Below are 113,972 nucleotides of genomic sequence, written 5' to 3'. Positions count from 1 at the left end.
CCGAGATACCACCAGCCCCTGTTGCTCAAACTCCCGACTCACCCAGCTGGGTAGCACAGTCACCCCCCAACCCGCCGCAGCCATCTGCACCAGCATCAGGGTGTTGTCCCCCTGGCGAATACGCGCCGGCTGCAGCTTGGCGGGCTGCAAAAATTGGCGGAGCACATCCAGCCGCTCACTGGCGACCGGATAACTGAGCAGGGTCTCCGGGGCCAGCAACTCAGGAGTCACCGACTCCACCTGCACCAGGGGGTGATCCGGCGCCAGCACCAACCGCATCTCATAGTCGAAGAGCGGCGCATAGTAGAGGGCCTCGCTGGGCTGCACATCCGAGGTGAGCACCAGATCCAGCTCCCCATGCACCAGCGCCTCCTGGGGCGCGAAGCTTTGGCCGGTGACAAACTCGATCTCGCAGCCACAGGTTTCCGGCAACCCCTTCAGGGCTGGGGCCAACCAGTGGATGCAGCTATGGCACTCAATGGCCAGACGCAACGGCTGCCTGGTGCTCACCTTCCCCTTTAGCCGCCACTCCAGCTCATCGATGCGGGGCAGGCACTCGGCGGCCAGCGCCAGCAGCCACTCCCCCTCCTGGGTAAAACGCAGGGGGCGGCTCTTGCGCAGATAGAGGGAGGTGCCCACCCTCTGCTCCAGTTCGGCCAGTTGATGAGAGAGCGCCGAGGCCGAGAGGTGTAACAGCTGGCCCGCCGCGGCCAGAGATCCCCCCTGCTGCAGGGCGCGCAGGGTACGCAGGTGTTTGAGTTCGATCATGAGAGACCTTCAACATCCAGTTGCAGAGGTTGCGATAGCATCCCCCACCCTAATGGAGAATTATAGCCATGTAAACATCTGGACGTCTAAATGGAGAAATGAGATGAGCAACCTGACCCACACCCTGGGCTTCCCCCGCATCGGGGCACAACGAGAACTCAAGCGCGCCCTGGAAGGCTACTGGGCTGGCAGCCTCAGCCAGGAGGAGTTGCTGGCCACAGGCCGGGAGCTGCGTCAGCGCCACTGGCAGTGGCAACAAGAGGCAGGGGTCGATCTGCTGCCGGTGGGTGACTTTGCCTGGTACGATCAGGTGCTGGGCACCTCCCTGCTGCTGGGCAATGTCCCCGCCCGCCACCGCGCCGCCTCAGGCCAAGTGGATCTCGACACCCTGTTTCGCATAGCCCGAGGCCGCGCCCCCACGGGTGAACCCGCCGCCGCCAGCGAGATGAGCAAATGGTTCAACACCAACTACCACTATCTGGTGCCGGAGTTCAGCGCCGGGCAAACCTTCGCCCTGAGCTGGTTCCAGCTCTTTGAGGAGGTGGCTGAGGCCAAGGCCCTGGGCCACCAGGTTAAACCCGTGCTGCTGGGGCCCATCAGCTACCTCTGGCTCGGCAAGGTCAAGGGCGCCCACTTCGATCGTCTGACCCTGCTGCCGCAGCTGCTCAGCGTCTACCAGCAGGTGCTGACTCGCCTGGCCGATCTGGGATGTGACTGGGTACAGCTGGATGAACCGGCCCTAGTGCTGGATCTCCCCCCCGAGTGGCAGCAGGCCTACCACCATGCCCTCACAGCACTGCAGGGCCCCTGCAAGTTGCTGCTCACCAGTTACTTCGGCAGCGTCGAGCATCACTGGCAGCTCATCCGCCAACTGCCGGTGCAAGGGCTGCATCTGGATGGCGTCGCCGCCCCGCTACCCAGCGCCGAGCGTCTGGCCGAGTTGCCGCAGGAGTGGGTGCTCTCGCTGGGGGTCATCAATGGCCGCAACATCTGGCGCGCCGATCTGAGTGCCAAATTCGACGAGCTGGCGCCACTGGTGCGTCAGTTTGGTAAGCGCCTCTGGCTGGCCAGCTCCTGCTCCCTGCTCCACTCTCCTCTGGATCTGCAAGGGGAGAGCGGCCTGGACGAGGAGGCGCGCAGCTGGTTTGCCTTCGCCCGACAAAAATGTACCGAGCTGCAGCTGCTGCAACAGGCCCTGGCTCACCCGGATGATCTCAACCTGCAGCGGTTGCGGGCCTATAGCGCGCCCATTCGTGCCCGGGCTCACTCCAGCCGGGTGCAGGATGCCGCCGTCCAGGCGCGGCTGGCCACTGTCACGCCCGAGCTGAGCCAGCGCCAGAGTGACTATCCGAGCCGAGCCGAGCAACAACGCCGCACGCTCAAGCTGCCAGCCTGGCCGACCACCACCATAGGCTCCTTCCCGCAGACCCGCGAGATCCGCGCCCTGCGCCTGAACTTCAAGCAGGGCAAACTCTCGGCTGCCGACTATGAGGAGGCCCTGAAGCAGGAGATCACCGCCGCCGTGCGCGAGCAGGAGGTATTGGAGCTGGATGTGCTGGTCCATGGCGAGGCCGAGCGCAATGACATGGTTGAGTACTTCGGCGAACAGCTCAATGGCTTCGTCTTCACCGGTAACGGCTGGGTGCAGAGCTATGGCTCCCGCTGCGTCAAGCCGCCCATCATAGTCGGTGACATCAGCCGTCCCGCCCCCATGACGGTGGCCTGGAGCCAGTATGCCCAGTCCCTGACCACCAAGCCGATGAAGGGGATGCTCACTGGCCCCCTCACCATCCTCTGCTGGTCCTTCCCCCGGGAGGAGGTGAGCCGCAAGACGCTGGCCCTGCAACTGGCGTTGGCGTTGCGTGATGAGGTGTGCGAGCTGGAGCAGGCCGGCATCAACATCATACAGATCGATGAGCCCGCCCTGCGCGAGGGGTTGCCCCTGCGCCGCCAGGAGTGGCAGGAGTATCTGGCGTGGGCGGTGGAAGCCTTCAGACTCAGCGCCGCCGGTGTCCAGGATAGTACCCAGATCCACACCCACATGTGTTACTGCGAATTTGGTGATGTGATGGAGGCGATTGCCGCCCTGGATGCCGATGTGATCACCCTGGAAACCTCGCGCTCAGATATGGAGTTGCTCGAGACCTTCCGAAGCTTCGCCTACCCCAACGAGATAGGCCCGGGTGTCTACGACATCCACAGCCCGAACGTGCCGAGCGTGGCACAGATGGAGTCCCTGCTGCGTAAGGCCGCCGAGCAGATCCCCGCCGAGCGGTTATGGGTCAACCCGGACTGCGGGCTCAAGACCCGGGGTTGGCCGGAAACCCGCGCCGCCCTGGCCAACATGGTGACCGCCGCCAAGCGGCTGCGAGCCAACCAGGCCACCCCGGCCTGATCGCGGTAGACCGAAACGCAAGAGGCCAGCGCATCTGCGCTGGCCTTTTCGATACGGGATATGGGCAAAAAGTGGGTGCCGTTGCCGTTATGTGTTGCGGCTAGTGCGACATCGACAAGGTAGCGCACACTGACACGCCGTGAACCCCTCCCTGGGGGCTACGCCGCGCCATCCATGGCGCAGAGGGTCAGCTTAGCGCTACCCCATCGCTGTGATAAGTGATCGACTATTCGGCACAGCGAATTAGGCTCGGCTTAACGGTTAGCCCGTCACCGCAAGCATGAGTCAACGAACCCGAGTGTTGATGAAATGTTCATAAAATAAAGCAGGGAGTATTCCCGTTGAGCCAACCGTTGGTGGCAAGGATGCCACCGTCGAGCCCCAGGGATGGGTTCACGGCGTGTTGGCGAAAGGGAATAACCCTGCTTTGCTCCCAACTGAATGGAATGGCATTGCACTATGGATGTGCAACACGATTAGGCAGCCGCACTAAAAGTGGGGGACAGAGGCACAGCCTCCGTATTTTCAACTCTATCAGGGCGCGAGCTTGAGGGTGCGCTGAGTGTGGGCCTTGATGCGAGCCGAGAGCTGAGCATCGCTTATCAGGCAGTGGCCATAGGAGGGGATCATGGCATGAAGCCGCTCTTGCCAGGCCGCACTCTGCATCTGCTGGGGGAAGCAGCGCTCCAGTACCTCCAGCATGGTCTTGACGCTCACGGAGGCGCCAGGTGACGCGCCAAGCAGCGCCGCCAGAGAGCCATCTTCGGCGGCGACGATTTCGGTGCCGAACTCCAGCTTGCCCCACTTCTGGTGGCAGCGCTTGATGATCTGCACCCGCTTGCCCGCGTGGGCCAGTTGCCAATCCGCCTCCCTCGCCTCGGGCACAAAGGCCGCCAACGATTGAATACGCTGGCTATGACTCTGCAGCGCCTCTTTCACCAGATAGGTGGTCAGCTCCAGGTTGGTCGAACCGGCCCCCAACAGGCTCTTGAGGTTATGGGGTTTCACCGATTTGGCCAGATCCAGGGGGGAACCATGTTTCAGGAAGCGGGTGGTGAAGCCAGCGTAAGGGCCGAAGAGCAGGCAGGGTTTGCCCGCTATGATCCGGGTATCCAGATGGGGCACTGACATGGGCGGAGCGCCAACCGGGGCCAAGCTATAGACCTTGGCATGGTGCTGGCTTACCAGCTCGGGGTTTTGGCAGATGAGCCACTGGCCGCTGACCGGGAAGCCACCATAGCCGGCCGCCTCCTTGATACCCGATTTTTGCAGCAGATGCAGAGCACTGCCACCGGCCCCCAGAAAGACAAAGGGGCTCTCCAGGGTGAAGCGCTCGCCACTCGGCTGTTTTTGGGCTTTGAGGAGCCAGCTTTTTTTGCCATCGTGCTGGCGGTGCAGGGTCGTCACCTTGCAGCTGGTCAACAGCTCGAAGTGGGCATGTTGCTGCAGATAGCCGATGAGCGTTCGGGTCAGGGCGCCAAAGTTCAGATCGGCCCCCTGCTCGATGCGCGTGGCCGCCAGCTTCTGCTCGGGAGCGCGCCCGGCCAGCATCAGTGGCATCCACTGCTCCAGCGTCTGGCGATCTTCAGACCACTGCATCTGCGCAAAGAAGTGATGAGAGCTGAGCGCAGCATGGCGCGCCTTGAGGTAGGCTACCTCCTGCTCGCCCCAGACGGCACTCAGATGAGGCACTCGATTGATAAAGCTCTCTGGCGCTATGGCCTGGTCAGCGGTTTCCACCAGATGAGACCAGAACTGCAAGGAGAGTTCGAAGGCGGCATTGATCTCCAACGCCCGCTCAATCTGGATAGCCCCCCCCGGCTCTTGCGGTGTGTAGTTGAGTTCGCAATAGCCCGCATGCCCGGTTCCCGCATTGTGCAGCGCGGCCGAGCTTTCCATGGCGACATCCGGCAACTGCTCTAACATGCAGATATGCAACTTGGGGTCCAGGCGGTGGATCAGCATCGCCAGGGTTGCACTCATGATACCGCCGCCCACCAAAGTCACATCTGCTTGTATTGCCGCCATAACTCAAACCTAACCAGAGCCGGAAAAGGCTCAAATTATATATATTTTTTACCCGGCATGCCCTGCTTTTCTCTGCCGCCCCACTGGGTGGGCCCTACCAACCCAGGGCAAGCCGGTTACACCCTACGCTCGGCACCAGGTAAGAGGTAAGCGAGGGGGTACTCGGCTCAGGAGCCTCTCCTCAGAAGCAAGTCGCTATCGATAGGTACAAACCGGGTGGCGGCATTGATAAGGGAGAGCGCCGTCAGTTGCGGTACGCCATACACTTCCGTTTGCACACCGAACTCCTGGTAGAGCTTATTGAGCAGCAGATCGAAGTCGCCATCGCCCGAGGCCAGCACCACCACATCGGCGTTTTTGGCATAGGCCATGGCATCCAGCGTGATGCCCACATCCCAATCCCCCTTGGCTGTGCCATCTGCGCGGCGGATAAAGGGCTTCAATTTGACCTCAAAGCCTATGGCTCTGAGTATGTTCTGAAATTGCCGCTGCTTTTCATCGCCCTTATCTATGGCATAGGCGATGGCTTTGACCACCTGGCGGTTGGCCGTCACGGTTTTCCAAAAGGCGTTATAGTCGAAATTGCACTGGTAGGCTTGTTTGGTGGTGTAATAGACATTTTGCACATCAACAAGCAGGACTATCTGTTCCATACAGCCTCTGGGGCGTGGGATTAAGGGGCGATGATATACCGGATTGCCATCAAGACTCAGCCCGCGTCAGCAATCATCTGGCCACAGATGTCATTTAAGCGCTAAGTTTGGCCACACTCCCCTCTACGCTCGCCGCAGGCACAGATCGTAAGGCGGGAATGTTGCCGACCATGCGGCCAATGCAGCAGGGGCGAGCGAGCAGGGCCAAGGTGCTTGCGCCCCCGACCCGCTATGGATTATTGATTCAGATGCGCGCTGGCATACTCGATCGGGTCGAGTGAGATGCGAATAAGCCCGGTAAAGGGATCGTCCATCTCCAGCAGCAGAAAGACGGCGCAACCCACAGAGAGGGCGCAGAGCGAGTGCACCACAACCACAGTCTTGTTGGTGGGCGAGAGCAGGCCGTAACTGGTGAAGATTACGGTGAGCCAGAAGATGAGAATGTTGACAAAGGGCGAAGGCACCGAATTTTTGGCCCCGGAAAACAACAACCAGCGTACCTGTAACAACTTCTCCGCCAGCGAGGAGGCGTCGGACTGTAATCCGGCCTGAGCCTTGCTCTTGGGTTGCAGTTCACGAATTTCATCGGCCATGGCCTCGGGGGCGGTACGGATGGCGCTCTTGGAGGGATCCAGTTTGGTGGCAGACTCATCCTGCATGGCGCCAAGCCGTTGCCGGACTATCGTCTGCAGATTTTTCCGGATGGGCAGGGTCTCGTCACCATAACGGGCCAGCACCCGATCCAGGGCCAAGACTTCAATGGCAGACTGTCTGACGGTCTTGTCGACGGTATCAAACTGGCTTTTGGCCGTGGCGGTCACAAAGCTGAGGATCAGTGCCGTCATGGTGGCGATGAGGCCGATGGCCAGTTTAATAGTATCTTTTGAATCTGAATCCAAGTGTTGGTCCGGCAGACGCTTACGTAAAGCCATACCGCCCATTGAACCAATAAACGTTGATAAAACAACAACAATACCAATAATCGAGGCGTTCAATTCTACTGCTCCCTGCAATGCACTCTGTGCTCTAAACTATCCAAGCCACAACGCTGGGGAATTTAGCTATACGTCGTGGAAAAACCGAGGCATGGCGGATGCAAAACGCCCCCCACCTATGGTTCCATGGAGAGAAGAGACACGAGGCAGGGCACCGCCAAAACCTGAAGGGCCCGCATGCTAACACAGATGGCTTCTGTATAAAAACCAAGAAATGATGAATAAATATACAGAGATGATGAAAGGGGTATCACTGGGCCCCTGACCGGGAGACGAGCCCGGAGGGGCTGACCACTGGCTAGAGAAACTGCCAGCTAAACCCCGCCTGCAGTTGCCAGCACCAAGGCAGCAGACCATAGGTGGTGCGGGAGTCACCGAACATGCGCTGCCCCTCCAACCACCAACGAAAGTTCTCCGTGGTGAGCCAGGTATGCCGCAGCTGGCTGATGGCGCTCCTGTCCTGGGCCGCCATGGCGGCAATCTGGATCTGCCGCTCCTCATTTTCCCAGTTGTATTGGGCAAACAGACTCTGGTGTTCGGTATCGCGCCGCGTCTCACTCACCGGCAAGCGGGAGAGCCACTTGCCATCGCGACCTGATACCTGTTGCCAGAGCTGCAGATAGCTGAGGCTGCTGCTATCGTAGCCGTACTCCAGCATCACGCTCTGGGTCTCCCCCTGCCACATGCCGCCCAACATCAGGTTGAGTTTCTCTGCACCACGCTCCCGGCTAGCCCAGGAGCCGTGCCAGGACCAAGGATCCTCACTCTCGTAGACAAACGTGCCCCCCACCCCGGTGGGCGAATCCTGATACTTCTGCAGCAGCCCCGTCAGCAACCAGCCCTCCTGCTCGAACTGTATCACCCCACCCCACTGGGCCTGACCGCTGTAAAGAGGCGTGGAACCTTCGCTGGCCGCCACCAGATGGCCGCTCCACTGCTCATCAAACCAGTGAGTCAGCGTTACCATGGGGGTGCCCACATCCGGCAGGAAGTCATCGAATGGGCTGGTCGCCGCCTGAAAGAAACCGGCGGGATGGGTGGAGTAGGAAGGGTCGAGATCCAGGGTGAACTTGCCCAGCTGCAGCTGGGTGCTCTCCCCCAGCATGGGGTGCCAGTAGAGCTGACCCAAGGTGTAGCTACTGGCATCCTGGCCTTCGCTGCCCAGCCACTGGTGCTGCAAGTTGACATAGCCGCTGGCCCACCAACTTTCGGCTGCCCACTCCCCGGCGAGCAAGGTCTCCGCCGTATTGGCCCGTGCCGGCCAAAGTGGCGACTCGCGCAGCTCATAATCACGCACCCGACTCGACCAGGCGAGGCTCCCGCCCAGGGTCGCCTCCTCGTCAGGATCCGGGCGCCGCGGCAGTCCGGCTCGAGCAAATAACGAGATACAACAAAACCCCAGCAAACAGGGCCAAACCCCGTATTGTCGCCAGCCAGCACGCATGATTACATCCTTGTCACCAAGATACCGGGCCAGCCTAACGCCAGCGACTTCTTTTGAACACCCAAGAGACCCCAATAGCCAGAGCTCGCAGGGCAGTAAGCCTCCGCTCCGCCTAACTGCCGCTCCGCTGGGCGTATGCCCTCTCTCCTTGCCCGCGCTGCATCAACAGATGGCAGAGCAGGGCCAGCAGGATACCGATAGCCATCACAGCAGCCATGGGCACGGGGGAGTGGGTGGGCAAGCTGTTGACCACGATCCCGGCCAAGGCGCCGGCCCCAAAACGCAGGGTGCCCGCCAGAGCCGCAGCGGTGCCGGCATTGGCAGGGAAGAAGCCGAGGGCATGACTGGTGGCATTGGCGCCGATCACCCCCATCTGCCCCACATAGGCCACCACGGGCAAGACCACACCCCACAAGCCCCCCCAACCGGTGACGCTATTGAGCAGCAAGATCGCCCCCGCCGCACTGGCCAGAAACAAGCCCAGTCGCAACATGGGCAGCAGGCCCACCCGCTTCACCAAGCGGCCATTGATGAAGGTCATCACCATCAAGAGCAAGACGTTGAGACCGAAGAACAGACCATAGTGCTGGGGCGAAACGCCAAAGTATTCAATATAGACATAGGGGGAGCCGCTGATGAAGGCGAACATCCCCGCCGAGGCGAATGTCCCCGCCAGCAGGCTGCCCATGGCACGGCGATGGGTCAACACCTTGCCGTAGTTGGCTAACACGGCCCCCAACCGCAGTGGCTGTCTGAGTTCGGGTTTGAGGGTCTCGGGAATAAAGCCGGCGATGGCCAACCAGACCAAGACGCCCAGCCCCGCCAGCAGCAAGAAGATACTATTCCAACCCAGGGCCAGCATGGCCCCCCCCAGCAGCGGCGCCAGCAGGGGCGCCAGGGTCATAGTCAGGATCACTATGGTCATGGCGCGCACAAACTCGCTGTCACTGAAGAGATCCCGCAGCAGCGCATTGACCACCACAGCCCCCGCCGCACCGCCTATGGCCTGCAACAAGCGGAAAGTCAGCAGCATGGGCAGAGTATCGGCCAGGGCGCAGCCGATGGAGGCCAACGCGAACAGGCCGACGCCAAACAGGATCACCGGCTTGCGGCCAAAGCTATCGGCCATGGGGCCATAGAAGAGCTGGCCTAGGGCAAAACCCGCCAAGAAGCTGCTCACCGTCAGCTGTACCGCCGCCACATTGCTGCCCAGATCCCGGGCAATGGCGGGAATGGCCGGCAGATACATATCCACCGCCAATGGGGTTAAACCAGAGAGAGTACCTAGCATAACCAGGAGCCAGATAGAGGATGTGCGCATAGAGATCGAATTCCTGAAGAAGCTCCTGCTGAGTGTAACGGATAAATTGATCGTCATCACATAAAAAAGCCTCATTCTTGACCGACACAACCGCTTCGCAATCCAGGTGGGGCATGGGAGAATAGCCGCCATTCACGCCCCGGCGGTAACGCAGGAGTGACATCGTCTATGTGCAAGGATACACAATGAAAACCACCCTATTGAGTGTGCTGCTTCTGTTGCTGACCGGCTGCAGCCTGGTCTCCAAGGAGCAGTGTCTGCACCATAACTGGTATGGACGTGGCTATAATGATGCCAAGAAGAACCGTCCCCTCACCTACGGCCAACAGTACTTCCAAGCCTGCCGCAATCAGGGGGTCTATCTGGATCTGGCGCCCTGGCAGCGGGGCTACCAGAAGCAGATCAAGGAGCAGTGCCCGGTCAGCAAGGCACAAAGCCTGGCCCAGAGTGCGCCGCCCTACCAGGGCACCTGCCTGAGCCAGCCAGAATTCAGCCGCGCCTACCAGCAGGCCAGGCGTGACGCCGAAGCCGCCGCTCACCTGCGAGAGCTCGAGAAGCAGCTCGATAGCGTACACATAGAGAAATCGCGCCTGCTGGGCAAGCAGGATCAGGCCTCCTTGCAGCGCGCCCGCGAACTGGAGTGGCAATCCTTCCAACTGGATCAGGAACTGCTGGAACTACGCCAGCCCCTGGCGGTGGAAGCCGAACCGGTCAACAAATTTTAGGAGCTCGTCATGTCCCCTCTGCGGCGTCTCATCACCCTGGGCCTGCTCTCCGGCTTGGCCGGTTGCAGCGCCCTCTCCCAAGAGGAGTGCCAGAGCAGTGACTGGTATAGCCTGGGCTACCAGGATGGCCAGGCAGGCAAAACCCAGGGCCAGCTGCAACGCTACGCCAAGAGCTGTGGCGAATATGGCCTGCGCCCTGATGCCGCCCGCTGGCAGAGCGGCTATGCCAAGGGGTTGGAGTTCTACTGCATTCCCGAGCTGGCCTACACCAAGGGCAAGGCCGGGGATGAGTATCAGGGGGTCTGTCCCAACGATGCCAGCTTCCGCGCCAGCTATAACAAGGGACGCCGGGAGTACCTGTTCGACCAGGAGCTGGAGGAGATAAATCAGCGGCTGGGCCGGATCTATGATGAACGCGACCAGTTGTTCCGCCGCTATCGTCATAGCGATGATGACGAGATGCGCCACGAGATCCGCAGCCGACTGGACAGGCTGGAGTGGATGGAGATGGACCTGCGCCACCACAAGCTAGAAGTGCAGAGCCAGCAGTTGGAGTGAGCCCGGTCGCGGGACTCACCCCACCCGAAATTGTCATATTAGTTTCAAGGTTATTTCCTAGACTCGCAGCAAACTCCGCCTGGATGCTGCTGCCCCATGAAAATCGCCCACTTCTCCCTGCTCTCATCCCTCTTGCTGTTCTCCCTGGCCTGTGTGCTCTGCGGCAGCCTCTACCTGGCGGCCCACCAGCTAGGCACGCAGGAACAACGCCTGCAACAGTTCGAGCAGCTCAAGGAACGAGTGAGCCTGGAGAGCCAACGACTCATCGCCAACTACCTGCTGAACGGCGATGCCAGCCACCTCAGCCAGGCGCGCCAACATTTGCAACAGGCGGATCACACCCTGGCCGCATGGCCGGAAACCCTCAGCCAAGCCGCACGTCACCCCCTGCAACGGCTCACCCAGAAGATGGGCGGCGAGTATCTGGCGGCCGGTAAACTCTCGGGCAACAGCCAGCAACTGCTGCAACACGCAGAGAGCGAGATGATGAGCCAGCTTTCCAGCCTGAGCCGCTACGCCATCACAGCCAAACAGCCCGGCAGCAGCGACTACCTGACGCTGGTGGCCGGGATGATGCCCGGCGTCGCCAAGTTGGCCCAGTTGCGAGAAAATCTGATGAGCAGCCGGGATCCGCGCCTGCTCGACGCCTTGCGTTTTGAACTGACCGCCCTGCAACAGCAGATGACCCAGCTGCAGGCCCTGCCCCTACTCGGCCTGAAGAGCAGCAGCGAGGAGGAGTTCCCCGCCCTGGGCGAAGCCCAGGCGGCCGCCGATCTGGGTGAGGAGCCCAAGAGCGAATTGGCCAGCCTGCTGGCGCGCTATCCCAAGGAGCTGGAAAATACCCGGCAAGCCCTCAGCCAACAGCAACAGATGCGCGAGCAGTTGAAAACCGACTTCGCCCAAGCCGAGCGCGGCATACTGGCACTGGGCCACACCTTTGTGGCTGAGCAGAAGCAGCAACTGCGCCAGGTGGGGCTGACCCTGGTGACACTGGCGGCTATTCTGGTGCTGTTTGCCCTGCTCTCCTTCCTGTTCCAGCAGCGGCTGGTGGTCTCACGCCTGGCCCTGCTGCGTAACGCCTTCCGCCACCTGGAGCTGACGGGCCGCCCCGAGCCGCTGCCCGTCTCCCATCAGCACAGTGAACTGGGAGAGATAGCCACCAGCTTTAACCATCTGATGCAGCAGCTGAGCAGCCAGCAGAACGAGAAGGAGCAGCAGTTGACCCATATCTCCCAGAGCCTGGACGAGATGGTCACCCAGGTGCGCAGCATACAGAGCCAGGCTCAGCAGACCGATGGCGTGATCGCCGAAGGGCAAAATATGAGCCAGCAACTGACCCTGCTGGCGGAGGAGGTGCAACAAGTCTCGCGGGATATCGCCCTGCATGCCCGTCACAACGAGGAAGCCATGCTGCACAGCCAATCCCTGGTGCAGGAGCTGCAGGCCGCCACCCGCCGCACCGGTCAGGCTGTGGAAGCCAGCCAAGGCTCACTGCAGCAGTTGGATGGATCCATGAACAGTGCCACCGCCATAGTCGATGTCATCAGCCATATAGCCGAGCAGACCAATCTGCTGGCCTTGAATGCGGCCATCGAGGCGGCGCGGGCCGGTGAGGCGGGACGCGGTTTTGCCGTGGTGGCTGACGAGGTGCGCCACCTCTCGGGTAGCACCCAGAGCTCGCTGACCCAGATACTGGCCATCTTCGACCAGCTCAAAGCGGCCACCCGTGCGCTGAGCCAGACCATACACGCCATCGCCGAGGCCTCACGGCTGCAGCAGCAACATGCCGATAGTCTGTGGGAGACGGCGCAAGGGGTTCGAGTCAAGGCCCAGAGCACGGCAGTGATCGCCGATCAGGGGGCAGGCAATGCCAACAGCCAGGTGGAGAAGCTGCTGAGCTTTACCGATGTGATGGGGGTGATGCGCCAGCAATCCCTAACCGTGGCCGAGCAGTCCGAACAGGTGGCGCAGCATATCCAGACCCAGGCCGGTCGTATCACCGCCACCCTGGAGCGGGCGGCGTGATAAGCGATACGCTGCGACAGCGGCCTCTCAGGCCGGGTTCAATGCCGCCAGAATATAGAGATCGAAGCGGTTGCTCTTGGTCTCGATGCAACTGCTGGGTTGATGCTCGTTGAGCCAGCCGGCGTAGTCGGGGCGTTTGACCACCACCCGCTTGCTGGCCACCGCCAGGGCGGCAGGCAGCAGGGCATCGGCATCCAGATCCGGCCCCACCAGCGACTGGAAGACCCGCATCTCCTTCTTCACCAGGGCTGACTTCTTCTTATGAGGGAACATAGGGTCCAGATAGACCACATCCGGGCGAAACTCCAGCTGCTGCAGTTGGCTGAGAGCCGAGCCATGACGCAGGCTCATGCGCTGGCGCATCCAGTCACCAATCTCCGGGTCTTGATAGGCGCGAGCCAGACCATCGGCCAACAGTGCCGCCACAATCGGGCTGCGCTCCAGCATCACCACCTGGCAACCCAGGGAGGCGAGCACAAAGGCATCCCGCCCCAGCCCAGCCGTAGCGTCCACCACCAAGGGATTAAGCCCGGACTTGAGCCCCACCGCTTTGGCAATCGACTGACCCCGGCCACCGCCGAACTTGCGCCTGTGGGCTACGGCCCCCTCGACGAAGTCCACATACACGGCACCCAGAGTGGGCTCATCCAGCTTGCGCAGCTCCAGATGCTCAGGGGTCCAGACCAAGGCAAACGGGGCTGCACAGGTAACGCCCGCCAAGTGTGTCGCCAGGTTTTCCGCCTCGATCTGACGGCTTGGGCACTCGGCCACCACTGTGATCGGATACATTCCCTCTCCTACTCGCCCTCATGGGAGGCGCCATCTTACCAGAGATGACGCCGTCCCTCACGCCAGCATAGTGATGAAGCCGAGCGCACCTGAAAGCGGCTGGCCCTCATCTTATTAGCCGAGATGACGCCATCCCTCACCAACATCATCATGAGGCTGAACTGACCTGAAAGCGGCTGGCCCTCATCTTATTAGCCGAGATGACGCCATCCCTCACCAACATCATCATGAGGCTGAACTGACCTGAAAGCGGCTGGCCCTTATTTTATTAGCCGAGATGACGCCATCCCTCACCAGCATCATCATGAGGCTGAGCTGACCTGAAAGCGCCCCGCCATCAAGGTGAGATCGCCTATGGTGTGGCGCGTTTGGGTGACACTCAAGGAGAGATGTTCCAACGCCGACTGCATGGCACCGGCGACGCCGGCTACCTCCGCCGCCTCATCGGCATGGGTGCGCCCCTGCTCCGTCAGCTCATGTATGGTAGTGAACAGCCGCTCGACTATCTGGGAGTGACCACTGTTCTCCCCTGCTGCCTGCTCGGCGATGCGCAGCCCCTCCTCCATATTACCCATCCCCTGCTCCATCACACTCACCGCATCGCTGGCCTGCTGCTGCACCTTGGCGATCATCGCCTCGATCTCGGTAGTGGAGGCGCGGGTGCGCTCGGCCAGTGTGCGGACTTCATCTGCCACCACGGCAAAACCGCGCCCCGCCTCGCCAGCCCGCGCCGCCTCGATGGCGGCATTGAGCGCCAGCAGGTTGGTCTGGGCAGCAATGGCCTGGATCACCCCGACTATGTTACCTATCTCCCGCGTGCTGTTACCCAGCTCACCTAGGGTGTTGGCGGTAGCTCCCACTGTTTCGCGGATGCTCAGGGTACGCTCCGAGACCAAGGTAAACTGCTGGCGCGCGGCGGCGGCCTGCTCGCCCATGGCCTGCTGCATCTGGGCGGCGGTCAGGGAGGCCGAATCCAGTTGCGTCATCTGCTGTTCCAGCGATGCCAGGGTGCGGGCCATGGCCGACATCACCTGGCTCACCGCCACGGCGGTACTGCCGTTGTGCTGCTGCATCTGCTGGTTATCCTGCTCCAACGCCTGGCTGGTGAACCGCACCCGGCCTAATGTGGCGTCCAGATTATCCACCAGGCTGTTGACCCACTGGGTCATGATCCCGGTCTCGTCACTGACCAGAGTTGATCGATCCAGCCGTAACTTGAGGTTGGCCTCCCCTTCGGCGATACGACGCAACATGCCGATCACCTGGCGCAACCGCCCGGCCAGGGGGCGGGCAAACAGGCGGTTGAAGCTCCAGCCGCCCAGCAACAGTCCCAGCAGTTGCACGCCCATGGCCTGAGGCAGCGCCAGGTTCAGACTCCAGGCCAGGGCAAACGCGCCCCCCCAGGCCGGCAGCAGGGTGGCGTACGCCCCCATCAGCAGACGATAACTGACCGAGCGGTAGCGGTAGACCTCCTCCAGATCCGCCTCACACATCATGCCCCACAGATCCGGAGAGCCAGGCAGGCGGAAGGTGATCCCCTTCCCTATCACCGGGATATGGCGGTAGTCGGAGTAACCAGGAAAGGTGACATAGAGGTTGTGGCCGCGCCGTATGGTCTCGCGCACCCCGGGGTGCAGCTGGCCTGTGGCCGGATCATTAAACTTGAGCTCCAGTTCGGTATGTTCACGGATGCGCACCACCCCATAGGCGGTGTGGACTCCATCCTTCAGATTGTCGCCCAAGGAGAAGGTGCGATCCTCGAAACGGGAGCGGGAGAGCGCGGTGCCGGGCGCGATCTGGGGATCCAGCACAGACTCCACCATGAAGAGGTAGTTATCCCCGGACTCGTGAAAGATGTGGCCCGCTTCGCGCTGGATCAGATCGCCGATGACATCGTTGGGCACCCGGGCACCCAGGATACAGAGCAGTTGTCCCCCCCGCAGCACGGGCTGGTAGAACATCAGGGTCACAGCGTCATGGAAGGGGGAGCTGGTGGCCCCCAACTCCAGGGTCAGCGGGTCACGGTAAGGGCCATGCAGCAGAGGGCCGCGACGGATCCGCTCCAGCACAGCGGGGGGGATCGGCTCCCGGCGACTGCGGCTAGTGGCCGAGCTGGCCAAGAGGCGCCCCTCGCCATCGACGACAAACAGCTCGCTGGCATCGCGCAGCTTAGGGCCATGTTGCTGCAACCACTCTGCCGTAGGCGCCGCGGGCAGGATCTCCGCCAAGGAGGCCAGCAAGCGCCACTGCTGTTCGGCCCACTCCACCAACAATAGCTTGCGGGTGGCAGCGAAGCTGTCGAAGGCCTGCTCCATGGCCTCGACCCTATCCCGATTGCGGCGATAGGCCCAGCCCATCTGGAGCTTGCCCTGCTTGCCGAACCAGGGCAGCCACCCTTTTTCCGCAGACGACAACGCCATCTGCTCGCTCTGTAGATGCATAATTATTCCTTGTCCTTCGCTATCTATTTATTTTTCTGGCGGGGAGCAAAGCAAGGGCCGTGCCCAGAATTGAAGCAGGCCTGTCATAGCTGACAGGCCTGCGCAGAACCCAAAGATCGATAACTGGGCGCCAAATTGGTGCCACGCACCCAAATAGATCAATTGCTTACATGGGTGGCAGACTCTGGCCAACGGCATTGCCCTGTTGCGGGGAGAGTAGCGCCAGGTAGGCGAGCAAAGCCGACAAAGCGAGGGGGCGACTGAAGAGATAACCCTGGGTATAGGCGCAGCCATGGCGGCAGACGAACTCCTGCTGGGCCTCGCGCTCTATCCCTTCGGTGACCAGCTGCATGCCTAAATTATGCACTATGCTGAATAGCCCCTGCAGCAGCAGGGTATCCTGATGATGCTCAGGTATCTGGTTGACGAAGGAGCGATCTATCTTCACCAGATCCAGCGGATAGAGGCGCAGATAGTTGAGGGCCGAGAAGCCGGTGCCAAAGTCATCGATGGCGATCTGACAACCCGCCTGGCGCAGAGCACGAAGGCGGGCCCCCTGCTCCTCCGGCTGGGTCATGAAGAGAGATTCGGTGATCTCGAAGATAATATGCTGGGGCTCCAGGCCATGGGCCCGAATCGTCTGCAGCCACTCCCGACCATCCAGGCTCAGGGTATTGAACTCCAGGGTGGAGCGATTGACCGACATCTGCAACCAGCCATAGCCCAACTGATGCAGTTGGCGCAGATCCCGGCAAGCCTGGGCCAGCAGCAGCTCACCCAGGGTCTGGATCAGGCCACTCTCTTCGGCCAGGGGGATAAAATCCAGCGGGGAGATAACCCCCAGCTCAGGGTGCTCCCAGCGCGCCAAGGCCTCCAGCTTGGCCACCCGTCCCACCCGGTTATCCCAGATGGGTTGGTAAGCCAGGGTAATCTCGCCCTCGGTGATAGCCAGTTGCAAACCGCGCGACAGGGTCTCACGTCGGGCCAGGTGGGCCATCATGTTGGCCGAGAAGCAGAGGTAGGCCCGCTTCTGTCGCCGCGCCTCGAACAGGGCCTGATCCGTGTGCCGCAGCAGATCCGCCGAACTCTGGCCATCCAGGAGCCAAAGGGCACCACCCAGGGTGGCGCTCAACCTAAGCTTGCGCGGACCCACCGCAAACGGCCGCCGCACCAGCTCCAGCACAGAGGCCACCCAACTGGCGAGCTCCGCCTCCTGGGTCACGCCCGGCAACAGCAGGGCAAAGCCATCGCCCCCGACCCGTCCTACCGGGAGTTGGCTGCCAGCCAGTTGCCGCAACCGCTCGGCCAGGCGCTGCAGCAGCAGATCGCCAGTCTGGTGATCCAGTTGAGTATTGATCTGGCGAAAATCATCGAGATCCAGGGAGAGCAACGCGAAAGGAATCCCCTGCTGACAGAGCGCTTCCACTTCCCCATAAAAACCGGGGCGATCCAGCAGACCCGTCAATGGGTCCAGCAGGCGCGCCTCCAGAACCGGCGCTTCACTCTCGCCAGGAGCCCTCTCCTGCAGGTTGAGCAAGGCCACCAGCGGGCCGTTGGGTTGCACCTGGCGACAAATCGTCACCAACTCCCGTAGCAGGCGACCACTCTTGTGACGGCTCCAGAGCTGACCCTGCCACAACCCTTGCTCCTGCACCGTCTGGCGAATCGTCGCTAATAGGGTCGCCCCGTGCAGGCCACTGCGCAACACAGGTGCCAGATGCCCCACCAGCTCGGCCGCCAGGTAACCAGAGAAGCGCTCGAAGGCGGTATTGACCCGCTGTATGACTCCCTCATCATCGAACAGCACCACACCGGAGCTCAGCGACAACAGGGCATCAGGATCTCGGGGTAGTCGTGCTGAGTTGGGGTTCGGCAGGGTTGGCGTCAACATGAGCCGCGCCCTCTTCTCCCTGCCAAGCGATTGTCCCCAGCCATAACCCTACTCCTCTGCGATTAACATCAATGGGTTGCGACAGAAGCAAGGAGCGTGCCTAGCTGGAGAAGCCGGCTAATCGTGCAGGTTGACTACTTTGCCCCGGCTCCTTATCAGCTGGGCCAGATACTCCTGCAGTTGCAACAGTGGCAGCGGGCGACAGAAGTAGAAGCCCTGAATGTGCTGGCACCCTCTGTCCAGCAGGAAGTCCAACTGCTCAACACACTCCACCCCTTCGATCACCAACTCGATCTCCAGGTTATGCACCAGCTTGATGACCCCATCCAGCAGTTGCGCGCTCTGCTCACACTGGGGAATAGGCTGGATGAAACTGCGATCGATCTTGATGATGTCGATGGGAAAGGTGCGCAGGTAGCTCAGAGCCGAGTAGCCGGTACCAAAATCATCGATGGCAATCTGACAACCCGCCTCGCGCAGGGCATGCAGCCGTTGGCGATTCAGGCTCTGATTTTCCAGCAACAGGGATTCGGTGATCTCGAAGATGATGTCCGAAGGGGGCACCCCCGCTCGCGCCAGGGAGGCTAACCACTCCTTACCCGTGGGGCCCAGGCTCTGGAACTCCAGGGTAGAGCGGTTGAGCGCCAACTTGATGCCACGGTATCCTGCCGCCTGCAGGGCCAGCAGATCACCACAGGCGCGCTCCAGCACCCACTCACCCAACTGCTGGATGAGGCCACACTCTTCCGCCAGGGGAATGAAGTCGGCGGGTGAGATGGGACCCCGCAGCGGGTGATGCCAACGCACCAGCGCCTCCAGCTTACTCACCTGCTGGCGCTTGGAATCAAATACCGGCTGATAGACAACCTGCAGCTGACGCCGTTGGATCGCCTCGGCCAGATCCCGCTGCAACGTCAGTCGATTCTGCCAGGCCGAGCGCATGGCCTGACTGAAGAAGCAGAGTGTCTGATGGCTCTGCTGGGCCGCGCCCAACGCCTGTTCGGCATTGCTCAGCAGCTCATCGGCATTGGTCGCATCCTGAGGCCAAAGCGAAACCCCGAAAGAGGCCGACATGTAGTGCTGCTGCGTCGCCAGCATAAAGGGGGTCGCCAGGCATGCCTGCAACTGCGCCAACCTGGGCTCGGCCTCCTGCTGGCTATGAATACCGGGCAGAATGAAGGCAAACTCATCCCCGCCGATGCGAGCAATCCACTCCCCTGGCTCCGCTATGGCCTGGAAGCGACGGGGCAGCTCACGCAATATCTCGTCCCCGGCGTCATGGTCCAGGCTGTTGTTGACGCTACGCAGGTTGTTAAGATCCAGCACCAGCAAGGCAAAGGGTTCCCGCTCCCCACAACGCTGCACCAGAGTGCGGGTGAAGAAATCCCGGTTGGGCAATTGCGTCAGCTGATCATAGCTGGCCAGACTGACCAGTTGCACCTCGGCGGCCACCTGGTTACGCCGCACCGCCTCCAGCTCCATCTCCCGTCCCAGCAGGGGTGCCAGCAATCGCAACAGCGTGTACGCCGGGTGATCCGCTCTGGGCTGTGCCTCGGACCAGTAAAGTTGTAACACCCCCAAGGGGGTTCCCTCCTGACTATAGAGGGGGCAACCCAAGGCATCATGCCAAGGCATGAGGGGCATCAGCAGATCCAGAGGCGTTTCATCGCTGTAATACCACGCTTGCCCGCCGTGCAGTATGGACTCCTGGATCGAGTCGATAACCCGCATGGAGGGGAGATAATGCAGGCCATTCGACTCCCAGCAGACTATGTCATGCAGGCGTTCGCGATGAACATTGAATCGAGCCAGCACTAGGCGGACGCAGGGGATGATCGCGGCTAGCTCCTGCAACAAGACCCGGTAGAAGGCCTCACCACGCAGCCGCGCTATGGTGCTTGAGATATGGCAAACCTGCTGTAGATACCGTTCCATGGCATGCCGTCCCAAAGAAGGAGTAAAAACACAGGCTAAGGCATTAGCTTAAGCTCATGCAAAGCCTGCTTAATTTAACAGTGGCATTTTGCGGAAAGGGTCATAAAAACATGGGATGCCCTCCCCATACGGCTGGGAAGGATCTCACGGAAAGCCGCTCGGGCTTGGACTATGGTAAAGGTCAGGTCACGGTTACTAACTGAGGGAAATCCAATGAGCGAACGGGACAAGATGCGCAGCGGTGAGGCCTTCGATGGTCGAGATCCCGAGATCATGGCGCTACGCGACCGGGGGCAGACCCTGTTACGCCAGCTGAATCACTACCAGGCGGGCGATGAAAGCCACGCCCTGCTCTGTGCCGAACTGTTCGAGCATTTCGGCCCCGGCAGCATTGTCTCGACCCCCTTTTGTTGCGAGTTTGGCAGCAACATCCATATCGGCACCCATAGCTACATCAACTTCAATGTCACCATGCTGGATGTGGGCCCCATTCATATCGGCGATAACGTCATGATAGCCCCCAACGTCCAGCTCTATACCGCCACCCATGATGAAGAGGCGCTAGCGCGGCGCAGTTGGAACGTCTACGGCAAGGCCATCACCATAGAGGATGATGTCTGGATAGGTGGCGGCGCCATCATCTGCCCTGGCGTCACCCTGGGGGCGCGCAGCATAATCGGCGCCGGGGCCGTGGTCACGCGGGATATTCCCGCCGACTCGGTCGCCGTTGGCAACCCGGCTCGGGTCATCCGCCAGGTGGCCTCGGGTCACCACGGCTGAGCCGTGAGCCAGAGGCTTGGCCTCGACTCATCCAGCGCAGCTGGATGACCTCGACTTGGTTGCCACCCTAGAGTGGCGTACGCTGCGCTCCCCTCCTTCAGTTTGAGTCTTGCCTATGACCATTCAGCGCCAGGATCTGGCCGAGTTGGCGGTCTTCGCCGCCGTGGCCCGCCACCAGAGCTTCGTTCGGGCAGCCGAGGAGCTGGGGGTCACCGCCTCGGCCATCAGCCATGCGCTCAAGGCGCTGGAGCAACGGCTGGGGGTGCGCCTGCTCAACCGCAGCACCCGTGCCGTGGTTCCCACCGAGGTGGGACAGCGACTACTGGCGCGCCTGGAGCCCACCCTGAATGAACTGGCCGAGGCACTGGGTGAGGTGACCCGCCATAGCGATGAGCCCATGGGCCAGTTGAAGCTATGCGCGACTCGCTCGGCCATAGATGAACTACTCGCCCCCGTGCTGCTGGAATATCTGACTCGCTACCCGCGGATGCAGGTGGAGGTGGTCGAGCAGGATCTGCTGCCTCGGCTCATTGAGGATGGCTACGATGCGGCCCTCTACTATGGGGATCTGCTGCCCAAGGAGATGATCGGCATACCTCTGGGCCCGCCCCAGCGCTATCTGGTGGTGGCCTCCCCTGACTACCTGGCCCGACATGGTACCCCCCAACACCCGCGGGAGCTGGGGCAGCACGCCTGTATCGGCTATCGCCTCACGGCCACCCGCCACTACCGCTGGAGTTTCAGCGAAGAGGGGCGACAGTTGGAGATAGAGGTAAGCGGCCCCCTGACCGCCAGCACACCCAGCCTCTATCTGGGCGCGGCACGCCAAGGCATCGGCCTGGTCTACTGCCTGGAGGATGAAGTGCGCCCGCTCCTGGAGCGAGGGGAACTGGTGTGCGTACTGGAGCCATGGAGCCCCACCTTCAGCGGCTTTCATCTCTACTATCCCAGTCGTCATCAGATGGGGCTCGGCCTGCGCTGCCTGGTCGACATGCTAAAAGCACGCTACCTGCCGAGTTAGTGAGCCACATTCATCAATCCATCAAATTAAACCGCCATTATCAAATGGCATTGTTTAACCTAGACTGGGTTCCCCATTAGCAAGCGGTGATCAGCATCATGCACCCCGCATGACCCATGAGACCATTTCTCTTTCCACGGGGGCTCAAAGTGGCTTGGATATATCTAGTGTTGGCGGGTCTATTTGAGATCGGCTGGCCTGTCGGCCTAAAGATGGCACAGCAGGCCGAAACCCGAATAACCGGCATCCTGCTGGCCATCCTGTTTATGACCATTAGCGGTCTACTGCTGTGGCTCGCCCAGAAACAAGTTCCTATTGGTACAGCCTATGCCATCTGGACGGGAATTGGTGCCGCCGGTACCTTCCTAGTCGGTGTGCTCTGCTATGGCGATCCCGCCAGTGTGGGTCGCTACCTTGGGGTGGCCTTGATTGTCGCCGGAGTCGTCACCCTCAAGCTGGCGCACTAGCTGACCAGCCAAGGCCGCGTTTCATCACGACCTGACACACGGTTATCCGGCAAGCGGCCTTTGGATAAAAAACCCCGGCGCGGGCCGGGGTTCGTATCACACTCAGCGGATGGGGGCAGGGCTTACGCCGTGATCCCGCAATGACGCAACAGGGCGTCGATTTTCGGCTCCCGGCCCCGGAACTCCCGGAACAGCTTCATGGGCGAACGAGAGCCCCCCTGCTCGAGTATGGTCTGCATAAAGGCCTGACCCACCTGCGCATTGAAGACCCCCTCCTCCTCGAAGCGCGAGAAGGCATCGGCAGAGAGCACTTCGGCCCACTTGTAGCTGTAGTAGCCTGCCGCATAGCCCCCGGCAAAGATGTGGGAGAAGCTGTGCTGGAAGCGGTTGAACGCCGGAGCCGGAAACACCGACAGCTTGCGCACCTCATCCAGCACCGCCTGCACCCGGGCGCCCAGCGCCGGATCAAACTCATGATGCAGGCGGAAGTCGAACAGGGAAAACTCCAGCTGCCGCAGCATCTGCATGGCGGATTGGAAATTTTTGGCGGCCAGCAGGCGCTCCAGTTCAGCCTGAGGCAAGGGCTCACCGCTCTGATAGTGACCGGAGAGGAAGGCCAGTGCTTCGGGTTCCCAGCACCAGTTCTCCAGGAACTGGCTGGGTAACTCCACCGCATCCCAAGGCACGCCATGAATACCGGCCACCCCGGCCACATCGATCTGGGTCAGCATATGGTGCAGACCATGGCCAAATTCATGGAACAGGGTCACCACCTCATCATGGGTGAAGAGGGCGGGCTGATCGCCAATGGGGCCATTGAAGTTGCAAGTAAGGTAGGCCACAGGGCGCTGCAGAGTGCCATCCTGGCGGAAACGACGCCCCAGGCAATCATCCATCCAGGCCCCGCCGCGCTTGTGGGGCCGAGCGTAGAGATCCAGGTAGAAGCTGCCGCGCAGCTCCCCCTGGGCATCATAGATGTCGTAGAAGCTCACATCCTCATGCCAGCTCTCCACCGCCAACCGCGGCTGAATACGCAGACCGAACAGGCGGCGCACCACCTCAAACAGGCCACCCAACACCTTGGGCGCGGGGAAGTAGGGACGCAACACCTCGTCGGAGATGGCATAACGATGCTGCTTGAGCTTCTCGGCGTAGTAGCTGAGATCCCAGGCTGCCAGCTCGCTGAAGCCAAACTGCTCGCCAGCAAACTGCCGTAACTCGGCCAGCTCTTTCTGTGCCTGGGGCCGCGAACGCTCGGCCAGATCCTGGAGGAAACCCAGCACCTGCTCGGGCTTCTCCGCCATCTTGGTCGCCAGTGAGTAGTCGGCATAGCTGGCAAACCCCAGCAATTGCGCCAGCTCATGGCGCAGGGCCACTATCTCATCCATCAGCGGTGAGTTGTCCCACTTGCCGCCATTGGGACCTAGCTCGGAGGCGCGGGTGACGAAAGCGGTATAGCACTCCTCCCGCAGGGCGCGGTTGTCGGCATACATCATCACCGGCAAATAGGAGGGAATATCCAGGGTGAAGAGCCACCCCTCCAGCTCGCGGCTCTCGGCCAGTTGACGGGCCGCCGCCTTAGCGGAGTCCGGCAGACCCGCCAGTTCAACCTCATCTGTGACCTGACGCTGCCAACCCAGGGTGGCATCCATCACCTGGTTGCTAAAGCGTGAGGCCAATTCGGAGAGGCGGGCCACTATCTGGCCATAGCGTTGCTGCTGCTCGACGGGCAAGCCGATACCCGAGAGGCGGAAGTCGCGCAGGGTATGCTCGATCTGCTGGCGCTGGGGCTGACTCAGGCGCGCATACTCATCGCTGGCGGCCAGTTGTGTGAAGGCCTGGAACAGGCCCGCATGCTGACCGACGAAGGTCTGATATTCGGAGAGCAGGGGCAAGCAGCCATCATGGGCCAGCCGCAGCGCATCACTGTTAACCACTGAGTTCATATGCGACACCGGCGACCAGATCCGGCTCAAGCGATCGTCCACCTCTTCGAGCTGTGCCACCAGATTATCCCAGGTGTAGGGTTCGCTCTGCTTCAACACATCAGCAATGCGCTGTTTGCAGTCGTGGATCGCCTGCTCGACGGCAGGCTGCACATGCTCGGGCTGGATTTGGCTAAATGGGGGCAATCCTTCCATCGTCAGCAGGGGATTCGGCATCAACTACACACTCCTTGGCACCTCTCCTCGCAGGATCGGCAAACAAAACCTTATGGATCACTAAGATGTAGGCAGCGTCACCATTTATCAAGCCCATCTTGACTTGTTACTCGCCTAGCGCGATGTAAACTCTAAGAAGAGCCCGGCGCACATTGCCGCAACCAGAAGACAAGGACGTCATGTCGACAGCACTCCGCAAGGCCATAGGTTCCGCGTCGAAGAACAGCCTCTCCCTCCGGCTGCTCTCCTATATCCTCGCCTGCAGTACCCTGCTGGCCGTCATCATCACCCTGTTGCAGCTGTTCTGGGATTACCGTCAAGATGTGGGACAAGTGGAAAACAGCTTGAGCCAGATCGAGTCCTCCTTTTTGCAACCTATCGCCTCCAGCCTGTGGAATCTGGACGAAGAGCAGATCCAGGTCCAACTGGAGGGGATCATGAATCTCCCCGCCATGCAGTTCGTGGAGGTCAGAGAAGTCATGGGCGGCAATGCCGTGCGCCTGGTCTCGCTTGGCAAGGAGCAGCCCAGCTATGACATTTCCCGCGAGTTTGAACTGGTCTATCAGGGGGAAAAGGTCGGCAAATTGTTTGTCGCCTCCTCCTTGGAGATGATCTATCACAGGCTACTGGAAAAGTCGGTGCTCATCCTGATCACCCAGACCATCAAGACGCTGGTGGTCTCCTTCTGTATCCTGCTCATCTTCTACTATAAGGTGGTGCGTCACCTGAACCGCATAGTCCACTACACCGAAAACTTTCACCCCGGTGAACTGAACCGACCGCTGGAGCTGGAGGGACGTGGCGAACATGATCCCGATAGCGATGAGCTTGATCTGCTGGCACGCAGCATCAACCGCATGCGTCTCTCCCTGGCCGATGAGTTTGCCGCCCGACAACAGGTGACCGAGAAGCTCAAGCAAGAGCGCGACTTCTCCACCACCCTCATCAACTCCTCGAATCTGCTCATCTGCTGTCTGGATACCGACCTGCATATCGTCACCGTCAACCCTGCGGCCGTACTGCTGACCGGCTATGTACAGCAGGAGCTGCTGGGCCAATCCTGGCTGGAGCGTTTTGTCTCAGCCGATGAGCGGACACGCCTGTATGACGAGCTGACCCAGGCGGGCATGCTGGAAAATCGCGAGATCGCCACCCAGGATCAACAGGGCGATGAGCTGATACTGCAGTGGAACTTTGTTCCCTTCTACGAGGGGCCGGATCTCAAGTACCGCATCGCCTTCGGCTACGACATCACCCCCTTGAAGCGCGTCGAACGCGAGATCATCCGCCTGAACGAAGAACTGGAGCTCAAGGTCGATAAGCGCACCCGCAGCCTCAAGGAGAGCAACGAGCAGTTAGCCAAGGCCTATGAGAATCTGAAGATGGCCCAGCAGACCCTGGTTGAGACCGAGAAGATGGCCTCCCTGGGTTCACTGGTCGCCGGTGTAGCCCATGAGATCAATACCCCGGTCGGCATCAGCGTCACCGCCGCCTCTTTCTTACAGGAGCGGGTTAAGGAGTTCCACGCCAAGCTGGATGAGAAACAGCTTTCGCGCAGCTACCTCACCGAGCTTATCCATACCCTGGATGAGTCCAGCACCCTGCTGCAGAATAACCTGCGCCGGGCCTCGGACCTGATCTCCAGCTTCAAACAGGTAGCGGTAGACCAATCCTCCCAGGCCCACTACCGCTTCAACGTGGCGGAAAACCTGCATCAGGTGGTGGTATCCCTGGGACACAAGCTGAAGAAGAGCCAGAGTGAAGTGGAGATCCACTGCGATCCCAAGCTCAGTGTCTACTCCTATCCCGGCTCATTCGCCCAGATCTACTCCAACCTCATACTCAACTCCATCAGCCATGGCTTTGATGGGATGGAGTCGCCGAAGAAGATCGAGATCGAGGTCGTCCGGCATGACAATGAACTGCTCATCGACTATAGAGACAATGGCCGCGGCATAGACCCGGCCATACTGCCGCGGATCTTCGACCCCTTCGTCACCTCCAAGCGGGGCCAGGGCGGCAGCGGACTTGGCACCCATATTGTTTATAACCTGGTGGTGCAGTTGATGAAGGGACGGATCAGTTGCGACAGCGAGCCAGGGCAAGGCGCCCATTTTCAGATCCGTCTGCCCCTGGATCCGGAGCCCACACCTCAAATCGCCTGATTTCCCGCTGCGACGGGAGAGTGCGTTATGATGCAGGGGATGGGGCAGCACCGCCCCTCATTTTGATGCGGAAACCCGACCATGCCACACCTACCTATTCGTCGTTACTTCACCACCGGGCTCATCGTCATGTTGAGCCTGGTCGCCAGTCTGGCTATTTATGTCCTGATCACCGGGGCTCTGGGCTGGGCCGAACTCAAGGCGCTGCTCACCGCCCTGATTGGCTTTGCCATTGGCTTGAATGCCGTCACCTGCCTCACCTGCCGTCATGAGGTTAAACACGTCTGGTACGTCTGGATTGGCGTGGCCTTGGGCATATTGAGCGGCTGCCTGCTCATCACCCTGCTCTGGTTCAACATCAGTAGCAGCCACTACTGGCAGATCACCAGCGTCACCCTGATCTGGACCCTGGTCTACACCCACTGTCTGCTGCCCGTACTCATCAAGCTGGAGGGGTGGAAACAACAACTATTTGTCCCCATCACCCGCGCCAGTGGCTTGTTGCTGGGCGCCCTGCTCAGCTATACCATTATCGGCAACACCTATGCCGAATGGCTCATCCGCTGTATCTCAGTCATGACCATACTGGTCGGCTTCTTTACCCTGCTGCTGGTGATACTACATCGCCGCAATCAAGGGCTAGCCGGACGCCTGGTGCTACAACAGAGCGCAGATGGCCTCTATGTGGATAGCAGTGGCCGCTATTATACCGTCACCCCAGTGGAGTGAGGCGTACCCCGATGACGGACAAAAAAGCCTCTATTGAGCACCAAAATCGGGAGATTCTGCCTTTTTCCCCTGGCCTCAAGGGCGCAACTGGCTAAGGCCAGGGGGTTTTATGTTACCCTTCTCCATCTGCTACTGATGGCAGTGCTGACTTTAAGAAGCGATCAGGTTTCATTGCATGACAACTCATGAAGTTATCGCGCCCCGCCTTGCGGCTCTGCGCACCTATATGGCCAATCACGCACTGGATGCGTTGATTATTCCCCATGATGACGAACACCTGGGGGAATATACCCCGGCGGAAGCCGAGCGCCTGAACTGGGTCACCGGTTTCACTGGCTCGGCGGGGGTCGTCATCCTGCTGGCAGACAGTGCAGCACTCTTTGCCGATGGCCGTTATACGGTACAGGCCCGACTCCAGGCTCCTGCTGAACTATTCCAGATCCTCCATCTGGTGGAACAGCCGCATATGGAGTGGCTGCAAGGACAGTTGCAACGGCGTCAGCGCGTTGGCTTCGACCCTCGTCTGCACAGCCTGGCCTGGTACCAGAAGAGTCACGCTCTGCTGGCGCAAAAAGAGGTCGAGCTAATCGCCCTGGAGGAGAATCCGGTCGATTCCCTCTGGCGTGAGCGTCCGACCTCCAGCAAAGCTGAGGTGATCTTCTACCCGGAGAGCCTGAGCGGCCAGAGCAGTGTGGTCAAGCGCGAGGCCCTGGCCGCCAGACTGCGACAGCAGGGACTCGATGCCGTGCTGCTCACGCAGTCCGAATCCATCAACTGGTTGCTCAACATCCGTGGGCACGATATCCCCTGCTTCCCCGTCGTGCTCTGCTTCGCCGTGCTCTACAGCAACGTCAGCATGGATTTCTTCGTCGACACCGACAAGCTGGACTCCAATGCCTTTAATCAGCATGTGGGCAATGATGTCTCCGTCTATCCCCTGGAAAAGCTGGGTGATGTGCTCAAGCGTATGGGCGAAGACCAGCTGAAGGTGCAGGCCGATGCCAATAGCAGCAATGCCTGGAGTCAGTTGCTGCTGCAAAAGAGTGGCGCCACCCTGGTTCAGGGCGAAGACCCCTGCATGCTGCCCAAGGCCGGCAAAAATGCCACCGAGCTAGCCGGCATGGAGCAAGCCCATCAGAAAGATGCGGTGGCCATGTGCCGTTTCCTGGCTTGGCTGGAGCGGCAGGTCGAGAAGGGCAGTGAAGGGGACGAAGGCACCCTGGCCGAACAGCTGGCGCGCTTTCGCGAAGAGCAAGAGCACTATATCGAACCCAGCTTTGCCAGCATTTCGGCCCTGGGCCCCAATGCCGCCATGTGCCACTATCAACACACCAACGCGACCCCGCGCCCCCTGGGCCAGGATGGCATCTATCTCATCGACTCGGGCGGCCAGTATCTGGAAGGCACCACCGACATCACCCGTACCGTCAAGGTCGGAGAGGTCAGTGACGAGATGCGCCAACAGTTCACCCGAGTGCTGCAGGGGCATATTGCCATCGACCGCGTCCGTTTCCCCAAGGGTACGGCAGGCATCCAGCTGGATGTGCTAGCGCGTCTGCCGCTGTGGCAAGCCGGTTACAACTACGATCATGGTACGGGTCATGGGGTGGGTCACTTCCTCAGCGTACATGAGGGACCCCAGCGCATCGCCAGCAAGGGCTCACTGGTACCGTTAGAGCCTGGCATGGTGGTTTCTAATGAACCTGGTTATTACCGGGAAGGCGCCTTTGGCATTCGCTGTGAGAACCTGCTGGTGGTGGAAGCCAGTGAAGAGCCCAGCGAGATCCCTATGTACCGCTTCCGCCGCCTGACGCTGGTCCCCTTCGACGTGCGCCTGCTGGATAAGAGCCTGCTCAGTGACCAGGAGATGGCGTGGATCAACGGCTATCACGCCCAGGTGCGCGAAGCTGTGATGCCTCACCTGAGCGACCATGAGATGGGCTGGTTACTACAAGCCACAGCCCCCATTTGACCCCTTCCGGTAGCCATAACAGGGCCGCGCTTGCGGCCCTGTTGTTTTTCCAGGGGGGGGCTATCGACCACGTTTTCTTCGACTCAGCGCCCGCAGTCCGCCGTTAACAGTGGCACTCCAGTGGTAAATTGGTACAATCCGCTGTTCGATTTTTGGCTTAGTCGGTGCATAGCGCACCACGAGATCAGGTATTCGTATGCTCACTTCGGCACATTATCGAAAACAACTCGAGAAATTGCCCTCCCTGCCTGTTCAGGCCGACGCAATTAGCGTGCTCCACTCGGCTCGGGAATATAAACAACGTATCCTGCAGCTCATCGCTGCAGCCGAACGGCGTATCTATCTGGTTGCCCTCTATCTGCAGGATGACGAGGCGGGTCGGGAGATCCTGTCTGCCCTCTATGCCGCCAAGCAGGCCAAGCCCCAGCTGGATATCAAGCTGTTCGTGGATTTTCATCGGGCCCAGCGTGGTCTCATCGGCAAGGGCAAACAAGCAGGCAACCATCTGCTCTACCAAACTCAGGCCGATACCCATCCCGATGCCATGCAGATCTATGGTGTCCCCGTAAAACGCCGGGAATGGATGGGCGTGCTACACCTCAAGGGTTTCCTGTTCGATGATACTCTGCTCTATTCGGGCGCCAGCCTGAACAACATCTACCTGCACCAGCAGGAGCGTTATCGTTTCGACCGTTACCATGAGATCACCGATCCGGCGCTGGCCGAGAGCTGGAGCCACTTCATCATCCAACTGTTTGGGCGGGAAGCGGCCGTGAAGCGCCTGGACCGCCGACCGATTCCCACCATCAAGAGCTTCCGCAGCGAGTTGCGCCGCTTCCGCAGCAAGCTGCAACATGCCCGCTATGAGTTCACGCCCGCCGAGCGCACGGCGGGGAGTGTGGCCATCACACCTTTGGTGGGGTTGGGCAAGCTGGGCAATCGCCTGAATCGCAGCATCCGCGATCTGCTGCGCAGCGCCAAGCAGGAGGTGTTCATCTGCACCCCCTACTTCAACCCGCCCAAGGCCATAGTCAAGGACATACAGCTACTGCTCACCCGAGGCGTCCGCCTGACCCTGGTGCTGGGCGACAAGACGGCCAACGACTTTTATATTCCACCCACCGAGCCCTTCAATACCATAGGTGGCCTGCCCTACCTGTATGAGGTCAACCTGCGCCGCTTCGCCGAGAAGTACCAACGCTACATCGACAGCGGCCAGCTCAACCTTATGCTCTGGAAACATGAGCAGAACTCCTATCACCTGAAGGGGATCTTCGTCGATGAGGATCTGGCGCTCATCACCGGCAGCAACCTCAACCCGCGCGCCTGGGCCCTGGATCTGGAAAATGGCCTACTGTTGCAGGATCCGGAAAAGCTCCTGCTGGAGCGTTTCGGCGCCGAACGGCAGAATATTTTGGCCCATGCCAAGCGCCTGCACCACTTCACCGAGCTGGAGCGTATCGAGCAATATCCCGAGCAGGTGCGTCGACTGCTCACCCGCCTGCAACGCTTCCGGGCGCATCTACTGCTCAAACAGATCCTCTAGCCAGCCCCAGACAGGCACCCTCAGCGGTGCCTGTCGAAACTCACTGCTCATCTCCCGTTTCCCCTCGCCCTCTGATATGATCTGATCATATTTACAGTATTTGCGGTGGGCAACCCATGGATCTGGCACAGATACCCGTCACGGGTCTCAAAGGGGTTGGCAGCAAGCTAGCCGAAAAGCTGCACCATCTACAGCTGGAAACGGTACAGGATCTGCTGTTCCACCTGCCCCATCGCTACGAAGATCGCACCCAACGCTACCCCATTGCCGAGTTGCTACCGGGCATGCAGTGCACTGTGGAAGGGACCATACAGGAGTGCCAGATCATTCCGGCCCGCCGCCGCATGCTGGTCTGCCGCATCAGTGATGGCAACGGCGTCCTGACCCTGCGCTTCTTCAACTTCACCCAGGGACAGAAGGCCGCATTTGCCCCCGGCCGCCAACTGCGCTGCTTCGGCGAGATCAAGCCCGGCAACTATGGGCCTGAGATTATTCATCCTGAATACAAGCTGCTGGATGAACAGAGCCCGGCGCAACTGGAAGAGCAGCTTACTCCCGTCTACCCCACCACAGAGGGGCTCCGGCAGCAGAGCCTGCGCAGCCTCACCGATCAAGCCCTGGCCCTGCTGGCCCAATTCGGTGTACGCGAGCTGCTGCCCGAGGGGCTCTATCCCCGGCAAATCGCCTTGGCCGATGCCCTGGCCCTGCTGCATCGCCCCCCGCCCGAGCTGGCCCTGCCCAGCCTGGAGTTTGGCCAGCACCCGGCCCAGCAGCGACTCATCATGGAGGAGCTGATAGCCCATAACCTCTCGGTATTGAAGGTCCGCGCCGAGGGCAAGCGCCACCCGGCCTGTCCGCTGCCCCCCCATCCAGCCCTGGTGGATAAATTGCTGGCCAGCCTGCCCTTTACTCCAACCCGGGCCCAGCAGCGCGTGGGAGAGGAGATCAGCGCCGACCTGGCACAAGCCCATCCCATGATGCGCCTGGTGCAGGGGGATGTGGGCTCGGGCAAGACACTGGTCGCCGCCCTAGCCGCCCTGCAGGCCATAGGCCATGGCGGCCAAGTGGCCCTGATGGCGCCTACCGAACTGTTGGCCGAACAACATGCCCTCAGCTTTGCCCGCTGGTTGGAACCCTTAGGCATAGGGGTGGGTTGGCTGGCTGGCAAGCAGAAAGGCAAGGCCCGGGAGCAGCAGATGGAAGCCATAGCCACAGGGCGAGTGCAAATGGTGGTCGGCACCCACGCCATGTTCCAGGAGCAGGTGAACTTTCGCCATCTGGTGCTGGTGATCATAGATGAGCAACACAGGTTCGGCGTCCATCAACGGCTGGCCCTGCGCGAGAAGGGAGCCCAGGCCGGGCTCTACCCGCACCAGCTCATCATGACCGCCACCCCCATCCCCCGCACCCTGGCCATGACCGCCTATGCCGATCTCGATACCTCGATCATCGATGAACTCCCCCCGGGGCGCACCGCCATCACTACGGCGGCACTTCCCGACAGCCGCCGACCTGAGGTGATAGAGAGAGTGCGTCAAGCCTGCCAAGAGGGGCGCCAAGCCTACTGGGTCTGTACCCTGATTGAAGAGTCGGAGGTGCTGGAGTGCCAAGCGGCCGAGCAGACGGCACTGGAGTTGCAACAACGGCTACCCGGGCTGCACATAGGCCTGGTCCATGGCCGGATGAAGGCACTGGAGAAGCAGAAGGTGATGGCCGAATTCAAGGCAGGCACCCTGCACCTACTGGTGGCCACCACAGTCATTGAAGTCGGGGTGGATGTGCCCAATGCCAGCTTGATGATCATCGAAAACCCGGAGCGACTGGGGCTGGCCCAGTTACACCAGTTGCGGGGCCGGGTGGGACGCGGAGCCATCGCCTCCCACTGCCTGCTGCTCTATCACGCCCCCCTCTCACGCACGGCCCAGCAGCGGCTGGCGGTGCTGCGCGAGAGCGGCGATGGCTTTGTCATCGCCCAGAAGGATCTGGAGCTGCGCGGGCCGGGAGAGTTGCTGGGTACCCGCCAGACTGGGCTCGCCGCCCTCAAGATCGCCGATCTGGTGCGCGACCAATCCCAACTACCCCGAGTACAGCAACTGGCGCGCCGCCTCTATGACCACCAACCGGAACTGGTCGAGCCCCTGGTGCGCCGCTGGTTAAGCCAGAGCGAGCACTACGCCGAGGCCTGAGCTAATCGAAAGAGAGGGCTTCGCATCCCGACGACAAACGCCTATGATTAATCATAAGCATCAATCAGATACGGTATGTCTATGCGTCGTGTTATCCGCCTGTTTCTCTATACCATTCTGGCTCTGGTCATCACCCTCTGGCTCGCTCTCGGCCTGTTCAAAGCCGAATATCTCAAGGGGCCGCTGGCCAGCTGGGTACAACAACAAACCGGGTTACCGCTGACAATTGGCCGTCTGGAGTTCAACCCCTTCTACCCCAACGTACTGCTGGCCGAACAGGTCAAGCTGGGGGATCTCTTCACCGCCGACAAGATCTATATCGAAGTGGCCAGCGGCTCCTGGCTGGATCGCACCATGGCGCTAGCCCATCTGGATGTGATCGCCCCGCGCATCAACTACCAGGCCGGCCAGCGCCTCCCCTCCCTTCCCCTGCAGGGCTTGACCATACAGGATCTCAACATAGAGCGACTGGCCCTGCTGACCCCAGGCGGCAGCCGTGGCACCCACTTAGGTGGCGTAAGCCTGCACGTTAGCGACTGGCAACCGCTGGCCCAGGGCCAATGGCAACCCCTACAGCAGTTGGACTTCACGCTGGACGCCTATCGGCTGGAGTGGCAGGGCATCCCCTTGGCCAAGGTGGTAGCCGAAGGTCAGGTGCGGCAGGGCGTCATCCAGCTCAAGGAGAGCCGGGGCAAGCTACTGGATGGGGGCTTCACGGCCAAGGGCGAGTGGGACACCCGGCACCAGCGCCTCTCCCTGCAGAGCCTGGAGCTAAATGGCCAACGCATCAGCCTCAACCGTCTACCCCAATGGCCTTGGCAACAAGTGAACCTGGTCAATGCCACATTGAGCCAGGTCAGCCTGACCGACGAGCAGCACCAGCTCAACCTCAACAATCTGAGTGGCCAGCTACAAGGCGTGCAGTGGCAGCTCAACCGCCCCCTCACAGGCCTCTTCAACGGCACCCTCGGCGAACTCGCTTGGGGCTCCCACGCCCTGAGTGAGCTGCAGGGCGAGCTACGCCTGAGCCAGGACGAGTGGCAAGGTAAACTGAGCGGTCAGTGGTGGGAGGGGCAGATCAAATTGCAGGGCCACTACCAGCCAAACCAACGGACCCTGACACTGGATGAGGCGAGCCTGGATCAGCTGCAGGCCGAGCTACCCGCCGACTGGCGCGCGCAACTGCCCCAGTGGCCCATCGATATCCTGATAGTGCGCCGGCTGGATGTACACCACCTGGCTTGGCTCTCCTACTACGACCCCTGGCCCTTCTCGCTCAAAGGCGGCGAGCTGTTCGCCACCGATCTCAAGCTGACCCGAGAGGGGGTGTTCGCGGCCGATGAGAAGGCGCGCCTCGAGGCCAGCTGGGGTGAGCTGGTGTATGACAGCCTGGTGAGCCGAGGCGGTGAGCTGCAGGGCGAGATCACCGTCGATGGGGCGCGCCTGCGCAACCTGAAACTACCGCTGGAGCAGGGAGTGGTCACGGCGGATGGCCAGTGGAGCCGCAACCCGGCCCTCCCGCACCAACTCAATCTGACCGCTAAGCAGCTGGATCTGGAGAAGTTGAGCGATCTGCTGGCCAGCCAACCCGAGTTCGCCGGCACGGCTGACGTGGATCTGGCACTGCAGAGCCAGGGAGACTCTCAGACCGAACTCGCGGCCGCCCTGCAGGGCTCAGCCACGCTGGCCATCAAGGATCTCTTCCTGGATGGTCTGAAATTGGATGACTTCTTGGAGAAGGCGCTGGATAAGACTCCCGGCAGCAGCGAGGGTAGTACTCTCTACCGCCAACTGCAGGGGGGCGATACCGCGGTCAACCAACTGGCGTTGCAACTGACCGCCCAGCAGGGTGGGGTGCGACTGCAAGGCGCCGCCGCCTCCATCACTCATCAGTTGGGGCTGCGCGGCAGCCTGGATCTGAACAAGCAGCAGTGGCAGAGCGAATGGGGCTTACTCAATGATCAAGGGTGTGCCGAACTGAGCGCCAAGATGCAGGGCCCCTTCGCCAACCCCAACTTCAGCTTCAGTAGCCACCGCAAAGGGTGTGCTCACTGGGAACGGTTGGGCGTACCCTACCCGCCCCAAGGGCGTCAGGGGTCACTGCGCGGCTAGACCCGGTAGAGATTAACTCTCCAGCCAGAAGGTGACGGGACCATCATTGGTTAGGGAGACCTGCATGTCGGCGGCAAAACGACCTGAAGCGGTGGCAATACCAGCGGCCTGGGCCTGGGTGACAAAGTAGTCATAGAGCCGCTCGGCCAGCTGGGGATGCCCCCCATTGGAGAAGCTGGGGCGCAACCCCTTATCTGTCTCCGCGGCCAGGGTGAACTGGGAGACTACCAGCAGACTGCCACCGACCTGCTGCACATTGAGGTTCATCTTGCCTTCGCTATCACTGAATACCCGGTAGTGACTCACCTTGTGCAGCAGCTTGTCGGCGCGAGCCTCATCATCCTCGCGCTGCACCCCCAGCAACACCAGCAAACCTGGACCTATCTCGCCAACTGTGGCACCGGCCACGTCAACCCGGGCTTGGGATACGCGTTGGATCAGGGCAATCATCTCTCTCCTTACGATGGCGGGTTATAAACCCGCGCCATCTAGGGTGTTATCACATTGACTGACGCGCTGCCGCCGTGGAGTCACGGACGACCAATTCGGGCAGCAACAGGGGTTGAGGCGGGAGGGGCTCACCGGCGATAAGCTGCTGAGCCAGGGCTATGGCCAGGGTGCCGAGCTGCTCCAGTGGCTGACCCACTGTGGTCAGGGCCGGATCCGCATACACAGCCAACTCATTGTTGTCGAAGCCGACGATCGACAGCTGATGGGGCACACTCAGACCATGATGCTTGGCCTGGTGCAGCGCCCCGACGGCCATCTGATCGCTAAAACAGAAGAGGGCAGTCAGCTCGGGTTGACTAGTCAACAGTTCAGCGGCGGCCTGGGCACCGGAAGCCGCAGTGAAATCCCCCGCGACTATCACGGGGAGCGCCAGCTCATGTTCGGCAAACCACTCGTTACAGGCGGCGATGCGCAGCTGGATCTCACTGTTGGCGGCCGGTCCACTGATGATAGCAATCTGCCTGTGTCCCAAGGCATGGAGATGATCCAACGCCAGACGCACCCCATGGCGGTTATCCACGGCCAGAGCCCGTTCGGCATGGCGAGCCGAGATACAGTTGATGAGCACCGCATTGGGCTGGGTACGCAAAAACTGCTCCAGCTCCTCATCGCTGAGGCAGGGGACGCTGGCGATGATGGCGTCGCACTGGCGGCTGGCCAGCCGCAGGGCGGCCTGCATCACCTCATCGAAGGTATTATTGCCACAGTTGATCAGGGTGTAGACGTTGCGGCGTCTGGCCTCGCCCTCAATGCTGTCGACTATCTGGCCGTAGTAGCCGCCGGAGACATTGTTAACCAGTACACCTATGACCCCAGAGCGGCTGGTCGCCAGGCTGCGGGCATTCAGATTGGGAATAAAATTGAGCTCGACCATTACCTCCCGCACCCGATCCTGGGTTTGGGGTGAGACTTTACCTGGCTCGTTCAATACACGGGATACGGTTGCCACCGACACCCCAGCCAGTCGAGCCACATCGCGGATAGTATTCAAGAGCATCACTCTCCATGTTTATGAACCACCACTATAGCATGGCATCCCAGTCTGCTGACTCGAACGACCACATGAGTCTGGTTAATCCCAAGTGGGCATACGCCGCAACCGATAATCCCCCAGGCTGGCCGTAAACTCGGCGCCCAGCAGTACCAACCACCAGCTCAGATAGACCCAGACAAACAGGATAGGGATCCCCGCCAGCGCCCCATAGATGGTCTGGTAAGCCGTGAAGTGGGTGATGTAGAGAGCAAAGCCCTTCTTCGCCCCCTCCAACAACAGGGCGGAGAGGGCCGCCCCCGCCATGGCATCCAACATACGGATCGTCACATTCGGCACGGCAACAAACACCAGCATCAGGCTGAAGAAGGAGAGGATGAAAGGCAAAATATCCAGCAAGAAGGTGGCCGCATGGCTGAGGAGCTGCACCTGATGAAACACCCGCAACGATACCACATAGGAGGTGGCGACTATGCTGGCGCCGGCCAGCAGTGGCCCCATGGTCAGCACCAGCCAATAGACGGCAAAGGTGGTCATCTTGGGCCTCTGACCCCGACTACGCCAGATGTGGTTGAGATTCTGATCTATGGCAGAGATGAGCAACAGGGCGACCACCACCAGCGCCACCACCCCAATGGAAGTCATGCGTGAGGCATTGGCCACAAACTGAGTGAAGCTGCTATGAATGACATCGCTGGCCGCCGGGACAAAATTGGAAAAGACAAACTCCTCGACCTTAAGGCGTACCGGGGCAAAGAGCGGAAAGAAGGAAAAGATGGAGAAGACGACGGTAACCAAGGGCACCAGAGAGAGCAGAGTCACATAGGCCAGGTGACCCGCCAGCACGGAGAGACGATCCGTTTGGATGCGCTTCCACCATAACACGAGGAAGATCTGCAGGTGATTAAGCGCGGGGTGTCGAAACAGGGGGGATACAGCCACGGCATACTCCGCTCAGGTGATGAAGGAGCAGCATGCCAGTTTAGATCTTGATAAACCAGACAAAAAACCCCGCACTTGGCGGGGTTTCACGTTCTATCACTGAAGAGAATTACTCTTCTTTGCCGGAGGAGCGGTTGTAACGCTTACGATCCACTTCGGTCAGCAACTTCTTACGGATGCGGACGCTCAGCGGGGTCACTTCCACCAACTCGTCATCATCGATGAACTCCAGAGCTTGCTCCAGGGTCTTCTTGATAGGCGTGGTCAGCACGATCGCTTCATCGGTACCGGAAGCGCGCATGTTGGTCAGCTGCTTACCCTTCAGACAGTTTACGGTCAGGTCGTTGGAGCGGCTGTGAATGCCGATCACCTGACCTTCGTACACTTCGGTGGCGTGTTCAATGAAGAGACGACCACGTTCCTGCAGGCTGAACAGAGCAAAGCCCAGCGCCTTACCGGTGGCGTTGGAGATCAACACACCGCTTTGGCGACGGCCAATGGAACCACCCTTGTGCTCGCCGTAACTCTCGAAAGAGTGATAGAGCAGGCCGGTACCAGAGGTGAGCGTCATGAACTCGGTCTGGAAGCCAATGAGACCACGAGCCGGGATGAGATAATCCAGACGTACGCGACCCTTGCCATCCGGCACCATGTTACGCAGGTCAGCCTTACGCTCACCCAGCTTCTCCATGATAGAGCCCTGATGCTGATCTTCGATGTCGACGGTCAAGGTCTCCATCGGTTCCATCTTCACACCGTTTTCTTCACGCATGATGACTTCTGGACGGGATACCGCCAGTTCGAAGCCTTCACGACGCATGTTTTCGATGAGGATACCCAGGTGCAATTCACCACGGCCGGAGACGCGGAACTTATCTGGATCATCCGTATTTTCGACACGCAGCGCCACGTTGTGGACCAGCTCGCTCTGCAGACGCTCCAGGATATTACGGGAGGTAACGTACTTCCCTTCCTTACCAGCGAACGGTGAGGTGTTGACCTGGAAGGTCATGGTCACGGTCGGCTCATCGACTGACAGCGGAGGCAGCGCCTCGACAGCAGCGTTGGAGCAGATGGTGTCGGAGATCTTCAGCTCACCCAGACCGGTAATGGCGATGATGTCACCACCCTGGGCCTCGGTGATTTCGGTGCGTTGCAAACCCAGATAACCCATGACCTGACCGATCTTACCGGTACGGGTCTTGCCATCGGCGCCCACTACAGTCACCTGCATGTTCGGCCTGACGTTACCACGGGTGATACGACCGATACCGATAACCCCTACATAGGAGGAGTAATCCAGCTGGGAGATCTGCATCTGGAACTCGCCATTCGGATCAGCCTTCGGCGGCTCGACGAAGTCAACGATGGCCTGGAACAGCGGATCCATGTTGTCGGATGGGTTAGCCAGATCCATGGTGGCGTAGCCCTGCAGAGCAGAGGCGTACACGATCGGGAAATCTAGCTGTTCATCGGTGGCACCCAGGTTGTCGAACAGATCGAACACCTGATCGACAACCCAATCCGGACGTGCGCCCGGACGGTCAACCTTGTTGATGACCACTATGGGGCGCAGACCCTGGGCGAAGGCCTTCTGGGTTACGAAACGGGTTTGCGGCATAGGGCCGTCAACCGCATCGACCAGCAGCAGCACGCAGTCCACCATGGACATAACGCGCTCCACCTCACCACCGAAGTCGGCGTGGCCTGGGGTATCTACGATATTGATACGGTAGTCGTTCCAACGAATGGCGGTATTTTTAGCGAGGATGGTTATGCCGCGCTCCCGTTCCAAATCGTTGGAGTCCATGATCCGTTCTTGACCGTCACTGGTACGATCCAGGGTGCCGGATTGCTGTAACAGCTTATCTACCAGTGTAGTCTTGCCATGGTCAACGTGCGCAATAATGGCAATATTGCGGAGCTTCTCTAACATCCTCGCCTCTAAAACAAGTGGGGAAAAATTGGTCGGTCATTTTACTCTCGACCGTGTGATCTTCCTAGCATATTCCAAGCAAATTTAATGAAGCCTGATGGACAAGATCACAGTATTATTCACCCAGTGATGGCGTGCTGGGTCTTATTGCACCTTTTTGGGGCGCCACATTGATCCAGAAACTCACCTAATTGGTGCATCAGGATGATGAGAACGCCCCATCTTTGCCGTTACTGTTTGTTAGTTAAGGGATTTTTTTTGTTGGCACAATTTTAGCTTGAAATGTGGCAGCATGATTTCTGCAGCTAATTCAGTTTTCCACGACACCGGAGGTTATTTAGCATGTCAGCAGCAAATGTTCTGGCTCTGATCAAAGAACAAGAAGTGAAGTTTGTCGATCTGCGCTTCACCGACACCAAGGGCAAAGAGCAACACGTTTCCGTGCCTCACCATCAAATCGACGAAGGCTTCTTCGAAGACGGCAAGATGTTCGATGGTTCTTCCATCGGCGGCTGGAAGGGTATCAACGAATCAGACATGGTGCTGATGCCGGATGCCTCTACTGCCCTGCTGGATCCGTTCACCGAAGAGACTACGTTGATCATTCGTTGTGACATCCTGGAACCGGCTACCATGCAAGGCTACGATCGCGATCCGCGTTCCATCGCCAAGCGTGCCGAAGGTTTCCTGAAGTCCAGCGGCATCGCCGATACCGTTCTGTTTGGACCTGAGCCGGAATTCTTCATTTTTGATGACGTCCGTTTCGGCAACACCATGGGCGGTTCTTTCTTCAAGGTTGACGCAGAAGAAGCCGCTTGGAACTCAGCTACCGAATACGAAGGTGGTAACAAGGGTCACCGTCCAGGCGTTAAGGGTGGTTATTTCCCAGTTGCTCCGGTTGACTCTTCTCAAGACCTGCGTTCAGCCATGTGTCTGATCCTGGAAGAGATGGGCCAAGTTGTTGAAGCTCACCACCACGAAGTGGCGACTGCTGGTCAAAACGAAATCGCGACCCGCTTCAACACCATGACCAAAAAGGCCGATGAAGTTCAAGTCCAGAAGTACGTTATCCATAACGTCGCTCATGCCTATGGCAAGACTGTAACCTTCATGCCGAAGCCGATGTTTGGTGATAACGGTTCTGGTATGCACTGTCACCAGTCTCTGGCCAAGGACGGTGTAAACCTGTTCGCCGGTGACCTGTACGGTGGCTTGTCTGAAATGGCCCTGTTCTACATCGGCGGTATCATCAAGCACGCCAAGGCCATCAACGCCTTCGCTAACCCGACCACCAACTCCTACAAGCGTCTGGTTCCAGGTTACGAAGCTCCGGTCATGCTGGCTTACTCTGCCCGTAACCGTTCTGCTTCTATCCGTATCCCGGTGGTACCGAGCCCGAAGGCCCGTCGTATCGAAGTTCGCTTCCCGGATCCGGCTGCCAACCCCTACCTGGCTTTCGCTGCTCAGCTGATGGCCGGTCTGGACGGTATCATCAACAAGATCCATCCGGGCGAAGCCATGGATAAGAACTTGTATGACCTGCCGCCAGAAGAAGAGGCGCTGATCCCGACTGTTGCGGGTTCACTGGAAGAAGCTCTGGCCTCTCTGGATGCTGACCGTGAGTTCCTGACTCGTAGCGGCGTGTTCACCGACGACTTCATCGACTCCTACCTGGAGCTGAAGCAAGTTGACGTGGATCGTGTGCGCATGACTCCGCACCCGGTTGAGTACGAACTGTACTACTCTGTTTAATTGTGCAGAGTGTCGAAAAACCCGCCGCAAGGCGGGTTTTTTTTTATGTGACTGGCTATGATGGCTTCATTTGCGAAAGAAAAGGAGCTTCATCATGCATCGTCTATGGATACTTCCCCTACTCTGTTCCCTACCGCTCCACGCTGCCGAGCCCACCATTCACAAATGGGTGGATGATAAGGGTGTGGTCCACTTCTCCGATCGTCTGAGCGAAGGCGTGGAGAGCGAACAACTCAACATGAGTGTCGTCAATACCAGCACTGGCAGCCAGACGCCAGAAGCGACCCCCGCAGATAAGGCGACCACAGATGCCGCACTGACCGCCATCGAATCCTATCGACTGACGGTTACCAGCCCGGCCAATGGTGAAACCCTGCGAGAAAACAGCGGCCTGGTAAAGGTGGTCGCCAGTGTGACCCCCCAACCCACAGCCCCTTACGTGATGAAGGTGTTGCTGGATGGCCAAGAGCTGGGCAGCTATGACAACACCCTCTCCGCCGAGCTCACCAATGTCGAGCGTGGCATGCACCAACTGGAAGTCCAGGTACAGGATGAAAGCGGCAAGATACTTGCATCGTCCACCACTGTGACCTTCTACTTGTTTCGTGTATCCACGTTGACGGCGCCCAAGGCCAAACCCAAGCCCAAAGCTGGTTAACCTTTCGCACCAATACAGGTAGAGTTTCGCACTAATTAGGTGCACCGCACCATAAATGGGAGCTCTACTTTGAATAGCCGTCCAGATTTACCAGGCACACTGCTGGATAATCTACTGACCGCAGTGGTTTTGCTGGATACCAACCTGGTAGTGCACTACGTCAATCCTGCCGCCGAACAGCTGCTCGGGATCAGTGCACGCCGCCTGGTCCAGCATCGCCTGGAACAGATAGTCGAATATATCTCCCTCGATCTGGAGCGCTTACGCTCCTGTCTACGCCTGGGGCAAGGCTTCACCGATAATGAGGTCACATTAGTGATCGAAGGGGAACCGCGCCTGGTAGAAGTGAGCGTGGTTGCCATCTATGAGCAGCGCGAGCAGCTGGCGCTGATGGAGCTACGCAAGATAGATCAGCAAAAGCGCATCAGTCAGGAGTTGCAACAGCATGCCCAGCAATTGGCGGCACGGGATCTGGTTCGCGGCCTGGCTCACGAGATCAAGAACCCGCTTGGCGGCCTGCGTGGCGCCGCCCAACTGCTGGAAAAAGCCCTGCCGGATGAACATCTCAAAGAGTACACCGGCATCATCATTGCCCAGGCCGATCGCCTGCGCAATCTGGTAGACCGTCTGCTGGGTCCCCAACGGCCAGGCCGTCATCAGGTACACAACGTCCACTCCGTGCTGGAGCAGGTACGGCGCCTGGTCGAGCTGGAGGCCCCCTCCAGCATCAAGCTTATCCGCGACTACGACCCCAGCATTCCCGACTTCGAGATGGAGCCGGATCAGCTGCAGCAGGCGTTCCTGAATATAGTGCGCAACGCCGTTGAAGCCATGGGCGGGCAAGGTGAGATCCGTCTGAAGACCCGCACCGTCTTCCAGATCACCATACACGGCAAGCGTTATCGCCTGGCCGCCGAGATCAAGATCATGGATAACGGCCCCGGCATACCGGAGAACATCCGCGACACCCTCTTCTACCCCATGGTATCGGGTAAAGAGGGGGGCACAGGCCTTGGCCTCTCCATCGCCCAGAATCTCATCGACCAGCACAAGGGACGCATAGAGTGCGTCAGTTGGCCTGGACATACCGAATTCAGTATCTATCTACCGCTGCGTAAGTAAGGGAATAACATGGCTGCCAAAGTCTGGATTGTCGATGACGACAGCTCAATTCGCTGGGTGCTGGAGCGCGCACTCAGTACCGAAGGATTTGAATGTCACACCTTTGAAGATGGTGAGAGCCTGCTCAGTGCACTGGATAATGACTTCCCCGAGGTCATTCTTTCCGATATCCGCATGCCTGGCATAGATGGACTCTCCCTGCTACAGCTGATCCAGGAGAAACAACCCGAGCTACCTGTCATCATAATGACGGCGCACTCGGATCTGGATAGCGCCGTGAACGCCTATCAGAGTGGTGCCTTCGAATACCTGCCCAAGCCTTTCGATATCGATGAGGCGGTGGCCCTGGTACAAAGGGCCGAGAGTCACCTGCGCGAACAGCGCAACAAGCGCCGCAGCAAGCTGCAGGCCACGGCCCACGCCCCGGAAATCATAGGGGAAGCCCCGGCCATGCAGGAGGTTTTCCGTGCCATAGGTCGTCTGGCCCGCTCCTCTATCTCTGTGCTGATCAACGGCCAATCCGGTACCGGTAAAGAGCTGGTCGCTCACGCGCTGCATAAACACAGCCCCCGAGCGGCCAAGCCCTTCATTGCGCTGAACATGGCAGCTATCCCGAAAGAGTTGATTGAATCGGAACTCTTCGGTCATGAGAAAGGTGCCTTCACCGGGGCCAACAGTGTACGCCAAGGCCGCTTCGAGCAGGCCAATGGCGGCACCCTGTTTCTGGATGAGATAGGCGACATGCCGCTGGAAGTGCAGACCCGACTGCTGCGAGTGCTGGCCGATGGCCAATTCTACCGCGTCGGCGGCCACCAACCGGTACAGGTGGATGTGCGCATCATAGCCGCCACCCACCAGGATCTGGAGAAACGCGTCACCGAAGGGGAGTTCCGCGAGGATCTGTTCCATCGACTGAACGTCATCCGCGTCCACATCCCCTCCCTGCGCGAACGCCGTGAGGATATTCCGCGCCTGGCCCATCACTTCCTGGTGCGCGCCGCCAAGGAGCTGAATGTGGAGGCCAAGCTGCTGCACCCGGACACCGAGGTCTATCTTAGCCGTCTGCCTTGGCCCGGTAACGTGCGCCAGCTGGAAAACGTCTGCCGCTGGCTCACCGTCATGGCCTCGGGTCAGGAAATACTGGTCTCCGATCTACCACCCGAGCTGCTCAACCCGGCCGAAGAGCGCACCGTCAGCCGCGAGCAGGTATCCCAGCGCTGGCAGGATCAGCTGCAACAGTGGGTGGCCCAGAAGCTGGCGCGAGGTGAGATCGACATACTCGCCGAAGCCTTGCCTGAGTTCGAGCGCATCATGCTCAACACCGCGCTGCTGCATACTCATGGTCACAAGCAGGAAGCGGCCCGTCTGCTCGGTTGGGGTCGTAACACCCTGACCCGGAAGCTCAAAGAGCTGGACATGTAACGCCGCCACCGGGTGCCATTGGCGCCCTGACCCGGAGCTAAAAAAGCAGAAGGGCTCCATTATGGAGCCCTTCTCGTTTCTCTCTGGCTAGCTATCTATTCGACCACGGCCACGTTGGTCTTGCCTGCGGACTGCACCATACGCACCCGCTTGCCCGGTACAAAGGTGGGGCTGGCCTTCTGCACCACCACTATGCTGTCGCCATTCTCTTTCTTGATCTCCAGCTCGACGCCATCCGCCTGACTCAGCTTGTCACCGGCCGTCTTCCCGGCAGCCGCCCCGCCTATGGCTCCCACCACAGTGGCAATGTCCTGCCCCTTGCCGCCGCCAACCGCGCTACCTAACACACCACCCAGCACACCGCCGGCTATGGTGCCTATCATAGACTCACCGCTGTCACCCTGGATCTTCACCGGCCGGGTGGCGGTAATAGTACCGTACGAGACAGTCTGCACCGTCTTTGCCTGGTTGGCACTGTAGACATCGCCGGAGTAGGTGTCGCTGTTAGCACACCCAACCAGGGCCGCAGCCAGCCCCAGGGCCAGCACAGATAGTGGTTTGCACATCATGAGCACTCCTTAACGTAGGTAGGAACCTAACTAATTCTGGCAAGTTACCTTGCTTATAGTACGTGAACCGCTTGTTTGCTCAATCCCAGATGAGGGCATTCCCACAACCGCAGTTAAACGGCATGAAAATAGTCTCGCTCTTTGCCCCAGGCTACCCACGACTCGGCACAGCGCGGCCCTCATGAGTGGAGTGGCCTGAAGATAAACTCAGATCACCCGGGAAAACTGTTGTTGCCGCGCCCGCTCACGCAAATAGCTATCAAAGCACATGCAAATGTTGCGGATAAGTAGGCGTCCCGTGGTACTGACCCGAACCCCTCCCGCCTCCAGCGTCACTAGGCCATCCTGGATAAAGGGGCGCAGCAAGAGTAAATCCTGGGCGAAGTAATCGGCAAAGCTCACGCCATAGGCCTGCTCTATAGTGGCAAAGTCCAGCTGGAAGTTGCAGATAAGCTGCTTGATCACATCGCGCCGAATGAGGTCATCCCGGTTAAGAGCACACCCCTTCCACTGAGCCTGCCCCTGAGCCGTGATAGCCGCGTAGTAGAGTTTCAGATCCTTCTGATTCTGAGAGTAGGCATCCCCCAACATGCTGATGGACGAGACCCCCAGCCCCAGCAAGTCACACTCGCCCTGGGTCGTGTAACCCTGGAAGTTACGGTGTAGCTTGCCTTCCCGCTGGGCCACCGCCAGCTCATCATCCGGCAGGGCGAAGTGATCCATGCCGATATACTGGTAACCCTGAGCGGTGAGAAACTCTATGGTCTCCTGCAGCAGGGCCAGCTTCTCGGCGGGGGCCGGTAGTGTCTCTTCCTTGATCTTATGCTGACCAGCAAAACGGCTAGGCAGGTGGGCATAGTTGAAGATGGAGAGGCGAGCCGGCTCGCACTTCACCACCTCTTCCAGGGTGTGGCGGAAGCTCTCCCGGGTCTGCAGCGGCAGCCCGTAGATGAGATCCAGGTTGGTGGAGCGGAAGCCCAACTCCCGGGCGCGAACCAGCAGGGCACGGATGAAGTCGTTATCCTGCACCCGGTTCACTGCCTGCTGAACCTCTTTGTTGAAGTCCTGCACCCCGAAGCTCAGACGGTTAAACCCCACCTCCTTGAGCACATCCAGCAGGCTGAGTTCGATCTCGCGGGGGTCCACCTCTATGCTGAATTCGCCCACCTCGGCCAAGTGGAAATGGCGCCGCAGCATGGCCATCAGCTGACGGATCTCATCACCGCTCAGATAGGTGGGTGTCCCGCCGCCCCAATGGAGCTGGGTCACGGTTCGACCCGCGAACGTGGGAGCAAGGTGGGCCATCTCCTGTTCGAGATAACCCAGGTACTCGGCCGCCTTACGCTGCTGCCGAGTGACTATCTTGTTACAGGCACAGTAGTAGCAGAGCATGTGGCAGAAGGGGATATGCACATAGAGCGACAGCGGCCGCTCCGGGTACTGCTCCGCCGCCTGCAGGAAATCGGCGACGCCAAACGTTTCGCTGAACTCCAGGGCTGTGGGATAAGAGGTGTAGCGTGGCCCACTGTAGTTATACTTCTGGATGAGCGCCTCATCCCACACGACCTTGTCAAACTGCACCGCCCACTCCTCACTGCTGCCATGGACCCAGGATTAAACCATTACTTTTTGCCTGGCTTATACTCAGGATTGATCTCGCTGGGATCAAAATCATCTTCGATAAAGCGCTGCAACAGCTCCTCAGGGGAACTGGGCTCCTCATCGTCATCTTCATCTTCAATGCCTAGCTCACTGAGCAGCACCTGGTGGCGATCCAGCATCTCTTCCAACCAAGCCTCATCTGCAGCCGATATGGTCAGCTCTTCATCCAGACGATCCAGCAGCGTATTGAGACGCTCATCATTTTCCAGGGTTGCCAGTTCCTGCTCCAGCTTCAACCTGTGTTGACGAGCCTGTTGCTCAGCCAGCTGCTCCGGCGTTTTCTCCGGCTTGGCGACCACCGGCTTCACCGGCTTGGCCTGGGCTTCCACCACCAACACCACGGGCTTGCGCGAACCAATGCGCGGATCTTTGGGTCCAGTGCCACTATTGTGGCCAGCGCCCCCCTGCTCGGCCCCTTGGCGGGAGCCGGGCTTCAAGCCCTTGCGTTTGGCTTCCCGCTTGCGCTCACGCGCAGCCTGGGCACTCTCTTGTGACTCATTTCTCTTGCTCTTCTTGCCCTTGGCCGGCGCCTGACCAGGCTTTTGCGTGGCTGCCATGATGATCTCCGTGTAGCAAATACAGTCATTAATCTGAGCCACAATGGCCCATGGGGCGCCATTGTGACACGAAAGCGGCACACCCCCAACTGCGCACCACCCTTTGTCTGCTCCAAGCATAGGAGAAAAACCCGACCTGGCTCTCAGTCATACGACTCAGCTCTCTAGATAGATTACTCATACGCCACAGACGCGGTATGCTGGGGAGATTCGGTCTATTTTTATGTTGGAGTAGTGATGGCCCAACGCCTGAAAGCCCCCTGGCCCCTGCTGGCACTGGATGTGCTGGGTTCCGTAATGATGCTGGTTGGCATCATAGAGCATTTTGCCTGGTTCCCGCTGCTGCCGGATGCCTGGCGCGGCCCCTATGTGCAACCCGCGCTGCTCATCGGTGGTTTGCTGCTGATCATGCCCTATCAATTTATTATCTTGTTAGAAGCCCTGAAGCGACGCGGCCAGCGCTAAGTCCAGAAATGAGGCATATGATCTTCACCAAGATCTGAGCTAATTTCTGCCATAATTTGAGCCATGAGAGATCCCGTCTACCCCCTTATCTCGCGATGCTTATCGCTCGGTAGACACAACAAGGTGCCCCACTATGCTGAAAACCAAGAAAAGCGATCCCATCTCGACCGAAGACATACTGCTGAAGCTGTGCAACTCGGTGACTGGCGTTCTAAATGAGGCCACTCGCCATGATATCCACTACTCCCCCATGGTCCAGCGCATCAGCAAGACCTGTCTGCGCCCGGACATCGGCTGTTTCGTGCTGTTCGATGGCGCCTTCTCCGGTCTGGTGGTCATCAACTTCACCGCCGCCGCCGCCATGGAGGTGTACCAGAACTACCTGATGAACATGGGTATTCCCCGCGAAGAGCTGGCCACCAGCCACACCTCGGACGAAGTGGGCAACGTGATGGGCGAGTTGATGAACCAGATCCTCGGTGACTTCACCGGCAAGGTGAGCCAGGAGCTGCGCACCTCCATCAGCCAGAGCCAACCCAAGATGCTGACCCTGAACAAGCAGGTGCTGATCTCGGTGGACACCAACCTGGATCGTCCCCAAACACGCCGCGTCTCCTTCTTCACCGAGAAGAACAATATCTTCTACATGGAACTGGCCATGGATAAGACCGAGTTTATCCAGCTCCATGAGTTTGAACAGCGGGATGCCGTGGATCCAGACAGCCTGATCGACAGCGTCGCCAAGGGCGAAAGCATAGGCGGCAACGAAAATGGTAATGGTAATGGTAATGGCGGCAGCAAGAGCAACGACGCCCACGATGACCTACTCGCCTCGCTCGGTTTCTGATCCCATCCCCATCCGGGTTTATGAGCCGCCGCCAGGCGGCTTTTTCATAGGGGAAAAAACATGAACGCGGTTTCGTCACTCCGGCTGATGCGCAAAAGAGGTCTGATCGGCGCTGTGTTGGCCCTGCTCTTTGCCCTCAGCCTAGGTTGGCCAACCCAGTTGCAGATCCCGGTCGCCGGGGCCGCTCCGCAGGATTGGAATCACGACAGCTTCTGGGCCTACCCCTGGGGCAAGTCTGTGGTACACAAGGGGATCGATATCTTCGCCCCCCATGGCAGCCAGGTGGTGGCCGCCAGCGCGGGCATTGTGCTCTATCAGGGCGAGATCCCCATGGGAGGAGTAGTGGTCTTGATACTGGGGCCACAATGGCGGCTGCACTACTACGCCCATCTGGCCCGCAGCCTGGTGCAGAGTGGCCAACTGGTAACACAGGGCTCGGCCCTCGGTGCCGTCGGCGACAGTGGCAACGCCAAGGGCAAGGCGCCGCACCTGCACTACAGTCTGCTCACGCTGGTGCCCTATCCCTGGCGCTGGGATGCGTCGCGGCAAGGGTGGAAAAAGATTTTCTACCTCAATCCCGATCCGCTGTTGCGCCCGTCCCGCCCCCACGCAACTGCTCCCAAGCCAGATTGATGGCAACAAAGCGGGCCGCGTCACCCTGGGGCCGGTCCGGATGAAAACGCAGCGCCAGCGCCTTCCAGCGCCGCCGAATCTGCTGGGCCGTGGCCTGCTCATCGAGCTCCAGCACGGCCAGCGCCCGCGCCCTCACCGCCGGCTGCAGGGCACCACAGTAACCCTGCCAGAACGATCGCAACAGCGCCTCGATCTCGGCCACCTCCGTCTGCCAGAAGATCTGCCAGTCGAGATAGTAATCTCGCAGCGGATCGCGTCTCGCCACCCCCGGGTGGCCGGCAGGCAAGGGTTCTAGCTTGAGCGCTAACGGCGCCACCTCCAGCCAGAGCCCTTCGACCAGGAGCCGAGCTTGTAACTGATAGAGCCCGTTCATCAGCAGGAAGTTGGTGCGAAACAGCTGCTGCTCCGCCGGGAGTGGCCATTCGGGTAACAGGCCGTCGGCGCGCAACCGGCTCATCAGCTCATGCAGCTTGTGAGGCCCACCTTGGCGCAACAACCCCAGCAGAGGTTCGAGCAGCAGATTTTCCATAGATGATCCGGAAGAGGAACGACTCATGCTACTATAGTGCCCAATACGGCAGGTGAATGCGCCTGCCGCCCAGAGAGCCTAATTTACGGGAAATGAATCTTGGAAACGCCAACCCTGAACTTCAACAAGGTTCACTTTGTGACCAGCGCACCGGATATTCGTCACCTTCCGGATGATGATGGTATCGAGGTGGCCTTCGCAGGGCGCTCTAACGCGGGGAAATCCTCGGCGCTCAACGCCCTGACCAATCATAAGAACCTGGCCCGGACCAGTAAAACGCCGGGTCGTACTCAGCTCATCAACCTCTTCGAGCTGGAGCCCGGCAAACGGCTGGTCGACTTGCCCGGTTACGGCTACGCCCAGGTGCCGGAAGAGATGAAGCGCAAGTGGCAGGCCTCGCTCTCCGAATACCTGCAAAAGCGCCAATCCCTGAAGGGGCTGGTGCTGTTGATGGACATTCGCCACCCCCTCAAGGATACCGACCGCCAACTGCTGGACTGGGCCTCGGGCAACGATCTGCCGGTGCTGGTGCTACTGACCAAGGCCGACAAGTTCAATGCTGCCCCGCGCAAGACCATAGTGCAGCAGGTACGCCGGGATGTGAAAATGTTTGGCGACCTGGTACGCGTCGAAGCCTTCTCCTCTTTGCGTGACATCGGCATCGAGACCATGAGAGAGGTACTGCGCGAATGGTACCTGGCCGACGGCGAGCCCGACAGCAGCGACGAATTCCCCGAGGCCGAATAAGCCTCAGATTGCCAGAAGCCGCCTACGGGCGGTTTTTTTATGGCCGCATCCAGGGTTGGCCTGGCCCTAGCCCACAACCAAAGCCCCTTTAGACTAGCAGGGCGCATCTGCTAACATCGCGCCACGCTATTATGGCGCCGGGCCAGAGTAAGTCCGGCGCGTCTGTTTGGAATGCCTTATGTCGTTTGCCGATCTTGCCCTCGCCCCCGTCCTGCTGGAGAACCTGCAGCGTCTGGGTTACCGCCAGCCCACGCCCATCCAGCAGCAGGCGATCCCCGTCATTCTGGCCGGCCAGGATCTGATGGCGGGCGCCCAGACTGGCACCGGCAAGACGGCGGCCTTCGTGCTGCCGATCCTGCAGCGGCTGCTGACGCAACCAGCCGCCCAGCCGACGGTGCGCGCGCTGATCCTGGTGCCGACCCGCGAGTTGGCGCTACAGGTGCATCAGAGCGTCGAGCAGTATGCCGCGGGCAGCCGGTTGCGTGCCGCCCTGGTCTACGGCGGCGTCAGCATTGCCGCCCAGGCCGAGGTGCTGCAATCCGGCGTCGAGCTGGTGATCGCCACCCCGGGCCGATTGCTGGATCATCTGCGCCAGGGGGTGGTCTCGCTGACTGGCGTCGAGGTGCTGGTGTTTGACGAGGCCGACCGCATGCTGGATATGGGCTTTGCCGACGAGATCAACGCCCTGCTGGCCCAACTGCCCAGCGAGCGCCAGACGTTACTCTTCTCCGCCACCTTCAACGACGCCGTCTACCAGCTGGCCAAGAGTCGGCTGCGGGACCCGCAACGCATCGAGGTGGCACCGCGCAACAGTACCGCCGCCGAGATAGAGCAGCGGGTCTATGCGGTGGATAACGCGCGCAAGGCCGAGCTGGTCAGTCACCTCATCCGGGTCAAGGGCTATCAGCCGGTGCTGATCTTCAGCCGCACCCGCCAGGGCTGCGACAAGCTGGCCCAGCAACTGCTGCCCCAAGGGGTTCAGGCGCAAGCCCTGCACGGCGATCTCTCCCAAGCAGCGCGGGAGAAGGTGCTGCAGGCATTTCGCGACGGCACCCTGCAGGCGCTGGTGGCCACCGATGTCGCCGCCCGCGGCCTGGATATTCCCGAGCTGAACTATGTGCTCAATCTGGAGCTGCCCCATGTCGCGGAGGATTATGTGCACCGCATCGGTCGCACCGGCCGCGCGGGCAAGACCGGGCTGGCCATCACACTGTTCAGCAGCGAAGACGCCCTGCGCCTGGAAGAGGTGGAGGCGGTGCTGGATCAGCGCCTGCCCCAGCAGTGGTTTCCCGGCTTCGAACCCGATCTCAGCCAAGCCCTCCCCGACCCACGCCGCCATGGCAAGACCGCCCAGAAACAGCGCGCCAAACAGCGGGCGCTGGGTAACAAGGGTGGCCGAGGCAAACGCTGAGCGGGCTGGCACCAAGCAACAGAAATGACATTCGTGAACTAAGCTGGATCTATAGTCCCTAGTCCGGAGAGTCCCATGGCTATCGACCTCACGATGCGGCGGCTTACCAGGCTGGTGACGCTGCTCGCTCTGCTGGTGATGGCCCCGGCGATCGCTACCACCCCGCAGGTGGTGCGCTACCTGCAGCAGCCGGAAGATGCTCTGCGCTTTAACTACGAATACCGGCTCATTCAACAGCTGATGACCCAAACCGCCACCGAATTTGGCCCCTACCAGCTCCAGCCCTATACAAACTCCATGGAGTCTCGCCGCCTCAACAAGGAGGCGATCCGGGGCGAACGCATCAATCTGATGTGGAGCGATGCCGGTCATGCCGATCTGGATAGCCAGATGATCCGCATCCCGTTCCCGCTGCTCAAGGGGCTGCTCGGCTACCGTATCTTCCTGATCCGCAAACAGGATCAGCCCCGCTTCAGCGCCATCCGCACACTCGATGAGCTGAAGAAGCTGCGGCTGGGACAAGGAGCCAACTGGGGGGATATTAAGATCTACCACCATAATGGTTTCGAGGTCATCCCAGGCGAAACCTACGAAGGACTATTCCGCATGTTGCTCAGCGGACGCTTCGACTACTTCCCGCGCGGTGTCAACGAGGCGCCGCTGGAGTACGCCGCACTGCACCCCCACTTTCCGGATCTGCATATCGAACAGACTCTGCTGCTGGTCTACCGCTACCCGGTATTCTTCTATGTCAGCCGCAATAGCCCTGAACTGGCCAAACGCCTGCAGAGCGGGCTGGAGCAGATGCAGGCCGATGGCAGCTTCGACCGCTTCTTCTTCAACTACTACCGTCCAGTGCTGGAGCAGGCCAACCTGCCAGGGCGCCGCGTCTTCTATCTCGACAACCCCTTCCTGCCAGCAGATACCCCGCTCGAACGCCCCGAACTCTGGCTGGATCCCCTCAAGCCGCTCCCTCCGGCGCAAGATGAGACTCACAAGAACCCATGAAACCGTAACCATATGAAAAGAAACGTTTTCATGAAAAATAAAAGTTGATCCACTTCACAAAGTGGCTAGTATCGAAAGTGATGAAGGTCACAAAAGCCACGAGGTGAGATATGAAAAACATCTATAAGAGTCTGACTACCCTGCTCGCCGGCAAGAACGAAGAACACTACGCCCCTGCTACCCGCGAGTACTTCTTCCGCTACGAGCGCTAATCCTTCCACAGCATCTTAATTTCAGGCCGCTTTTGCGGCCTGAACTCTTTCCGAAAGCTCCCGCCCCCCGACACCCGAGCAATTCGCCTGCTCACCCGCCCCGTTTCACCCCGCCCTCCAATTCCCGAACCTCTGCCCCACCCGGTTACGCTGACACCCTGGCCAGATTTACTTCCGCCCTGAGCAATAAATAGCGACAGTTACCTCATCTTCATACTAATGGCGCAATGTTTGCCGGAATGAGTGCGCAGTTTTCGCGACTTATTGCTTAGCCGAATGGGACTAGCTAACTCGTATCTCATTAACTAATTGAAATAATTCAATAAAAAAGAGTGGCATGCTTAGTGCCTTGGTTGGCGCGCGTTTCATCACCCGTGCTTAAGCCACCAAGGAATAGTCCCATGCCAACCCCTGTTCGCCTGATGCCCTGCGTATCACCCCGCCAAAGGTTACCCCCTGTATGGCCCCTCTGCGAGTGAGGGTAGCGAGATGAAAATGGTCTATCCGATGCAGACCGGCAGTCGGGACACCCCCAAGGAGCTCGCCTCGCCAGAGGAGTTTATCGCTAAGCTGGCGGCCGAGCCGGGAGGGACATTTTTGCTCGGCAACAACCGCAGCTGGCATGGCGGCATTCATCTTGGCAACCAGAATGGCTGGCACCCGGACGGAGCGGTACGCGCCATAGCCGATGGCCAGATAGTGGCCTACCGCCTGGCCGATACGCCAGTGGAGCTGACACTGCCCGCCGAGGCACACCAGCCGGGCGATGCCATCAGGGTGCAAACTTCCCCCTCTTTCTGCCTGCTCCGCCACACCTACGAGGCCAAGGAGGGGAGCCACTGCAATCGACTCACCTTCTACAGCCTCTATATGCACCTCGCCTGCCAGAGAGCCTACCAGGGCGAGCCCGAGCGTTGGGTCCTCTCTGGCCAGGGGGTAAACATCTATAACGCCGCAGCCCAGGGCGAGCAGTTCAGCGCCACCGACCGACTTGGCACGGCTCGCCATGGCGCCGAGGTGCAGATCCATGGCCAGCCCGTGGAGCGCAGCAACGCCCGCAACGAGTCACACTCCTATCAACTGGCGAGTTACCGCGCCCCGCAGTCGGGTGACCCACAAGCTTTCTATATTGCAGTCCAGCATATCAAGGCAGAACGCAAGGCCCAACCGGCCTGGATGACGCCACCGGCAAGCAAACCTGAACGATATGCCACCCGGGGCAACGCCTGGCTTAGAGCCGCCCCCTCATCCAGCACTGTAGGCCTGCTGGGCTTACCAGCACACAGCGAAGTGGTAGTGATGAGCGAGCCCTCACGCAGAGTCACCTTAAACGGCAGCCCGACCGAGCTGGTAAAAGTTGAAGTGTTCAAGGCGGTTAGCGGGCCAGTTACAGATAGCGCCGGTCACCCCATGACCCTAGCCACTGCGGGCGCGCAAGGGTGGCTGGCTAAACGCCTGCTGGGGCAGCGGCTGGCCGCCGAGACCAGCGTGGCCATAGTGCCGAACCGGGTGGTGGATCGCTTAAGCCAACCTATTGCCGTGCAAGCCGGTGAGCTGATTGGCCACTGGGGCGAGGGAGGATCCATCAGGTTGACCGCCAGCGGTTATCAGAGCAACAATGCCCCAAAAATGGTGCACATTGAGACCTTTGTCGCCAGTAGTGATAAAGCAGCCCTGCAGCAGTGTGTCGCAAACGCCGGACGCCTGAGTGGCGGCCAGGCTTATCTGCTGCTCGAAGAGGGCAAATCTGTCAGCACCTTTCGGCTAGAGAACAATAGCTACACAGAAGCCAGCGAGTTTGGCCCCCTGGCGGCCCCGTACCCGATCAAAGAGCAGGATAGAGTGACCCAGAACAGCAATAAGTTTGTGAAAGTGGCCGAAGATGAACATGTTTTGCTGGTGGGAAAGAGTGAAGTGGTCAGCCAGCATGACTGGGCAAAATTGGGTGTAGGGCTGTTCGATGGCAGCCAGGATCAGGATGGTTTTCTGGAGAAGGCCGAAACGGAAAACCAAGAGGGCAGCGCGTTTTTCACCGCTCTCTACAATGCCCTAGTGACCGACCGCGATGGAGATGAGCAGCTCACCGCCAGCGATATCCAGCAAACCCTGCGCGATCCGAAACTGGCCCACCAGATACGGCACCTGTTTATCTGCCACCAGAGCGAATGGGTCAAACGCCGTGACTGGCCACGCCTGAAACAAGAGCTCGAAGCTCGCCCCAAGCTCTACGACTATATGTTGGAACTCAACAATAAATTGGCGTGGATAGAAGACGCCAGTGCCATATTAGGCGACACCAAGCCCTGGTTTATTCACCCAGCAGGGATGATGGGCTTGGTGGGGGTTAAAGATAATAATCCATCACTAAAAATTGATTATGATTTTATTCATAGCCTAGAAGGTGGAATCGTTTTAAACGGGTATGTACCTGAACCAGAAAACAGCCAAAGTGGTGTTACAATATCTGTTGGATTCGATTTGGGGGCTAGAAACCCATCAGACCTAAACAGGTTAGAATTGAACCCTTGTTTGATATCTAAGTTAACACCATATTTAGGAAAGAAAAAACACGAGGCAGAACGTTTTGTGAGAGAAAGCCCGCTAATAATTACTACTGACGAAGCTAATGAAATCTATTTGGCAGTAAAAAAACAAAGCACAAACGAACTAATTAGAAAGTATAACACAGAAAGCAATATTGAATTTGAATTACTACCTAAAGAGGCTCAAACAGTTATCGCTTCAGTAGAATACCAGTACGGATCAATGAAGATTAGCACACCATCATTTTGGGAGCAGGTTGTAAATCAAGAGTGGCAGGACGCACATGACAACCTCTTAGATTTTGGTGATGCTTACAACACAAGAAGGCGTAAAGAAGCAGAATATTTAGAAGGTATACTATGAAACTCATAATTATCGCATTGTCTTTTCTTTCATTCTCCATGGTGGCGAAAGAACAAACCGCCTCTCCATCGGAATTGCAAGCCATATATAATAAGTTAAACATATCAACATTCCGAAGCTCTTTGATGCCCATGAGGACTAAAGACAAAGTTTACTTAAACCAAATTGGCTTACCTAAACCAATATATTTTAAAAATGGGTTTTCGATAGAGAACCAAGACTGGAGTTATATATTTACCGTCATAGAGAAAAAAGATAAAAATAGAGACGGAGTTCTCGATTATACAGTATGCTTTTCAGATAAATCGAAAACAGGAACATATAACTCCCTCCTGCCAATGTTGATTTCACCATTGGGTGTTGATAGTCAATTTATTGCTCTGTCATTCAGAGTGGATGGATGTTGACCACGATCAAGATACAGATTGATTTGGGAATGGTGCGTTCAAGTTGACCGCACCGTCCTTTGAAACAACTCATACACAGATTATTCCGCGACAGGCTGATGAAATATATATGAAATTTTCTTAGTTGATGAGCAGATTTTATCGTCAACCCCCCCCCTTAAAAACCAAAGGGTTCGATGGCGATTACGTATGACATGCCCTCCTCAAAAACTCTGAATCTGACCAGCCATATGTCTGGCGGGGAAACTTATACAAAATTCTAGGAAGGAGAGAAGAGGGAAACAGAAATACAAGTAACTTATTCAGAAGATTATATTTAACCCAAACCAACATCATGGAAGACTTGTTATGAAATTAAAATTACTAGCTGTCGTTTTTGGTTATAGCTTTGCATGCTCTGCAAATGCAGGATTCTTTGGCTCAAGCTCAGATGAAGAGAAAACACCGTTTAAATGCGGTAGAGAGGATGCTATATCTGCACTGGTTGACACTATGAGAGATGAAGCATCTACAAGATTGACATCGCTATATGGCATACCAACCTCTAGTGGCAAGAAAGAACAATATAGAGCCAAGTTAATGACTCTGCCTGTAACAATATCAGGCGTCAGCACCACCAGTGAATCAGGCAACTCATTAAGCTGCATTGCAACAATCAAGATGACAGTGCCGGCTGAGTTGAATGAACTGGCAGATAAAACACCACGTGTCTATTCAAATTACATTGCAGTGAGTAATGCCCTCGATAAGGGTGGTGAGCTGACATGGAAAAATATCCACTACAGCATAATGCTGGCGGACAACGGCAAAGATATCTCAGTTAATACCGATGGCATTTCCACCCCCATGGCGTCGCTTGCAAGATCCGCGACACTGGCCGTCGATAAGGATGACATCCTCAAGCAGTATGATCCGGCAAATATTGTTCTGGCAAAGAGTGAATATACAGAAGCCGACAACGAGCTCAATAAAATCTGGAAGGCCATCCCATCCTCATTTCGCACATCCATGAAATATTCACAGGTGGACTGGATCTATAAAAAAGAGGACAAATGCGGCACCATTCAACAGGCTAATAGCGATAGTGCTGTGGTGCCAGACCGAGTAAATATATTCCAATGTCAAACCGGCATGACCAAGGAGCGGATTAAATACCTTGGTGGTGGCAAATATAACTAAGCATTTGCACCCTACTTATTATCCAGGCCGCGTTTGCGGCCTGAGTAACGCATCAATAGCTCCAATCACCACGGCTGGCAGCAAAGAGGGCGCTATTCCCGTTATGCGTTGGTGCCAATGAGGCAGCGGAACAACCTGACGCCAACACGCTCATCTGGGCTAATGGCAGGAAGGGGGATGGCCTGTGGCCTCAACGGGCTACCCCACTCCGGCAACTGAGCTTGCACCGCACAACGAGCCATAGTCAGCCAGTTGCTTGGGATTTATACTTAGCCTACTGAATGGCTGGGAGCCCGTAATGACCAAACCGACTCTGGAAGAAAAACAGGCATTTACCGCCAAGGTGCGGGCACGGAACTATGCGGCCAGCCTGCGTCTAGAAGGTATCAAACCGGGTACGACAGACACCGCCGCCAGCAAGGAGAGCCTGCTGAACAAGTATCGGGCTTATGGAAACCGATGAGTCGTGACAAGTATGGTACTGGCTCGGATCCATACTGCTATCCAGACAGTGACATCCTGATCAATACCCTCCATATTCGTGACGATAGGCTGCTCGAGGAAGCCGAGCGAGAAATATCGTCCCTCTGTGCCAATCAGATTGAGTTTGCCCTGCCGCCCTACGATTTAAGTTATTTCTCCAGGATCCACCGCGCACTTTTTTCCGACTTATATGCATGGGCGGGTCAATTACGCACCATTGATATCTCAAAGGGTGATACTCGATTTTGCTCATGCCAAAGAATCGAAGTTGAGGCTGATAAACTGTTTTCCCTAATTGATGGCGGGCAAGCACTGACAGAGTTAACTCGCTCAGAGCTCATCAAAACTACAGCTGAATTTTATGCGGATTTGAATGTCATTCACCCGTTTCGTGAAGGAAACGGCCGGGCACAGCGCATCCTGTTTGAGCATATGATCATCAACTGCGGCTATGAAATTGACTGGTCGCAGGTAGAGCAAGATGAGTGGTTACAGGCCAACATTGCCGGTTATTACTGCCACTACCAACCCATGTATGCCATCTTCGAGAAATGCATAGGCTCAACCTTTAATTCTCGAGCGTCTTAGACAGTTCACCCGCCCATCAAAACGCAAATTAGTGGTGTTGCCGTAGAGTCGCATCTGCTGGGCGATGCGGTGGTATTGGCTCTCGCCGCCAAGGTGCTGGCCACCCTAGCCGATACTTCTATTGAAGTGGCGGTCCTGTTGCCTCCGTCTGGGCCAATAACAACCTAGCCCATGCTGCCCGCTATGCATATGTGTAGCTACCGTCTGCCGACAGGCTTATGGTTAGAGCAGCATCATTGCCACTTCGCCAGGAGGCGCCCATGAGTTCGCTTGACCAGTTTTCCCTCACCCTGCTCGATGGCACCCCGTTTGATAGCGCCCGCCTGCGAAACAAAGTGGTGCTTGTCGTCAATGTGGCCAGCCGTTGCGGCTTTACTCCCCAATACAGCGGGCTGGAAGCCCTCTACCAGCGTTACCATGCGGCAGGCCTCATCATACTCGCCTTCCCCTGTAACCAGTTTGGCGCTCAGGAGCCGGGAGATGCCGCCGAGATAGCCCGCTTCTGCTCCCTGGAGTATCCGGTCACCTTCCCCGTCATGGCCAAGTGCGCGGTCAACGGCCCGGATGCCCATCCGCTCTATCAATGGCTCAAGCGCGAGCAACCTGGCCTGCTGGGCACAGAAGCCATCAAGTGGAATTTCACCAAGTTTCTGATCAACGCTCAGGGCGAGGTGGTCGAACGCTTTGCCCCCCAGGTCACCCCTGAGGCGCTAGCTCCCCACATCGACGCCTTGATGAAACCGTAACCATATGAAAAGAAACGTTTTCATGAAAAATAAAAGTTGATCCACTTCACAAAGTGGCTAATATCGAAAGTGACGAAGGTCACAAAAGCCACGAGGTGAGATATGAAAAACATCTATAAGAGTCTGACTACCCTGCTCGCCGGCAAGAACGAAGAACACTACGCACCCGCTACTCGCGAGTACTTCTTCCGCTACGAGCGTTAATCCTTCCCAGCATTCCCCATCAGGCCGCAGCAGCGGCCTGATTTGTTTTCTGCACTTAAATATCCATTGCCGCACACAGACTCAATAGCCAATAAAATCAACTGTATATCACTTGTTGCTTGCTGTTATTGGCCATGATTCGGCTCGCCTGCACGCAAGGCAGGAAGAGTGGGTGTCCCCATCGCCCGTACCCGACAAATCCCTCCCCGCCACTGGTAGGCAGCCAATGCCAGGGCAGCCTTTTGGATACCATCCATAGCCGGGAGTCCAGACGCCGCAACCCCACCGATCTCGCCGACAAGGTGCTGACCACCATCACCGATACGTCTATTGAAGTGGATGCCCTTTCAGTCGTCCTCTCCTCCAACGAGGGTAAAAAGTGATCTGCTTGGGATGTTATTACGTGATCGGCATGAATGTTATTGAGCGAGCGCCATGCGTGGGAATATGCATTTCAGTCTATTTCCGTCTATGCCACCGCGACTGGGCAGCTCACGCTGACACGCCGTGAACCCATCCCTGGGGGCTCCACCGCGCCATCCCTGGCGCAGAGGGTCAGCTTAGTGCTACCCCGTCGCCGTGGTGAGGGCTCTACTCTTCGGAACAACCAGTCAGGAAGCCAACGCCAGCGCCTCCTAAAGTGTCCTTTCAGTCTCTAGCCAATACGCCTATTGAAGCGGATGTCCTGTTGGCCTCCTGTTGGCCCTTCTATGCTTATGTAGGTTGGGCTGAGTAATGCGAAGCCCAACGTCTAGCGCGAATGGGGGAGCAGCATGCGTTATCGAAGAGCTTGTACCGCAGGTGCAACCTGGTTTTTTACCGTCAATCTGGCGGATCGTCGGCAAGATTTATTGACTCGCCATATCTCTCTATTACGGGAGGTCATGCAGGAGGTAAAGGCTCAACACCCGTTTGAGATCGTCGCCATGGTGGTCTTGCCTGAGCATCTGCATACCATCTGGACACTACCGCCAGAAGATGCCAATTACGCCACCCGCTGGGCGTTGATCAAAGCCAGCTTCTCCCGCGCCTTGCCCAAGACCGAAGCTATCCGGGATAGTCGCCAGAACAAACGGGAACGCGGCATCTGGCAACGCCGTTATTGGGAACATCAGATCCGCGATAACGCCGATTTACAGGCCCACGTTGACTATATCCACTACAACCCGGTGAAACACGGCCATACCCGCTTGCCCATCGAATGGCCTTATTCCTCGATCCATCGATTTATTGCCCGCGGTTGGCTTAGCGCAGAGTGGTGTAGCGAGGGTGCCGGAGGCGATGCAACGCAGCCCCAGGTAGGTTGGGCTGAGTAATGCGAAGCCCAACAAGCCAGACCCCGGTTACACCAACCAAGAGACCATGGCTCAACGCAGGTTTTCCAGATAGTTAGGGTTGATGACGCAAGGGTAAAAGGGCAAGAATGGGCCACGCGGTAAACGTTGGGCTTCGCCCAACTCAGCCCAACCTACGTGCTGTTTCATTTAGATGAGCAATTTCCAACTGAATTCACATAGTGATAAAATAGACGTTATCAATGTTTTCATTTAAGGTGATTTGATGTCTCATTTGCTTGGCAAAAAATACTATGGCGAATTTCACATAAATGGAGAAAAATTCAATGGTGAGATATTTTTCAATGGATTAGACACTCAGCTCGAAATTTGGAGCGACATCAAAATACAGATTCATCATGAAACTGAAATAATAAATGGATTTTTATATACAGAATCCAAAACAATTGCACTTTTGGACAGCATATTATTAGATAGTGGATGTAATAGTTTAAACCAGGGAAGTGAGCGCACAACAAGATACTTTATATCAATACATCCTAGGTTAATACTATTGGGGACAACAAATTTTAATCCGGCAAAAAACATATCCAGCCTGCATCTATCAACAAAAAATCTTGCGCGTGTTTTTTTAGATCGAGGCGCAACAACAAGAATAATAAATCCAGATGCATATGAAATAAATAAACTCATTCAAAAAGATATAGAAACAAGTCAACGACTATTCGACATAAAAGACAATAGCAATAGAATATGCAAAGATAACCTTGGCACCCCATCAGTATACATTTACAAAGGCAAAAAGGAAATATTGCTCACATCATTGAAGTCATACTCTATATGTTTATACCACCATGAAAGCCAATCTAGCCTAGGCTGGCAAGAAATAAAATCAAAAATTTCAACCACATTTAAGGTGGACTTTCATGAAACCACAAAAATTTCGGATGCCATTTTAATATCATGGGATCTGTTATCTTTCATGAAATTCGTTAGTGGACAGGAAGATGATATAACATCCCTTCAAATAACAACAGAAAATGCCCCCCAAGAATTCTATAATGTTTATATCTCTTCGAATGAAACATCCCATACCGACGCCCACTTTGATGGCCTTCTAAATAGTTATATGGATAAAAGTTATATTTCAGGGATATTGAAAGAGTGGCTATTAAGACAACCAAATTGGATTGCAGCAAGAGGTCAAATATGCTCTTCATATTCATCAAGAAAATACAGCATTGAGCGGCTAACAAAAAGCGCCAACATATTCGACATGATTCCATCAAGCAAAGGGAAAATAGATTTAAGCGAAGAACTTAACACAGCAAAAACACAAGCAAGTAAAATTTTTAAATCCCTACCGCCAAGCATTGAAAGAGATTCCATCCTGAATGCTATAGGTCGAATCGGAACGAAGACTTTAAAACACAAAATCAGAGAAAGAATAGACATTATCGAACATAAATCATCGTTGAGATTGGAAGACATTAGAATTATTTCAGATCATTGCGTGGACTGCAGGAACTATTATGTCCATGGTGGGGAAAACAAAATAAACTATGAAAGAGAGTATAATGTCGTCCACTTTTTCACCGACACACTAGAGTTTATTTTTGTTGTATCCGATTTGATTGAATGTGGTTGGAACATAGATGAGTGGCTAACAACAGGAATGACAAACCACAAAATTTCATACTATTTAAAATCATACAGCCACAACCTCAATATGTTATTAGACATAATAAAATCATCAAAACAACCTATTGACTAGATCTTGTATTACTCTGCTGTTGCGAGGCCAAAAACTTATAGGGCCGTAGGGGAGATTAGCGAAGCGTAATCGCCCGTATAAAAAAGAGCGCTCATGGTTAACGCATTAATTTTAATTAAAATTAACCAAGCTCTTATCCAACTTCTCGGGGGAGCATTAATCGCTTAGACCTTGTTTTCGTTTCCCATGCGGGCGATTACGCTGCGCTAATCGCCCCTACTCACGACTCCTGTCAAAAAGCTGAATTTATTCCCGGGGAAACAGATTAAAAACGCATGGTTCGACAAGCTCACCATGAACGGGAATAGGTAATCTTATTAGGCGGTGGGAAATACCCCCTCCAACCTCCCCCTTAAAAATGGGGAGGTTGGAAGGGGACCGAAGTTTATTTACCGCTGATCGTATCAAGCCAGCGCCGGTGTCCGTGGTGGCACCAACCGCTTGCTGCCGGTGGCTTCGAACGCGGCGCCAAAGCGTAGCAGATTGTTGTCGTCATAGGCGCGGCCGGCGAAGGTGAGGCCTACCGGCATGCCGATATCTGCCATCACGCCCATGGGGACTGTGACGGTCGGTACGCCCAGATGGCGGATGGCCAGGTTGCCGTTGGCGACCCAGATGCCGTTGCTCCAGGCGATATCGGCGGAGGCCGGGTTCACATCGGCATCGGCCGGGGCGACATCGGCCACTGTGGGGAAGAGCACGGCATCGAGCTTGAGCTCATCCATCCACTCCTCCAAGTCCAGCTTGCGGGTCTGCTCCAGAGCGCGCAGGCCGTCCGGCACCGAGGCAATTTCGTCGAAACGCTTGAGGCCGCGCTGGGCCATCTTGACGTACTCCTCCATCCCGGCCGCCAGATCGCCCTCGCGATTGGGCAGGGTGCCCGGATCGTGGGGGAAGATCTGCGGGCCATCCACATCGGCCAGCTTATTGAGCTTGGGATCGCCGTTGGCGCGCAGGAAGTCGTCGAACGCCCAGCCGGAGAGCTCCCATAGCTCGTCATGGAGAAACTCGGGTGACACTATGCCGCGGTTAAAGACGGTGGGCGCGCCGGGCCTATCCCCTTCACAGTTGGAGACCAGCGGGAAGTCCACCTCAATCACCTCGGCACCGGCCGCTTCCAGCGCCTGACGGGCCTGTTCCCACAGGGCGATCACCGAGGCACGGGTCTGGATGCGTTGGCCGGTGGGGCCACCGATACCGGGGTTGTCGCTGGTACCCGCCAGTTCATCCTTATTGATAAACATGCGCGGCACACCCAGGCGTTTGCCCTTAAGGGTGTCAGCCTTGGCCGCCAGTTCCAGATAAGAGGCCGGACGCACTTGCGAGGCCTTGGGGATCGGCACCCAGGGCTGCAGGCGCCAGAGATCGCCTCGGGTGTCGGCATCGTCGGCCACCACCAGATCCAGCACTTCCAGCAGATCGGCCATGGTGCGGGCATAGGGCACCACCACATCCATGGTCGGAGTCAGCGGCCAGTTACCGCGCACCGAGATGACGCCACGGGATGGGGTGTAGGCGCACAAACCGTTATTGGAGGCCGGGCCCCGCCCGCTGGACCAGGTCTCTTCGGCCAGACCAAAGGCGGCGAAGCTGGCGGCGGTGGCGGTACCGGCACCGTTGGAGGAGCCGGAAGCAAAGGGCGCAGTCAGGTAATCGGCGTTATAGGGGCTTTCGGCGCGGCCATAGACACCGCGCTGCATGCCGCCATTGGCCATGGGCGGCATATTGGTCTTGCCCAGACAAATAGCCCCGGCGGCGCGCAGCCGCTCTATGGTAAAGGCGTCGCGCTGGGCCACCAGATCCTTGAAGGCCGGACTGCCGGAGGCGGCGGTCAGCCCCTTGACCAGATAGCTGTCCTTGGCGGTATAGGGAATGCCGTCCAGCGGGCCCAGGGTTTCACCACGGGCACGGCGGGCATCGGAGGCGGCGGCCTCCTTGAGCGCATCGGGATTGGGCACCACGACCGCATTGAGCTGGGTCGCGCTCTCGGGGCCGTTGTAGGCGGCGATACGTGCCAGATAGGCCTTAACCAGTTCGACCGCCGTGGTGCGGCCCGACTCGAGCGCCTGACGCAGCTCGGCAATGGAAACTTCGGTCACTTCAATCATGCTGGACCTCTTAAAAAATGTTCATGTGAATTCAGGAAAGCAGAGGCTCCCTCCCCTTTTTTCAAGGGGAGGGCTGGGGTGGGGTTAGCTTTTTAGCTTGAGAAACATCAAAAGCACCCCCTCCCAACCTCCCCCTTGAAAAGGGGGAGGAGCAACCCTACCCAAGCCTTAGCAGGGAGGAGGAACGACCCCACCCAGCCACCCTGGCAAAGGAGGGTGTTTGAGGCTTTTCCTGGCCTATAACTTGCCGCTCGGGATCTGCTGAGTGATGCAGTGGATATTGCCGCCACCGAGCAGGATCTCGCGGGCTGGCACGCCGACTACAGTATGCTCGGGGAAGATCTCTTCGAGCTTGGCCTGGGCCAGATCGTCAGTCTTGGGGTCGAGCAGCGGATAGACGATGCGATCGTTGGTGATGAGGAAGTTCACATAAGAGCCCGCCAGACGGTGGCCGGAGTCGCGCGGTACGCCGCTGCCATCCACCACGCCTTGCGCCTCCTCCTCGCTGCAGAACAGCGGGCCCGGTTGCGGGATCAGCCAGACTTTCAGCTTGCGGCCCTGAGCATCTGTGCTGTTCTCGAACACCTCCAGCGCCGCCTTAGAGCGGGCGTACTGGGGGTCGTTTTCGTCATCGGTCCAGGTGAGGATCACCTCCCCCGGACGGGCGAAGCAGGCCATGTTGTCGATATGGCCGTCGGTCTCGTCCAGGTAGACCCCCTCCTCCAGCCAGATCACCTTCTCGATATTCAGATAGTCACGCAGGTGCGCTTCGATCTGCTCCTTGCTCAGGTGCGGATTGCGGTTGGCGTTAAGCAGGCACTCGGCTGTGGTCATACAGGTACCTTCGCCATCGACGTGGATGGAGCCCCCTTCGAGGATCAGCGGCGCCTGGTAACGGGCAAAGCCGTGCTGATGGGCCATGTGAGAGGCCACCCGCTCATCCTGGTTCCACGGGTGATAGAGACCGCCGTTGAAGCCGCCCCAGGCGTTAAAGCCCCAATCCACAGCACGGCACTCACCGGCGGCGTTGATGACCACGGTCGGGCCGGTATCGCGGGCCCAGCAGTCATCGCTGGCCATCTCAACTAGCGTGACATGAGCGGGCATGATGGTGCGGGCCTGCTCCATAAACTGGGCCGGGACACCCATAAACACAGGCGTGGCACCGCCTATGGCATCGGCCACCTGGGCAAAGGTGGACTGGGCAAAACGGCCCGCCTCACGCCAGTTATCCGGGCGAAATGGCCAAATCATCCAGACGGCCTGTTGCGGCGCCCACTCGGCAGGCATAAAGAAACCGTCGGCGGCAGGCAGGGTGCTTAAAAGTTTGCTCATTACAGGCTCCTCGTACTGGCAGGGTGCGCCAAGCAGCAAAAAAAATCTGAAAAGGTTCCGCCCCCTTATCAAGGAAGGTTTAGGAGGGGGTGCTCTGGCCACTCACGCTTAAGAGCATAACCCCACCCCAACCCTCCCCTTGAAAAAAGGGGAGGGAGAAGATGGAGCCAGTGTAGAAACTTGCCTCACCATCCATCAAATGAATAATATGCATCCCATCATTCTTAATACGAATAGAGCACGCGCATGAAGCTGCATCAGCTGGATCTGAATCTGCTACTGGCCTTTGACGCCCTGATGACAGAGCGCAATGTGACCCGGGCGGCCAAGCGGCTCTACATCAGCCAACCGGCCATGAGCCATGCCCTGAACCGGCTGCGCGACTGCTTCAATGACCCGCTGCTGGTGCGCACCCCGCAAGGCATGTTGCCTTCGGAGCGGGCACTCACTCTGCACCCAGGCGTAGCCCAGGCGCTGCGTCTGCTGGAGCAGCAGCTAAGCGAGCCCGAGCATTTCGTGCCGGAGCACTCCAGCCGCCGCTTCGTCATCAGTACCACGGACTATGTGGAGTGTGTGCTGATCCCGCCGCTCATCGCCAGATTGAAAGATTGTGCCCCCCAGGTGCGCATCGAGATCCTGATCCTGCGCGATACCCTGCCCGAGCAGGAGCTGGCCCATGGCGAGATCGATCTGGTGCTGGGCTTTGATGAGTATATGCAGGTGCCGGGGCATCTGAGTCGGGAGACCTGGCTCACCGAGCCGCTGTGTGGCCTGGTGCGCAACGACCATCCGCAGATTGGCGAGGCGCTGAGCCTGCAACAGCTGATCGCCACCCCCCACGTCTTTCACTCGCCGCTGGGCACCCGGGAGTCGATCGTCGATCACTTCCTGGCCAGCCAGGGTTTGGCGCGGCAGATCTCGGTCAACAGTCAGAGCTATATGTCGGCGGCAGCCATAGTGAGCCAGAGTGACCACTTACTCGTGCTGCCAGGTCGCGTGGCCGCCATGCTGACCAGCGGCTGGCCCCTGCGTCAGGTGACCTTGCCAGAAGCCATGCCCAGCTACCATCTCAACTGCGTCTGGCACCCGCTGCATGAGCAGCAACCGGCACTGCAGTGGCTACGCAACCTGATGCGAGAAGAGTGCAAGAATATCTAACTAAATCCATATCACCTCGCCTCCAGAACAACCGTTCATCCTGAGCTTTGTCGAAGGAAGCTGGTCTAAGAATTATGTTAACGCGCAGTTCGACAAGCTCACTGCGAACGGGGAGACAAGCTCGCTGCGAACGGGTTGAGCGTCCAAGTCTGGCAGACAGAAGTAAGGGTTAGGCCCATCAATATTCGTCACTTATGCGCATTAACTCCGTTCGCCCTGAGCTTGTCGAAGGGGATGGTAATTTCTTTAAAATCAGGTGATGAGACTTTACTGGTCCATGGTTCGACAAGCTCGCTGCGAACGAGTTTAGCGTCCACGTCTGGCAGACAGAAGTGAGGGTTAGGCCCATCAATATTCGTCACTTATGCACATTAACTCCGTTCACCCTGAGCTTGTCGAAGGGGATGGTAATTTCTTTAAAATCAGGTGATGAGACTTTACTGGTCCATGGTTCGACAAGCTCGCTGCGAACGAGTTTAGCGTCCACGTCTGGCAGACAGAAGTGAGGGTTAGGCCCATCAATATTCGTCACTTATGCACATTAACTCCGTTCGCCCTGAGCTTGCCGAAGGGGATGGTAATTTCTTTATGTCGAAAGAAGCTGGTCTAATAATTATGCTAACGCGCAGTTCGACAAGCTCACTGCGAACGGGGAGACAAGCTCACTGCGAACGAGGCGACAAGCTCACCACGAACGTGGCGACAAGCTCACCACGAACGTGGCGACAAGCTCACCACGAACGTGGCGACAAGCTCACCACAAACGTGGCGACAAGCTGCGAACGGCAGATATTTGCGGCAAACAACCAGTAAGTGGCAAATCGCACAGGCCTGTAGGCGATAAAAAACACTATAGTGTCATCCATCGAATCAAGGAGCAGGCCATGTCATTCTGGGTTTACATACTCAAGTGTGCAGATCAAAGTTACTACACTGGGCACACGGACAATCTGGAAAGACGCTTGCAACAACATCAACAACGCCACTATGAATCCTGTTATACCGCCTCCAGGCTCCCAGTCCAATTATGCTTCGCCTGTGAATTCGCCACCCGAATCGAGGCGTTAGCTGCAGAGCAACAAATTAAGGGATGGAGTCGAGGCAAGAAGGAGGCACTTATCCACTCAGACTGGCCCGCACTGCAAAAATTATCCATAAATCACCAGAGTTGAACCCTTAGCCTCTGAAAATCGCCAAAAAAAAACCTCCGCACAGGGCGGAGGTCAGCAAGTAGCTTCAAATTTCTGCAATTAGTTAGTCAGCAAATTTCCCGTAAAGTTCCAAGAAAAGTGTGAAAAGACCCACAAAGATCCTCAGTGGGCCTCATCCCAGTTCTCTCCGACGCCGATCCCCACCTCCAGCGGCACGGCCAGTGCGGCCGCTTCGCTCATCAGAGTCCGGATCTGCGGCAGATAGGCTTCCACCCGATCTTCACGCACCTCGAAGACCAATTCATCGTGTACCTGCATCAGCATACGGATGGAGTCAGGCTCGCACTCCTCAATCCAGGCGGCCAGTTTGATCATCGCCTGCTTGATGATATCGGCGGCGGTGCCCTGCATGGGGGCATTGATGGCGGCCCGCTCGGCGGCCTTGCGCAGCCCCTGGTTGCGGGCCTTGATATCCGGCAGGTAGAGACGGCGCCCAAACAGGGTCTCCACATAGCCCTGCTCCTCGGCCTGGAGCCGGGTGCGTTCCATATACTCCTGCACCCCGGGGTAGCGGGCGAAGTAGCGATCCATATAGTGTTGGGCCTCACCCCGCGCTATGCCGAGCTGCTTGGCCAGGCCAAAGGCGCTCATGCCATAGATGAGGCCGAAGTTGATGGCCTTGGCATTGCGGCGCTGCTCGCTGGTCACCGCCTCCGGCGTGGAGCCCATCACCTCGGCAGCGGTAGCTCTGTGGATGTCCTCGCCAGCGGCAAAGGCCTTGAGCAGCCCCTCGTCCGCCGAGAGGTGAGCCATGATGCGCAGCTCGATCTGGGAGTAGTCGGCCGCCACCAGCTTGTAGCCGGGAGCCGCGATAAAGGCCTGACGGATGCGCCGCCCCTCTTCGCTGCGAATGGGGATGTTCTGCAGGTTGGGATCGCTGGAGGAGAGGCGTCCGGTGGCGGTCACCGCCTGATGATAGGAGGTATGCACCCGCCCCGTGGTCGGGTTGACCATCAGCGGCAGCTTGTCGGTATAGGTCGATTTAAGCTTGGCCAGAGTACGGTGCTCCAGCAGCAGACGTGGCAGCTCATAGCTCTCCGCCAACTCGGCCAGCACCTCTTCGGCGGTGGAGGGGGCCCCCTTGGGGGTCTTCTTCAAGATAGGCAGCCCCAGCTTGTCGAAGAGTATCTCGCCCAACTGCTTGGGCGAGGAGAGGTTAAACTCCTGACCCGCCAGCAGGTGCGCCTGCCCCTCCAGCTCCTTGAGCCGCGCTTCAATCTGCAGGCTCTGCTCGGCCAGCTTGGGCACAGAGATGAGGGCGCCACGCCGCTCCATGTCCGCCAATATGGTGATGAGAGGGCGCTCCAGGGTGTTGAAGAGTGACGCCAGGCCAGGCTCGGCCTGCAACTTGGGCCACAGGGTCTGGTGGAGACGCAATGTGATGTCAGCATCTTCGGCGGCGTAGGGGGCCGCCCTCTCCAGCTCGATCTGGTTAAAGGTGAGCTGCTTCACCCCCTTGCCCGCTATCTCCTCGAAGGTGATGGTGGTGTGGCCCAGGTAGCGGGCCGCCAGATCATCCATGTTGTGGCGCGTGGCGGTGGAGTCCAGCACATAGGACTCCAGCATGGTGTCATAGGCGATGCCGCGCAGCTCTATGCCATGGTTGCGCAGCACGTTGCGATCAAACTTCAGGTTCTGCCCCACCTTGCGGTGGCGCTCATCTTCCAGTAACGGCTTGAGGCGGGCCAGCACAGCCTCGCGATCCAGCTGGGCCGGCGCCCCCAGATAGTCATGGGCCAGGGGTAGATAGGCCGCCTCCCCCGCCGTCACGGCAAAGGAGACGCCGACAATTTTCGCCTGCATATAGTCGAGACCATCGGTCTCGGTATCGAAGGCAAAGAGCTCGGCACTGGCCAGCTTCTCCAACCAGCGCTCAAACTCGGCCTGCTCCAGTATGGTCTCGTAGTGCAGTTCGCTGGGGGCAGTCGGCAGCTCGGCGGCAGGTGCCGCACTGGCCTGGGCCTCTTCGATCACCAGCCCCTTGAATTCAAACTCGCGATAGAGCGCCTGCAGCTGTTCATGATCCGGTTGCGGCTTGGTGATCTCCGCCACCCCCAGCTCCAGTTCCACATCGGTCTTGATGGTGGCCAGCTCACGGGAGAGCTCCACCACCGCCTGCTGCTCACGGAACTTCTCGGCAAAGTTCTTGCTGCCGCGAAAGCCCAAGGCCGCCACCTGATCCAGATTCGCGGCCACCTGCGCTATGCTGCCAATCCCCGTCAACAGGGCCACCGCCGTCTTGGGGCCAACCCCGGCCATGCCGGGGATGTTATCGCTGGAATCCCCCATCAGGGCCAAGTAGTCGATGATGAGTTCAGGCGGCACGCCAAAGCGGTCGATCACCCCCTGCCGGTCCGTGATTTCACCCTTCATGGTGTCGATCAGGGTGACGTGGGGCGAGACCAGCTGGGCCATATCCTTGTCACCTGTGCTGATGAGGATCTCGACCTGCTGCTCGGTGGCCTGACGGGCCAGGGTGCCGATCACATCGTCGGCCTCAACCCCCTCTATCATCAGCAGCGGCAAGCCCATGGCGCGGACTATGGCGTGAATAGGCTCCACCTGGGCGCGCAGCTCATCGGGCATGGCGGCGCGGTTAGCCTTGTACTCCTGATACATCTCATGGCGGAAACTCTTGCCCTTGGCATCGAATACCACGGCCACCGGCGAGTCCGGGTACTGCTTCAGCAGGCTGCGCAGCATATTGGTCATCAGGCGAATGGCACCGGTCGGCACGCCGGCCGCGGTGCGCAGATCCGCCTGCTGGGAGGCAAAAAAGGCACGATAAAGATAGGAGGAGCCATCCACCAGGATGAGCGGCGCGGGCGTGGTCATGAAAGCGTTCCTGCTGAGTTCGGAAGTGGGGCTAAGGATGCCACAGGCAGCACAGGGAGACCACGGCGCAAGCTGTGGATAACAAGGACAAGCTGTGGATATCTCTGTTGAGGAAAAAATCAAGATCCGGAAACGGCTTATTGATTGCTGTTTCAGTAAAAAATTAACAGATATTTATCAATATGTTACATAAACAAGGATCCAGATCTTCGCAAGATCCTGACCTAGGTCAATGTGGAAAACATTCTGGGGGTATAGCGCAGCACAGGCAAAAACGCGCAAAACAGCCCAATAAACCAGGCTGTCATACGCGACAAGGAACGCATTTTCCGCACTTTGCTCGGCGAAGGAAGTGCGATCGATCACAGCTTGACCGATTGTCAAAAAAACATCATGCCTCTACCTAAGCGGCCTGCAAATTGCCGGGAGCCGCTCCCAGTAACTTGCGGCTCAGATAGCGCAGCAGCACCCCATAGGCGGGCACAAACAGCCCTATGCTGATCAGCAGCTTGACGCCGTAATCCACCATGGCGATCTCTACCCAGTGCTCGGCCATAAAGGGATCCGGGCTGTGCCAGAAGGCGATGGCAAAAAATGCCACTGTGTCCAGCAGGTTGCCCACTATGGTCGAGACGGTCGGCGCCACCCACCAGGCCTTCAGTTGGCGCAGGCGGTTAAATACCGAGACATCCAGTATCTGCCCCAGCAAGTAGGCCATGAAGCTGGCACAGGCGATACGCGCCACAAACAGGTTGAACGTCATCAGTTGCGCCGCCCCCTGATACTGCCCCTCGAAGAAGAGATCGCCCAAGGCGTAGGAGAGCAGCAAGGCCGGCAGCATCACCCGCCATATGATGCGACGGGCCAAGTCCGCACCAAAGATCCGCACCGTCAGATCGGTCGCCAGAAAGATGAAGGGGAAAGTGAAGGCTCCCCATGTGGTATGCAGCCCAAACAAGGTGATGGGCAGCTGTACCAGATAGTTGCTGGCGGCAATGATGACGATATGGAACAGGGACAGACGAATAAGCGCCGTCTGATAGTGCGCGGATGACAAAGCCATATTGTGTCCTTTTTGATTGAAGCCATAACGCGGGTATGGGGTGAGGGAACCCATTTTTTCTAGCCAGGGAAACGCCAGGCGCAGGCAAGGGGGCGGATTATACGGAAAATTTCTCCAGCGGCAAGGATCGTTTAGGATCCTTATTGATCATGAGCACCACCACCTCTGGTTAGCGGATGATAAAGTAGTACAAGACGATACTGCAGAGCAGGATAGCCGAGATGACCACAGGGTAGACGATATAATCATCGCCCCGACGCCGGGCGCGGCGATTGACCAGACGGCACAGCATCAGGTTGTAGCTGATGGCCAGCAAGGTCACCCATAAGCCTTGGAAGAAAGGCAGCTCACCAATGTGGGCGGCATAGAGATAGAGCAACAAAAAGTTCGCCAGTATCAGGTACAGGAGAAACTTTTGTAGTCCATTAGAGTGAGCTTTACCTGTCTGAATCGTATGCGCCATTCATCATTGCCTGTAGTTATACAAACAACTATAGCGACAAAAAGGGGTCGAAACTGACCCGCTGCGGAAAAAAAACGTAAAGATCACCACCCGTAGCCGGGTGATACTGGCCTAATTATCCGCTCGGAGGCACACTTTAAGCATGCATATTCGCTCCTTTCTCGGCCTGTTTGCCCTCCTGCTTGTCAGCCCGCACCTGCTGGCTTACCCCAGCCAGGAGTGGCTCAGCATCTTCCCCCCCCTACTGCAGCAGGAGGCCCGCACCCGCATTGATGCCGAGCGGGAAGATCTGCTGCGCCATAGGGGCTATCTGGAGACACGCCTGCGGACAGTTCAACCGCTGATCCGCCAGATCGCCCACGAAGTACGCCGCCGTCAACTACCCGGCATATTGATCCTGCTCCCCTTGATCGAGAGTGGTTACCGCCAGGAGGTGATCTCCTCCGCTGGGGCCGCTGGGCTGTGGCAGCTAATGCCCGCCACGGCACGGCGTTATGGTGTGCCCATCAGCAGTCAATTTGATGGTCGCTACTCCCTCCCCCTGGCTACCCAAGCGGCACTGGGTTATCTCAGCTGGCTCAACCAGACCTTCGATGGCGACTGGCTGCTGACCCTGGCCGCCTACAATGCCGGGGAAGGGCGCATCCAGCGGGCCCAGCAGGAGAGTGGTGAGTTGAGTTACTGGCGCCTGCCCCTAGCCGAAGAGACCCGGCGCTATGTGCCGCGCCTGATGGCGCTGGCCGAGATCATCAATGCGCCGGAACGGTTTGGCGTCACCCTACCGGATTGGAATGCGGGGGAAGAGTTGGTCGTGCGGCGTTATCATGCTCCCCTCTCACTGGCCGCCTTAGCGGCGGTGAGCCACTGGCCTGAGGCCAAGCTGGCCGCCCTGAACCCGGCCTTGCGTCAGGGTCTGCTGACCCAAGCCGAGGAGTACCCGTTGCTAGTCCCCGCTCACCGCGCCGCCGCCATGGCTAAGGCGGCGGGCAAGCTGGGTCTGGTGATGGGAGGCGTTGCCCCTCTGCTCTCCTTGAACAGCTTGGATGACCCGTTGATCCTGGCCAGCAGCCACGGTCTGGATCTGGCCCCGCGCAGCAACAGCCAGAGTCTGCGCCACAATGACCCCTTGGGGATGGAGCAAAAACGCCCCCTGCTAAAGCTAAAACCCTAGCTTGGATTACGCCGAGGCTTGCGCCTGTTGTGCCCGTTGCGCCTGCCAGCGGGCCAACACGGCCTCCAGTTGAGTGCGCTCACTCTGATACCAGCGGGCACCATAGAAGCAGAGCTGGGGGGCCACCAGGCGACGGTGGAGTATCTGGCAATAAAGAGGCGGGCAATCCCCCAGCAGCAGCAGAAGGCGATCCGGCAGCGCATACCGACTGAAGGCGATGAAGCCCACGCCTCCCAGGCTCAGATCCTTGACTATGGCTCGACCTACCAGCTCATCAAACAGCAAACCTGGAACCCGCATCTGGGCAGGCACACCGGAACTCTGGATCTCCAGCGGCGTCTCGCCATCATGAAAATAGAGCCTGGGATCGGTGCGGCGCCCCGGCCCCAGCTCCTCTATCCATTCTAGCTCCATATGGGATAGCCCTCTCATCTCCTGCCCCTCGTTTTACTCATTTATCGCCTTCTTGGCTTGTTTCACCGCCTGGGCCATGGCGCTGGTCGGTGCCTGGCTGTTGAACAAGGCAGCCAGATCGGCATGAGCCTTGTCATTGAGGATCAGCAACTCAATGCGCCGATTGGCACTGGCCTTGGGATCCCTCTTGTTATCCAGCATGGTATCGGCCATGCCCATGACCTGGGCGACCCGACCGCTCGGCATACCACCAGCCAACAACACCCGTCGCGCCGTCATGGCCCGATCGGCCGAGAGTTCCCAGTTGCTGTAGTTCTCCCCGGCAAAGGGGGTACTATCCGTATGGCCCGAGATGACCAAGGGGTTTTCCACCCGCTGGAAAACCGGAGCCAAGGCCATCAACAGATGATGAAAGAAGGGGGTAATACGCGCACTGCTGCGGGCATACATCTCCCGTTTCTCATCATCACGGATCAGGATGCGCAACCCCTGGGGGACTATCTGCAACTCGATATTGTTACTGGCTTGCATGTTCTCGCCCACCTTCTCGATGAAGCCAGCCAGCACCTGCAACTGCTTGGGATCGTTGTAATGACCCGACGTCAGACTGCCATAACCCTGCCCGGCTTTGGCGCGCCCTTCATCCTTGGCACTCATGTTGGCTGCGGGCTTGATCTCGCCATCTTTGGTGTATTCAGGCGCCACCTCTTCCAGCACGGAAGGCTGCCCACCCAGGTCTATGGGGTAGGGGCTGTTCTGGATCTCGAAGGGGTTAGCCTCGTTATCCATGATGCTGTAGTCCCGCAGGCGGCTAGCCACCACCTGGCGCTCCTCCTGATTGGAAACAGCCAAAATCCATAGCACCAGGAACAGCGACATCATGGCCAGGGTGAAGTCGGCGAATGCAACCTTCCAAGCGCCTCCCCCCTGGGGGCGGCTATCACGCCGCTGTTGGCGCTTGATGATGACCTGTTCGTTATTGCGCATCGCTCATCACAGCCCGGTTAGTGACCCACTCTTCCATCTGAATAAAACTCGGCTTCACATCCGGCTCCAATACCTTGCGACCCGCATCCACAGCCAGCAGCGGGCTCTTGCCGCGCAACTGCGCCAGCAGTATAGACTTGACGCACATCAGCAAGGTGATACGGCGCTTTACCAACTCCTCCATGGCGCTGCTGGTCGGTTCCAACAGGCAGTAACACATGAAGATACCGATGAAGGTCCCCACCAGCGCCGCCGCCACATGGACGCCTATGCCGCCCAAGGGGCCATCCAACTGCTGCATGGTGATGATGATGCCCATGACCGCCGCCAGGATTCCGAATCCCGGGCAGGCCTCCCCCGTCTTGTGCAAGGCATGGGCGGGTTTGAGCATCTCCTCCTCTAACGCCATGATTTCCTGTTCCAGCAGGGTTTCCAGCTCATGAGGGCTGATCTTGCCCATGCTCAACAACCGCAGGTTATCCGTAATAAAGCCCAGCAACAGCGGGTTGGATTCGACTACGGGGTAGATGAGAAACACCGAGCTCTGCTGAGGGTTTTCCACATGCTCATCCAGCGCCTTCATCCCCTTGAGCCGGATCTCCTCCAGCAAGTGATGCATCAGGGTCAGTAATTCACGATAGAGTTCGCCCTCGGCCTTCTTGGGCACCATCACCTCTTTCACCTGTACCCACATCTCGTGCAACACCTGCTTGGAGTTGCCCAAGATGAGTGACCCAGCCGCCGCTCCCAATATGATGATCATCTCCGCAGGCTGCCAGAGCGCCAGCACTCGCCCCCCCGCCATCATAAAACCGCCCAATACGCAGATGAAGACGATGGCCACACCCAATTGTTTTTGCATCCTGGTTCCTTACAGCAGATCGGCCAGCTGTTGATTGAGTTGCACGAGACACTGTTTATGCAACTGACAGACTCGGGATTCCGTCAGCCCCAACGCCAGCGCTATCTCTTTCATGTTCAGCTCATGCTGATAATACAAGGAGAGCAGCAACTGCTCCCGTTTGGGTAGTTGCGAGAGGGCCTGCTTGACGGAGCGTTGCAGCTCCAGGCGGGCAATCTCGTTGTTTTCACAGCTGGGGTGACCACTCACCCCCTCCAACAATTCATCCAGGCTCTGCATGGCCTCCGACTGGCTGGCGTAGTGCAGGTTGCGCACCTCTTCCAGATCCAGCTTCATCTCGTCGGCCAGCTCCTGCTCGCTGGCGATCCGCCCCAGGCGGTTGTAGAGAGTGCGGGCCACATGGTTGAAGTCATGAGCCTGCTGCCGGACCTGACGAGGCCGCCAATCCTGACGCCGCAATTCATCCAGCATGGCACCGCGAATGCGCTTGAAGGCGTAACATTCGAACTGCTCATCCGGTTCACCACCATAGCGCCGCAGGGCCTCCAGCAGCCCCATCAGCCCCACCTGCTCCAGATCTTCGCGGCAGAAGGTGGCCGAGATCTGGCTGCGCAGATGAGTTGCGGCCCGCTTGACCAGTGGCAGGTAGCGCAACATCAAGGCTTGCTCCCTGGCTGGAGTCAGGCGGTGGGGCACGAAAGCGTCGTCTCCCGACCACTCCTTTGCCTGCAACATCGGACCTCCTACTGGACTACCACTTTGGTGATCAATACATCATCCAATGCCGGTTTATAACCATAGTTGCTGATGGTGCCACTGAGCTTGGCCAGCAAATCGCCCTGCAGCACCTCCAGTTGTTGCAGATCTTTGCGCACCTGCTCCAAGCTGCGATGGCTGAAATATTGCACCATGGCATTGCGGATCACCGGTTTAAGCTCATCCAGCTGGGCCAGTTGTTCCGGATCATGGGTTACCAATGCCATCTCCAGCAGCAGGTAGTGGCTGCTGTCCTCGCTCTGCAGGCTGATCACCAGCTTGTCCAGGGGTTTGAATAGCGGCTTCTTGCTCAACTCCTTCTTGGGTGGCGCCGAGCCAAACCAGGAGAACAGGGTATCCTTATGCTGGAAGGCCACCCAGGATGCGGCCACTGAGCCGGCAATCAACACCAGGGCCCCAACGGCTATCACTAATACACGAACTAGCTTCACTGCGATCTCCTTATCCGGTTAAACCAGGGCATTCAGCCGATCGAGGCGAGGCCCCGCTTGCGTTGTCTCTTCCACCAACAATTCCCGCCGACCGGCCAGAATGCGCCACTCCTCTTCCGGCGCTTCTCCTTGTTGCCGACTGTCCCCCTGACCCACGTTCACATCCACGCCCCCCGCATGTTGGGGCGTCAGGCTCATACGCAACCGCTCACTGCTCTGGATCAGCGCATCCCGCAGGGCCGGGTTGGCGGCATTGAGTTGCACCGAGAGGCGATCGCCGTCCATGCGAACCGTCAACTCCAGCCGCCCCAGGTCGGGCGGGTCGAGCCGGATGTGGGCCTGCTTGATATTCTGGCTGACCTGCATCTCCACGCGCTCCTTGAGCGTAGAGAGCATCTGCTCGCCCCATTGACTCTGGGGTGTGGCCAGTTTCAGCGGCGCCCACTCCAAACCCTTTGCCGTCTGGGGCAGCGGCGCATCGCTGCGCAACGCCTCCTGAGGCGCGGCGGCCGGCACAGAGAGCTCGCTCAACACCGACTTAGTCGCCTTGCGATCCAAAAGCGCGGGCTCCACCGCCTGCAGTTGGGTCAGCAGAGCCAAGGGGACACCCTTCTGGGTCACAGGCCCCGGAACCTCGCTCAGTGCGCTCTCTGCCGCCTTGGCATCTGTCTGCTGAAGAGTAGTCAGCGGCTTGTAACTGGTCACCTCAGCGGACCAGCTTCCGGCAGATCCCTGGGCCGCAAAGCGGGCCGCCAGGAGTGGCACGGTCAAACCTGCACCGGAAAATCCCGCTGCCTCTGCCGTCCTCTGCCGGGCACTTGCCTCGGTAGTCGCGGGGGCCGCAAGCTGCAGACTCTGGGTCAAAGGCTGAGTGGTGGCAAGCATGGCATAGTGTGACCAACAGGCGAGTGGCGTTTCATCTGCACTTCCCTCGCTGCCTGTGGGCTGGGCCTCGGCGTGCGCGGTGGCAGCCTCCTCCGCAACTGGCAATGGGGGCAGAGCCAGCACAGTCTCATCCCCACTGTGCACCAGAGGCGCCCAGGATTGGACGAAATCTTCGCTCTGGCGCGCCTCACCTTCGGCTAAACGCCCCTGGATCGGGCTCTCCCGCCCCCCCTGAGCAGGGGGAGCCGTATCGGTCTGGGTCTGGATGGTTATCGCCATAACTCACTCTCCTGATAGGCCAGCGCCCCTTCCCGGCACTGGTTGAAGCGATCCATCTCCTGTGTCACGACTCTCTGGGCCGTGGCACAACATTGCCTTGCATCCTGATGACATTGTTGCAGCCAAGCCAGCTCATCCGCTAACTGCACACGCAAGATCGACTGGCCCTGCAATGATTGCAAACACTGGGCGAGTTGCTGATCGACGCGAGCCAACGCCAGCCACTGCTCCGCCTGGCTATGCTGTTGCAACAGCGCGCCCAGCTGGCGCAACTGCTGGCGCCAGCGTAGCAGAGCGTCTCGCTGCTCATTACTCATTAGTCGACTCCTCTCAACCCAGGTACTATCCAAGCGCGAAGCAAGGGCTGCGCCACATTAAAAGTAAAGCTAAAACAATAGGTTGAGATTAATGCCATCACAAAGCGGAAGTCTGACTTCCGACCGGGCGGAAACGGTAACCGGAAAACAGATGCGGTCGCCTAGGCGACCGCATCAAATCGAGCGCAGGCAAGCACTGGTCAGGCGGCTTGCGCCTTGGCCATGGCCTGCCACCCTTCGCGAAGTTCGCCGATGATGCGCACCACTCTCGCCAGGCCCGCAGTTTCATTACTCACACTCACCTCGAACAGTTGCTGACCGCAGAAGTCATACAGACGGTGCAGGTTCTCTGCTAGCTCGCCGCCACTCGCCATATCCAACGCGCTGTCGAGACCACCCAGGATCTGCAGGCACTTATTGATGGATTGCCCCTTGCGCTCATAGTTGCGCACCTGCATATGTCCCTCGGTGCGCGCCAGCTCATCCAGCAAGCCATCCACCAACATCAACACCAGTTGGTGAGGGTCGGCGGCGGCGGCTCGGGCCTGAGTGGCCGTTTGTTGGTAAGCATCGAATCCGGGGTCAAACGTGTGCATGGCGACTTCCTCAGGCAAACAGGGAACTGGTTTGGGACATCTGGCTCATCAGGCTGTTGAGCTGGGTAAATTGCTGGAGATAACGCTGATACGTCCGCTCCATGCGGGTATCCAGTGCATCCTGCTTATCACTGATCTGGGTCTGATCCCGCTGCAGGCTCTCCTTGCGCTGCTTGATGATACCAGTACGGCTGGTATAGCTCTCGGTGGCGCTCTGCAAAGTTTTCAATAAACCGCTATCGCCTTGCAATGCCTTAGTCAACAGAGTCGGATCGGAGGTCAAACTCTTCTGCAGGGCCGCGCTGTCGACCGAGAGGCTACCACTCTTGTCGCTCTTGATCCCGAGGGAACTCAGGGTCATGCCACCGGGTAACTGCCGTATCTGGGTGCGCAACAGGCTGATGAGGCTCTTGGCCGAGCTATCTCCAGCCAGGGCACCGTTGCCCTCACGGCTAGTCAACTTGCCCAGATCACCGACCAGGGAGTTGTAACCATCGACAAACTTCTGCAAGGCGGCCGTCATGGCCTGGGTATCCTGCCCCACTGTCAGTTGGATAGGCGCGTCCCCTACGGCCTGGGCCTTGCTCAGATCCAGGGTCAGGCCATCCACCACTGTGGTCAGCTTATTGCTACTGGAGGTAATAGTGAGCGGGTTGTCGGCGCCCAGCTTGACTATGGCATCCTTGGCCTGGCTGATGACGCTCTTGCCGGCAATGCTCGCAATCAAGTCATTACTGGCCACACCACCGGCACCCGGCACATAGGCCACGGAGGAGATGGCATTGAGCGCCCCAGTATCCTTGCTGGTGAGCATCAGCTGCACCGAACTCCCCGTGCGGACCACGCTGGCCTGAACGCCCGGGTTGGTCGCACTGTTGTTGATCCCCGTGGCCAGATCTTTCAAGGTAGCGCCGGCGGGGAGGGTGTTGAGATTGAGATCCATACTCTTGCCATTCACCGTCACCGAGAAAGTGCCATCGGCTGGCATGGGCGCTGTCTCACTGGCAAACGACAAGCCCAGCTGGTGGGCCTGGGCCAACTGCTGGACGAACAGGCTATATTGGCCGGCAGCGGCCTGGCCATTGCTACTCACCTTCACCACCCCATCCTGGGAGAGGGTCGTGCTCTGGGCCTGCAGGGTACTCACCTTGTTGAGGTCCTTGAGCAGGGTCTGGAAGGTGGAGAGCTTGCTGCTGAGTGTCGAGATGCCGCTCAGCTGATTCTTGATCGTCGTCGCCTTCTTGCTCAGCAACTGATCCATGCCTTGCCGCTCGGCAGAGACCAGGGTTTGGGCCATGGTGGTAGGATCAATACTCGTCGCCATCTCATCTTCCTTCTAAACAAAACAGGGGATCGCAAAAGCAAGCCTGTGGCGCGCCTCCGGATCCCCTTCTCTAGTACGCCCTTACGAACGCATCCATTGATGATTAACGCAGCAGTGAGGTCACCATGCTGGTCATCTGGCTGGAGTTGGAAAGCACAGACATGCCCGCCTGCATCAACATCTGGTTCTTGGTCATGCTGCTGCTCTCTTCGGCATAGTCGGCATCCAGGATACGCCCCTTGGCCACATCGGTATTCTCCTTCATATTGGAGAGGTTGTTGACCGTATGATCCAAGCGATTGATATTGGCACCAAAGGCGGAACGGACGGTACCAATGTTGGTCTGCAGGGTATCCAGTTCGGTCATGGCGGCTTGTGCGCTAGCTAAGCTACCGACCCCGGCTTTCACCGCCGCATTATCCAGACCATTGGTGGCGGTAGTACCCGTCACTATCTTCAGCGCCTCGCTCAGAGAGCCTGTTGCCGTGCCCAGTGTAAGTTTTTCGCCTGAGGAACCACCGATCTGGAAGGTGACACCCGCCTCGAAAGAACCGCCCTTCAGCAATTTTTGACCACCGAAGGTGGTATTATTGGCAATGTTACCCAACTCAGCCAACAGCTCTGTGTACTCGCCATTCATGGCGGTGCGATCGGCAGTCGAGCTGGTATCGTTCGCAGATTGCGTCGCCAGATCCTTCATACGCTGAACGATATTGGTCATCTCTTCCATGGCACCTTCGCCAGTCTGCATCATGGAGATAGCGCTCTGCGCATTGCTCATGCCGACCTTCTGACCATTGGATTGCGATTGCAGACGAGTAGCGACCTGCAGACCGGCGGCATCATCGGCGGCGCTATTGATACGCAGGCCAGTGCCCAGGCGTTGCATGGCGGTGGTGAGGGCTTTGTTGGTAGAGCCCAGCTGGCTTTGAGTAACCAGTGACGCATAATTGGTATGAATGGAAAGACTCATGTGTTACTCCTTGATGGTGGCGCCCAAGACTGGCAGCATCTGACAGGAGTAATAGAGCGACCCCTGCCTCAAGAAAATTAAATTTCACTCAGACTTTTTTAATGTTTTTTTCCTCATGGGGCATCGAGCACGAGACCTCATGATTTAGTGCGGGAAAACTACTTTCCTTACGGAAATAAAATTTCAGCATGATATAAAGTGAAAAAATAGATCCCTGTTTGCGGCACTAGGATCATTAACATGGGCAACAAAAAGCCGGGTTATTATTCATAACCCGGCTTAATTACCTATTCCCCAGTGGCTTTAGTGCTTAACGCAACAGCGACGTCACCATGCTGGTCATCTGGCTGGAGTTGGAAAGCACGGACATGCCCGCCTGCATCAGCATCTGGTTCTTAGTCATGCTGCTGCTCTCTTCGGCATAGTCAGCATCCAGGATCCGCCCCTTGGCCACATCAGTATTCTCTTTCATATTGGAGAGGTTGTTGACCGTATGATCCAGGCGATTGATATTGGCACCAAAGGCGGAACGGACTGTGCCAATGTTGGTCTGCAGCGTATCCAGCGCGGTCATGGCGGCTTGGGCATGAGCCAGAGTATCAACGCCATCGGTGGCAATAGCCGTCACACCAATGCCAGAGGTAGTACCGGTCACCGCCTTCAGGCCAACAGCCAAGGCTCCGGTAGTACCATCGAGAGTCAGTTTCTCGGCTGAATCGCCGCCAATTTGGAAGGTCACATTCCCTTCGAATGAACCAGCTTTAAGCAATTTCTGACCACCAAACGTGGTGTTATTCGCAATGTTGTTCAACTCAGCCGTCAGTTCCTTGAACTCGGCATTCATGGCGGTGCGATCCGCTGAGGAGCTAGTATCGTTCGCCGACTGAGTAGCCAAGTCCTTCATGCGCTGAACAATATTGGTCATCTCTTCCATGGCGCCTTCGCCAGTCTGCAGCATGGAGATAGCACTCTGAGCATTGCTCATACCAACCTTCTGACCATTGGACTGCGATTGCAAGCGGGTGGCAATCTGCAGACCGGCTGCATCATCGGCGGCACTGTTGATACGCAGGCCAGTACCCAGGCGTTGCATGGCGGTGGTGAGGGTCTTGTTAGTGGAACCTAGTTGGCTTTGCGTAACCAGTGACGCGTAGTTGGTATGGATAGAAAGACTCATGTGTTGCTCCTTGATGGTAGCGCCCTACAGGGCAGCATTCGACATGAGTAATAGAGCGACAACCGCTTTTCAAAAATTAAACGACTCTTAAAATTTTATTATTTTTGTTAAACATCTGCAGACAACGGTTATTGGCTGAGCCTTCGGTAATAGCCAGCCCAATACCTGACGCTTATACACAACTGCCATCCCGTTAATAAGATGTTTGCCTAAATTGGCTAACACTGAATGGCGATGCGCTGGCTATAGCGAGTGCTGCCAAGCATCCAGCTCATCCAACAACTCAACCAACTCATACTCTAGGTAATCAGCCAATCCCAGCCAGTCATGTCGTTCCTGGCAGGCCAAAATGGCGCTAGAAATCTGTACGCAGCGCTGCTGCAGGGGGGTGGGAACCGCCCTCAGAACGGGAATAAGGGCCGATAACAGACGAGCACTCTCGACGCAACCCGACTCATCCCAACCGTTGCGCAAGATCTGGGCGATTTGCTGGCCGCCCGTTTTGAAGCTCGGAACATTAATCATAGGGCAAACTCCTGGTTGTACTCAGTGCCCTGGATTTTCGCCCCATCACGGCTGCCATTGAAAAACCGGATGCCCGTCTGCTTGCTGATGTAATATTCCATATAATTCAAATAAATACAGAATGACAGCAGGGTTCTTACCTGTCCCCCATGGCCATCAACGACCGTGCGATTAGCCGTGCTGGCCTTGGCCCCCAAGACACCATCATCCCAACCTGAGTGAGTCTTTTCCCCAGGGAAAGCAAAATCGGCCCCCAACAGGGTGATCTTTGACGCCCCCATCTGAACCGCTAAATCCATGGCAGGATGGATCACACTGCCACCAGAGTAGAGACTGCTTCTGGGCAGCACCTTACGCAGGGTGTCATATGTCGCCAAAGCCTCATAGGCGACATAACGTGCCCCCTGCCAGGCAGCAAGCACATCATTAGGCACCATGGGTATGTAGACCAAGGTCATGTCCGCAGAGTGCTCCGGCAACAGGTGGCTTGCATCTATGGTGCGATCCATTGAGACCACTATGTCGGGGCGGATACCGTGCTCAAGCAAGGGGCGCAAGGCTGTATCCACACAGATAAAGAGCGGGCGCTCTCTCTGTTCGCACTTGAGCCTCAAGGTAGCATAATGCTGGGCCAGGGTGGGTCCGGTGGCAATCACATAGGCTTCGCCCCCCTGCCGTGACTTAAACAGGGCCGAAACGTCCTGATCTTGCGAAATCAGCTGGCGATTACTCTGTAATCGCTCCGCCATCCAGCCCTCGGCAAACTCGTTATTGATAAGATTACGCTTGATTTCGATGACCAGCCGGTCACGCAGCTTGAGCGTCGGCTCATCAGCCAACTCCAGCTCGGCCGCGATGGCCGTATAGGGGGTGGCGACCCACTGATCGTCACTGGCAAAAGAGAGCGTGACGCGAGGATCGGCCAACCAGTCGCTATGATCCAGCAGATGCAGCAGCATAGCGAAGAGGCCCCGGTTCATCACCTTGACAGACAAGACCTTGAGTTGGTTTCGTTTAAGCAGCTCCCGAGGCAGATCGCCCAGCCCAATCCCGTAGAGGGTCAACGCCTTGTGTGTCAACGGAATGGCGTCGGCTTGCAGCCGGGCCTCGCGCAATCGATCGTGACGACTGCTCAACTGAATGCCATCAATCGCCAGCGTCGAGCTACGCCCCTCGATCAATTCGGCCGGAATGGCATCGATATCCTGCTCTTGCAATGGCGCCAGCAAATGGGGCCAGCGTTGTTGGATCAAAGCCATGTGTTGCGGGAAAAAATTCGTCATGGGTCACATCTTGTCAGCGGAAACAATCCCTATTCAGCGCAAGCGCCCAATAAGCGAAACTCAGTTCGAACCGTCACTCAGCAGCGCCACCACATTCTGGCGGGAGACGTTGGCCTGAGCCACCAGTCCGGATACCGTCTGGCCGAAATCACTGCCCTGCAACTGCCCCTGCAACTGGGATTCCAACTGCTGCAGCTCCTGCTCGCTCATGGCGGCAGTACGGGCCTTAACCTGTTCCAACTGGGTTAGCATCTGCTGGCGGAACTTCTTCAGATCGCGCATGGACTGCTCTATGGTGCCCAGCAGCCGCTGCAGACGCGCCTGCTCCTGGCGCACTTCGCCACGGGAGAGACCATCCCCCAGCTTGCCCAGTTCGCTCTGGGCCGGGGTTAGCTTGATGGCCACCGGCTCCCCCGCCGGCACCCGAATACCCTGCCCGGAGAAGAGTACAGGCTCATCCAGTTTACGACTCTCACTGCGCGGCAGGGTAAATTGCAGTTGGCCCTGGTCATTGCGGCTGACCTGAATTTGCTCGTCGGCCAACCCCTGCTGCAGCAGGGTCACCACCTGCTCCCCTTGGGCACCGGCCGGGATATTGACGGTAGTCGAGCGCCCTGACGCCGGAAAGAAGAGTTGCAACCGCTCGGCGCTGGGTTTGGCGCTGAGCAGGTCTACTTTGTCCAACACATAGCTAGCCTGGCGTGCCTGCCCCGAGAGCAGCGTCGGTTTCAGCTCGCCATCCAATAAGCCTGAATCACTGCTCAGCTGCTCATTGAGCGCGGCAATCTGCTGCTGGATCTGGCTGCTGGCCTGACCACTCTGGTTGAGCTGTCGCTCCAGTTGCTTGAGCTGGCGATAAGCCATCACCAGCGATTGTTCACTGCCCTGAGCATCGGCGATGCGCTGCTGGGTTTGGCCCATCACGGCCCAACGGTTATAGCGATCCAGTTGTGGCAGTTTGACCTGATCCTGGGTCTTGCTGGCCCCCTGAGTCTGGTTTTCAGCGCGTCGCCCTATCCCCGCGCGTTGGGGAGTGGTTTCGGTAACCGTATTAATGCGCGCACTGTTGATCTGCATACGCAACCCTTAGAGGTAATTGAACAGGGAGAGGCTGTTCACCTTGGCAAATGATTGCTGGGAGACCTGCAGGGCCTGTAGCACATTGCTGAGCTGGGTCGTGGCCGCTGAGTAGTCCAGCGATTCGATCTGGTTGCTTACCTGCTTACTGAACAGCGTCATCTCATCATGGGAGGCATTCAACTGCTCCAGGGTATTCATGCGCGCCCCTATGCCACTGCGTACCCGGCTGATGTTCTCCTGGGTAGTCGATACTTGCCCCAGCATGGTGTTGGCCTCGGCATTCACAGCGCCTGACGCTGTCTCCAGCACGGAGACGAAACTCTCCAACTGCTGGAAAAAATTTCCCCCGTCGAAGAAGAGCGCCTGGGCATTGTCATTGGCCGCCAGGGTGACGCCGTGTGCCACGGCCACCTGTCGCTGATAGCTGTCGCCCTGGTATTGATAGTGGCCTGCGGCATCCTTGAGCACGGGAGCCTTCTGCACCTCGCTGCCGGAGAAGAGATAGGAGCCATTTTCGTCCCGACCATTGGCCAGATCGAACAGCCCCGCCTGCAGGCTGCGCATCTCGATGGCCATAGCCTGGCGATCGCCCTGAGAATAGTTGCCATTGGCCGCCGTCTGCGTCAGATCCTGCAAGCGCAGCATCATGTTGGTCATGGTCTCCAGCTGCACCTCATCTTGTGACAACTGGGTCGTCACCTGACTGATGTTCTTCTGATACTGGCCCAGCGTGGTCTGCTCTTTGTGCAGGGAGAGCAGTTGCACCGAACCTATGGCGTCATCCGAGGGTTGCAGTATGCGTTTACCCGAGGCCATCTGCATATCCAGCTTGCCATACTGACTGTAGTTCTCCTGCAAGCTAGCCAGCATGGTCTGCTGGATCTGTCCGGTACTGATACGCATGGTCACTCCTAAAACATCCCCAGCAATTCATTAAAGAGTTGGTCAGCCGTGCTGATCACCTTGGCATTGGCCTGATACGCCTTGGAGTACTGCATTATGCTCACCCCCTCCTCATCCAGGTTGACGCCACTGACGCTCATCACCTTGTCGCCGACCTGTTTAGCCAGCTGTTGGCTGGCCGCCAGCTCGGCCTTGGCCTGGCTGCTACCCACCGCCACTTTGCCTAGCAGCTTGCTGTAAGCATCGTAGTGCTGATCCTTCAACGCCAGCATGGCCAGTAGATTACGGTTATCGCCCACGCCCCCCTCGGCGACCTTATTGCCACTGGCGTCCAGCTTGCTGGCCCCAAAAGCCAGATCTTCCGGCTGAAAACCGCTGCTCAGCGTCAGGGTGTTGGCCGGATCATTGGCATCGAAGCTGAAGAGGGGCTTGCCCTGAGTGCGGGGGGTATTCATATCGAAGCCTGCCGCCTGCTGGCTGTTCATGGCCTCAGCCAGCTTGCTGGCCATGGTGCCCAACTCCTGCAGCGTCGGCTTCAGAACCTCCTGACCATAGGCCAGCAAGCCCCCCAGACTCCCCTGCATCTTCTGCTCGACCGGGAAACGCTGAGGGCCAAATTGTAGCGTCAACTTGTCGCCCTGCAGGTTGAGGGTGCTGGCATTGCTCCCCAGCACCAGAGGCTGCCCCTGAGCCAGACTCAAAGAGAGGGAGCCATCGGCCTGGCGATTGACCTTCACATCCAACTGCTTGGCCAGCGCCAATACCGCCTGATCCCGTTGATCTTCCAGGGCTGAGGTGTCGCCCGCATTGGCAGCCACCTCGATGATCTGCTTGTTCAGAGCCGCGACCTGCTGGCTCTGACCATTGATCTGCTGCACCGTGGTGGCCATCTGCTCATTCAACTGCTGTTGCTGGCCACCAAAGGTCACCGCCAGTTGATTGAAACGGCCCGCCAAGGCCTGGGAGGCGCTGACGATCTGCTGGCGGGAGGCACTGCTCTCCGGGCTCTCGGCCGCCGCACTCAAGGCGGCGAAGAAGGCATCCACCCCCTTGGTGATGCTCATGGCATCGCTACCCAGCACCTGCTCGGTGGTGTTGATGTACTGCTCATAGCTCTGGTTAAAACCGGTAGCCGAAGCACTGCGCCACTGCTGGCTGGTGAGATAGCTATCTGTGATGCGCCGGATGGAATCCACACTGACGCCGAGCCCCCGCTCCGGGGTACGGCTACCAAACTGCACCTCCTGACGGCTGTAGCCTGTGGTATTGACGTTGGCGATGTTGTTACTCGCCACGTTCAATGCCGCTTGCGCCGCATTCAGACCCGAGCAACCAATGCTAAATAGGGACATCAGTCCGCTTTCCTCTTGATGGCGTGCAGGCTCTGGCGAAATGCTTCCTGCGTATTATCAGCAACAACGACTGACGGCGCCGAATTCTTTAATGTGGGCGCTAATTGTTCCACCATTTGCTCTTTCAGTCCCATTCCGCCCTTCTTGACCATGCTCATGGCCAACTGGCTATCGTACATATCGCGATAGAAGCCCTGCTGTTGACTCTTGAACAGCCCCTCCTCCTCCTGCAGGGCATCGCTGGCCGCCCGCATGTGCTTGAGTACGGTCTGCAGAAACTCCACTTCGAACTGGCTGGTGGCGGCCTCCAGGGCAGCGCGCTGATCCGGGTTACGTTTGATGGCCTGCAGCCCCTGCATATCCTGATAAAAACTCGGATCCATGCTACCGAGCGAGTTGATTGATTGGCTCATAGTCTTCCCCTAAATCACCACTAGCTCACCCTCGAGGGCATCCGCTTCATTCAAGGCCTGCAATATAGCCATAATATCATCCGGTGCCGCGCCCAAGGAGTTGATGGCCCGTACTATCACCTCCAGCGACGTCCCCTCGGGCCAGACGAACATGCTGCTACGGCCCTGATCCACACTGATGTCGCTCTCGGGCGTGACGGTCGTCTTGCCATTAGAAAAGGCATTGGGTTGACTGACATTCTTGCGCTCCGTGATGGTCACCGTCAGGCTACCGTGGCTGACGGCGGCCTTACGCACCCGCACATCCTGCCCCATGACCACGGTCCCGGTGCGGCTGTTGAAGACCACCTTGGGTCGCTCACGCCCCAGATCCACATCCACATCTTCCAGCAAGGCCATGAAGGCGATACGTTGACTCTCATCCTTGGGGGCCCGCAGGGCCACCCGCCCGGCGCTCACCGCCTTGGCGACCGGGCCAAGCTGCTGATTGATGGCCCGCTCCACGTTGCGAGCCGTGCGGAAGTTGGGCTGTTTCAGGTTGAGGAACACCTCGTTCTTCTCGCCGAACGTAGAGACCACCTCCCGTTCGACTGTGGCGCCATTGGGGATGATGCCCGCCGTTGGCACGTTGATGGTCACCGACGAGCCGGACTGCCCCTCGGCCTTCATGCCCCCCACCACCAGATTTCCCTGGGCCACCGCATAGACCTCGCCATCGATCCCGCGCATGGGCGTCAACAACAAGGAGCCCCCGCGCAGGCTCTTGGCATCACCAATAGAAGTCACGGTGACATCTATGGTCTGCCCCTTACCGGAGAGAGCCGAGATGGAGGCCTGCACCGATACCGCCGCCACGTTTTTCAACTTGGGATCGATGTCATCGGGAAGCTGCACGCCAAACTGTTTGAGCATGTTCGCCATGGACTGGCCGGTGAACTTCACCTGGCTGCGGTCACCCGTCCCGGCGAGCCCCACTACCAGACCATACCCCACCAACTGGTTGTCACGAATGCCTTGCACATCGGCTATGTCCAGCAGGGGACGGCTGCGGCTGCGCGCTGCCTCAGCCGACGGACAGGCCAGCAGCGTGAGCAGCAGAGGCAACAGAGTAAAAAAACAGGGGCGCATAGCCCTCCTCGCAAGCGCGGCCATCAGATGGGGGCCACGGCTGAGTTGAAGAAGCGACTGAGCCAGCCCGCCTGATTACTGTCGGCCAGGGCGCCACGACCGGCATAGGTGATACGGGCATCAGCGATGCGCTGGGAGGAGAGACGGTTAGATTGGTCGATATCCTCCACCCGCACCATGCCACCCAACCGCACATACTCATCACCCTGATTGAGGCGTATCCATTTCTCCCCGCGGATGCGCAACACGCCGTTGGTATAGACCTCGGCCACGGTCACGGTAATAGCTCCGGAGAGCGTATTCTGTTGACTCGCGGTCGCCGAACCATCAAAGGCTCGTTTGGCTGACATATCCAGCCCCATATCCTCGCGGGTCGACCCGCCAATAGTGGGAGCCGGTACGCTGATGTTACTGTTCTTGCCCATGCTGGTATCCGCCTTCTTGCTGGATTGGGTACGCTCATCCAGCATCACAGTCAGGATGTCGCCCACCCGATAGGCCCGACGATCCTGGAACAGGGTGAACATGTAGTCACGGCGATAGAGGCTGCCGTCCTCAGCCTTGGCCGCTGCCGGCATGGGCAGGGGTGCCGATGGCTTCCACTCATCTTCACCCGGCTCAGGCGGTCGCAACTCATAGGTAGAACAGCCGGTTAACAACGCCAGTAGCAGCAGCAGACGCCCCATGGCCCCCCCCTTACAGTGATTGACTGATAAACTTCAGCATCTGGTCAGCGGCCGAAACCACCTTGGCATTCATCTCATAGGCGCGCTGAGTGGTGATCATGTCCACCATCTCCTCTACCACATTGACGTTGGAGCCTTCCAGCGTGTACTGCTTGAGCGCCCCGAAAGCCTCCTCGCCTGGAACCCCTTCCTGTGGTTCACCCGAGGCAGCGGTCTGCCGATAGAGATTGCCACCCAAGGCTTCCAAGCCCGCCGGGTTGGTGAAGTTAGTCAGGGTGATCCGCCCCAGCTCCACATTGCCCTGCTGACCCGCCACAGTGCAGGAGACGGTGCCATCCGAGCCGATAGCCACCTGAGTGGCATTGTCCGGGATCTCGATCTGTGGCACCAGCGGCAGGCCATCGGAGTTGACCAACACCCCTTCGGAGCTGCGATGCAGTTGACCGTTACGGGTATAGGCCGTCTCGCCATCCACTTTTTCGATGCCGAAGAAGCCTTCGCCGACTATGGCCACATCCAGATCCTGATTGGTGGTCTGGAAGTTGCCCGGCGTGAAGACCTTCTGGGTGCCGACGACACGAACGCCATTCCCCATCTGGATGCCGGTCGGCGTCTGATTCTGCTGATCCTGCAGGGCACCAGGTTGTTGCTGCACCTGGTAGAAGAGATCTTCAAACGCCACCCGGTCACGCTTAAAGCCGACCGTGTTGACGTTGGCCAGGTTGTTGGAAATGGCCGCCATCTTGGCGTCCTGGGCGGTGAGACCTGTCTTGCTCACCCAAAGTGCTGGATGCATATTCTTTCTCTCCAGAGAGGATCAGGTTATGCCTGACCAGAAATCAGTTTGGCGCCCAAGCGGGCCTGTTCATCGGCAGACTTCATCAGCCGCACCTGTAGTTCGAAGTTACGGCTCAGATCCATGCTACTGACTAACTCGTTCACCGCATTGACGTTGGAACCCTCGAGGAAACCGGAGGCCAGCACCACCTGATCACTGCTCTCCAGCTCCCCCCCCTGTTTTTGACGAAACAGGCCATCTTCGCCCTTTTGCAGATCCTTGAGTTCGGGTTGCACCAACTTAAGACGACCCGCCTCTAACCGGGCGCCGCCCCCGGGAGGCGTAATGCTGATGGTACCGTCCTTGCCAAAACTGAGAGTGCGATACTCGGGAAGGACGATTTCCCCCCCATCACCCATCACGGGGCGACCATTCAGGGTCAACTGGCCCTCCCCATCCACCGTCAGATTACCTGCCCGGGTATAGGCCTCCTGGCCATCTGCCGCCTGTACGGTAAGAAAACCTTGGCCACGGATGGCCACATCCAGCTTGCGGCCGGTCTGCATCAGGGCACCTGCGGTAAAGTCGCTACCCGCCTGCTCTTCACGCGCCATGACGCGGCTGGGAAAACCGGGGCCAGCGATGGCTGCAGCCGATACACGCTCGAAGTCAGCACGAAATCCGGTCGTATTGACGTTGGCCAGATTGTTGGCCCGGATCTGCTGGGCCATCAGGGTGTGTTGAGCACCTGACATGGCGGTGTAGATCAACTTTTCCACTGCACTCTCCTCGTTACTGGTTCAACCCTAGAAAGCGTTGAACAGCACCTGTGTCATCTTGTCGGCCGCGCTGATGCTCTTGGAATTGGCCTGGTAGTTGCGCTGGGCCGTCATCAGGTTCACCAGTTCACCGGTGAGATCCACATTCGACCCCTCATAGGCACCCGCAGTCAGGGAACCCAGAGTCCCGGAGCCCGGCACCCCCAGCGTCGCTTGCCCCGAGGCAAAACTCTGATACCAGGCGGTATCATCGCCCTGCTGCAACCCACCCGGATTGGTGAAGTTGGCCATCACCACCTTACCCTGCAGTTGACTCTGGCCATTGGTATAGACGGCAAACAGGGAACCATCCTCTTCGATACGCACCCCGCTCATCTCACCGGCGGTATAGCCATCGGACTGGTTACGGCTGACGTTGAAGTCGGAGGCATACTGGCTCACCCTGGACATATCCAAGCTTACCGCCATGGCATCCGCCCCGGTCGGCGCCAGAGCCAAATCGACCTTGCTGGGCATAGTCAGCAAGGAGCCATCACTGTTAAAGATCAGGCTCTGCACCTGAGGCACACCGGCGCTCTGGACGGCACTGCCATCCACATAGAAGTGATCTTCCCAACTATTGCTGCCGGTCTTGACGAAGTACTGGGTCAGGGCGTGTTCCACCCCCAGCGAGTCATACAGCTTGCCGGATTGGGAGAAGTTGTAACTGTTGACCTCGGCCGGATCGAAGGGATAGGCCACACTGTTGATCTGGCTGGCATCGGCCTTCAGGTTGGCCACGAACTCCACGCTGGTCGATGCCTTGGCACCCAGGTTGCCTGAACTCACCTGCATATCGGTCACTACGCCAGGCACCAGTTGCCCCGCCTCGTTGACCCCATACCCCTGCAGCTTCATGCCATTCGCCGCAACCAGATTAGTATTGGCATCCATCTGAAACATACCCGCACGGGTATAGGCGGTCTTGCCATTTTCGCTCAGCATAAAGAAGCCGCCGCCGGAAATGGCCAAATCGAGGGAGCGCCCGGTCTGTACCACGTCGCCATTTCGGTCGAAATTCTGCGATACATGATTCATGGCCACCCCACCCGCCAAGCCACCGCTGTAGATGGCGGCAAATTCGGCCCGACCGGACTTGAAACCCGCCGTATTGACGTTGGCGATGTTGTGGCTGATGACACCCATCTCTTCATTCACGGCGCGCAGACCGCTCAAACCAATGTTAAAAGACATCTTGCATGCTCCTCAGGCTCAACCCTTGCCAAATTCCACGACGCTAAACAGAGGGACGGATCCGACCCCTGCCACATCCAGACGCACCTCACCGCTCCCCGGTAGCGTCACCCGCTCTACCCCGGAGGCCACATAATTCTGGGCCTGGCTCTGAACCCCGCCCTGCTGTGCCACCACCTCAAAGCTATATTCACCCACCGGCAGGGTAGCGAGATCGTAGCCCAGTGCTCCGCTCTGGCTGGCCCCCCACTGCCGTTGCGCCACCACTTGACCAAAACGGTTATAAACCTTGAGGTTCACCTCATCGGCAGCCTGGCTCAAGTAGATCTGGCCACGCACCGCCTGCTCCTTATCCAGGGTCAGAGACTTAGTCGGTGCCATGACCTCCTTACCCACCAGCTGGGTACTGGCCAGTACCTGCTGGGTGTCCTGCAGCGCCAAATTCTTCTGCTGCAGCACCTTAAGGTTTTCCACCCCTTCCACCATGGAAAACTGCGCCAGCTGACTCACATACTGGGTACCATCCATGGGGTTTAAGGGGTCCTGATTCTGGATCTGGGCCACCATCATCTGCAGAAATTCGTTGCGCAACCCTGCGCTATCGTTGGCACTGCTGCCGTTGCTGGCGATAGTGTTATCGCTCGTGGTGGTTCCGCTGCGTGCGGTATCCAGGGCGCTGATCTGTGCCAGACTCATGCTTGCTCCTTAACCTTGGCCCAGACGCAACAACCCTTGCTGCATGCTGCCAATGCGGTTCATCACCTCAACCGAGGTCTCAAAAGAGCGCGACGCGCTCATCATATCGGCCATCTCTTCCACCGGATTGACGTTGGCGGAGTAGACATACCCCTCACCATCCGCCAGCGGATTATCCGGCTCCAGTCGCTTCTGCACGACCCGATCGGACTGCACCACACCGGCAATCTGCACCTGGGCCGAGGAGAAAGCATCGCTATCCTGCACCCGCTGATAGAGAGTGGAGAAGACCGGCTTGATGGCCCGGAATGCCGTCTCTTCGCTGCTGGCGACGCTGTCGCTGTTAGCCAGGTTGGACGCCACGGTATCCAGACGCACGGTCTGGGCCCGCATGGCGCTGCCCGCTATGTCGTAAATCCGGTTGAATGACATTTAGCGCCCCTCTATGGCCTTTGCCAGACCGTTAATTTTCATATTCAGAAAGGTCAGGCTGGTCTGAAAATCCATGGCATTGTTACCAAACTTGCTCTGCTCCACGCCCAATTCGGCGGTGTTGCCATCGGCCGAGTGCTGGAAGGGCACCCGGTAGAGGGGTTGCTCCAGATCCAGTTCGCCGTTCGCCCCCGCCGCATTGGCGCTGGCCCCACGCTCCAATCGACTGGAGACATCCGTCAACACCTGCTGATAATCGATGTCGCGAGCCAGGTAGCCGGGGGTGTCCACATTGGCCAAGTTGCCCGCCAGTATCTGTGCCCGCTCGGCGCGCACCTGCAACGCATAGGGATGCACCCCCAACGCCTTGTCAAAATTGATGCTCATCGCCCTTCCTTAGTAGTCAGGAAATCTAATCACGGGTATGCTTAAACAAGAGTCATGCCACCCACAAGGCCCAATGAGATCAGCTAGTTACAATCACATCTGGCGGTTATTTCCCCTTGCGGCGGAAGGATGCCTTCCGCAGCGGAAGTCTCGCACCAGGCAGAGGGGCGCCCTGCTGTGCCTGGCCACCCTGCTGCTGCCCCACGCCAGCCACGCCGCCGACTCACTACAACAGCAGTTGGAGCAGGCCGCGCACCAACGGCTGAATGACTATCTGGCCAACCAAGGCTGGCCTGTCGGCCAGGTACAACTGCACAGCTGGCTGGCGGCCGGCAGTGCCCACCTCCCCCCCTGCGCGCAGCCAGTCAGCATCACCCCCAGCAGCCAGAGCGGTCTGCCCTGGGGACGCCAGCTCTATCGTTTAAGCTGCGCCCAACCCAGCTGGGAGTTGAGCGGCCGGGTGGAGTTGAGCCTGACTCTGCCGGTCTGGACCGCCGCGCGGGATCTGGCCAAGGGGGACTCGCTCACGAGCGGCGATCTGCTGGCCAAGAAGCTGGAGGTGAGTCGGCTATTTCGCGACTTCACGCCCACCAGCCAGTCACTCATCGGTCTCAAGACGCGCCATCGCATGCGCGTGGGACAACTCCTCACGGCCGCGCAACTGGAGAGCCCGCTGTTGATCCAGAAGGGCGAAACCGTGCTGATCCGGGCTGGCGGGGATGAATTTTCCGCCACCATGCAGGGGGAAGCGCTGGAGGCTGGCCACCAAGGAGAAGGGATCAAGGTGCGCAACAACAGTTCGGGCCGGGTGATCCAGGCCTGGGTGGTGGAGCCAGGGGTAGTAGAGACACGCTTCTAACTCGGAATTCCGATCACCTTTACCGGGAATCCCGATCTCCATCAAGTTCAGCAACCCCAGGTTTCGATTACAGTTTGACGATAATTTGTAGAGCCAAACAGGCCTGGCACAAGGCTAGCTCCTAAGGATGATTTATGTGGCACTGGGTTAAAGAACTCTGGATGGCGGCTCATCGTAGCTCGGTTGCACCCACCTGCGCCCTGCATGCCCCCATCGACACCGTCGCCCCCCCCCCTCAGGAACAGCGGACTAACGACCGGCCGGAAGAGAAGATGGAGCAGTTTGATGGCCTCTGGCGCCAGCTGCGCGCCAACAAGCTGGACTCCGTGATCTCGGCAGCCGACCAACTGTTGGCCTCAGGCTCAGCCACCGAGGTGCTGGAGGCGAGCAAGATCATGGGCCAGGTGTGCATCAACCGCCGCCACTATGCCGCAGCCAGCGACCATTTCCAGCGGGTGCTGACCCTGCAGGACTCTGCCGACAACTGGTTCAACCTGGCCACCGCCTCGGTGCTGGCCGGCGAGCTGCCCCAGGGAGAAACCGCATTCGAACGAGCCCTTGAACTGAGTGTGGAGCAGGGCTCCAGCGCCTATCCCTCCATCCCCTATATGCGCCTCTACTTCTGCTGCGCCCTGAGTGAACAAGGAGCGCTGAATCCCGCCATGAATCAAATCAACATACTGCGGCGCAACTATGAGAGCGTCGGCAATACGGACCCGCAATTCCTGCGCCAGCGAGGGCTACCCTCACTACAGCACACCATGAAGGTGGCGGAAGGGCTGTTTTTACGCGCCAGGAATAACTTCGACTATGAATCCTGGCTAGGCGAGTTTGCCAACAGCCTGGATACCCCGGGACGCCAACTGCTGGAGCACATGCGTCAGACGCTCAACACCCCACACCTGGAACCCACAGGCATGCCAAACCAGCGCACCATCACCCCGGCCGGATAAATGTGATGTGACCTGACCTAAAGTTTACTGTGACAGTGGTCGCTTCTTATCGTTTAGCAGCCACACAGGAAGAAATGTTATGAAGATCACCCGATCCGAAAGCCCGCAAGTCCCGACTAGTCGCCCCGGTGACAAGTCAACCACGACCCAGCAAGCCCCGCTTGCTCGTCCGGCCCAAGGGGCGCAACTCAGCAACCAAGTGCAAGGCATGGGCAAGGCGAGCCAGTTGCTAGCCAACACCCCGGATGTGGATATGAAGAAAGTGGAACAGATCCGCAGCGCGATAGCCGAAGGCAAGCTGGACCTGGATCTGGATGCCTTGAGTCGGGCCATAGTCGAGATGCATAGACAGTGAGCCCCGCCGAGCAGAAGCAGTGTCTGCGCCAGCTCATCGAAGGCATGCAGCAGGATCAGCACAGCTATCGGCAGTTACACCACTTGCTGAACCAGCAGTTGCTGCGCCTGGGGGCTCACGACTCGGCCGGACTGGCCATGCTGCAGCCACAACAGGAGGCCTTGATGACCACCTTGGCCACACGCGCAGCTGAACGCAGCCGCTTGCTCTCCGGCTTTGGCCTGCACGCCGATCAACAGGGCATGGCGACACTGATCAGCCGCTTACCGGCACAGTTGGGATGTCAAATGACTACGCTATGGCAGAACTTGCATCAACAACTCGCCGAATGCCAACAGCAAAATAGCATCAATGGCCGCCTGCTGGCCGGGCAGATGGAGTTGCTACGCAACCTGCTGCAACAACCCGATCCCTACCAACGCTACGCCCAAGAGTGACTCGCGGCACCGCCAACCGCTGACTAACGTCGTCGCAGCAACGCCTGCACACTCAACTCATCCAACAGGGTCTGCTCGGCCTTGCGGGTTTTTTCTTGCACCTGTGCCTCGCGCTGGGAGAGGATCTGGGTCAAGCCCTGCACCTTGCCAAACTGCTGGCGCAACAAGTGCTCCTGATGCTGCAAATCCAGCCGCGCCAGCGTGGTCTGCTGGGTCTGGTGGGCCAGTAGGGTGCGTAGCTGTTGCTGCATCCCCTGGTGATTCTGCCAATGGAGCGGATGGGGCTGGCATCCCTCGTCCAGCAACTGCTCACAGAAGGCCTGCAACACCTCGACGCGCTGCTCCTCGCGGCTCAGGCTCTGCCGCAAACGACTGCGCTCCTCGCCCAGACGCTCCAGATCCTGTTGCTGTAACCCCAAGTAGGATTTTAACAAGCTGGCCTCCTCGGCATGAACTTAACCATTGGGTCTCGGCTGCACGCGCACACGTTCATGACCCTCCGAGAAAAAAACCGCGGGCGTCTAGCGCAGCAGTTGCACCAGCGTATCGGCGCAGCTCTGCAACTCGGCCGCTTCATGAAGCCCCTGCTGCAGATAGGCGGCAATAAAAGGATAACGCTGCACCGCTTCATCCATCTGGGGATCGGCCCCCGCTTGATAGCCACCCAGGGGTAACAACTCCTTGACCTGTTGATAGCGGCCCCACAGTTGGCGTAACCGGGTCGCCGTCTGCAACCAATCGGCGGATACCACCTGGGGCATGACCCGGCTGACCGAGGCTCCAATGTCGATGGCGGGATAGTGGCCCTGCTCGGCCAACTGGCGCGTCAACACCACATGGCCATCCAGGATGGCGCGAGCCGCATCGGCTACCGGATCTTGCTGGTCATCCCCTTCGGCCAGCACGGTATAGATGGCCGTCATAGAGCCCTGGCTATGAATGCCATTGCCCGCCCGCTCCACCAGCTGAGTCAGCATGCTGAAGACCGAAGGCGGATAGCCACGGGTCGCCGGGGGCTCGCCTATGGCCAGGGCGATCTCGCGCTGGGCCTGGGCATAGCGGGTCAGCGAGTCCATCAGCAGCAGCACATCCAACCCTCGCTCCCGATAATACTCGGCCAGGCGATGACACAGTTGCGCCGCCCGCAGTCGCAGCAAGGGCGATTGATCTGCCGGCGCCGCCACCACTATGGCGCGCCGGCGCCCCTCCTCCCCCAGCGCCTGCTCGATAAATTCGCGCACCTCGCGCCCCCGTTCGCCGATGAGGCCCACGATGACGATCTGGGCCTGGGTGTTGCGGGTCATCATGCCCAGCAACATACTCTTGCCCACTCCGGAGCCGGCAAATAGTCCCAGCCGCTGCCCTTTACCGGGGGTCAGCAAGCCATTAATGGCGCGCACCCCCACATCCAGTGGCGAGACTATGGGCTGACGGGTCAGGGGATTGGGAGGGGGGGCAAACAGTGAAACCAGCTCACCACCCGCGGCTAAGGGGCGACCATCCAGCGGTTGCAACAGACCATCCACTACTCGACCGAGCAGATGATCGCCGATACGCACCCGCTCCTCCCCCACCACGGGTCGCACCCGGGCACCAGCAAACAGCCCGCTCATGGGCTCCAAGGGCATCAGGTAGGCTACCTCACGGTCAAAACCCACCACTTCGGCGGCCCGCATCTGACCATCCGCCCCCTGCACCAGACAGCGTTGGCCCATGATGAGCCGACAGCCCACCACCTCCAGCGTCAAGCCGGTGACGCGCACCAGACGGCCATAATGCTGAGTACGCTCGGTGCCACCGTGACCGTTCTGCAGCGCAGAGCAGGCCTGGGCCAAACTGCGCCGCAGCTGCTCGCTCATGCCCTCTCACCCTCGGCAGCCAGGGCGCTGGCCACTTGCGTCAGGCAGTCGGCCAGACGCTGTTCGGTCTGGCTCTCCACCACACTCTGGCGACTCTCGACCCGGCAATCACCTATCCCCAGGCTAGCATCCGCCTCCAGAGGCCAACCGGCACACTCGGCGTAACCCAGGGTTAGCAGACGCTGTCTATCTTCCGGATGGAGATAAAGGTGTACCCCCTCCTGCCCATCAGGCAAAGAGGCTAGCGACTCATTCACCCACTGCACTATTTGCTGGGGGTTCAGGGTCAGCTCGGCATGGATCACCCGGCGCGCCACTTGTGTCACCAGTTCGACCAGCAGGCCCTGTTGTTCGGCCAGACGACTGCGGCTGAGGGCATCGAGCTCCTCACGCAAGCGGTTGAAGGGATGCTGGGCCGTATCAAACAGGGCTCGGCCCTGGCGTTCGCCCTCGCGCACCCCCTGTTGCATCCCCTGCTGATAGCCCTGTTCGAAACCCAGTCGTTTGCCCTGCTCCAGCCCCTGCTCTTGACCGGTCACAAAGCCCTCACTCATCCCCTGCTCGAAACCGTGTTCGTACTGATGGGGCTCTGGTGCGGGTTCATGGCCTGCATGCAGCCGCTGCAACGGAGGGAAGTGGTGGTGACGCACCGCCCCCTGTGGGGAGAGGAGACGTAATTCCTTCTTCATGACCCGCTCCTCAGCTCAACACCGGTTCGTCAAACAACTGATATTCGATTTCGCCCTGTTCGACCAATTCGCGCACCAACTGCATGATTTCGTTGCGGGCATCCGCGACCTTGCGCACCGAGACCGACCCCTGACTCTGGATCTGGGTCTCCAGCGCCTGGGCCATCCGCTTGGGCATGGCACTGAGCACCGCCTTGCGCAGGGCCATTTCGCTGCCCTTGAGGGCAATGGCCAGCACATCGGATGGCAGCTCCTGGATAAGCGCCTGCAGGGTCTCGTCGCTCTGCCGCTTGAGGGTGGTGAAGTCGAACATGTTCTTCTCTATTGCCACCGCCATGGAGTTGTCGTGCAGCCGCAGCAGATCCAGCATCTGGGCGCGATCCCCCTGATAGCGGTTGAGGATATCTGCCACCTGGCGTACCCCGTCTACCCGCGCCCCGGCCTGTTCTGCCACGTAGGAGAGACAGCGTTCCAGCGTGGTGCGCAGCTCCTCCAGCACGTGTTCACTCACCTCCTTGAGGTTGGCGACCCGCAACAACAGTTCATCGTGCACATCGGTCGGCAACACATCGAGCACAGCGGAGGCGGTATCCGGCGGCAGGAAGGCCAACAGCACAGCCTGCATCTGGGGATGCTCATGGCGGAAGAAACGGGCCAGCACTTCGGCCGGCACCCACTGCAGGCGTTGCAGATCCTGGCTCATCACATCGCCATAGATGGAGTCGAGCATGCTGCGGGAGAGCTTCTGGCCCAAGGCCAGATCCAGCGTCCGCTCCAGGTAGTCCCGGGAGGCCCCGCTGATGCCGCTCTGCTCCTTGTAGAGGGTAAAAAACTGCTGCAGCGTCCACTTGGCTTCGTTGGCGCTCACTCCGGAGAGGCGCGCCATGCAGGTGGTCAGCTTCTGCACCTCATCTCGCGACAGGCGCTTGAGCACCTTGGCGGCAGCCTCGGCCCCCATGCTGAGCAACAGGATGGCCGCCTTGTCGATATTGTCCATCTGGACATCCCCGGAGGAGGGATTGGAATTACTGTTGTTCATAGCCACCCACCCACTGTCTGATCACCTCGGCCACGCGCGCCGTCTCCTTGTCTGCCAGTAGTTGCAGATGTTTGAGCTGTACCTCGAGGTCGGAACCCGGCTCCGGTAATCGTTCCAGATCCAGCCCCTCGTCGCCCACCAGACGAGCGGCCACCGGATCTATGCCCAACTCGCCCATCATGTTGGTCACATCCTGATCCGTCATGCGCATCTGGCCACGCACCTCGGCAGGCGCACGGTTGAGGGCCGGCCCCTCCAGAGCCAGCTCAGACTCGCCGGACGGCTCATCCTCCTCACTAGCCAGAGGATGCTGCATCCGCACCAGGTGTTTGACTAGGGGGCGAATGCCCATAAATACCAGTGCCAGCCCCAGCAGCCCCCCCACCAGATAGCGCAGGGAGTCTTGCCACATGGGTTGCTCCCACCAGGCAGACTCTGTGGGTGCGGCGCCCGCCAACACCAGCGGGTTGAACTCGAAGCTGTTGAAGCTGAACTGATCACCGCGCTTGGCATCAAATCCCACGGCACGCTGAACCATCTCCTGCATCTGCTGCAGTTGCTCCTTGCTCCAGCCCCCCTTGGGTGCCAACTGCTGGTTGATGAGCACAGAGACGCTCAACTGCTGGAGCCGTCCCTGCTGATACTGGGTATGCACCACGGAGCGGCTGTTATCATACTGACGGCTAAACTCGTTGCGCTCGGTGCGGCTGTCGTTGTTCTGATTGCCACTGGCAGCCGCATTGTTACCTGTCGCCGCAGTGTTCTTTTTCACCGGCGGCTGATTGGAGAGGGAGCCAGGTATCCCCAGGGCTAGCGAGTCCACCGTCTTGTCTGCCTTACCGGTCTCGCTGCGCATCACACTACTGGGGTCAATCTTCTCCTGAGTCTCTTCTCGGGTGTTGAAGTCCAGCTGTGCGGCGACCTGTACCCGGAAGTTGCCCGTACCCAGCAGGGGGTAGAGCATGTCGCTGGCCCGCTGCTTGATGTACTCCTCCTGCTTGCGCACATACTCCATCTGCTGCACCGACAACTTGCCGAATCCGCCCTTGTCACCCAGCTCACTGCTGAGCAACTGACCGGCCTGATCTATGATGGAGACCGCCTCGGGCTTCATCCCCGAGATGCTACCGGCGACCAGATTGGCAATGGCTTCCACTTGGCCCTGATCCAGGCCCCGACCCGGTTGCAGATCCAGCACCACGGAGGCCGTCGGCTTCTCCTCATCGCGCCCGACAAACAGGGTACGCTTGGGGATGGCCAGATGCACACGAGCACCACGTACCGAATCCAGAGCGATAATGGAGCGAGCCAGCTCACCCTCCAGGGCATGGCGATAGTGGGCCGACTCCATGAATTCGCTGGTGCCCAGGCTGGAGGCGCCATCCAGGCTCTCCAACCCGGCAGGCATGGCCGCCCGCACCCCGCGCGCCGCCAGTGCCATCCGCACCTGAGCCAACTGGGATTCCGGTACCAGCACCTGCCCTGTGCCTTTGTCCAGACGGAACGGCACCTGCTCCTTCTCCAGCAGTTCCAGGATATTGGCGGTGTCGTACATCTCCTGCTTGCCATACAGGGGCACATAGTTCTGGCTGGCGGTCCAGAGGATCACCACTATGGTGGCGGCCACGAAGGCGGCCAATAGGGCGATGACCAGCAGGGACTTGTTATCCCGCGACAGGCGACGCCAGTCGCGCCACCAGGTTTCCACGCGCTCCCGCAGGGAGAGCTCCGGCCCCGGCAGGGGCACGGCATTCACCAATTCACTCATGGCTCATCCTCACAACGGCAGACGCATGATGTCATCCAGACCACTCATCAACTTATTGCGTACCTGCATCAAGGTTGAAAAGCTCAGGCTGGCCTTCTGGCTAGCCACCATGGCCCCCACCAGATCATCACTCTGGCCACTGTCGACCGCCCCCATCAGGGAGGAGGCTACATTCTGTTGCTGATTGACCTGGCGCACCGTTTGCGTCATCAACTGGCCAAAACTGTCATTGGCATCATTGGCCGGAGCAATCGCCACTTCACTGCTGGCCAACTGCTCCATACGGTTCATCTTCTGCAGCAGCAGGGCCTGGGTCTGCATGGCTTCAATTTTCATGAGTGGTTCCTCTAAATCCGTACCAGTTGTTCTATGTCTATGCCCTGATCGCGCATGGCCGCCAATTTGTAACGCAGCGCCCGGGTAGTCAGCCCCAGGGCCTCGGCAGTACGTGTGCGATGTCCATCGAAACGACGTAGGGTCTCCAGCACAAACTGGAATTCAGCCTGGCGCCTGCTGGCGGCTAACCCCTGAGCGGCGGGCAAGTCACAGCCTCCCCGCGGCGGCGTGGCCCACTCCTGACTGGTCGTCGCGTGGGGCAGTAGCAGATCAACCGGTTGCAGATGCAGACCCCGAGTCAGGATCAGCGCCCGCTGGATGACATTCTCCAACTCGCGAACATTGCCAGGCCACTCGTAGGCCAGCAGCGCCTGGCGCGCCGCCGGGCTCAACAGATGGCTGCCAGAGGGGGAATATTTACGGATAAAGTGCTCGGCCAGCGGCAGAATATCGTCCCGCCGCTCACGCAGGCTGGGCCAGGCCAGGGGCAGCACATCCAGGCGATAGAAGAGATCCTGGCGGAAGGTTCCCTGGGCGACCCGCTCCCGCAAATCATGATTGCTCGCGGCTATGATGCGGACATCCAGGGCGATCTTCTGATGACTGCCGATACGCTCCACTTCCCGCTCCTGCAATACCCGCAACAGCTTGGCCTGCAACGCCAGGGGGAGTTCGCCTATCTCATCCAGCAACAAGGTACCGCCATTGGCCAGCTCAAACTTGCCCTCCTGGCTCGCCACGGCACCGGTGAAGGCCCCCTTGGCATGACCAAACAGGGTGGCCTCCAGCATGCTCTCGGGGATAGCCGCGCAGTTGATGGCAACGAAGAGCTTGTGAGCGCGGGGCGAAACGTCGTGGATGAAGCGGGCCAACCGCTCCTTGCCCGTACCCGATGCGCCCCCGATCAGGATAGAGGCATTGGTCTGCGCCGCCCGCCGGGCCAACTGCAGCACCTGACGACTGGCATGAGAAACCGCCACCAAATCCGGAATGGATTGATGCAGACGCAGGGCATGTTGCAGCGCCGCCAGCAGTTGTGCCCCTTCAAAGGGCTTGTGCAGGTAATCTATGGCGCCATGACGCATGGCCTCCCCCGCCTCCAGCCCCTGGCTGGCATCCACCATGATCAAGACCAGGCAGTCGGGGTACTGACGCAGGAAGCTGGCGACAAATGTGCCCACCGCCATATCGGGCAGCCTGGCATCCACCAGCAGAAGTGTCGGCTGGGCTCGGGCCGCCGCCTCGAAGGAACCGATGGCCGAGTTGGTGACGCGCAACGCAAAGCCCGCCTGTTCCAGCTGCTGGCTCATGGTCGTATTGATGTAACGGTCGGGATCGACCAATAACAGAGTCGGGAGTGCCATCAGCAGCACCCCTTGCCTGGCATAACCAAACGGTCTGCCTGAATAACCATGTATGTTAGTTCCATGACTATGATTTCCTCATCACTCAATGTGTGAAACCGATTGCTCGGTCGAAATCAAGCCAATGGCAGAAAATCCTGACGGACTCGCAGCCCGAGTGAAGCGCACAGCCGTGCACCCATCCTTGGGACGACGAAAATCAACTCACCTCCGTGGGGGGACCGGTGATCGCTGACCTGCCTTGGCAACCCCGCTATCGTGACCAGCTCATAGGAGCGGGTGGTAGACCGGAGGCTTTGCGTCCTGCCCTTTCGGAGCAGTTTGCCGTTTCATGCAGAAGGCGCAAAGAAAATGCACCTCGACATGGTTTAGGTAGAATAGCTGATTTCCGCTTAAGAGAAATAGCTGATTCCACCTTTCATCAACAAGATGACAAACCATGAGCGTATCTGCAGGACACGGCGCGGCAGCATGGCAACTGAATGAATAGATAACAGTTGCCATGACAGATTATTACCACCCTTGATAGTCCCGCTATCCTGACCACGCCTGTGGTGTTAGACCGGAAACTTTGCGTCCTGACCTTTCGACTCAGTTTGCCTTTTCATGCTGATTTATAAGGAAAATGTCCTCATTCGAAGACCGAAGGCTTCGTATGGAGTGAGAATCACTTTCCGGCATGAGAATATTCTTATTAAGATAAAAAACAATTCATTATCGACACGAACGAATCCATAAATTGTAATTTGTGAAGCATGCCGCAATCTGGCGCTAAAGTTTTAGCCAAGAGAGCCTATGACCTCAATTTGTAACTGTTCTGGGATCTCGTTATATGAGAGTACTTTAAGTCCTTTGGCGAAGCTGCGAGCGTAGCGTGCCAACAGCGGGCGCAGCTGCGGCATCACCACCAGCACCGGCGGGTGACCCAGTTGCTGGAGCTGCTCCTTGACCATGGGCATCTTCTGTTGCAACTGAGCCAGCAGGGTGGGATCCACCGGAAAGCCATCCAGTTGTACCTTGCCCTGTTGCTGCGCCTGACTCAGCGCCGTGAGCAGCGTCTGCTCCAGTCTGTCGTCCAGGGTGAAGGTGGCCAGCAACTGCCGCTCCCCTATGGCCTGACGCACTATGCTGCGCTTCAAGGCACAACGCACATCCGAGGCAAGCAGGATCGGATCCTTGGTCAACTCGCTGGCATCCAGCAGCGTGGTGGCTATGGTACGGATATCAATCAGACTCACCTGATCCTTTAGCAACTGGCGATAGACTCTGAGCTGCTGCATAGGAGTCAACGCCGTATTCAGCTCTTCGGCCAGCTTGGCAGAAATGCTGGCCAGATGAGCGGAGAGTTTGCCCACCTCCTCATGCCCAAACAGTTCGTCCAACTGCTCGCGTAACACCTTGGAGAGGTGGGTGGCGATGACCGTGGCCGCATCCACCACTGAATAGCCCAGATTGAGGGCTCGAGCCTTGTCATCGGCGGCAATCCACACCGCCTCCATGCCAAAAGCCGGGTCCTGGGTCAGTTCACCATCGACCTTGCCGTAGGTGTGGCCACTGTCGATTGCCAGCAAGCGCTGGCAATCCACCTGACCACCAGCCACCGTGATCCCCGCCAGCTTGATCACATAGCGCTCCGGGGCCAGTTGCAGGTTATCCCGGACCCGCACCTCGGGTAACAGGAAGCCCATCTGCTCGGAGAGGGTCTTGCGGACTCCGCGTACCCGGTTCAGCAACTCGGCCCCCTGCTCCTTCTCGGCCAGGGAGACCAGACGGTAACCCAGCTCGATGGCCAACTGATCCACATGGGGCAGATCCTGCCACTCCAGCCCCTGCTGCTCCTGTTCCTCGCGCTGACGCACCAAATCTTCCAGTGCCGCCAGGGGCGCCGAGACCTGAGCCCGCTTCTGCAGGGTCCAGCCGGCATAAGCCAGCACAGAGGCAAAGCTGAGAAAGGCCAGCATGGGCATGCCCGGCACCAGGCCCAGGATGAGCATGATGACCGCCGCGGTGAAGATGACCCGAGGCGAGGCCAGCAGCTGGCGCCCCACCTGATCGCTCATCTCCCCTTCGTCATTGATCCGGGTAACGATGATCGCCGCCGCCGTAGACATCAGCAGTGAGGGGATCTGCGCCACCAGACCATCCCCTATGGTGAGCAGGGCATAGAGCTTGAAGGCATCCGCCACCGGCAAGGCATGCTGGAAGATACCGATGGCCAGACCGCCAACCAGGTTGATCACCAGCACCAGGAGTCCGGCGATGGCATCCCCGCGCACGAACTTGGAGGCCCCGTCCATGGCCCCGTAGAAATCCGCCTCCCGCGACACCTCCTGACGTCGCAGCTTGGCCTGGTGCTGATCCAGAATGCCCGCATTCATGTCAGCATCGATGGCCATCTGCTTACCGGGCAAGGCATCCAGGGTAAAGCGGGCCGACACCTCGGAGATCCGCTCCCCCCCCTTGGTGATAACCACGAAGTTTATGATCATCAGGATGACGAACACCACTATGCCGACCACATAGTTGCCGCCTATCACCACCTCACCGAAAGCCTGGATCACCTTACCGGCGGCGTCCCCACCCTCGTGGCCATTGAGCAGCACCACCCGGGTTGAGGCCACGTTCAACGAGAGGCGCATCAGGGTCGCCACCAGCAGCACAGTGGGGAAGACCGAGAAGTCCAGGGGCCGCTTGGCCGAGACCGAGACCAGCAGCACCAGTACCGCCAACACTATGTTAAAGGTGAAGAGCGCATCCAGTAGCCAGGCTGGCAGTGGCAAGATCACCATGGCCAGGATGGCCAGTAGCAGCAGGGGAATACCCGTATAGGATTGAGTCAGTACACGCCAGTTCACAATTTACCTCTCAGGTTGACGTAACTCGGGGGGAATATGCAGCATCGGCAGCGGTGAGGGTTTACGCCCACGCCCGGTCCGATAAGCCTGCAGCTGCAACACGTGGCTCAGGACATAGGCCACCGCCGTATAGAGACCGGCGGGCACCTCCTGATCGATACGCGTCGAGTAGTAGATGGCCCGGGTCAGCTCCGGCATAGGCAGCACCATCTTCTGATGTTGGCCGGCCACTTCCCGGATCCGCAGAGCCATGCTGTCCAGCCCCTTGGCGATGACATAGGGGGCATTGGCCCGCTTGGGATCATACTTGATGGCCACCGCATAGTGGGTCGGGTTCACCAGTATCACATCGGCGTGGGGCACCCGCTTCTCGATCCGCGCCCGGGCAAACATCATCTGGACCTGACGGATGCGGCGCTTGATCTCGGGGCTCCCCTCGCTGTTCTTGTGCTCCTCCCTCACCTCCTGCTTGGTCATCCGCAGCTTCTTGAGCAGGGCCCAGCGCTGGTAGGGGGCATCCAGCAGTGCCGGCAGCATCAGCACACACCCCATTACCACAAATGCCAGGGAGAGCATGTGCAGCCCCTGCGCCCAGGCCACCCGATCCGGCAAGCGATTCATGCTCATCAGGGTGGACCAGTTATGTTGCAGCAACAATGCCAGGGTGGTGCCAATCAAGGTCACCTTCAGCAACGACTTAACCAACTCCATCACACTCTGGCTGGAGAACATGCGTTTGAGACCGCTGAACGGGTTGAGCTTGTCAAACTTGGGAAACAGGTTTTTCCATACCAGCAACAAGCCCCCCGGCACCAGGGAGAGGCAGATGAGCAGCAGGGCGATCACGGCAAACAGCGGCAACAACACCCAGAACATCTGCCAGAGGGCATCCCCCAGATAACGCAGCATCATGGTCGGATCCCGCTCGCCCCGCCAGTCGTACCGCAGGGGGGCGCTCATCACAGAGGCGAAGAGCTCGCCGAACTTGGGCACCATCCAGGAGAGGGCCAAGCCGCCAAACAGCAGCAACCCCGCCGAACTCAACTCCTTGGAGCGCGCAATCTGCCCCTCTTCCCGGGCCTTACGGAGTTTCTGATCCGATGGCTGCTCTGTCTTGTCCTGGCTGCTCTCGCCACTCATGCTGGAGTCACTCCGCGCAGTGTGGTCAATACATACTCCACCAGCTGCAAATAGCGGTTGGAGACGCCACTCACCGAGAGCAGCAGGGCCAGGAGCCCCAACAGCAGGCTCATGGGAAAGCCCAACGAGAAGATGTTGAGCGAGGGGGCCGAGCGATTCATCACCCCGAAGGTCAGGTTGACCAGCAGCATGGCCACCACAGCCGGCAGCGTCAGGGTCAGCGCCGCCCCTATGCTCCAGCCAAACAGGGTGACTATGCTATCCAGATCCAGGACATAGATGCTGCTGCCGATGGGCCAGCGGCGAAAGCTCTCCACCAGCAACTCCAGGGTCACCAGATGACCATTGAGCGCCAGAAACAACAGGGTACAGAAGACCAGCATCAACTGACTGACGATGGGGGCGCTGTCGCCATGAATGGGATCATTCATCACCGCCATGCCCAACCCCATCTGCATGGAGAGGATCTGGCCCGCCATGCTCAGCACCATAAACAGACACTGGAGACAGAGGCCGAACAGGACGCCAAACAGCACCTGTTCCAACCCCAACACCAGGGCCCCGACCGAGAAGGGATCCACCGCGGGCATCTTCGGCATCAAGGGCGCCACCAGCAGGCTCAAACAAAAGGCAAATAACATGCGGATAGGCGTGGAGACACGGCTATCGCCGAAGAAGGGCAGCATCCACAGGGCAGCACTCAGGCGCACAAAGGGCCACCACCACAGGCCGAACCAGGCGGTCAGATCGGCAAAGCTCAGGCTGAGGAGGCCATTCACCCTATCATCCCCGGTACGCTGGCAAAGATCTGGTGAAACAGGCCCGAGACCTGAGCCAGCAACCAGTGGCCGGTAAACAGCAGGGTCAGCAGAGTGACCAGCAGCTTGGGCAAAAAGCTCAGGGTCTGCTCCTGGATCTGGGTCGCCGCCTGGAAGATGCTGACCACCAGTCCCAGCACCAAACCCGGCACCACCAGCACGGCGACCATCAGCACCACAGACTTGACGGCTTCCCCCATCAGGGTGACGGTCTGCTCCGGCGTCATGAGTTAGCCTCCATTGAAACTGGCGGCCAGGGTGCCCACCGTCATGGCCCAGCCATCCACCAGCACGAAGATCATCAGCTTGAAGGGCAAGGAGATGATAAGCGGCGAGAGCATCATCATGCCCATGGCCATCAAGACGCTGGCGACCACCAGATCGATGACCAGGAAGGGCACAAACAGCATGAAACCTATCTGGAAGGCGGTATTGAGTTCACTGAGCACGAAGGCGGGTAACAGTATGGTGAAGGGCACATCGACGGGCGCCAGCGATACGGACTCACCGCCAATGCGCAGCATCTGCTCCAGATCGGCCTCCCGGGTTTGCGCCAGCATGAATTTGCGCAGTGGCACCTCGGCCTTGACCACGGCCTGCTCCAGGGTGATCTGCTCGGCATCAAAAGGCTTAAAGGCATGCTCATAGATGTCGGTCCACACTGGCCGCATTATGATCAGGGTGAGGATGAGCGCCAACCCCAGCAGCACCCGGTTGGGTGGACTCTGCTGCAAGCCCAGCGCCTGCCTGAGAATGGCCAGTACAATTATGATGCGGGTAAAGCTGGTCATCATCAGCAGCAGGGTCGGCAATAGACCCAAAAGCGTCATAAACAGCAGGATCTGCAACTTGATGTTGTAATCCTGCGCCCCGCCCTCGCCAGGCAGCACGGAGAAGAGGGTCATGTCAGCCGCCTGAGCCAGGGCTGAGCCCCCCAACCAGAGCAGCAGTAGGCCAATCAGGCGCCACATGGGATCAGCGATCCAGTTGCTGCAGAGCCTGGTCGTCGACGATTTCGACCAGCCGCAGACCATACTTGCCATTGACCACCACCACCTCACCCCGAGCCAGCAGGCGACCATTGACCCGCACATCCAGCGGCTCGCCAACCTGCTTATCCAGTTCGATGACACTCCCCTCACCTACCTGCATCAGATCGCCCAGCGGCAGCTCGGTACTGGCCACTTCCAGAGTCACATTCACCGGAATATTGCGGAAGAAACGGAGATCCCGCTCCTTGCTGTCGGACTTGGTCGCGTTCAGCTGAACATGCTCTTCCTCAAACAGCGAGCCCAGATCATCCAGCCCCATCAGTTCATTGCCACTATGTTCGTTCATCATCTTCTCACCACTATGCTTGGTTGATGGCATCGATCTGGTAGACCAGGCCACGATTATGTTCGGCCATCCGGCCAGAAAAACAGGGTTGTGTACCGATCAGCGCAGGCAACTGCTCATTCAGCTCCAGGGGCAGAATATCCCCCTCGGCCAACCCCTGGAGATCACCCAGACGCAGGGAAAACTCACTCAATATGATGCGCATACGCACTGGCACGTGCGGCAAGGCGTGGTTTAAGCGGGCACTCAGGGTCTCGCCAGGATTCGGCAGCGCCAGCCGTTCATTCTGGCTCACCGGCCAGCAGAGATGCCATTGGGTATCGTGCTCACCCAGTAGCAGGGTCACCTCGCTGCTGACCCAGAGGCCATCACGGGGAAGCGCCTCGGCAGCCACCAGATTAAGGCTCCATTCGGTGCTAGCCTCACCGGACAGTTCGGAGAGAATATCCAGCTGATGTTGAGTCAGCCGCAACAGCAGGCGCTGCTCAGTCTCGCTCAGGGGACGCACAGGCGCCATGCCATCGCGCTCATAGAGGGCGCCACCAAAGAAGAGGATGGCCAGGCGGTAGAGTTCGCGGGGGGCCACCGCCAACAACGCCTGGGTGCCGTGATTGGATTCGGCGCAGACCCAGAGACGCTCATCGCTCTCCGGCATCGACGGCAACCCGGCGACGAAGGCACCATACTCTAACTGGCAACTGTAACCATTGAACAGGTGTGAGAAACAGCCCGTCACCGCCTGGGATAACCCCCGGCGCAAGCCATTGAGTTCCCGCAGGCTATCGGCTGCCAAGCGGCCCTGCCCCAACAGGTCATGGGTGGGCAGGCTGGCAGCCTCGACGGCACCGAGCACCTTGCCACTGCGTTTATTGCTCTCCGACAACATAGTTCCCTCTAGTGCAGATGATCCGTAACCGTGAGTAAAGCGACAGTTGAAGCCCGTTTCTGCAATCCGGCCCCAGAAAAAATCGCCGCGCAGCCAGACGCTCACAAGCCAGACAGAGACGCAGGCGAAGACGCAAGCTCAACCCAAAGTTGGCCACATGAGCGGAGAGAGAAAAGAGGCAAAATACACCCAGGCATCACACGGCTGGCGCATGGTGGGGCTGAGTATAAGCAAGGGCAGGCAACCAGGAGCTGGCTATCGAGATGTCACCCTTGGCAACCCCGCTATCATGGGCTTTGGTGAGCCGGGAGACCGGAGGCTTTGCGTCCTGACCTTTCGGCACAGTTTGCCATGTCACTGGCGAGTCAAAGAGAGTCGGCCTATCCCGCGCGGGAACCAAGCAGTCGTCGCCAATCGCCGCATCCTAATATGGTTAAGAATCGTAAAGCAAGATGAACTCCCTGATTTTGATGCTTTCTCCATAACAGATGGCTATCTCGGTGGTCACCGGGCCATGACCCAGGCTCAGGCTAGAGCGGGGAAGATAGACGCACTCATGCAGTGCCCCTGCCCTGACCCCGATTTTACGGTACACTGCTAACCAGCGATGAGATGAGGATGAAGCGGAAAATGGACCAGAAGCAAAACGACGAAACCACCCACTTTGGCTACCAGACGGTAGCCGCGGCGCAAAAAGAGGAGCTGGTGGCCAGCGTGTTTCACTCGGTGGCGGCCAAGTATGACCTGATGAACGATCTGATGTCGTTTGGCGTTCATCGGCTGTGGAAGCGTTTCGCCGTAGATTGCTCCGGCATCCGCCCTGGGCAGAAGGTGCTGGATCTGGCCGGCGGCACGGGCGATCTCACCGCCAAGTTCTCTCGCCTGGTGGGTGACACAGGCGAGGTGGTGCTGGCCGATATCAACGACTCCATGCTCAAGGTGGGCCGCGATAAGTTGCGCAACCAGGGGCTGGTCAGCAACATCCGCTATGTGCAGGCCAACGCCGAAGCCCTGCCCTTCCCGGATAACCACTTCGATCTCATCACCATAGGCTTTGGCCTGCGCAACGTCACCCACAAGGAGAAGGCGCTGGCCTCCATGTACCGGGTGCTGAAACCGGGTGGTCGCCTGCTGGTGCTGGAGTTCTCCAAACCCACCAACGAGGTGATGGCCAAGCTCTATGACCTCTACTCGTTCCACATACTGCCGAAGATGGGCCAGCTCATCGCCAAGGATAGCGACAGTTATCAATACCTGGCCGAGTCTATTCGTATGCACCCGGATCAGGAGACCCTGAAGGGGATGATGGAGTCCGTGGGCTTCGAAGAGGTCAACTACTTCAACCTGACGCAGGGTGTGGTCGCCCTGCACCGTGGTTACAAATTCTAAGCGGCCGGGAGAGAAGATGCTGTTACCCCTAGCCAATCTGCTGAGCGCCACACTGGAAACCGCCCTCAACCGCCTGCTGGCCCTGGATAGTGCCAGTGGTGAACGGGTGCGCCCCCTGCTGGGCAAGGTGTTGCGCCTGGATATTCGCGAACTGCGTCCCCTCTGGTTTCTCTTCTCCCCCCAACGGGTGGATCTGCTGACCCAGTTCGAGGGTCAGGCCGATGCCGGGGTCAGCCTCAACTTGGCCGCCCTGCCCCGCCTGCGCGACAAGAACCAGCTCAGCAGCCTGATCCGCGAGGGCAAGGTGGATTTGCAGGGGGATCCGGCGCTCTTCAACTGCTTCGCCATCCTGCTGGGCGAGCTGGATATCGACTGGGAGGGGCAGCTGGCCCGCTACCTGGGGGATGTGCCGGCCCATCTGCTCTGTCGCCAGGCCAAGCAACTGCATCAGGGCCTTCGTCACCAGTGGCAGATTAACCGCCAGGATCTGGCGGAATACCTGACCGAAGAGGCGCGGCTGGCGCCGGGCCCCCTGGAAGTGGCCTGCTTCTGCGACGATGTCTCCGCCCTCAAGCGCCGTTTCGATGCGACCGCCCTGCGACTGGAGCGGCTGGCCGCCCGGGTGGGACTATGAGACTCAGGGAGCTGCGTCGTCTCTATCGCATTGGCGCCGTGCTACTGCGTCACGGCCTGGATGAGCTGCTGCCTCTGGCTTGGCGCCCCTGGCCGGTACGGGCCGCCCGCGCCTCCCTCTTCTGGTTGCGCAACCGCCACCAGAGCGACAGCCGAGGCAAGCGCCTGCGCCTGGCCTGCGAGACCCTGGGCCCTGTCTTCATCAAGTTTGGCCAGATGCTCTCCACCCGCCGGGATCTGCTGCCGCCGGATCTGGCCGACGAACTGGCCCTGCTACAAGACAGAGTTCCCCCCTTCCCCGGCACCCAGGCCCGCGAGCTGATAGAGCAGAGTCTGAAACAACCGATAGAGGCCCTGTTCGATGACTTCGACGAGACCCCGCTGGCCTCGGCCTCTGTGGCTCAGGTGCACACGGCTCGGCTCAAAGCGAGCGGCGCCGAAGTGGTGCTCAAGGTCATACGTCCGGATATCCGCCCCGTCATAGAGGCCGATCTGCGCCTGCTGGAGGCCCTGGCTCGACTGCTGGCCTGGCTGCTGCCCCGCAATCGT

106 protein-coding genes and 3 riboswitches (2 of these 109 running past the window's edge) are annotated in these 113,972 nt (G+C 58.7%); of the genes, 42 read left to right on the top strand and 64 right to left on the bottom strand.

The window, feature by feature from the left end; all coding sequences use genetic code 11:
• A protein-coding gene (locus ACZYTD_RS03895) for a LysR substrate-binding domain-containing protein (protein WP_463889441.1) crosses the window boundary here: on the bottom strand, window positions 1-768 show its 5' portion. It extends 126 nt beyond the left edge of the window; the window shows 768 of its 894 coding nt (coding positions 1-768); its start codon is at window positions 766-768; its stop codon lies beyond the left edge, outside the window.
• A 103-nt stretch (window positions 769-871) separates the two neighbouring features.
• Here ACZYTD_RS03895 and metE point away from each other — a divergent pair, with 103 nt between their 5' ends.
• On the top strand, window positions 872-3,163 hold the full coding sequence (gene metE, locus ACZYTD_RS03890) for a 5-methyltetrahydropteroyltriglutamate--homocysteine S-methyltransferase (protein WP_463889438.1): 2,292 nt from the start codon (window positions 872-874) through the stop codon (window positions 3,161-3,163).
• Window positions 3,164-3,697: 534 nt separating this feature from the next.
• Here the strand turns inward: metE and mqo are convergent.
• The 5 genes from mqo to ACZYTD_RS03865 form a co-directional block, all read right to left on the bottom strand.
• Window positions 3,698-5,191, bottom strand: a complete 1,494-nt coding sequence (gene mqo, locus ACZYTD_RS03885; RefSeq protein WP_463889435.1) for a malate dehydrogenase (quinone) — start codon at window positions 5,189-5,191, stop codon at window positions 3,698-3,700.
• Between the two features lie 167 nt (window positions 5,192-5,358).
• On the bottom strand, window positions 5,359-5,844 hold the full coding sequence (locus ACZYTD_RS03880) for an NYN domain-containing protein (RefSeq protein WP_463889432.1): 486 nt from the start codon (window positions 5,842-5,844) through the stop codon (window positions 5,359-5,361).
• A gap of 236 nt (window positions 5,845-6,080) precedes the next feature.
• Window positions 6,081-6,785: a bestrophin-like domain gene (locus ACZYTD_RS03875; protein ID WP_463889688.1), complete on the bottom strand. Its 705-nt coding sequence runs from the start codon at window positions 6,783-6,785 to the stop codon at window positions 6,081-6,083.
• Window positions 6,786-7,137: 352 nt separating this feature from the next.
• Window positions 7,138-8,283, bottom strand: coding sequence for a hypothetical protein (locus ACZYTD_RS03870; RefSeq protein WP_463889429.1), 1,146 nt, complete (start codon window positions 8,281-8,283; stop codon window positions 7,138-7,140).
• Window positions 8,284-8,395: 112 nt separating this feature from the next.
• On the bottom strand, window positions 8,396-9,604 hold the full coding sequence (locus ACZYTD_RS03865; protein ID WP_463889426.1) for a Bcr/CflA family multidrug efflux MFS transporter: 1,209 nt from the start codon (window positions 9,602-9,604) through the stop codon (window positions 8,396-8,398).
• A 185-nt stretch (window positions 9,605-9,789) separates the two neighbouring features.
• Here ACZYTD_RS03865 and ACZYTD_RS03860 point away from each other — a divergent pair, with 185 nt between their 5' ends.
• From ACZYTD_RS03860 to ACZYTD_RS03850, 3 genes are all read left to right on the top strand, one after another.
• Window positions 9,790-10,329 carry a DUF2799 domain-containing protein gene (locus ACZYTD_RS03860; protein WP_463889423.1) on the top strand — a complete coding sequence of 180 codons (540 nt, stop codon included), beginning with the start codon at window positions 9,790-9,792 and terminating at the stop codon, window positions 10,327-10,329.
• Window positions 10,330-10,338: 9 nt separating this feature from the next.
• Window positions 10,339-10,887 carry a DUF2799 domain-containing protein gene (locus tag ACZYTD_RS03855; protein ID WP_463889421.1) on the top strand — a complete coding sequence of 183 codons (549 nt, stop codon included), beginning with the start codon at window positions 10,339-10,341 and terminating at the stop codon, window positions 10,885-10,887.
• A gap of 96 nt (window positions 10,888-10,983) precedes the next feature.
• Complete coding sequence (locus ACZYTD_RS03850; protein WP_463889418.1) at window positions 10,984-12,912, top strand: methyl-accepting chemotaxis protein; 1,929 nt, start codon at window positions 10,984-10,986, stop codon at window positions 12,910-12,912.
• A 27-nt stretch (window positions 12,913-12,939) separates the two neighbouring features.
• On the opposite strand, the gene ACZYTD_RS03845 is transcribed toward ACZYTD_RS03850, so the two are convergent.
• The 4 genes from ACZYTD_RS03845 to ACZYTD_RS03830 all read right to left on the bottom strand — a co-directional run bounded on the left by ACZYTD_RS03845 (window position 12,940) and on the right by ACZYTD_RS03830 (window position 19,968).
• Window positions 12,940-13,701 carry a class I SAM-dependent methyltransferase gene (locus ACZYTD_RS03845; protein ID WP_463889416.1) on the bottom strand — a complete coding sequence of 254 codons (762 nt, stop codon included), beginning with the start codon at window positions 13,699-13,701 and terminating at the stop codon, window positions 12,940-12,942.
• Between the two features lie 302 nt (window positions 13,702-14,003).
• Entirely contained in the window at window positions 14,004-16,142 is a 2,139-nt protein-coding gene (locus tag ACZYTD_RS03840; protein WP_463889413.1) for a methyl-accepting chemotaxis protein, read from the bottom strand.
• A 166-nt stretch (window positions 16,143-16,308) separates the two neighbouring features.
• Window positions 16,309-18,033 carry a putative bifunctional diguanylate cyclase/phosphodiesterase gene (locus ACZYTD_RS03835; RefSeq protein ID WP_463889410.1) on the bottom strand — a complete coding sequence of 575 codons (1,725 nt, stop codon included), beginning with the start codon at window positions 18,031-18,033 and terminating at the stop codon, window positions 16,309-16,311.
• 117 nt (window positions 18,034-18,150) lie between these two features.
• A complete protein-coding gene (locus ACZYTD_RS03830; RefSeq protein ID WP_463889407.1) occupies window positions 18,151-19,968 on the bottom strand; it encodes a putative bifunctional diguanylate cyclase/phosphodiesterase in 1,818 nt (605 codons plus the stop codon).
• A 213-nt stretch (window positions 19,969-20,181) separates the two neighbouring features.
• Here ACZYTD_RS03830 and ACZYTD_RS03825 point away from each other — a divergent pair, with 213 nt between their 5' ends.
• The 3 genes from ACZYTD_RS03825 (at window position 20,182) to ACZYTD_RS03815 (ending at window position 22,236) form a co-directional block, all read left to right on the top strand.
• Window positions 20,182-20,748, top strand: a complete 567-nt coding sequence (locus ACZYTD_RS03825) for a sugar O-acetyltransferase (protein ID WP_463889404.1) — start codon at window positions 20,182-20,184, stop codon at window positions 20,746-20,748.
• A gap of 115 nt (window positions 20,749-20,863) precedes the next feature.
• Entirely contained in the window at window positions 20,864-21,769 is a 906-nt protein-coding gene (locus tag ACZYTD_RS03820; RefSeq protein WP_463889401.1) for a LysR family transcriptional regulator, read from the top strand.
• 149 nt (window positions 21,770-21,918) lie between these two features.
• Window positions 21,919-22,236 carry a DMT family transporter gene (locus ACZYTD_RS03815; protein WP_463889398.1) on the top strand — a complete coding sequence of 106 codons (318 nt, stop codon included), beginning with the start codon at window positions 21,919-21,921 and terminating at the stop codon, window positions 22,234-22,236.
• 122 nt (window positions 22,237-22,358) lie between these two features.
• Here ACZYTD_RS03815 and prlC read toward each other — a convergent pair whose 3' ends face one another.
• Window positions 22,359-24,398: an oligopeptidase A gene (prlC, locus tag ACZYTD_RS03810; RefSeq protein WP_463889396.1), complete on the bottom strand. Its 2,040-nt coding sequence runs from the start codon at window positions 24,396-24,398 to the stop codon at window positions 22,359-22,361.
• Between the two features lie 179 nt (window positions 24,399-24,577).
• On the opposite strand from prlC, the gene ACZYTD_RS03805 reads away from it, so the two are divergent.
• The 6 genes from ACZYTD_RS03805 to ACZYTD_RS03780 all read left to right on the top strand — a co-directional run bounded on the left by ACZYTD_RS03805 (window position 24,578) and on the right by ACZYTD_RS03780 (window position 35,108).
• A complete protein-coding gene (locus ACZYTD_RS03805; RefSeq protein WP_463889393.1) occupies window positions 24,578-26,563 on the top strand; it encodes an ATP-binding protein in 1,986 nt (661 codons plus the stop codon).
• An 81-nt stretch (window positions 26,564-26,644) separates the two neighbouring features.
• Window positions 26,645-27,292 (top strand): hypothetical protein, encoded by a 648-nt coding sequence (locus tag ACZYTD_RS03800; RefSeq protein ID WP_463889390.1) that lies wholly within the window; start codon window positions 26,645-26,647, stop codon window positions 27,290-27,292.
• 175 nt (window positions 27,293-27,467) lie between these two features.
• A complete protein-coding gene (locus tag ACZYTD_RS03795; protein WP_463889388.1) occupies window positions 27,468-29,264 on the top strand; it encodes an aminopeptidase P family protein in 1,797 nt (598 codons plus the stop codon).
• A gap of 196 nt (window positions 29,265-29,460) precedes the next feature.
• The gene (pssA, locus tag ACZYTD_RS03790; protein ID WP_463889385.1) at window positions 29,461-30,810 is read left to right on the top strand and encodes a CDP-diacylglycerol--serine O-phosphatidyltransferase; all 1,350 of its coding nucleotides are present in this window, start codon (window positions 29,461-29,463) and stop codon (window positions 30,808-30,810) included.
• A gap of 116 nt (window positions 30,811-30,926) precedes the next feature.
• Window positions 30,927-32,996: an ATP-dependent DNA helicase RecG gene (recG, locus tag ACZYTD_RS03785; protein ID WP_463889382.1), complete on the top strand. Its 2,070-nt coding sequence runs from the start codon at window positions 30,927-30,929 to the stop codon at window positions 32,994-32,996.
• Between the two features lie 81 nt (window positions 32,997-33,077).
• Entirely contained in the window at window positions 33,078-35,108 is a 2,031-nt protein-coding gene (locus tag ACZYTD_RS03780; RefSeq protein ID WP_463889380.1) for an AsmA family protein, read from the top strand.
• 12 nt (window positions 35,109-35,120) lie between these two features.
• Here the strand turns inward: ACZYTD_RS03780 and dtd are convergent, their stop codons facing one another.
• The 4 genes from dtd to typA form a co-directional block, all read right to left on the bottom strand.
• On the bottom strand, window positions 35,121-35,558 hold the full coding sequence (gene dtd / locus ACZYTD_RS03775) for a D-aminoacyl-tRNA deacylase (protein ID WP_463889378.1): 438 nt from the start codon (window positions 35,556-35,558) through the stop codon (window positions 35,121-35,123).
• A gap of 49 nt (window positions 35,559-35,607) precedes the next feature.
• Window positions 35,608-36,615: a LacI family DNA-binding transcriptional regulator gene (locus ACZYTD_RS03770; protein WP_463889376.1), complete on the bottom strand. Its 1,008-nt coding sequence runs from the start codon at window positions 36,613-36,615 to the stop codon at window positions 35,608-35,610.
• Between the two features lie 75 nt (window positions 36,616-36,690).
• Window positions 36,691-37,551, bottom strand: coding sequence for a virulence factor BrkB family protein (locus ACZYTD_RS03765; protein ID WP_463889374.1), 861 nt, complete (start codon window positions 37,549-37,551; stop codon window positions 36,691-36,693).
• Between the two features lie 109 nt (window positions 37,552-37,660).
• Window positions 37,661-39,487 (bottom strand): translational GTPase TypA, encoded by a 1,827-nt coding sequence (typA, locus tag ACZYTD_RS03760; RefSeq protein ID WP_463889372.1) that lies wholly within the window; start codon window positions 39,485-39,487, stop codon window positions 37,661-37,663.
• Window positions 39,488-39,829: 342 nt separating this feature from the next.
• Between typA and glnA the strand changes: the two genes are divergently transcribed.
• The 4 genes from glnA to glnG all read left to right on the top strand — a co-directional run bounded on the left by glnA (window position 39,830) and on the right by glnG (window position 44,441).
• Window positions 39,830-41,239, top strand: coding sequence for a glutamate--ammonia ligase (glnA, locus tag ACZYTD_RS03755; RefSeq protein WP_463889370.1), 1,410 nt, complete (start codon window positions 39,830-39,832; stop codon window positions 41,237-41,239).
• A 94-nt stretch (window positions 41,240-41,333) separates the two neighbouring features.
• Window positions 41,334-41,897 (top strand): DUF4124 domain-containing protein, encoded by a 564-nt coding sequence (locus ACZYTD_RS03750; RefSeq protein WP_463889368.1) that lies wholly within the window; start codon window positions 41,334-41,336, stop codon window positions 41,895-41,897.
• A gap of 69 nt (window positions 41,898-41,966) precedes the next feature.
• Window positions 41,967-43,019: a nitrogen regulation protein NR(II) gene (gene glnL / locus ACZYTD_RS03745; RefSeq protein ID WP_463889365.1), complete on the top strand. Its 1,053-nt coding sequence runs from the start codon at window positions 41,967-41,969 to the stop codon at window positions 43,017-43,019.
• Window positions 43,020-43,028: 9 nt separating this feature from the next.
• Entirely contained in the window at window positions 43,029-44,441 is a 1,413-nt protein-coding gene (gene glnG / locus ACZYTD_RS03740; RefSeq protein ID WP_463889362.1) for a nitrogen regulation protein NR(I), read from the top strand.
• Between the two features lie 95 nt (window positions 44,442-44,536).
• On the opposite strand, the gene ACZYTD_RS03735 is transcribed toward glnG, so the two are convergent.
• The 3 genes from ACZYTD_RS03735 to yihI all read right to left on the bottom strand — a co-directional run bounded on the left by ACZYTD_RS03735 (window position 44,537) and on the right by yihI (window position 47,229).
• Window positions 44,537-45,007 (bottom strand): outer membrane lipoprotein, encoded by a 471-nt coding sequence (locus ACZYTD_RS03735; RefSeq protein ID WP_463889685.1) that lies wholly within the window; start codon window positions 45,005-45,007, stop codon window positions 44,537-44,539.
• Between the two features lie 210 nt (window positions 45,008-45,217).
• Window positions 45,218-46,591, bottom strand: coding sequence for an oxygen-independent coproporphyrinogen III oxidase (hemN, locus tag ACZYTD_RS03730; protein WP_463889360.1), 1,374 nt, complete (start codon window positions 46,589-46,591; stop codon window positions 45,218-45,220).
• A gap of 41 nt (window positions 46,592-46,632) precedes the next feature.
• Window positions 46,633-47,229 carry a Der GTPase-activating protein YihI gene (gene yihI, locus ACZYTD_RS03725; protein WP_463889357.1) on the bottom strand — a complete coding sequence of 199 codons (597 nt, stop codon included), beginning with the start codon at window positions 47,227-47,229 and terminating at the stop codon, window positions 46,633-46,635.
• A gap of 237 nt (window positions 47,230-47,466) precedes the next feature.
• On the opposite strand from yihI, the gene ACZYTD_RS03720 reads away from it, so the two are divergent.
• The 3 genes from ACZYTD_RS03720 (at window position 47,467) to ACZYTD_RS03710 (ending at window position 49,174) form a co-directional block, all read left to right on the top strand.
• Window positions 47,467-47,694, top strand: a complete 228-nt coding sequence (locus ACZYTD_RS03720) for a hypothetical protein (protein WP_463889354.1) — start codon at window positions 47,467-47,469, stop codon at window positions 47,692-47,694.
• Window positions 47,695-47,827: 133 nt separating this feature from the next.
• Window positions 47,828-48,541 (top strand): DUF3334 family protein, encoded by a 714-nt coding sequence (locus tag ACZYTD_RS03715; protein WP_463889351.1) that lies wholly within the window; start codon window positions 47,828-47,830, stop codon window positions 48,539-48,541.
• A gap of 60 nt (window positions 48,542-48,601) precedes the next feature.
• Window positions 48,602-49,174: a M23 family metallopeptidase gene (locus tag ACZYTD_RS03710; protein ID WP_463889349.1), complete on the top strand. Its 573-nt coding sequence runs from the start codon at window positions 48,602-48,604 to the stop codon at window positions 49,172-49,174.
• On the opposite strand, the gene ACZYTD_RS03705 is transcribed toward ACZYTD_RS03710, so the two are convergent.
• Entirely contained in the window at window positions 49,113-49,703 is a 591-nt protein-coding gene (locus ACZYTD_RS03705) for a DNA-J related domain-containing protein (protein ID WP_463889346.1), read from the bottom strand. The genes ACZYTD_RS03710 and ACZYTD_RS03705 overlap by 62 nt on opposite strands.
• 99 nt (window positions 49,704-49,802) lie before the next feature.
• On the opposite strand from ACZYTD_RS03705, the gene yihA reads away from it, so the two are divergent.
• The 3 genes from yihA to ACZYTD_RS03690 all read left to right on the top strand — a co-directional run bounded on the left by yihA (window position 49,803) and on the right by ACZYTD_RS03690 (window position 52,869).
• Window positions 49,803-50,450: a ribosome biogenesis GTP-binding protein YihA/YsxC gene (gene yihA / locus ACZYTD_RS03700; RefSeq protein WP_463889344.1), complete on the top strand. Its 648-nt coding sequence runs from the start codon at window positions 49,803-49,805 to the stop codon at window positions 50,448-50,450.
• 178 nt (window positions 50,451-50,628) lie between these two features.
• Window positions 50,629-51,861, top strand: a complete 1,233-nt coding sequence (locus ACZYTD_RS03695; RefSeq protein WP_463889341.1) for a DEAD/DEAH box helicase — start codon at window positions 50,629-50,631, stop codon at window positions 51,859-51,861.
• 75 nt (window positions 51,862-51,936) lie between these two features.
• Window positions 51,937-52,869: a substrate-binding periplasmic protein gene (locus tag ACZYTD_RS03690; protein ID WP_463889339.1), complete on the top strand. Its 933-nt coding sequence runs from the start codon at window positions 51,937-51,939 to the stop codon at window positions 52,867-52,869.
• Between the two features lie 590 nt (window positions 52,870-53,459).
• Here ACZYTD_RS03690 and ACZYTD_RS03685 read toward each other — a convergent pair.
• Window positions 53,460-54,110 carry a hypothetical protein gene (locus ACZYTD_RS03685; RefSeq protein WP_463889336.1) on the bottom strand — a complete coding sequence of 217 codons (651 nt, stop codon included), beginning with the start codon at window positions 54,108-54,110 and terminating at the stop codon, window positions 53,460-53,462.
• Between ACZYTD_RS03685 and ACZYTD_RS03680 the strand changes: the two genes are divergently transcribed.
• From ACZYTD_RS03680 to ACZYTD_RS03640, 9 genes are all read left to right on the top strand, one after another.
• Complete coding sequence (locus tag ACZYTD_RS03680) at window positions 54,099-55,988, top strand: pesticin C-terminus-like muramidase (RefSeq protein ID WP_463889334.1); 1,890 nt, start codon at window positions 54,099-54,101, stop codon at window positions 55,986-55,988. The genes ACZYTD_RS03685 and ACZYTD_RS03680 overlap by 12 nt on opposite strands.
• Complete coding sequence (locus ACZYTD_RS03675; RefSeq protein WP_463889331.1) at window positions 55,985-56,395, top strand: hypothetical protein; 411 nt, start codon at window positions 55,985-55,987, stop codon at window positions 56,393-56,395. Before ACZYTD_RS03680 ends, ACZYTD_RS03675 begins: the two co-directional genes overlap by 4 nt.
• A 348-nt stretch (window positions 56,396-56,743) precedes the next feature.
• Window positions 56,744-57,574, top strand: coding sequence for a lysozyme inhibitor LprI family protein (locus tag ACZYTD_RS03670; RefSeq protein WP_463889327.1), 831 nt, complete (start codon window positions 56,744-56,746; stop codon window positions 57,572-57,574).
• 298 nt (window positions 57,575-57,872) lie between these two features.
• Window positions 57,873-58,037, top strand: a complete 165-nt coding sequence (locus tag ACZYTD_RS03665; protein WP_463889325.1) for a YhfG family protein — start codon at window positions 57,873-57,875, stop codon at window positions 58,035-58,037.
• On the top strand, window positions 58,034-58,645 hold the full coding sequence (locus ACZYTD_RS03660) for a putative adenosine monophosphate-protein transferase Fic (protein WP_463889322.1): 612 nt from the start codon (window positions 58,034-58,036) through the stop codon (window positions 58,643-58,645). Before ACZYTD_RS03665 ends, ACZYTD_RS03660 begins: the two co-directional genes overlap by 4 nt.
• Window positions 58,646-58,905: 260 nt before the next feature.
• Entirely contained in the window at window positions 58,906-59,391 is a 486-nt protein-coding gene (locus ACZYTD_RS03655; RefSeq protein WP_463889319.1) for a glutathione peroxidase, read from the top strand.
• 446 nt (window positions 59,392-59,837) lie between these two features.
• Entirely contained in the window at window positions 59,838-59,978 is a 141-nt protein-coding gene (locus tag ACZYTD_RS03650; RefSeq protein ID WP_463889316.1) for a hypothetical protein, read from the top strand.
• Between the two features lie 390 nt (window positions 59,979-60,368).
• Complete coding sequence (locus ACZYTD_RS03645; protein ID WP_463889314.1) at window positions 60,369-60,911, top strand: REP-associated tyrosine transposase; 543 nt, start codon at window positions 60,369-60,371, stop codon at window positions 60,909-60,911.
• A gap of 244 nt (window positions 60,912-61,155) precedes the next feature.
• The gene (locus tag ACZYTD_RS03640) at window positions 61,156-62,664 is read left to right on the top strand and encodes a HEPN domain-containing protein (protein ID WP_463889311.1); all 1,509 of its coding nucleotides are present in this window, start codon (window positions 61,156-61,158) and stop codon (window positions 62,662-62,664) included.
• A gap of 404 nt (window positions 62,665-63,068) precedes the next feature.
• Here the strand turns inward: ACZYTD_RS03640 and ACZYTD_RS03635 are convergent, their stop codons facing one another.
• Together ACZYTD_RS03635 and aguA are read right to left on the bottom strand one after the other, a co-directional pair.
• Window positions 63,069-64,772, bottom strand: coding sequence for an amidase (locus ACZYTD_RS03635; protein ID WP_463889308.1), 1,704 nt, complete (start codon window positions 64,770-64,772; stop codon window positions 63,069-63,071).
• Window positions 64,773-65,009: 237 nt separating this feature from the next.
• Window positions 65,010-66,107 (bottom strand): agmatine deiminase, encoded by a 1,098-nt coding sequence (aguA, locus tag ACZYTD_RS03630; RefSeq protein ID WP_463889306.1) that lies wholly within the window; start codon window positions 66,105-66,107, stop codon window positions 65,010-65,012.
• 246 nt (window positions 66,108-66,353) lie between these two features.
• On the opposite strand from aguA, the gene ACZYTD_RS03625 reads away from it, so the two are divergent.
• Complete coding sequence (locus tag ACZYTD_RS03625; protein WP_463889303.1) at window positions 66,354-67,265, top strand: LysR family transcriptional regulator; 912 nt, start codon at window positions 66,354-66,356, stop codon at window positions 67,263-67,265.
• 884 nt (window positions 67,266-68,149) lie between these two features.
• Window positions 68,150-68,437: a GIY-YIG nuclease family protein gene (locus tag ACZYTD_RS03620; protein WP_463889301.1), complete on the top strand. Its 288-nt coding sequence runs from the start codon at window positions 68,150-68,152 to the stop codon at window positions 68,435-68,437.
• A 141-nt stretch (window positions 68,438-68,578) separates the two neighbouring features.
• On the opposite strand, the gene polA is transcribed toward ACZYTD_RS03620, so the two are convergent.
• From polA to ACZYTD_RS03605, 3 genes are all read right to left on the bottom strand, one after another.
• Window positions 68,579-71,311, bottom strand: a complete 2,733-nt coding sequence (gene polA / locus ACZYTD_RS03615) for a DNA polymerase I (RefSeq protein ID WP_463889298.1) — start codon at window positions 71,309-71,311, stop codon at window positions 68,579-68,581.
• A 403-nt stretch (window positions 71,312-71,714) separates the two neighbouring features.
• Window positions 71,715-72,374: a 7-cyano-7-deazaguanine/7-aminomethyl-7-deazaguanine transporter gene (locus ACZYTD_RS03610; RefSeq protein WP_463889296.1), complete on the bottom strand. Its 660-nt coding sequence runs from the start codon at window positions 72,372-72,374 to the stop codon at window positions 71,715-71,717.
• A gap of 169 nt (window positions 72,375-72,543) precedes the next feature.
• Complete coding sequence (locus tag ACZYTD_RS03605) at window positions 72,544-72,837, bottom strand: hypothetical protein (protein ID WP_463889293.1); 294 nt, start codon at window positions 72,835-72,837, stop codon at window positions 72,544-72,546.
• Window positions 72,838-72,979: 142 nt separating this feature from the next.
• Here ACZYTD_RS03605 and ACZYTD_RS03600 point away from each other — a divergent pair, with 142 nt between their 5' ends.
• A complete protein-coding gene (locus tag ACZYTD_RS03600) occupies window positions 72,980-74,008 on the top strand; it encodes a lytic transglycosylase domain-containing protein (RefSeq protein WP_463889290.1) in 1,029 nt (342 codons plus the stop codon).
• A gap of 6 nt (window positions 74,009-74,014) precedes the next feature.
• Here the strand turns inward: ACZYTD_RS03600 and ACZYTD_RS03595 are convergent, their stop codons facing one another.
• The 25 genes from ACZYTD_RS03595 to flgB all read right to left on the bottom strand — a co-directional run bounded on the left by ACZYTD_RS03595 (window position 74,015) and on the right by flgB (window position 94,705).
• Window positions 74,015-74,422: a hypothetical protein gene (locus tag ACZYTD_RS03595; protein ID WP_463889288.1), complete on the bottom strand. Its 408-nt coding sequence runs from the start codon at window positions 74,420-74,422 to the stop codon at window positions 74,015-74,017.
• A gap of 33 nt (window positions 74,423-74,455) precedes the next feature.
• Window positions 74,456-75,409 (bottom strand): flagellar motor protein MotB, encoded by a 954-nt coding sequence (locus ACZYTD_RS03590; protein WP_463889285.1) that lies wholly within the window; start codon window positions 75,407-75,409, stop codon window positions 74,456-74,458.
• Entirely contained in the window at window positions 75,399-76,271 is an 873-nt protein-coding gene (gene lafT / locus ACZYTD_RS03585; protein WP_463889284.1) for a lateral flagellar motor stator protein LafT, read from the bottom strand. Before lafT ends, ACZYTD_RS03590 begins: the two co-directional genes overlap by 11 nt.
• Window positions 76,272-76,280: 9 nt before the next feature.
• Window positions 76,281-76,928 (bottom strand): FliA/WhiG family RNA polymerase sigma factor, encoded by a 648-nt coding sequence (locus tag ACZYTD_RS03580; protein ID WP_463889682.1) that lies wholly within the window; start codon window positions 76,926-76,928, stop codon window positions 76,281-76,283.
• Window positions 76,929-77,014: 86 nt separating this feature from the next.
• Window positions 77,015-77,479: a flagellar basal body-associated FliL family protein gene (locus ACZYTD_RS03575; protein WP_463889281.1), complete on the bottom strand. Its 465-nt coding sequence runs from the start codon at window positions 77,477-77,479 to the stop codon at window positions 77,015-77,017.
• Window positions 77,480-77,497: 18 nt separating this feature from the next.
• On the bottom strand, window positions 77,498-78,643 hold the full coding sequence (locus tag ACZYTD_RS03570) for a flagellar hook-length control protein FliK (RefSeq protein WP_463889279.1): 1,146 nt from the start codon (window positions 78,641-78,643) through the stop codon (window positions 77,498-77,500).
• Complete coding sequence (locus ACZYTD_RS03565; protein WP_463889277.1) at window positions 78,634-78,960, bottom strand: hypothetical protein; 327 nt, start codon at window positions 78,958-78,960, stop codon at window positions 78,634-78,636. The genes ACZYTD_RS03570 and ACZYTD_RS03565 overlap by 10 nt, the downstream gene beginning before the upstream one ends.
• Window positions 78,961-79,160: 200 nt before the next feature.
• Window positions 79,161-79,556: a flagellar export chaperone FliS gene (gene fliS, locus ACZYTD_RS03560; RefSeq protein WP_463889275.1), complete on the bottom strand. Its 396-nt coding sequence runs from the start codon at window positions 79,554-79,556 to the stop codon at window positions 79,161-79,163.
• A 10-nt stretch (window positions 79,557-79,566) separates the two neighbouring features.
• The gene (gene fliD / locus ACZYTD_RS03555; RefSeq protein WP_463889273.1) at window positions 79,567-80,880 is read right to left on the bottom strand and encodes a flagellar filament capping protein FliD; all 1,314 of its coding nucleotides are present in this window, start codon (window positions 80,878-80,880) and stop codon (window positions 79,567-79,569) included.
• 103 nt (window positions 80,881-80,983) lie between these two features.
• A complete protein-coding gene (lafA, locus tag ACZYTD_RS03550; RefSeq protein WP_463889270.1) occupies window positions 80,984-81,853 on the bottom strand; it encodes a lateral flagellin LafA in 870 nt (289 codons plus the stop codon).
• Window positions 81,854-82,163: 310 nt separating this feature from the next.
• Window positions 82,164-83,030 (bottom strand): lateral flagellin LafA, encoded by an 867-nt coding sequence (gene lafA / locus ACZYTD_RS03545; protein ID WP_463889268.1) that lies wholly within the window; start codon window positions 83,028-83,030, stop codon window positions 82,164-82,166.
• A 243-nt stretch (window positions 83,031-83,273) separates the two neighbouring features.
• Window positions 83,274-83,555 (bottom strand): hypothetical protein, encoded by a 282-nt coding sequence (locus tag ACZYTD_RS03540; protein ID WP_463889266.1) that lies wholly within the window; start codon window positions 83,553-83,555, stop codon window positions 83,274-83,276.
• Window positions 83,552-84,838 (bottom strand): motility associated factor glycosyltransferase family protein, encoded by a 1,287-nt coding sequence (locus ACZYTD_RS03535; protein WP_463889263.1) that lies wholly within the window; start codon window positions 84,836-84,838, stop codon window positions 83,552-83,554. The genes ACZYTD_RS03540 and ACZYTD_RS03535 overlap by 4 nt, the downstream gene beginning before the upstream one ends.
• Window positions 84,839-84,898: 60 nt before the next feature.
• Window positions 84,899-85,915, bottom strand: a complete 1,017-nt coding sequence (locus ACZYTD_RS03530) for a hypothetical protein (protein WP_463889262.1) — start codon at window positions 85,913-85,915, stop codon at window positions 84,899-84,901.
• A gap of 9 nt (window positions 85,916-85,924) precedes the next feature.
• A complete protein-coding gene (gene flgL / locus ACZYTD_RS03525) occupies window positions 85,925-86,821 on the bottom strand; it encodes a flagellar hook-associated protein FlgL (protein WP_463889260.1) in 897 nt (298 codons plus the stop codon).
• Between the two features lie 8 nt (window positions 86,822-86,829).
• A complete protein-coding gene (flgK, locus tag ACZYTD_RS03520; protein WP_463889257.1) occupies window positions 86,830-88,173 on the bottom strand; it encodes a flagellar hook-associated protein FlgK in 1,344 nt (447 codons plus the stop codon).
• Window positions 88,173-88,586 carry a rod-binding protein gene (locus ACZYTD_RS03515; RefSeq protein ID WP_463889255.1) on the bottom strand — a complete coding sequence of 138 codons (414 nt, stop codon included), beginning with the start codon at window positions 88,584-88,586 and terminating at the stop codon, window positions 88,173-88,175. Before ACZYTD_RS03515 ends, flgK begins: the two co-directional genes overlap by 1 nt.
• A 9-nt stretch (window positions 88,587-88,595) precedes the next feature.
• Window positions 88,596-89,714, bottom strand: coding sequence for a lateral flagellar basal body P-ring FlgIL (gene fgIL / locus ACZYTD_RS03510; RefSeq protein WP_463889252.1), 1,119 nt, complete (start codon window positions 89,712-89,714; stop codon window positions 88,596-88,598).
• Between the two features lie 23 nt (window positions 89,715-89,737).
• Window positions 89,738-90,400 carry a flagellar basal body L-ring protein FlgH gene (gene flgH / locus ACZYTD_RS03505; protein ID WP_463889250.1) on the bottom strand — a complete coding sequence of 221 codons (663 nt, stop codon included), beginning with the start codon at window positions 90,398-90,400 and terminating at the stop codon, window positions 89,738-89,740.
• A 10-nt stretch (window positions 90,401-90,410) separates the two neighbouring features.
• Window positions 90,411-91,196 carry a lateral flagellar basal-body rod protein LfgG gene (gene lfgG / locus ACZYTD_RS03500; RefSeq protein ID WP_463889247.1) on the bottom strand — a complete coding sequence of 262 codons (786 nt, stop codon included), beginning with the start codon at window positions 91,194-91,196 and terminating at the stop codon, window positions 90,411-90,413.
• Window positions 91,197-91,222: 26 nt separating this feature from the next.
• On the bottom strand, window positions 91,223-91,957 hold the full coding sequence (lfgF, locus tag ACZYTD_RS03495) for a lateral flagellar basal-body rod protein LfgF (RefSeq protein ID WP_463889245.1): 735 nt from the start codon (window positions 91,955-91,957) through the stop codon (window positions 91,223-91,225).
• Between the two features lie 27 nt (window positions 91,958-91,984).
• Window positions 91,985-93,190: a flagellar hook protein FlgE gene (flgE, locus tag ACZYTD_RS03490; RefSeq protein WP_463889243.1), complete on the bottom strand. Its 1,206-nt coding sequence runs from the start codon at window positions 93,188-93,190 to the stop codon at window positions 91,985-91,987.
• An 18-nt stretch (window positions 93,191-93,208) separates the two neighbouring features.
• Window positions 93,209-93,886, bottom strand: coding sequence for a flagellar hook assembly protein FlgD (locus ACZYTD_RS03485; RefSeq protein WP_463889240.1), 678 nt, complete (start codon window positions 93,884-93,886; stop codon window positions 93,209-93,211).
• 9 nt (window positions 93,887-93,895) lie between these two features.
• Complete coding sequence (gene flgCL, locus ACZYTD_RS03480; protein ID WP_463889237.1) at window positions 93,896-94,318, bottom strand: lateral flagellar basal body rod protein FlgCL; 423 nt, start codon at window positions 94,316-94,318, stop codon at window positions 93,896-93,898.
• Window positions 94,319-94,705: a flagellar basal body rod protein FlgB gene (gene flgB, locus ACZYTD_RS03475; RefSeq protein WP_463889235.1), complete on the bottom strand. Its 387-nt coding sequence runs from the start codon at window positions 94,703-94,705 to the stop codon at window positions 94,319-94,321. It abuts the gene before it with no gap.
• A gap of 73 nt (window positions 94,706-94,778) precedes the next feature.
• Between flgB and flgA the strand changes: the two genes are divergently transcribed.
• From flgA to flgN, 4 genes are all read left to right on the top strand, one after another.
• Window positions 94,779-95,564: a flagellar basal body P-ring formation chaperone FlgA gene (flgA, locus tag ACZYTD_RS03470; RefSeq protein ID WP_463889232.1), complete on the top strand. Its 786-nt coding sequence runs from the start codon at window positions 94,779-94,781 to the stop codon at window positions 95,562-95,564.
• A 134-nt stretch (window positions 95,565-95,698) separates the two neighbouring features.
• Entirely contained in the window at window positions 95,699-96,517 is an 819-nt protein-coding gene (locus ACZYTD_RS03465; RefSeq protein WP_463889229.1) for a tetratricopeptide repeat protein, read from the top strand.
• Window positions 96,518-96,596: 79 nt separating this feature from the next.
• Complete coding sequence (gene flgM / locus ACZYTD_RS03460; RefSeq protein ID WP_463889227.1) at window positions 96,597-96,872, top strand: flagellar biosynthesis anti-sigma factor FlgM; 276 nt, start codon at window positions 96,597-96,599, stop codon at window positions 96,870-96,872.
• Window positions 96,869-97,309 carry a flagellar export chaperone FlgN gene (flgN, locus tag ACZYTD_RS03455; protein ID WP_463889225.1) on the top strand — a complete coding sequence of 147 codons (441 nt, stop codon included), beginning with the start codon at window positions 96,869-96,871 and terminating at the stop codon, window positions 97,307-97,309. The genes flgM and flgN overlap by 4 nt, the downstream gene beginning before the upstream one ends.
• Before the next feature lie 23 nt (window positions 97,310-97,332).
• On the opposite strand, the gene ACZYTD_RS03450 is transcribed toward flgN, so the two are convergent.
• The 14 genes from ACZYTD_RS03450 to ACZYTD_RS03385 form a co-directional block, all read right to left on the bottom strand.
• Complete coding sequence (locus tag ACZYTD_RS03450; protein WP_463889222.1) at window positions 97,333-97,743, bottom strand: flagellar protein; 411 nt, start codon at window positions 97,741-97,743, stop codon at window positions 97,333-97,335.
• A gap of 87 nt (window positions 97,744-97,830) precedes the next feature.
• Entirely contained in the window at window positions 97,831-99,156 is a 1,326-nt protein-coding gene (locus ACZYTD_RS03445; protein ID WP_463889679.1) for a FliI/YscN family ATPase, read from the bottom strand.
• Between the two features lie 8 nt (window positions 99,157-99,164).
• Entirely contained in the window at window positions 99,165-99,857 is a 693-nt protein-coding gene (locus tag ACZYTD_RS03440; RefSeq protein WP_463889219.1) for a FliH/SctL family protein, read from the bottom strand.
• A 10-nt stretch (window positions 99,858-99,867) separates the two neighbouring features.
• Window positions 99,868-100,896 carry a FliG C-terminal domain-containing protein gene (locus ACZYTD_RS03435; RefSeq protein WP_463889216.1) on the bottom strand — a complete coding sequence of 343 codons (1,029 nt, stop codon included), beginning with the start codon at window positions 100,894-100,896 and terminating at the stop codon, window positions 99,868-99,870.
• Entirely contained in the window at window positions 100,883-102,664 is a 1,782-nt protein-coding gene (gene fliF, locus ACZYTD_RS03430) for a flagellar basal-body MS-ring/collar protein FliF (protein ID WP_463889214.1), read from the bottom strand. The genes ACZYTD_RS03435 and fliF overlap by 14 nt, the downstream gene beginning before the upstream one ends.
• A 9-nt stretch (window positions 102,665-102,673) precedes the next feature.
• Window positions 102,674-103,000 carry a flagellar hook-basal body complex protein FliE gene (locus ACZYTD_RS03425; RefSeq protein WP_463889211.1) on the bottom strand — a complete coding sequence of 109 codons (327 nt, stop codon included), beginning with the start codon at window positions 102,998-103,000 and terminating at the stop codon, window positions 102,674-102,676.
• 11 nt (window positions 103,001-103,011) lie between these two features.
• Window positions 103,012-104,364: a sigma-54-dependent transcriptional regulator gene (locus ACZYTD_RS03420; RefSeq protein WP_463889208.1), complete on the bottom strand. Its 1,353-nt coding sequence runs from the start codon at window positions 104,362-104,364 to the stop codon at window positions 103,012-103,014.
• 240 nt (window positions 104,365-104,604) lie between these two features.
• A riboswitch (cyclic di-GMP riboswitch) is annotated at window positions 104,605-104,700 on the bottom strand.
• A 185-nt stretch (window positions 104,701-104,885) separates the two neighbouring features.
• Window positions 104,886-104,975: riboswitch (cyclic di-GMP riboswitch) on the bottom strand.
• A 168-nt stretch (window positions 104,976-105,143) separates the two neighbouring features.
• Entirely contained in the window at window positions 105,144-107,219 is a 2,076-nt protein-coding gene (lfhA, locus tag ACZYTD_RS03415; RefSeq protein ID WP_463889205.1) for a lateral flagellar biosynthesis protein LfhA, read from the bottom strand.
• A 3-nt stretch (window positions 107,220-107,222) separates the two neighbouring features.
• Window positions 107,223-108,359: a flagellar biosynthesis protein FlhB gene (gene flhB / locus ACZYTD_RS03410; RefSeq protein WP_463889203.1), complete on the bottom strand. Its 1,137-nt coding sequence runs from the start codon at window positions 108,357-108,359 to the stop codon at window positions 107,223-107,225.
• Window positions 108,356-109,138 carry a flagellar biosynthetic protein FliR gene (fliR, locus tag ACZYTD_RS03405; RefSeq protein WP_463889200.1) on the bottom strand — a complete coding sequence of 261 codons (783 nt, stop codon included), beginning with the start codon at window positions 109,136-109,138 and terminating at the stop codon, window positions 108,356-108,358. Before fliR ends, flhB begins: the two co-directional genes overlap by 4 nt.
• Window positions 109,135-109,404, bottom strand: a complete 270-nt coding sequence (gene fliQ / locus ACZYTD_RS03400; protein ID WP_463889198.1) for a flagellar biosynthesis protein FliQ — start codon at window positions 109,402-109,404, stop codon at window positions 109,135-109,137. Before fliQ ends, fliR begins: the two co-directional genes overlap by 4 nt.
• A gap of 3 nt (window positions 109,405-109,407) precedes the next feature.
• A complete protein-coding gene (gene fliP / locus ACZYTD_RS03395) occupies window positions 109,408-110,148 on the bottom strand; it encodes a flagellar type III secretion system pore protein FliP (protein ID WP_463889195.1) in 741 nt (246 codons plus the stop codon).
• 4 nt (window positions 110,149-110,152) lie between these two features.
• Window positions 110,153-110,515 carry a flagellar motor switch protein FliN gene (fliN, locus tag ACZYTD_RS03390; RefSeq protein ID WP_463889676.1) on the bottom strand — a complete coding sequence of 121 codons (363 nt, stop codon included), beginning with the start codon at window positions 110,513-110,515 and terminating at the stop codon, window positions 110,153-110,155.
• A 13-nt stretch (window positions 110,516-110,528) separates the two neighbouring features.
• On the bottom strand, window positions 110,529-111,401 hold the full coding sequence (locus ACZYTD_RS03385; RefSeq protein WP_463889193.1) for a FliM/FliN family flagellar motor switch protein: 873 nt from the start codon (window positions 111,399-111,401) through the stop codon (window positions 110,529-110,531).
• A gap of 271 nt (window positions 111,402-111,672) precedes the next feature.
• Window positions 111,673-111,762: riboswitch (cyclic di-GMP riboswitch) on the bottom strand.
• Window positions 111,763-112,031: 269 nt separating this feature from the next.
• Between ACZYTD_RS03385 and ubiE the strand changes: the two genes are divergently transcribed.
• The 3 genes in view from ubiE to ubiB are tightly spaced (at most 16 nt apart) and all read left to right on the top strand, a layout consistent with a single transcriptional unit that may run on beyond the window.
• Entirely contained in the window at window positions 112,032-112,790 is a 759-nt protein-coding gene (gene ubiE / locus ACZYTD_RS03380) for a bifunctional demethylmenaquinone methyltransferase/2-methoxy-6-polyprenyl-1,4-benzoquinol methylase UbiE (protein WP_463889192.1), read from the top strand.
• A 16-nt stretch (window positions 112,791-112,806) separates the two neighbouring features.
• Entirely contained in the window at window positions 112,807-113,424 is a 618-nt protein-coding gene (locus ACZYTD_RS03375) for a ubiquinone biosynthesis accessory factor UbiJ (protein ID WP_463889190.1), read from the top strand.
• On the top strand, window positions 113,421-113,972 hold the 5' portion of the coding sequence (gene ubiB, locus ACZYTD_RS03370; protein WP_463889188.1) for a ubiquinone biosynthesis regulatory protein kinase UbiB. Its footprint extends 1,083 nt past the window's final position; only the first 552 of its 1,635 coding nucleotides appear in the window; it begins with the start codon at window positions 113,421-113,423; its stop codon lies off the right edge, out of view. Before ACZYTD_RS03375 ends, ubiB begins: the two co-directional genes overlap by 4 nt.

This window comes from Pseudaeromonas sp. HNCC25DJ180 (genome assembly GCF_055413345.1).
Note: the sequence above shows the minus strand (reverse complement) of the source record. Positions and strands in the feature narration are given on the sequence as shown.

What these genes read in the sequence shown, in the direction of transcription:
- metE (WP_463889438.1), top strand. Translation starts at nt 872, where the DNA reads ATGAGCAACCTGACCCACACCCTGGGCTTCCCCCGCATCGGGGCACAA.
- mqo (WP_463889435.1), bottom strand. Translation starts at nt 5,191, where the DNA reads ATGGCGGCAATACAAGCAGATGTGACTTTGGTGGGCGGCGGTATCATG.
- ACZYTD_RS03880 (WP_463889432.1), bottom strand. Translation starts at nt 5,844, where the DNA reads ATGGAACAGATAGTCCTGCTTGTTGATGTGCAAAATGTCTATTACACC.
- ACZYTD_RS03875 (WP_463889688.1), bottom strand. Translation starts at nt 6,785, where the DNA reads ATGGGCGGTATGGCTTTACGTAAGCGTCTGCCGGACCAACACTTGGAT.
- ACZYTD_RS03870 (WP_463889429.1), bottom strand. Translation starts at nt 8,283, where the DNA reads ATGCGTGCTGGCTGGCGACAATACGGGGTTTGGCCCTGTTTGCTGGGG.
- ACZYTD_RS03865 (WP_463889426.1), bottom strand. Translation starts at nt 9,604, where the DNA reads ATGCGCACATCCTCTATCTGGCTCCTGGTTATGCTAGGTACTCTCTCT.
- ACZYTD_RS03860 (WP_463889423.1), top strand. Translation starts at nt 9,790, where the DNA reads ATGAAAACCACCCTATTGAGTGTGCTGCTTCTGTTGCTGACCGGCTGC.
- ACZYTD_RS03855 (WP_463889421.1), top strand. Translation starts at nt 10,339, where the DNA reads ATGTCCCCTCTGCGGCGTCTCATCACCCTGGGCCTGCTCTCCGGCTTG.
- ACZYTD_RS03850 (WP_463889418.1), top strand. Translation starts at nt 10,984, where the DNA reads ATGAAAATCGCCCACTTCTCCCTGCTCTCATCCCTCTTGCTGTTCTCC.
- ACZYTD_RS03845 (WP_463889416.1), bottom strand. Translation starts at nt 13,701, where the DNA reads ATGTATCCGATCACAGTGGTGGCCGAGTGCCCAAGCCGTCAGATCGAG.
- ACZYTD_RS03840 (WP_463889413.1), bottom strand. Translation starts at nt 16,142, where the DNA reads ATGCATCTACAGAGCGAGCAGATGGCGTTGTCGTCTGCGGAAAAAGGG.
- ACZYTD_RS03835 (WP_463889410.1), bottom strand. Translation starts at nt 18,033, where the DNA reads ATGTTGACGCCAACCCTGCCGAACCCCAACTCAGCACGACTACCCCGA.
- ACZYTD_RS03830 (WP_463889407.1), bottom strand. Translation starts at nt 19,968, where the DNA reads ATGGAACGGTATCTACAGCAGGTTTGCCATATCTCAAGCACCATAGCG.
- ACZYTD_RS03825 (WP_463889404.1), top strand. Translation starts at nt 20,182, where the DNA reads ATGAGCGAACGGGACAAGATGCGCAGCGGTGAGGCCTTCGATGGTCGA.
- ACZYTD_RS03820 (WP_463889401.1), top strand. Translation starts at nt 20,864, where the DNA reads ATGACCATTCAGCGCCAGGATCTGGCCGAGTTGGCGGTCTTCGCCGCC.
- prlC (WP_463889396.1), bottom strand. Translation starts at nt 24,398, where the DNA reads ATGCCGAATCCCCTGCTGACGATGGAAGGATTGCCCCCATTTAGCCAA.
- ACZYTD_RS03805 (WP_463889393.1), top strand. Translation starts at nt 24,578, where the DNA reads ATGTCGACAGCACTCCGCAAGGCCATAGGTTCCGCGTCGAAGAACAGC.
- ACZYTD_RS03800 (WP_463889390.1), top strand. Translation starts at nt 26,645, where the DNA reads ATGCCACACCTACCTATTCGTCGTTACTTCACCACCGGGCTCATCGTC.
- ACZYTD_RS03795 (WP_463889388.1), top strand. Translation starts at nt 27,468, where the DNA reads ATGACAACTCATGAAGTTATCGCGCCCCGCCTTGCGGCTCTGCGCACC.
- pssA (WP_463889385.1), top strand. Translation starts at nt 29,461, where the DNA reads ATGCTCACTTCGGCACATTATCGAAAACAACTCGAGAAATTGCCCTCC.
- recG (WP_463889382.1), top strand. Translation starts at nt 30,927, where the DNA reads ATGGATCTGGCACAGATACCCGTCACGGGTCTCAAAGGGGTTGGCAGC.
- ACZYTD_RS03780 (WP_463889380.1), top strand. Translation starts at nt 33,078, where the DNA reads ATGCGTCGTGTTATCCGCCTGTTTCTCTATACCATTCTGGCTCTGGTC.
- dtd (WP_463889378.1), bottom strand. Translation starts at nt 35,558, where the DNA reads ATGATTGCCCTGATCCAACGCGTATCCCAAGCCCGGGTTGACGTGGCC.
- ACZYTD_RS03770 (WP_463889376.1), bottom strand. Translation starts at nt 36,615, where the DNA reads ATGCTCTTGAATACTATCCGCGATGTGGCTCGACTGGCTGGGGTGTCG.
- typA (WP_463889372.1), bottom strand. Translation starts at nt 39,487, where the DNA reads ATGTTAGAGAAGCTCCGCAATATTGCCATTATTGCGCACGTTGACCAT.
- glnA (WP_463889370.1), top strand. Translation starts at nt 39,830, where the DNA reads ATGTCAGCAGCAAATGTTCTGGCTCTGATCAAAGAACAAGAAGTGAAG.
- ACZYTD_RS03750 (WP_463889368.1), top strand. Translation starts at nt 41,334, where the DNA reads ATGCATCGTCTATGGATACTTCCCCTACTCTGTTCCCTACCGCTCCAC.
- glnG (WP_463889362.1), top strand. Translation starts at nt 43,029, where the DNA reads ATGGCTGCCAAAGTCTGGATTGTCGATGACGACAGCTCAATTCGCTGG.
- ACZYTD_RS03735 (WP_463889685.1), bottom strand. Translation starts at nt 45,007, where the DNA reads ATGTGCAAACCACTATCTGTGCTGGCCCTGGGGCTGGCTGCGGCCCTG.
- yihI (WP_463889357.1), bottom strand. Translation starts at nt 47,229, where the DNA reads ATGGCAGCCACGCAAAAGCCTGGTCAGGCGCCGGCCAAGGGCAAGAAG.
- ACZYTD_RS03720 (WP_463889354.1), top strand. Translation starts at nt 47,467, where the DNA reads ATGGCCCAACGCCTGAAAGCCCCCTGGCCCCTGCTGGCACTGGATGTG.
- ACZYTD_RS03715 (WP_463889351.1), top strand. Translation starts at nt 47,828, where the DNA reads ATGCTGAAAACCAAGAAAAGCGATCCCATCTCGACCGAAGACATACTG.
- ACZYTD_RS03710 (WP_463889349.1), top strand. Translation starts at nt 48,602, where the DNA reads ATGAACGCGGTTTCGTCACTCCGGCTGATGCGCAAAAGAGGTCTGATC.
- ACZYTD_RS03705 (WP_463889346.1), bottom strand. Translation starts at nt 49,703, where the DNA reads ATGGAAAATCTGCTGCTCGAACCTCTGCTGGGGTTGTTGCGCCAAGGT.
- ACZYTD_RS03695 (WP_463889341.1), top strand. Translation starts at nt 50,629, where the DNA reads ATGTCGTTTGCCGATCTTGCCCTCGCCCCCGTCCTGCTGGAGAACCTG.
- ACZYTD_RS03690 (WP_463889339.1), top strand. Translation starts at nt 51,937, where the DNA reads ATGGCTATCGACCTCACGATGCGGCGGCTTACCAGGCTGGTGACGCTG.
- ACZYTD_RS03685 (WP_463889336.1), bottom strand. Translation starts at nt 54,110, where the DNA reads ATGGATCTGCACCTCGGCGCCATGGCGAGCCGTGCCAAGTCGGTCGGT.
- ACZYTD_RS03675 (WP_463889331.1), top strand. Translation starts at nt 55,985, where the DNA reads ATGAAACTCATAATTATCGCATTGTCTTTTCTTTCATTCTCCATGGTG.
- ACZYTD_RS03670 (WP_463889327.1), top strand. Translation starts at nt 56,744, where the DNA reads ATGAAATTAAAATTACTAGCTGTCGTTTTTGGTTATAGCTTTGCATGC.
- ACZYTD_RS03665 (WP_463889325.1), top strand. Translation starts at nt 57,873, where the DNA reads ATGACCAAACCGACTCTGGAAGAAAAACAGGCATTTACCGCCAAGGTG.
- ACZYTD_RS03660 (WP_463889322.1), top strand. Translation starts at nt 58,034, where the DNA reads ATGAGTCGTGACAAGTATGGTACTGGCTCGGATCCATACTGCTATCCA.
- ACZYTD_RS03655 (WP_463889319.1), top strand. Translation starts at nt 58,906, where the DNA reads ATGAGTTCGCTTGACCAGTTTTCCCTCACCCTGCTCGATGGCACCCCG.
- ACZYTD_RS03645 (WP_463889314.1), top strand. Translation starts at nt 60,369, where the DNA reads ATGCGTTATCGAAGAGCTTGTACCGCAGGTGCAACCTGGTTTTTTACC.
- ACZYTD_RS03640 (WP_463889311.1), top strand. Translation starts at nt 61,156, where the DNA reads ATGTCTCATTTGCTTGGCAAAAAATACTATGGCGAATTTCACATAAAT.
- ACZYTD_RS03635 (WP_463889308.1), bottom strand. Translation starts at nt 64,772, where the DNA reads ATGATTGAAGTGACCGAAGTTTCCATTGCCGAGCTGCGTCAGGCGCTC.
- aguA (WP_463889306.1), bottom strand. Translation starts at nt 66,107, where the DNA reads ATGAGCAAACTTTTAAGCACCCTGCCTGCCGCCGACGGTTTCTTTATG.
- ACZYTD_RS03625 (WP_463889303.1), top strand. Translation starts at nt 66,354, where the DNA reads ATGAAGCTGCATCAGCTGGATCTGAATCTGCTACTGGCCTTTGACGCC.
- ACZYTD_RS03620 (WP_463889301.1), top strand. Translation starts at nt 68,150, where the DNA reads ATGTCATTCTGGGTTTACATACTCAAGTGTGCAGATCAAAGTTACTAC.
- polA (WP_463889298.1), bottom strand. Translation starts at nt 71,311, where the DNA reads ATGACCACGCCCGCGCCGCTCATCCTGGTGGATGGCTCCTCCTATCTT.
- ACZYTD_RS03610 (WP_463889296.1), bottom strand. Translation starts at nt 72,374, where the DNA reads ATGGCTTTGTCATCCGCGCACTATCAGACGGCGCTTATTCGTCTGTCC.
- ACZYTD_RS03605 (WP_463889293.1), bottom strand. Translation starts at nt 72,837, where the DNA reads ATGGCGCATACGATTCAGACAGGTAAAGCTCACTCTAATGGACTACAA.
- ACZYTD_RS03600 (WP_463889290.1), top strand. Translation starts at nt 72,980, where the DNA reads ATGCATATTCGCTCCTTTCTCGGCCTGTTTGCCCTCCTGCTTGTCAGC.
- ACZYTD_RS03595 (WP_463889288.1), bottom strand. Translation starts at nt 74,422, where the DNA reads ATGGAGCTAGAATGGATAGAGGAGCTGGGGCCGGGGCGCCGCACCGAT.
- ACZYTD_RS03590 (WP_463889285.1), bottom strand. Translation starts at nt 75,409, where the DNA reads ATGCGCAATAACGAACAGGTCATCATCAAGCGCCAACAGCGGCGTGAT.
- lafT (WP_463889284.1), bottom strand. Translation starts at nt 76,271, where the DNA reads ATGCAAAAACAATTGGGTGTGGCCATCGTCTTCATCTGCGTATTGGGC.
- ACZYTD_RS03580 (WP_463889682.1), bottom strand. Translation starts at nt 76,928, where the DNA reads ATGTTGCGCTACCTGCCACTGGTCAAGCGGGCCGCAACTCATCTGCGC.
- ACZYTD_RS03570 (WP_463889279.1), bottom strand. Translation starts at nt 78,643, where the DNA reads ATGGCGATAACCATCCAGACCCAGACCGATACGGCTCCCCCTGCTCAG.
- ACZYTD_RS03565 (WP_463889277.1), bottom strand. Translation starts at nt 78,960, where the DNA reads ATGAGTAATGAGCAGCGAGACGCTCTGCTACGCTGGCGCCAGCAGTTG.
- fliS (WP_463889275.1), bottom strand. Translation starts at nt 79,556, where the DNA reads ATGCACACGTTTGACCCCGGATTCGATGCTTACCAACAAACGGCCACT.
- fliD (WP_463889273.1), bottom strand. Translation starts at nt 80,880, where the DNA reads ATGGCGACGAGTATTGATCCTACCACCATGGCCCAAACCCTGGTCTCT.
- lafA (WP_463889270.1), bottom strand. Translation starts at nt 81,853, where the DNA reads ATGAGTCTTTCCATTCATACCAATTATGCGTCACTGGTTACTCAAAGC.
- lafA (WP_463889268.1), bottom strand. Translation starts at nt 83,030, where the DNA reads ATGAGTCTTTCTATCCATACCAACTACGCGTCACTGGTTACGCAAAGC.
- ACZYTD_RS03540 (WP_463889266.1), bottom strand. Translation starts at nt 83,555, where the DNA reads ATGATTAATGTTCCGAGCTTCAAAACGGGCGGCCAGCAAATCGCCCAG.
- ACZYTD_RS03535 (WP_463889263.1), bottom strand. Translation starts at nt 84,838, where the DNA reads ATGACGAATTTTTTCCCGCAACACATGGCTTTGATCCAACAACGCTGG.
- ACZYTD_RS03530 (WP_463889262.1), bottom strand. Translation starts at nt 85,915, where the DNA reads ATGCAGATCAACAGTGCGCGCATTAATACGGTTACCGAAACCACTCCC.
- flgL (WP_463889260.1), bottom strand. Translation starts at nt 86,821, where the DNA reads ATGCGTATCAGTACCGGACAGATCCAGCAGACCATGCTGGCTAGCTTG.
- flgK (WP_463889257.1), bottom strand. Translation starts at nt 88,173, where the DNA reads ATGTCCCTATTTAGCATTGGTTGCTCGGGTCTGAATGCGGCGCAAGCG.
- ACZYTD_RS03515 (WP_463889255.1), bottom strand. Translation starts at nt 88,586, where the DNA reads ATGAGCCAATCAATCAACTCGCTCGGTAGCATGGATCCGAGTTTTTAT.
- fgIL (WP_463889252.1), bottom strand. Translation starts at nt 89,714, where the DNA reads ATGCGCCCCTGTTTTTTTACTCTGTTGCCTCTGCTGCTCACGCTGCTG.
- flgH (WP_463889250.1), bottom strand. Translation starts at nt 90,400, where the DNA reads ATGGGGCGTCTGCTGCTGCTACTGGCGTTGTTAACCGGCTGTTCTACC.
- lfgG (WP_463889247.1), bottom strand. Translation starts at nt 91,196, where the DNA reads ATGCATCCAGCACTTTGGGTGAGCAAGACAGGTCTCACCGCCCAGGAC.
- flgE (WP_463889243.1), bottom strand. Translation starts at nt 93,190, where the DNA reads ATGTCTTTTAACATTGGTTTGAGCGGTCTGCGCGCCGTGAATGAAGAG.
- ACZYTD_RS03485 (WP_463889240.1), bottom strand. Translation starts at nt 93,886, where the DNA reads ATGAGTCTGGCACAGATCAGCGCCCTGGATACCGCACGCAGCGGAACC.
- flgCL (WP_463889237.1), bottom strand. Translation starts at nt 94,318, where the DNA reads ATGTCATTCAACCGGATTTACGACATAGCGGGCAGCGCCATGCGGGCC.
- flgB (WP_463889235.1), bottom strand. Translation starts at nt 94,705, where the DNA reads ATGAGCATCAATTTTGACAAGGCGTTGGGGGTGCATCCCTATGCGTTG.
- flgA (WP_463889232.1), top strand. Translation starts at nt 94,779, where the DNA reads ATGAGATCAGCTAGTTACAATCACATCTGGCGGTTATTTCCCCTTGCG.
- ACZYTD_RS03465 (WP_463889229.1), top strand. Translation starts at nt 95,699, where the DNA reads ATGTGGCACTGGGTTAAAGAACTCTGGATGGCGGCTCATCGTAGCTCG.
- flgM (WP_463889227.1), top strand. Translation starts at nt 96,597, where the DNA reads ATGAAGATCACCCGATCCGAAAGCCCGCAAGTCCCGACTAGTCGCCCC.
- ACZYTD_RS03440 (WP_463889219.1), bottom strand. Translation starts at nt 99,857, where the DNA reads ATGAAGAAGGAATTACGTCTCCTCTCCCCACAGGGGGCGGTGCGTCAC.
- ACZYTD_RS03435 (WP_463889216.1), bottom strand. Translation starts at nt 100,896, where the DNA reads ATGAACAACAGTAATTCCAATCCCTCCTCCGGGGATGTCCAGATGGAC.
- fliF (WP_463889214.1), bottom strand. Translation starts at nt 102,664, where the DNA reads ATGAGTGAATTGGTGAATGCCGTGCCCCTGCCGGGGCCGGAGCTCTCC.
- ACZYTD_RS03425 (WP_463889211.1), bottom strand. Translation starts at nt 103,000, where the DNA reads ATGAAAATTGAAGCCATGCAGACCCAGGCCCTGCTGCTGCAGAAGATG.
- ACZYTD_RS03420 (WP_463889208.1), bottom strand. Translation starts at nt 104,364, where the DNA reads ATGGCACTCCCGACTCTGTTATTGGTCGATCCCGACCGTTACATCAAT.
- flhB (WP_463889203.1), bottom strand. Translation starts at nt 108,359, where the DNA reads ATGAGTGGCGAGAGCAGCCAGGACAAGACAGAGCAGCCATCGGATCAG.
- fliQ (WP_463889198.1), bottom strand. Translation starts at nt 109,404, where the DNA reads ATGACGCCGGAGCAGACCGTCACCCTGATGGGGGAAGCCGTCAAGTCT.
- fliP (WP_463889195.1), bottom strand. Translation starts at nt 110,148, where the DNA reads ATGTGGCGCCTGATTGGCCTACTGCTGCTCTGGTTGGGGGGCTCAGCC.
- fliN (WP_463889676.1), bottom strand. Translation starts at nt 110,515, where the DNA reads ATGAACGAACATAGTGGCAATGAACTGATGGGGCTGGATGATCTGGGC.
- ACZYTD_RS03385 (WP_463889193.1), bottom strand. Translation starts at nt 111,401, where the DNA reads ATGTTGTCGGAGAGCAATAAACGCAGTGGCAAGGTGCTCGGTGCCGTC.
- ubiE (WP_463889192.1), top strand. Translation starts at nt 112,032, where the DNA reads ATGGACCAGAAGCAAAACGACGAAACCACCCACTTTGGCTACCAGACG.
- ACZYTD_RS03375 (WP_463889190.1), top strand. Translation starts at nt 112,807, where the DNA reads ATGCTGTTACCCCTAGCCAATCTGCTGAGCGCCACACTGGAAACCGCC.